General features: G+C 67.3%; 111 protein-coding genes, 2 tRNA genes and 1 riboswitch (2 of these 114 cut by a window edge). Of the genes, 55 read left to right on the forward strand and 58 right to left on the reverse strand.

Annotated elements, in window-relative coordinates; translation table 11 throughout:
- The 9 genes from LX70_RS03275 to LX70_RS03315 all read right to left on the reverse strand — a co-directional run.
- On the reverse strand, positions 1-1,185 hold the 5' portion of the coding sequence (locus tag LX70_RS03275; protein ID WP_105513080.1) for a GMC family oxidoreductase. It extends 399 nt beyond the left edge of the window; only the first 1,185 of its 1,584 coding nucleotides appear in the window; it begins with the start codon at positions 1,183-1,185; the stop codon falls past the left edge of the window.
- Positions 1,186-1,220: 35 nt separating this feature from the next.
- Positions 1,221-2,720, reverse strand: a complete 1,500-nt coding sequence (locus LX70_RS03280; RefSeq protein WP_105513081.1) for an FAD-dependent oxidoreductase — start codon at positions 2,718-2,720, stop codon at positions 1,221-1,223.
- Between the two features lie 6 nt (positions 2,721-2,726).
- Positions 2,727-4,262, reverse strand: a complete 1,536-nt coding sequence (locus tag LX70_RS03285) for an aldehyde dehydrogenase family protein (RefSeq protein WP_105513082.1) — start codon at positions 4,260-4,262, stop codon at positions 2,727-2,729.
- A gap of 3 nt (positions 4,263-4,265) precedes the next feature.
- Positions 4,266-5,033 carry an enoyl-CoA hydratase/isomerase family protein gene (locus LX70_RS03290; protein WP_105513083.1) on the reverse strand — a complete coding sequence of 256 codons (768 nt, stop codon included), beginning with the start codon at positions 5,031-5,033 and terminating at the stop codon, positions 4,266-4,268.
- Positions 5,030-6,601, reverse strand: a complete 1,572-nt coding sequence (locus LX70_RS03295; RefSeq protein ID WP_105513084.1) for an acyl CoA:acetate/3-ketoacid CoA transferase — start codon at positions 6,599-6,601, stop codon at positions 5,030-5,032. Before LX70_RS03295 ends, LX70_RS03290 begins: the two co-directional genes overlap by 4 nt.
- Complete coding sequence (locus LX70_RS03300; protein ID WP_105513576.1) at positions 6,598-7,602, reverse strand: Gfo/Idh/MocA family protein; 1,005 nt, start codon at positions 7,600-7,602, stop codon at positions 6,598-6,600. Before LX70_RS03300 ends, LX70_RS03295 begins: the two co-directional genes overlap by 4 nt.
- Before the next feature lie 150 nt (positions 7,603-7,752).
- Positions 7,753-8,349 (reverse strand): histidine phosphatase family protein, encoded by a 597-nt coding sequence (locus LX70_RS03305; protein WP_105513085.1) that lies wholly within the window; start codon positions 8,347-8,349, stop codon positions 7,753-7,755.
- Between the two features lie 43 nt (positions 8,350-8,392).
- Positions 8,393-8,620, reverse strand: coding sequence for a hypothetical protein (locus LX70_RS03310; RefSeq protein ID WP_105513086.1), 228 nt, complete (start codon positions 8,618-8,620; stop codon positions 8,393-8,395).
- A 118-nt stretch (positions 8,621-8,738) separates the two neighbouring features.
- Positions 8,739-8,813, reverse strand: a tRNA-Val gene (locus LX70_RS03315).
- Between the two features lie 263 nt (positions 8,814-9,076).
- On the opposite strand from LX70_RS03315, the gene LX70_RS03320 reads away from it, so the two are divergent.
- Positions 9,077-9,637, forward strand: a complete 561-nt coding sequence (locus LX70_RS03320) for a hypothetical protein (protein WP_146111535.1) — start codon at positions 9,077-9,079, stop codon at positions 9,635-9,637.
- A 56-nt stretch (positions 9,638-9,693) separates the two neighbouring features.
- Here the strand turns inward: LX70_RS03320 and lon are convergent, their stop codons facing one another.
- Both lon and LX70_RS03330 read right to left on the reverse strand, forming a co-directional pair.
- Positions 9,694-12,102 carry an endopeptidase La gene (lon, locus tag LX70_RS03325; RefSeq protein ID WP_105513088.1) on the reverse strand — a complete coding sequence of 803 codons (2,409 nt, stop codon included), beginning with the start codon at positions 12,100-12,102 and terminating at the stop codon, positions 9,694-9,696.
- 198 nt (positions 12,103-12,300) lie between these two features.
- Positions 12,301-12,909, reverse strand: a complete 609-nt coding sequence (locus LX70_RS03330) for a LuxR family transcriptional regulator (RefSeq protein WP_105513089.1) — start codon at positions 12,907-12,909, stop codon at positions 12,301-12,303.
- A gap of 129 nt (positions 12,910-13,038) precedes the next feature.
- On the opposite strand from LX70_RS03330, the gene LX70_RS03335 reads away from it, so the two are divergent.
- On the forward strand, positions 13,039-13,521 hold the full coding sequence (locus tag LX70_RS03335) for an autoinducer binding domain-containing protein (RefSeq protein ID WP_105513090.1): 483 nt from the start codon (positions 13,039-13,041) through the stop codon (positions 13,519-13,521).
- A gap of 6 nt (positions 13,522-13,527) precedes the next feature.
- Here LX70_RS03335 and tgt read toward each other — a convergent pair whose 3' ends face one another.
- A complete protein-coding gene (gene tgt, locus LX70_RS03340; RefSeq protein WP_105513091.1) occupies positions 13,528-14,658 on the reverse strand; it encodes a tRNA guanosine(34) transglycosylase Tgt in 1,131 nt (376 codons plus the stop codon).
- A gap of 235 nt (positions 14,659-14,893) precedes the next feature.
- On the opposite strand from tgt, the gene LX70_RS03345 reads away from it, so the two are divergent.
- The 8 genes from LX70_RS03345 (at position 14,894) to LX70_RS03380 (ending at position 20,359) form a co-directional block, all read left to right on the forward strand.
- Positions 14,894-15,259 (forward strand): SUF system Fe-S cluster assembly protein, encoded by a 366-nt coding sequence (locus LX70_RS03345; RefSeq protein ID WP_105513577.1) that lies wholly within the window; start codon positions 14,894-14,896, stop codon positions 15,257-15,259.
- 76 nt (positions 15,260-15,335) lie between these two features.
- On the forward strand, positions 15,336-15,932 hold the full coding sequence (locus LX70_RS03350; protein ID WP_105513092.1) for a MarR family transcriptional regulator: 597 nt from the start codon (positions 15,336-15,338) through the stop codon (positions 15,930-15,932).
- Positions 15,929-16,654, forward strand: a complete 726-nt coding sequence (locus LX70_RS03355; protein ID WP_105513093.1) for a DUF3307 domain-containing protein — start codon at positions 15,929-15,931, stop codon at positions 16,652-16,654. The genes LX70_RS03350 and LX70_RS03355 overlap by 4 nt, the downstream gene beginning before the upstream one ends.
- A 27-nt stretch (positions 16,655-16,681) precedes the next feature.
- Positions 16,682-17,053, forward strand: coding sequence for a HesB/IscA family protein (locus LX70_RS03360; protein WP_105513094.1), 372 nt, complete (start codon positions 16,682-16,684; stop codon positions 17,051-17,053).
- Positions 17,050-17,373: a TfoX/Sxy family protein gene (locus tag LX70_RS03365; protein WP_105513095.1), complete on the forward strand. Its 324-nt coding sequence runs from the start codon at positions 17,050-17,052 to the stop codon at positions 17,371-17,373. The genes LX70_RS03360 and LX70_RS03365 overlap by 4 nt, the downstream gene beginning before the upstream one ends.
- An 11-nt stretch (positions 17,374-17,384) precedes the next feature.
- Positions 17,385-18,128 (forward strand): triose-phosphate isomerase, encoded by a 744-nt coding sequence (tpiA, locus tag LX70_RS03370; protein ID WP_105513096.1) that lies wholly within the window; start codon positions 17,385-17,387, stop codon positions 18,126-18,128.
- Between the two features lie 93 nt (positions 18,129-18,221).
- On the forward strand, positions 18,222-19,136 hold the full coding sequence (locus tag LX70_RS03375) for a DMT family transporter (protein WP_146111536.1): 915 nt from the start codon (positions 18,222-18,224) through the stop codon (positions 19,134-19,136).
- A 32-nt stretch (positions 19,137-19,168) separates the two neighbouring features.
- Positions 19,169-20,359 carry a cytochrome P450 gene (locus LX70_RS03380; protein ID WP_425430568.1) on the forward strand — a complete coding sequence of 397 codons (1,191 nt, stop codon included), beginning with the start codon at positions 19,169-19,171 and terminating at the stop codon, positions 20,357-20,359.
- Positions 20,360-20,450: 91 nt separating this feature from the next.
- On the opposite strand, the gene LX70_RS03385 is transcribed toward LX70_RS03380, so the two are convergent.
- Positions 20,451-20,912 (reverse strand): Lrp/AsnC family transcriptional regulator, encoded by a 462-nt coding sequence (locus LX70_RS03385; protein WP_105513098.1) that lies wholly within the window; start codon positions 20,910-20,912, stop codon positions 20,451-20,453.
- Positions 20,913-21,057: 145 nt separating this feature from the next.
- Here LX70_RS03385 and LX70_RS03390 point away from each other — a divergent pair, with 145 nt between their 5' ends.
- From LX70_RS03390 to LX70_RS03420, 7 genes are all read left to right on the forward strand, one after another.
- Complete coding sequence (locus tag LX70_RS03390; RefSeq protein WP_105513099.1) at positions 21,058-21,363, forward strand: DUF2849 domain-containing protein; 306 nt, start codon at positions 21,058-21,060, stop codon at positions 21,361-21,363.
- Positions 21,356-23,026: a nitrite/sulfite reductase gene (locus LX70_RS03395; protein WP_105513100.1), complete on the forward strand. Its 1,671-nt coding sequence runs from the start codon at positions 21,356-21,358 to the stop codon at positions 23,024-23,026. Before LX70_RS03390 ends, LX70_RS03395 begins: the two co-directional genes overlap by 8 nt.
- Positions 23,016-23,783, forward strand: a complete 768-nt coding sequence (locus LX70_RS03400) for a phosphoadenylyl-sulfate reductase (protein ID WP_105513101.1) — start codon at positions 23,016-23,018, stop codon at positions 23,781-23,783. The genes LX70_RS03395 and LX70_RS03400 overlap by 11 nt, the downstream gene beginning before the upstream one ends.
- Entirely contained in the window at positions 23,780-24,154 is a 375-nt protein-coding gene (locus LX70_RS03405) for a DUF934 domain-containing protein (RefSeq protein WP_105513102.1), read from the forward strand. Before LX70_RS03400 ends, LX70_RS03405 begins: the two co-directional genes overlap by 4 nt.
- A gap of 69 nt (positions 24,155-24,223) precedes the next feature.
- Positions 24,224-25,051, forward strand: a complete 828-nt coding sequence (locus tag LX70_RS03410) for a ferredoxin--NADP reductase (protein ID WP_105513103.1) — start codon at positions 24,224-24,226, stop codon at positions 25,049-25,051.
- Between the two features lie 89 nt (positions 25,052-25,140).
- Complete coding sequence (locus LX70_RS03415) at positions 25,141-25,398, forward strand: hypothetical protein (RefSeq protein ID WP_105513104.1); 258 nt, start codon at positions 25,141-25,143, stop codon at positions 25,396-25,398.
- Positions 25,391-25,843, forward strand: coding sequence for an SRPBCC family protein (locus LX70_RS03420; protein ID WP_105513105.1), 453 nt, complete (start codon positions 25,391-25,393; stop codon positions 25,841-25,843). Before LX70_RS03415 ends, LX70_RS03420 begins: the two co-directional genes overlap by 8 nt.
- A 62-nt stretch (positions 25,844-25,905) precedes the next feature.
- On the opposite strand, the gene LX70_RS20635 is transcribed toward LX70_RS03420, so the two are convergent.
- Positions 25,906-26,559 carry a hypothetical protein gene (locus LX70_RS20635; protein WP_170076104.1) on the reverse strand — a complete coding sequence of 218 codons (654 nt, stop codon included), beginning with the start codon at positions 26,557-26,559 and terminating at the stop codon, positions 25,906-25,908.
- A 219-nt stretch (positions 26,560-26,778) separates the two neighbouring features.
- Here LX70_RS20635 and infC point away from each other — a divergent pair, with 219 nt between their 5' ends.
- On the forward strand, positions 26,779-27,267 hold the full coding sequence (gene infC / locus LX70_RS03435; protein ID WP_245884914.1) for a translation initiation factor IF-3: 489 nt from the start codon (positions 26,779-26,781) through the stop codon (positions 27,265-27,267).
- A gap of 66 nt (positions 27,268-27,333) precedes the next feature.
- A complete protein-coding gene (locus LX70_RS03440) occupies positions 27,334-28,137 on the forward strand; it encodes a 23S rRNA (adenine(2030)-N(6))-methyltransferase RlmJ (RefSeq protein ID WP_105513108.1) in 804 nt (267 codons plus the stop codon).
- 66 nt (positions 28,138-28,203) lie between these two features.
- Here LX70_RS03440 and LX70_RS03445 read toward each other — a convergent pair whose 3' ends face one another.
- The 6 genes from LX70_RS03445 to LX70_RS03470 all read right to left on the reverse strand — a co-directional run bounded on the left by LX70_RS03445 (position 28,204) and on the right by LX70_RS03470 (position 34,930).
- Positions 28,204-29,205, reverse strand: coding sequence for a molybdopterin-binding protein (locus LX70_RS03445; RefSeq protein ID WP_105513109.1), 1,002 nt, complete (start codon positions 29,203-29,205; stop codon positions 28,204-28,206).
- Positions 29,205-30,176, reverse strand: coding sequence for an XdhC family protein (locus LX70_RS03450; protein WP_105513110.1), 972 nt, complete (start codon positions 30,174-30,176; stop codon positions 29,205-29,207). Before LX70_RS03450 ends, LX70_RS03445 begins: the two co-directional genes overlap by 1 nt.
- Before the next feature lie 69 nt (positions 30,177-30,245).
- Positions 30,246-30,734: a DUF1203 domain-containing protein gene (locus LX70_RS03455; RefSeq protein WP_105513111.1), complete on the reverse strand. Its 489-nt coding sequence runs from the start codon at positions 30,732-30,734 to the stop codon at positions 30,246-30,248.
- A 75-nt stretch (positions 30,735-30,809) separates the two neighbouring features.
- Entirely contained in the window at positions 30,810-32,570 is a 1,761-nt protein-coding gene (locus LX70_RS21015) for an OmpA family protein (RefSeq protein ID WP_105513112.1), read from the reverse strand.
- A 113-nt stretch (positions 32,571-32,683) separates the two neighbouring features.
- Positions 32,684-33,946 (reverse strand): vWA domain-containing protein, encoded by a 1,263-nt coding sequence (locus LX70_RS03465; protein ID WP_105513113.1) that lies wholly within the window; start codon positions 33,944-33,946, stop codon positions 32,684-32,686.
- Positions 33,947-34,015: 69 nt separating this feature from the next.
- Entirely contained in the window at positions 34,016-34,930 is a 915-nt protein-coding gene (locus LX70_RS03470; RefSeq protein ID WP_105513114.1) for an AAA family ATPase, read from the reverse strand.
- Between the two features lie 75 nt (positions 34,931-35,005).
- Here LX70_RS03470 and LX70_RS03475 point away from each other — a divergent pair, with 75 nt between their 5' ends.
- The gene (locus tag LX70_RS03475) at positions 35,006-36,049 is read left to right on the forward strand and encodes an AbrB family transcriptional regulator (RefSeq protein ID WP_105513115.1); all 1,044 of its coding nucleotides are present in this window, start codon (positions 35,006-35,008) and stop codon (positions 36,047-36,049) included.
- A gap of 51 nt (positions 36,050-36,100) precedes the next feature.
- Positions 36,101-36,724: a LysE family translocator gene (locus LX70_RS03480; RefSeq protein WP_105513116.1), complete on the forward strand. Its 624-nt coding sequence runs from the start codon at positions 36,101-36,103 to the stop codon at positions 36,722-36,724.
- Here LX70_RS03480 and LX70_RS03485 read toward each other — a convergent pair whose 3' ends face one another.
- Positions 36,725-38,116 carry a hypothetical protein gene (locus LX70_RS03485; RefSeq protein WP_245884916.1) on the reverse strand — a complete coding sequence of 464 codons (1,392 nt, stop codon included), beginning with the start codon at positions 38,114-38,116 and terminating at the stop codon, positions 36,725-36,727.
- Complete coding sequence (locus tag LX70_RS03490; protein ID WP_105513117.1) at positions 38,113-38,979, reverse strand: hypothetical protein; 867 nt, start codon at positions 38,977-38,979, stop codon at positions 38,113-38,115. The genes LX70_RS03485 and LX70_RS03490 overlap by 4 nt, the downstream gene beginning before the upstream one ends.
- Positions 38,980-39,142: 163 nt before the next feature.
- Here LX70_RS03490 and LX70_RS03495 point away from each other — a divergent pair, with 163 nt between their 5' ends.
- The 3 genes from LX70_RS03495 to LX70_RS03505 all read left to right on the forward strand — a co-directional run bounded on the left by LX70_RS03495 (position 39,143) and on the right by LX70_RS03505 (position 43,581).
- Positions 39,143-41,422, forward strand: coding sequence for a glycosyltransferase family 2 protein (locus LX70_RS03495; protein WP_105513118.1), 2,280 nt, complete (start codon positions 39,143-39,145; stop codon positions 41,420-41,422).
- Positions 41,409-42,497 carry a glycosyltransferase family 2 protein gene (locus LX70_RS03500; RefSeq protein ID WP_105513580.1) on the forward strand — a complete coding sequence of 363 codons (1,089 nt, stop codon included), beginning with the start codon at positions 41,409-41,411 and terminating at the stop codon, positions 42,495-42,497. The genes LX70_RS03495 and LX70_RS03500 overlap by 14 nt, the downstream gene beginning before the upstream one ends.
- A gap of 124 nt (positions 42,498-42,621) precedes the next feature.
- Positions 42,622-43,581: a phosphoadenosine phosphosulfate reductase gene (locus LX70_RS03505; RefSeq protein ID WP_105513119.1), complete on the forward strand. Its 960-nt coding sequence runs from the start codon at positions 42,622-42,624 to the stop codon at positions 43,579-43,581.
- A 142-nt stretch (positions 43,582-43,723) separates the two neighbouring features.
- Here LX70_RS03505 and LX70_RS03510 read toward each other — a convergent pair whose 3' ends face one another.
- Positions 43,724-45,841 carry a divergent polysaccharide deacetylase family protein gene (locus tag LX70_RS03510; RefSeq protein ID WP_211301655.1) on the reverse strand — a complete coding sequence of 706 codons (2,118 nt, stop codon included), beginning with the start codon at positions 45,839-45,841 and terminating at the stop codon, positions 43,724-43,726.
- Between the two features lie 134 nt (positions 45,842-45,975).
- On the opposite strand from LX70_RS03510, the gene LX70_RS03515 reads away from it, so the two are divergent.
- The 7 genes from LX70_RS03515 (at position 45,976) to lexA (ending at position 51,576) form a co-directional block, all read left to right on the forward strand.
- On the forward strand, positions 45,976-46,569 hold the full coding sequence (locus LX70_RS03515; RefSeq protein ID WP_105513581.1) for an anthranilate synthase component II: 594 nt from the start codon (positions 45,976-45,978) through the stop codon (positions 46,567-46,569).
- Positions 46,570-46,574: 5 nt separating this feature from the next.
- Complete coding sequence (trpD, locus tag LX70_RS03520) at positions 46,575-47,591, forward strand: anthranilate phosphoribosyltransferase (protein ID WP_425430574.1); 1,017 nt, start codon at positions 46,575-46,577, stop codon at positions 47,589-47,591.
- A complete protein-coding gene (locus LX70_RS03525) occupies positions 47,588-48,229 on the forward strand; it encodes a uracil-DNA glycosylase (protein WP_105513122.1) in 642 nt (213 codons plus the stop codon). The genes trpD and LX70_RS03525 overlap by 4 nt, the downstream gene beginning before the upstream one ends.
- A gap of 99 nt (positions 48,230-48,328) precedes the next feature.
- The gene (trpC, locus tag LX70_RS03530; RefSeq protein ID WP_105513123.1) at positions 48,329-49,126 is read left to right on the forward strand and encodes an indole-3-glycerol phosphate synthase TrpC; all 798 of its coding nucleotides are present in this window, start codon (positions 48,329-48,331) and stop codon (positions 49,124-49,126) included.
- A 1-nt stretch (position 49,127) separates the two neighbouring features.
- Positions 49,128-49,601 carry a cyclic pyranopterin monophosphate synthase MoaC gene (moaC, locus tag LX70_RS03535; protein ID WP_105513124.1) on the forward strand — a complete coding sequence of 158 codons (474 nt, stop codon included), beginning with the start codon at positions 49,128-49,130 and terminating at the stop codon, positions 49,599-49,601.
- 12 nt (positions 49,602-49,613) lie between these two features.
- Positions 49,614-50,798 carry a molybdopterin molybdotransferase MoeA gene (locus LX70_RS03540; RefSeq protein ID WP_105513582.1) on the forward strand — a complete coding sequence of 395 codons (1,185 nt, stop codon included), beginning with the start codon at positions 49,614-49,616 and terminating at the stop codon, positions 50,796-50,798.
- Positions 50,799-50,889: 91 nt separating this feature from the next.
- Positions 50,890-51,576 carry a transcriptional repressor LexA gene (gene lexA, locus LX70_RS03545; protein WP_105513583.1) on the forward strand — a complete coding sequence of 229 codons (687 nt, stop codon included), beginning with the start codon at positions 50,890-50,892 and terminating at the stop codon, positions 51,574-51,576.
- Here lexA and LX70_RS03550 read toward each other — a convergent pair.
- Entirely contained in the window at positions 51,570-53,669 is a 2,100-nt protein-coding gene (locus LX70_RS03550; RefSeq protein ID WP_245884918.1) for a ComEC/Rec2 family competence protein, read from the reverse strand. The two genes, lexA and LX70_RS03550, sit on opposite strands and share 7 nt — an antisense overlap.
- 79 nt (positions 53,670-53,748) lie before the next feature.
- On the opposite strand from LX70_RS03550, the gene gltX reads away from it, so the two are divergent.
- Both gltX and LX70_RS03560 read left to right on the forward strand, forming a co-directional pair.
- Complete coding sequence (gltX, locus tag LX70_RS03555) at positions 53,749-55,149, forward strand: glutamate--tRNA ligase (protein WP_105513126.1); 1,401 nt, start codon at positions 53,749-53,751, stop codon at positions 55,147-55,149.
- A gap of 78 nt (positions 55,150-55,227) precedes the next feature.
- Positions 55,228-56,523, forward strand: a complete 1,296-nt coding sequence (locus tag LX70_RS03560) for a citrate synthase (RefSeq protein ID WP_105513584.1) — start codon at positions 55,228-55,230, stop codon at positions 56,521-56,523.
- A gap of 55 nt (positions 56,524-56,578) precedes the next feature.
- On the opposite strand, the gene LX70_RS03565 is transcribed toward LX70_RS03560, so the two are convergent.
- From LX70_RS03565 to LX70_RS03605, 9 genes are all read right to left on the reverse strand, one after another.
- On the reverse strand, positions 56,579-58,504 hold the full coding sequence (locus LX70_RS03565; protein WP_105513585.1) for an elongation factor G: 1,926 nt from the start codon (positions 58,502-58,504) through the stop codon (positions 56,579-56,581).
- Between the two features lie 245 nt (positions 58,505-58,749).
- Positions 58,750-59,523: an enoyl-CoA hydratase-related protein gene (locus LX70_RS03570; protein ID WP_105513127.1), complete on the reverse strand. Its 774-nt coding sequence runs from the start codon at positions 59,521-59,523 to the stop codon at positions 58,750-58,752.
- Positions 59,524-59,592: 69 nt separating this feature from the next.
- Positions 59,593-60,060, reverse strand: coding sequence for a cytochrome c-type biogenesis protein (locus LX70_RS03575; RefSeq protein WP_105513128.1), 468 nt, complete (start codon positions 60,058-60,060; stop codon positions 59,593-59,595).
- A gap of 3 nt (positions 60,061-60,063) precedes the next feature.
- Positions 60,064-62,022: a heme lyase CcmF/NrfE family subunit gene (locus LX70_RS03580; RefSeq protein WP_105513586.1), complete on the reverse strand. Its 1,959-nt coding sequence runs from the start codon at positions 62,020-62,022 to the stop codon at positions 60,064-60,066.
- A 72-nt stretch (positions 62,023-62,094) separates the two neighbouring features.
- A complete protein-coding gene (locus LX70_RS03585) occupies positions 62,095-62,589 on the reverse strand; it encodes a holin family protein (RefSeq protein ID WP_105513129.1) in 495 nt (164 codons plus the stop codon).
- On the reverse strand, positions 62,580-63,191 hold the full coding sequence (locus tag LX70_RS03590; RefSeq protein WP_105513130.1) for a holin-associated N-acetylmuramidase: 612 nt from the start codon (positions 63,189-63,191) through the stop codon (positions 62,580-62,582). Before LX70_RS03590 ends, LX70_RS03585 begins: the two co-directional genes overlap by 10 nt.
- A 43-nt stretch (positions 63,192-63,234) precedes the next feature.
- A complete protein-coding gene (gene ccmE / locus LX70_RS03595; protein WP_105513131.1) occupies positions 63,235-63,693 on the reverse strand; it encodes a cytochrome c maturation protein CcmE in 459 nt (152 codons plus the stop codon).
- A 7-nt stretch (positions 63,694-63,700) separates the two neighbouring features.
- Entirely contained in the window at positions 63,701-64,729 is a 1,029-nt protein-coding gene (gene argC, locus LX70_RS03600; protein ID WP_105513132.1) for an N-acetyl-gamma-glutamyl-phosphate reductase, read from the reverse strand.
- 111 nt (positions 64,730-64,840) lie between these two features.
- Positions 64,841-65,395 (reverse strand): PEP-CTERM sorting domain-containing protein, encoded by a 555-nt coding sequence (locus LX70_RS03605; RefSeq protein ID WP_245884920.1) that lies wholly within the window; start codon positions 65,393-65,395, stop codon positions 64,841-64,843.
- Between the two features lie 266 nt (positions 65,396-65,661).
- Between LX70_RS03605 and LX70_RS03610 the strand changes: the two genes are divergently transcribed.
- The 5 genes from LX70_RS03610 to LX70_RS03630 all read left to right on the forward strand — a co-directional run bounded on the left by LX70_RS03610 (position 65,662) and on the right by LX70_RS03630 (position 70,134).
- Complete coding sequence (locus LX70_RS03610; protein ID WP_105513134.1) at positions 65,662-66,105, forward strand: DUF2852 domain-containing protein; 444 nt, start codon at positions 65,662-65,664, stop codon at positions 66,103-66,105.
- A gap of 170 nt (positions 66,106-66,275) precedes the next feature.
- Complete coding sequence (locus LX70_RS03615; protein WP_105513135.1) at positions 66,276-67,112, forward strand: arginyltransferase; 837 nt, start codon at positions 66,276-66,278, stop codon at positions 67,110-67,112.
- The gene (locus LX70_RS03620) at positions 67,109-67,561 is read left to right on the forward strand and encodes a VOC family protein (protein ID WP_105513136.1); all 453 of its coding nucleotides are present in this window, start codon (positions 67,109-67,111) and stop codon (positions 67,559-67,561) included. Before LX70_RS03615 ends, LX70_RS03620 begins: the two co-directional genes overlap by 4 nt.
- A 69-nt stretch (positions 67,562-67,630) precedes the next feature.
- A complete protein-coding gene (locus LX70_RS03625; RefSeq protein WP_105513137.1) occupies positions 67,631-68,218 on the forward strand; it encodes a TRAP transporter small permease subunit in 588 nt (195 codons plus the stop codon).
- Positions 68,215-70,134, forward strand: coding sequence for a TRAP transporter large permease (locus LX70_RS03630; protein WP_105513138.1), 1,920 nt, complete (start codon positions 68,215-68,217; stop codon positions 70,132-70,134). Before LX70_RS03625 ends, LX70_RS03630 begins: the two co-directional genes overlap by 4 nt.
- Before the next feature lie 165 nt (positions 70,135-70,299).
- On the opposite strand, the gene folE2 is transcribed toward LX70_RS03630, so the two are convergent.
- Both folE2 and metZ read right to left on the reverse strand, forming a co-directional pair.
- Positions 70,300-71,397: a GTP cyclohydrolase FolE2 gene (folE2, locus tag LX70_RS03635; RefSeq protein WP_105513139.1), complete on the reverse strand. Its 1,098-nt coding sequence runs from the start codon at positions 71,395-71,397 to the stop codon at positions 70,300-70,302.
- A 119-nt stretch (positions 71,398-71,516) separates the two neighbouring features.
- On the reverse strand, positions 71,517-72,692 hold the full coding sequence (gene metZ, locus LX70_RS03640) for an O-succinylhomoserine sulfhydrylase (protein WP_105513587.1): 1,176 nt from the start codon (positions 72,690-72,692) through the stop codon (positions 71,517-71,519).
- 56 nt (positions 72,693-72,748) lie between these two features.
- A riboswitch (SAM riboswitch) is annotated at positions 72,749-72,827 on the reverse strand.
- Positions 72,828-72,968: 141 nt separating this feature from the next.
- On the opposite strand from metZ, the gene LX70_RS03645 reads away from it, so the two are divergent.
- Both LX70_RS03645 and LX70_RS03650 read left to right on the forward strand, forming a co-directional pair.
- Positions 72,969-73,859, forward strand: a complete 891-nt coding sequence (locus LX70_RS03645) for an alpha/beta hydrolase (protein ID WP_105513140.1) — start codon at positions 72,969-72,971, stop codon at positions 73,857-73,859.
- A gap of 102 nt (positions 73,860-73,961) precedes the next feature.
- Positions 73,962-74,663: a glutathione S-transferase N-terminal domain-containing protein gene (locus LX70_RS03650; RefSeq protein ID WP_105513141.1), complete on the forward strand. Its 702-nt coding sequence runs from the start codon at positions 73,962-73,964 to the stop codon at positions 74,661-74,663.
- 15 nt (positions 74,664-74,678) lie between these two features.
- On the opposite strand, the gene LX70_RS03655 is transcribed toward LX70_RS03650, so the two are convergent.
- Genes LX70_RS03655 through LX70_RS03665 form a run of 3 tightly spaced genes read right to left on the reverse strand, consistent with a single transcriptional unit; the run spans position 74,679 to position 76,840 of the window.
- Positions 74,679-75,290, reverse strand: coding sequence for a GNAT family N-acetyltransferase (locus LX70_RS03655; protein ID WP_105513142.1), 612 nt, complete (start codon positions 75,288-75,290; stop codon positions 74,679-74,681).
- Positions 75,291-75,320: 30 nt separating this feature from the next.
- Positions 75,321-75,938, reverse strand: a complete 618-nt coding sequence (locus LX70_RS03660) for an inner membrane-spanning protein YciB (RefSeq protein WP_105513143.1) — start codon at positions 75,936-75,938, stop codon at positions 75,321-75,323.
- Positions 75,939-75,940: 2 nt separating this feature from the next.
- Positions 75,941-76,840 (reverse strand): EamA family transporter, encoded by a 900-nt coding sequence (locus LX70_RS03665; protein WP_105513144.1) that lies wholly within the window; start codon positions 76,838-76,840, stop codon positions 75,941-75,943.
- A gap of 60 nt (positions 76,841-76,900) precedes the next feature.
- Here LX70_RS03665 and LX70_RS03670 point away from each other — a divergent pair, with 60 nt between their 5' ends.
- Positions 76,901-77,392: an MgtC/SapB family protein gene (locus LX70_RS03670; RefSeq protein WP_105513145.1), complete on the forward strand. Its 492-nt coding sequence runs from the start codon at positions 76,901-76,903 to the stop codon at positions 77,390-77,392.
- Here LX70_RS03670 and ftsY read toward each other — a convergent pair.
- Both ftsY and LX70_RS03680 read right to left on the reverse strand, forming a co-directional pair.
- Positions 77,389-78,753, reverse strand: a complete 1,365-nt coding sequence (gene ftsY / locus LX70_RS03675; RefSeq protein ID WP_105513146.1) for a signal recognition particle-docking protein FtsY — start codon at positions 78,751-78,753, stop codon at positions 77,389-77,391. The two genes, LX70_RS03670 and ftsY, sit on opposite strands and share 4 nt — an antisense overlap.
- A gap of 61 nt (positions 78,754-78,814) precedes the next feature.
- The gene (locus LX70_RS03680; RefSeq protein WP_170076105.1) at positions 78,815-79,468 is read right to left on the reverse strand and encodes a lysoplasmalogenase; all 654 of its coding nucleotides are present in this window, start codon (positions 79,466-79,468) and stop codon (positions 78,815-78,817) included.
- Positions 79,469-79,638: 170 nt separating this feature from the next.
- On the opposite strand from LX70_RS03680, the gene LX70_RS03685 reads away from it, so the two are divergent.
- Together LX70_RS03685 and LX70_RS03690 are read left to right on the forward strand one after the other, a co-directional pair.
- Positions 79,639-81,063 (forward strand): alkane 1-monooxygenase, encoded by a 1,425-nt coding sequence (locus LX70_RS03685; RefSeq protein ID WP_342747666.1) that lies wholly within the window; start codon positions 79,639-79,641, stop codon positions 81,061-81,063.
- 64 nt (positions 81,064-81,127) lie between these two features.
- Entirely contained in the window at positions 81,128-81,535 is a 408-nt protein-coding gene (locus LX70_RS03690) for a hypothetical protein (RefSeq protein WP_245884922.1), read from the forward strand.
- Between the two features lie 101 nt (positions 81,536-81,636).
- Here the strand turns inward: LX70_RS03690 and xseA are convergent, their stop codons facing one another.
- The 3 genes from xseA to LX70_RS03705 all read right to left on the reverse strand — a co-directional run bounded on the left by xseA (position 81,637) and on the right by LX70_RS03705 (position 84,914).
- Positions 81,637-83,136: an exodeoxyribonuclease VII large subunit gene (xseA, locus tag LX70_RS03695; RefSeq protein WP_105513148.1), complete on the reverse strand. Its 1,500-nt coding sequence runs from the start codon at positions 83,134-83,136 to the stop codon at positions 81,637-81,639.
- A 73-nt stretch (positions 83,137-83,209) separates the two neighbouring features.
- Entirely contained in the window at positions 83,210-84,013 is an 804-nt protein-coding gene (locus LX70_RS03700; RefSeq protein ID WP_105513149.1) for a suppressor of fused domain protein, read from the reverse strand.
- A gap of 130 nt (positions 84,014-84,143) precedes the next feature.
- The gene (locus tag LX70_RS03705) at positions 84,144-84,914 is read right to left on the reverse strand and encodes a Suppressor of fused protein (SUFU) (RefSeq protein ID WP_105513150.1); all 771 of its coding nucleotides are present in this window, start codon (positions 84,912-84,914) and stop codon (positions 84,144-84,146) included.
- 110 nt (positions 84,915-85,024) lie between these two features.
- Between LX70_RS03705 and purD the strand changes: the two genes are divergently transcribed.
- The gene (purD, locus tag LX70_RS03710) at positions 85,025-86,287 is read left to right on the forward strand and encodes a phosphoribosylamine--glycine ligase (RefSeq protein ID WP_105513151.1); all 1,263 of its coding nucleotides are present in this window, start codon (positions 85,025-85,027) and stop codon (positions 86,285-86,287) included.
- Between the two features lie 175 nt (positions 86,288-86,462).
- Here the strand turns inward: purD and LX70_RS03715 are convergent, their stop codons facing one another.
- Together LX70_RS03715 and LX70_RS03720 are read right to left on the reverse strand one after the other, a co-directional pair.
- Positions 86,463-87,209, reverse strand: coding sequence for an FG-GAP repeat domain-containing protein (locus tag LX70_RS03715; RefSeq protein WP_105513152.1), 747 nt, complete (start codon positions 87,207-87,209; stop codon positions 86,463-86,465).
- Positions 87,209-87,532 (reverse strand): 2Fe-2S iron-sulfur cluster-binding protein, encoded by a 324-nt coding sequence (locus LX70_RS03720; RefSeq protein WP_105513153.1) that lies wholly within the window; start codon positions 87,530-87,532, stop codon positions 87,209-87,211. Before LX70_RS03720 ends, LX70_RS03715 begins: the two co-directional genes overlap by 1 nt.
- A gap of 144 nt (positions 87,533-87,676) precedes the next feature.
- Here LX70_RS03720 and LX70_RS03725 point away from each other — a divergent pair, with 144 nt between their 5' ends.
- Entirely contained in the window at positions 87,677-88,540 is an 864-nt protein-coding gene (locus LX70_RS03725; protein ID WP_105513154.1) for a DMT family transporter, read from the forward strand.
- 435 nt (positions 88,541-88,975) lie between these two features.
- Here the strand turns inward: LX70_RS03725 and LX70_RS03730 are convergent, their stop codons facing one another.
- The 6 genes from LX70_RS03730 to rpiA form a co-directional block, all read right to left on the reverse strand.
- A complete protein-coding gene (locus tag LX70_RS03730) occupies positions 88,976-90,382 on the reverse strand; it encodes a Do family serine endopeptidase (RefSeq protein WP_245884958.1) in 1,407 nt (468 codons plus the stop codon).
- Between the two features lie 202 nt (positions 90,383-90,584).
- Complete coding sequence (locus tag LX70_RS03735) at positions 90,585-90,794, reverse strand: DUF2065 domain-containing protein (RefSeq protein ID WP_211301656.1); 210 nt, start codon at positions 90,792-90,794, stop codon at positions 90,585-90,587.
- Complete coding sequence (gene hflC, locus LX70_RS03740; protein ID WP_105513156.1) at positions 90,791-91,705, reverse strand: protease modulator HflC; 915 nt, start codon at positions 91,703-91,705, stop codon at positions 90,791-90,793. The genes LX70_RS03735 and hflC overlap by 4 nt, the downstream gene beginning before the upstream one ends.
- Complete coding sequence (hflK, locus tag LX70_RS03745) at positions 91,705-92,886, reverse strand: FtsH protease activity modulator HflK (RefSeq protein ID WP_105513157.1); 1,182 nt, start codon at positions 92,884-92,886, stop codon at positions 91,705-91,707. The genes hflC and hflK overlap by 1 nt, the downstream gene beginning before the upstream one ends.
- 70 nt (positions 92,887-92,956) lie before the next feature.
- Positions 92,957-94,315 (reverse strand): glutathione-disulfide reductase, encoded by a 1,359-nt coding sequence (gene gorA, locus LX70_RS03750; protein WP_105513591.1) that lies wholly within the window; start codon positions 94,313-94,315, stop codon positions 92,957-92,959.
- A gap of 75 nt (positions 94,316-94,390) precedes the next feature.
- Positions 94,391-95,176 (reverse strand): ribose-5-phosphate isomerase RpiA, encoded by a 786-nt coding sequence (rpiA, locus tag LX70_RS03755; protein ID WP_105513158.1) that lies wholly within the window; start codon positions 95,174-95,176, stop codon positions 94,391-94,393.
- A gap of 124 nt (positions 95,177-95,300) precedes the next feature.
- On the opposite strand from rpiA, the gene LX70_RS03760 reads away from it, so the two are divergent.
- The 4 genes from LX70_RS03760 (at position 95,301) to LX70_RS03775 (ending at position 98,995) form a co-directional block, all read left to right on the forward strand.
- Positions 95,301-95,759: a DUF2267 domain-containing protein gene (locus LX70_RS03760; RefSeq protein ID WP_105513159.1), complete on the forward strand. Its 459-nt coding sequence runs from the start codon at positions 95,301-95,303 to the stop codon at positions 95,757-95,759.
- Between the two features lie 94 nt (positions 95,760-95,853).
- Positions 95,854-96,546: a glutathione S-transferase family protein gene (locus LX70_RS03765; protein ID WP_105513160.1), complete on the forward strand. Its 693-nt coding sequence runs from the start codon at positions 95,854-95,856 to the stop codon at positions 96,544-96,546.
- A gap of 10 nt (positions 96,547-96,556) precedes the next feature.
- On the forward strand, positions 96,557-97,933 hold the full coding sequence (locus LX70_RS03770; RefSeq protein WP_105513161.1) for an L-serine ammonia-lyase: 1,377 nt from the start codon (positions 96,557-96,559) through the stop codon (positions 97,931-97,933).
- 117 nt (positions 97,934-98,050) lie between these two features.
- Positions 98,051-98,995, forward strand: a complete 945-nt coding sequence (locus LX70_RS03775) for a DMT family transporter (RefSeq protein WP_105513162.1) — start codon at positions 98,051-98,053, stop codon at positions 98,993-98,995.
- On the opposite strand, the gene LX70_RS03780 is transcribed toward LX70_RS03775, so the two are convergent.
- On the reverse strand, positions 98,970-99,623 hold the full coding sequence (locus LX70_RS03780; protein WP_105513163.1) for a thiamine diphosphokinase: 654 nt from the start codon (positions 99,621-99,623) through the stop codon (positions 98,970-98,972). The genes LX70_RS03775 and LX70_RS03780 overlap by 26 nt on opposite strands.
- 141 nt (positions 99,624-99,764) lie before the next feature.
- On the opposite strand from LX70_RS03780, the gene LX70_RS20640 reads away from it, so the two are divergent.
- A complete protein-coding gene (locus LX70_RS20640; protein WP_170076106.1) occupies positions 99,765-102,101 on the forward strand; it encodes a hypothetical protein in 2,337 nt (778 codons plus the stop codon).
- Between the two features lie 18 nt (positions 102,102-102,119).
- Here LX70_RS20640 and LX70_RS03790 read toward each other — a convergent pair whose 3' ends face one another.
- The 3 genes from LX70_RS03790 to LX70_RS03800 are packed head-to-tail and all read right to left on the reverse strand — an operon-like array spanning position 102,120 to position 104,277.
- A complete protein-coding gene (locus LX70_RS03790) occupies positions 102,120-102,374 on the reverse strand; it encodes a DUF2842 domain-containing protein (protein WP_105513164.1) in 255 nt (84 codons plus the stop codon).
- The gene (locus tag LX70_RS03795) at positions 102,371-102,979 is read right to left on the reverse strand and encodes an NAD(P)H-dependent oxidoreductase (RefSeq protein ID WP_105513165.1); all 609 of its coding nucleotides are present in this window, start codon (positions 102,977-102,979) and stop codon (positions 102,371-102,373) included. The genes LX70_RS03790 and LX70_RS03795 overlap by 4 nt, the downstream gene beginning before the upstream one ends.
- 5 nt (positions 102,980-102,984) lie before the next feature.
- Positions 102,985-104,277 carry an adenylosuccinate synthase gene (locus LX70_RS03800; RefSeq protein ID WP_105513166.1) on the reverse strand — a complete coding sequence of 431 codons (1,293 nt, stop codon included), beginning with the start codon at positions 104,275-104,277 and terminating at the stop codon, positions 102,985-102,987.
- A 136-nt stretch (positions 104,278-104,413) separates the two neighbouring features.
- Here LX70_RS03800 and LX70_RS03805 point away from each other — a divergent pair, with 136 nt between their 5' ends.
- The gene (locus LX70_RS03805; RefSeq protein ID WP_105513167.1) at positions 104,414-105,286 is read left to right on the forward strand and encodes a DMT family transporter; all 873 of its coding nucleotides are present in this window, start codon (positions 104,414-104,416) and stop codon (positions 105,284-105,286) included.
- 132 nt (positions 105,287-105,418) lie between these two features.
- Here the strand turns inward: LX70_RS03805 and LX70_RS03810 are convergent.
- From LX70_RS03810 to LX70_RS03820, 3 genes are all read right to left on the reverse strand, one after another.
- Positions 105,419-105,505: transfer RNA gene (locus LX70_RS03810), tRNA-Leu, on the reverse strand.
- 153 nt (positions 105,506-105,658) lie between these two features.
- The gene (locus LX70_RS03815; protein ID WP_105513168.1) at positions 105,659-107,017 is read right to left on the reverse strand and encodes a peptidoglycan-binding domain-containing protein; all 1,359 of its coding nucleotides are present in this window, start codon (positions 107,015-107,017) and stop codon (positions 105,659-105,661) included.
- A gap of 136 nt (positions 107,018-107,153) precedes the next feature.
- Positions 107,154-107,405 carry a hypothetical protein gene (locus tag LX70_RS03820; protein WP_105513169.1) on the reverse strand — a complete coding sequence of 84 codons (252 nt, stop codon included), beginning with the start codon at positions 107,403-107,405 and terminating at the stop codon, positions 107,154-107,156.
- A 227-nt stretch (positions 107,406-107,632) separates the two neighbouring features.
- Here LX70_RS03820 and lipB point away from each other — a divergent pair, with 227 nt between their 5' ends.
- The 4 genes from lipB to LX70_RS03840 all read left to right on the forward strand — a co-directional run.
- Positions 107,633-108,286, forward strand: coding sequence for a lipoyl(octanoyl) transferase LipB (gene lipB, locus LX70_RS03825; protein ID WP_245884923.1), 654 nt, complete (start codon positions 107,633-107,635; stop codon positions 108,284-108,286).
- Positions 108,287-108,386: 100 nt separating this feature from the next.
- Positions 108,387-108,794: a c-type cytochrome gene (locus tag LX70_RS03830; protein ID WP_105513171.1), complete on the forward strand. Its 408-nt coding sequence runs from the start codon at positions 108,387-108,389 to the stop codon at positions 108,792-108,794.
- Between the two features lie 147 nt (positions 108,795-108,941).
- Entirely contained in the window at positions 108,942-110,615 is a 1,674-nt protein-coding gene (gene ctaD / locus LX70_RS03835; RefSeq protein ID WP_105513172.1) for a cytochrome c oxidase subunit I, read from the forward strand.
- Between the two features lie 106 nt (positions 110,616-110,721).
- Positions 110,722-110,761: the 5' portion of a DUF2244 domain-containing protein gene (locus tag LX70_RS03840; protein WP_342747667.1), read on the forward strand. 467 nt of this gene lie beyond the right edge of the window; 40 of the gene's 507 nt are visible here — the first part of the coding sequence; it begins with the start codon at positions 110,722-110,724; its stop codon lies beyond the right edge, outside the window.

Raw genomic sequence — 110,761 nt, forward strand, 5'->3', positions numbered from 1 at the left:
CGGGTCCGCCGATTGCAGCCGGACAGAGCCGCGCGAGCGGGGCCGCAGGTGGCAGGAGTTCAGCGTGACGCCCCCCATCGGCATCGCCGCCACGCCATGTTCGATCCCGGTGCCAAGGCCAAGGTGGAACTGAAGGTCGGGGGAACGGGCATCGGGGTCGGCATACCAGAAGCCGCCGGTTTCAAAAAGCGAAGAGGCAACCGGCCCCTTGCGCGTCAGCAGGTATTGCAGCCCGGCAAGCGCGGCCCAGTGCGGTTTGGCGTAGCGGTCATAGCTGTAGGGGCCAGAGAGTTCGCAGATGCAATAAAGGTCAAGGTGGTCCTGTAGGTTCGCGCCCACGTTCGGCTGGTCAAGGACCGGGGCGATCCCCAGCGCGCGAAGCTCCTCTGCCGGGCCGATGCCGGACAGTTGCAAGAGGCGGGGGGAACCGATGGCGCCCGAGGACAGGATCACCTCTGTCCCCGCCGCGATGCGGCTGCCATCCATCATCTCGACCCCCGCCGCCCGGCCGCCTTCGACCAGCAGCCGCCGGATCGGCGCGCGGGTGCGCACGGTCAGGTTCGCCCGGCCCCGGTTCGGCGCCAGATAGGCCATCGCGGCGGACGACCGGCGCGCGTTGCGCTGCGTCAGTTGGTAATAGCAGACGCCGTCCTGCGCCTCTCCGTTGATATCCATGTTGCGCGGGATGCCAAGCGCTGCCGCCGCCTCGAAATACGCCTCGCAGATCGGCAGTGGCGCGATGGGCTGGCTGACGCCAAGGGGTCCGCCCTTGCCGTGAAAGCGGTTCTCGAACGTGTCGTTATCCTCGGCCTTGCGGAAATAGGGCAGCACGTCGTCATAGCCCCAGCCGGTGCAGCCCATCTGGCGCCAGTCGTCGTAATCCTGCGCATTGCCGCGCGTGTAGATCTGCGCGTTGATGGCCGAACCGCCGCCCAGCACCTTCGCCTGCGTATAGCGGAAGACCTTGCCCTTCATGTGCCGCTGCGGAGCGGTGTCCCAGCCCCAGGACCCGATGCCCTTGGTCATTTTCGCGAAACCGGCGGGCAGGTGGTAAAGCGGGTTGCCGTCGCCGCCCCCGGCCTCGAGCAGCAGGACCTTGACGGCCGGATCCTCGCTCAGCCTTGCGGCGACGACCGACCCGGCCGACCCGGCGCCGATGACGATGAAATCGTAACCCTTTTCCATGCCGTCCCCCTGACCTGCCTCTCCCGTCCCTCTGTTCATCCCGAAAGCTCCGTCCTGCGGATATGGTCCGCCGCGCGCAGCGACAGGGCCGCGATGGTCAGGGCCGGGTTGACCGCCGCCGAGGTCGGCAGGACCGAGGCGTCGGAGATGTAAAGGTTCGGGTGATCGTGGCTGCGGCAGAATGTGTCCACCACGCTTGCGCCCGCGTCCGCCCCCATCCGCGCCGTCCCGCATTGATGCGACGGCGTGCGCCGGTCGAAGGGCTGCGACATCACCACAGGATAGCCCGCCCTGCGCAGCGCCTGTTTCAGCTTTGCCACCAGCGCCTCATGCGCGGCCCAGTTCGACCGCTTCCAGTCGAGCCGTATCTGCCCGTCCTTCAGCGTGACGCGGCTTTCGGGGTTCGGCAGATCCTCGGACATTGCGTAAAGATCGACCGACCGCGCGGCGATCCAGCGCGCGGCCCAACCCGGCAGCGGGGATGAGGCCGCAAGGATCGGGCCGGAGATCTTGCCAAGAAGCTGAATATTGCCCAGCGGCGCGCCACCCGGCCCGCCGGCCTCATAGAAGTCGTTGATCTGGAATGTTTTCTGATAGACGGAACGGTTCCGCCGCAACGGATGCAGCGCAAGGACGGCAGAGCAGTTGTGGTTCATGAAATTGCGCCCGACCTGACCGGAGCGGTTGGCCAGCCCGCCCGGCCGCGCCGCGTCGGCCGAGGCGAGAAGCAGCGCCGCGCTTTGCACCGCGCCTGCGGCAAGGACGACAAGCGGCGCATGCAGGGTCTCGCGCCCTTCCACGCCCTCCACCTCGACCCCGGTGATACGGCCCGAGGCATCGGCGATCAGCCGCGTGGCCCTTGCCCCGGTGCGCAGCGTCACGTTCGGATGGGACAGCGCCACCGTCAGGCCGACCGTCTCGGCATCCATCTTGCCGCCGCGCGTGTTGGGGAAGGCGTCCCATGGGGTGCGCCCCTTGGCCAGCCAGCGGTCGATATCGACGCCAAGCGGCAGCGAGGACGGGTGCAGCCCGACCGCCGCCAGCCGCCGCCTGAGATCGGCAATGGCGGGTTCGTCCGGCACCGGCGGATGGGGGTAGCGGCCGGAATGGGGCGGTTCGGTCGGGTCCTCGCCGATCTGGCCGCGCACCTGATAAAACGTCTCGGCCTGCTGATAGAACGGCTCAAGCTCGGCGTAGCTGATGGGCCAGCCGGGCGTGGTGCCGCCCATGTGGCGGACCGGCGTGAAATCGGCCTGCCGGTAGCGGGTGAAAACCGCGCCGAAGAATTTCGAATTGCCGCCCGCGTAGTAGTAATTGCCCGGATTGAAGGGCCGGTCCTGCCCGTCCAGCCACTCCTCCTTCGGGCGGAAATGGCCACGCGCAAAGATCGCGAGGTCATCGCGCGCCTCGGGGCAATCGGCCAGCCGCCCGCCGCGTTCCAGGATCAGGATGCGCCGCCCGGTGGGCGCCAGCGCCGCCGCCAGCGTCGCGCCCCCCATCCCCGATCCGATGACGATGATGTCGACCCCGGCCATGGCCCGCTACCCACCCGTTCCGGTCCGCACCCAGGGGGCGCGTGTGCGCCCGATGCGCATGACGACCGATTTGACCTCAAGGAACTCGTCGAACCCGTATTGGCCGATCTCCCGCCCCTGCCCGGATTGCTTCATCCCGCCAAAGGCGATCTCGGGGAAGCCGTCCATCCAGGTGTTGGTCCAGACCGTCCCGGCGGCGGCGCGGCGCGCGAAATCAAGGCAGGTATGGACGTTCTCGCTCCACACCCCCGCCGACAGACCATAGCTTGCGTCATTGGTCAGCGCGATGGCCTCTTCGGCGTCGCGGAAGGTCAGCACGGTCAGGACCGGGCCAAAGACCTCTTCCCGCGCGATGGCCATGTCGGGCGTGACGCCACGGACGATGGTGGGCTGATAGAACTGATGCCCGAGGCCCGGCACGCTCAGCGCGCCGCCGCCAAGGCAGACCTCCGCCCCCGCCGCGACCGCGTCCCGCACATAGCCGTCGATCTTGGCCTGATGCGCGGCGGTCACGATGGCGCCGACCTGCGTGTCGGGGTTCAGCGGGTTGCCAAACGCCACCTGCCGCGACAGCGCCACGACGCGGGCGGTGAAGGCGTCGGCGATATCCTCATGCACGATGATCCGGCTTGAGGAATTGCAGCACTGGCCGGTGTTGAAATAGACGCCGAAGGTCACCGCGTCGGCGGCGCTGTCCAGATCGGCGTCGGGGAAGATCACCTGCGGGTTCTTGCCGCCAAGCTCAAGCGCCACCTTCTTCAGCGTCCCGGCCGCAAGCGCGGTGATTTTCTTGCCCACAGCGGTAGAGCCGGTGAAGGTCACCATGTCCACATCGTCATGCGTCACCATCCGGCTGCCGACCGGGTCGCCATAGCCCAGGACGATGTTGCAGACGCCGGGCGGCAGCCCCGCCTGATCCAGCAACTCCGCCAGAAGCGCGGTGGTCGAAGGCGTCATTTCCGACGGTTTCACGACGCAGGTGCAGCCCGCGCCAAGCGCGAAGGGCAGTTTCTGACCGAGAATCCAGAACGGAAAGTTCCACGGCGTGATGATGGAAACGACCCCGATCGGCTCCTTCAGCACCACGCCCAGCATGTCGGGGCCAAGCGTGTTGTGGCTGTCGCCATGGCTGGTGCGGGCGAGCGCGGCGGCATAGCGCCAAAGGTCGGCAGCGCCCCCCACCTCACCCCGCGCCTGGGTGATGGGCTTGCCGGTTTCCAGCGTCTCGATCAGGGCGAAGCGCTCGACATTCTCCTCGATCAGATCGGCGACGCGCAGAAGGACCGTTGCCCGATCCTTGCCGGAGATCCGGCTCCAGCGGCCATCGTCGAAGGCATGACGGGCCGCGGCGATGGCGGCGTCGGCCTCTGCCACGCCGCCCATCGCCGCGCGGCTGACGGTGACGCCATGGGACGGCGCGATGCGTTCGCAGACCGCGCCATCGGCACTGTCACGCCATGCGCCGTCGATATAGTGGCGCAGGGCCAGCGGTTCGGCGGGAAGGGCCAGATCGGCCTTGGTGATGATGGTCAGGTCGGTCATGGCTCAGGTCCCCGGAAAGTCCGCTTTGCGCTTTTCGCGAAAGGCGGCGACGCCCTCGGCACGGTCGTCGCTGGCGGCGATGGCGGCCGATCCCAGCGCCTCGACCATGGCGCCGCGATCCTCGGCCACGGCGGCGTGGATCATGGTCTTGGTGATCTCCACCGCGCGGGGGGAAAGCGTCGCGGCCTCTTCGGCGATGGCGGTCGCGGTGGCCGACACGTCCTCGGCCACCTCGACGGCAAAGCCCAGCCCCACCGCCCGCTCCGCCCCGATCCGGCGACCGAAAAGCGCCATTTCCTTCACCGCCGCTTCCGGCAGAAGCCGGCAAAGGCGCTGCGTCCCCGACCAGCCCGGCACGATCCCCACGCGCGCCTCGGGCAGGGCCAGCGTCGCGCGGGGCGCCATGACGCGGATATCGGCGCAGGCGGCAAGCTCAAGCCCGCCGCCGAAGGCATGGCCGTTCAGCGCCGCGATGACAGGTTTCGACAGCCGCGCCAGCCGGTCGAAGATCCGATGCCCATCGCGCACCCAGTGGCGGGCGAACTCGGCGGGCGACAGATCGCCCCAGGCGTTGATGTCGGCCCCGGTGCAAAAGGCGCGATCCCCCTCGCCCGTCAGGATGACCGCGCGGATGGCAGGGTCCTGTTCGATGGCGATCAGATGGGTTTCCAGATCGCGCAGCATCGGGATGGTAAAGGCGTTCATCTTGGCCGGGTTTTCCAGCCTCAGCCGGGCGATCCCGCCGGTGATCTCAAGCGAAACGCGGCTCACTGGTTCCACTCCATTGGCGCTTTGGACAGAAGCGACAGCGGCATGGTTTCGGCGTTCCCGGCCACCCGCACCCGCCCGTGCGAGGCGGCGACGATGTCGCGCTCCGGCTCGATGCCCGGCATGATCTCCGTCGCGATCAGCCCGCCCTCGTCCAGCCGCATCACGCAGCGTTCGGTGACATAAAGCACCTCCTGCCCCTGTTCGCGCGCCCGGCGGCCGGAGAAGGTGACATGCTCAACCGCCCCGACCATCTTGGTGAACTTGCCGGGCTTTTTCACGCGGATACCGGTTTCCGACAACTCAATCTCTGCCCCGGCCTCGAACCAGCCGGAAAAGACGATCTTCTTCCCGTGCGAAGTGATATCCACGAACCCGCCGCATCCGGCGGTCAGGAAGGGCTTCTTGCCAAGCTTGGAGACATTGACGTTACCCTCCACATCGACCTCAAGGAACGACAGGAAGGCGACGTCGAACCCCGCGCCTTGAAAGAAGATGAACTGCTGCGGCGAGGGCACGAAGGCATCCGCGTTCGACGCGCAGCCAAAGGCGAAATCGGTCAGCGGCATGCCCCCCACCGCGCCCTGTTCAATGGCCCATGTGACCGCCTCGGGATGCCCGGCCTCAAGCAAAATCCGCGGCACCTGGGCCGAGATGCCGAAGCCGAGATTGGCGGTCATGCCAGAGCGAAGCTCCATCGCCGCGCGCCGGGCGATCACCTTTTCCACCCCGTAATCGGGGGTGCGGAAGCTGGACCAGGGGCGCATGATCTGGCCCGAGATGGCCGGGTCATAGGGGGTTTCGCAGGTCTGTTTCTGGTCGGGGTCGATGACGACAAGGTCGACCAGATGCCCCGGCACCCGCACGTCATGCGGACGCAGCGAGCCGCGCGCGGTCACGCGGGAGACCTGCGCGATCACCAGCCCGCCATGGTTGCGCACGCAGATCGCCTGTTCCAGACCGCCAAGATAGGCGCCCTCATGCTCATAGGTCAGGTTGCCGAATTCATCCGCCGTCGTCGCCCGCAGGATGCAGACATTGGGGATGATATTGGGGAAATGCAGCCAGGTTTCGCCGTCGAACTCCACCCGCCGCACGATGGGCTCCGCCGCCGCGCGGGCATTCATCGCGCAGCCCTCGCGGATCGGATCGGCGAAAGTGTCGAACCCGGTCCGGGTCAGGACACCGGGACGGCGGGCGGCCGCCTCACGGTGCATGTCGAACATGATGCCGGAGGGGACGTTATAGGCCGGGATCCGGTCCTCGACGATCATCTTCCAGATCTCGGGCATCGGCAGGTTGGAGGAGCCCGACGGGTAGGACCCCGCCAGCACCTTGGCCAAGAGCCCGTCCTTCGCGATGTGGTCGATGCCCTTCACCCCGTACATGTCCCCCGCCGCAATCGGGTGCAGCGTGGTCAGGCCGCGGGGATGGCCCTCGGCCTCGAACCGCTCTCCGATGGCCTTCAGCACCAGATCCGGGCAACCGAGAGAGGAGGAGGAGGAGACGGTGACAACGGCCCCGTCCGCGATACATTCCGCCGCCGCTGCGGCGCTGACGACCTTGCTCATGCGCTTTCCCCGTAATTGACGATCTGCCGGGTCCCGCTTTGCGCCGCCGCGCGCACCGCGAAGGCAACTGCAAGCGACCTTACACCATCCCGGCCATCGGCGGCAGGCCGCCCCTGCCCGCGCACGGCAGCGCCGAAATCGGCAAGGCCCTGCGTGTAAAGGTCATGGGTCGGGAACGGGATCGCCTCGCGCCCGGCGGCACTGACCAGCTCCACCTCCCCCACCGGGTTCTGGGTCATGACACCCTGCGCGAAGATCGACCCTTCGGTGCCATGCACCTCAAACCCGGACCCCGCGAAGGGATGGGTGAAGCTCTCATGGCTCATCACCATCGCGCCCGACGGCATGGACCAGACCGACATCGCGCTGTCCTCGACCCCCTGCCCCATGCCCGAGGCCGCCATCTGCGCGACGACCGTTTCCGGCTCCTCGCCCAGGATGAAGCGCGCCACGTCGGCGTCATGGACGGTGATGTCGGGAATGACCCCGCCGCCCGCCGCCGCATCGTTGATGCGCCAGCCTTGCAGATGCGGCGGCAGGTGGACGGCGTGGAAGAGGCGCATTGACAGGACCCGCCCGATGCGGCCGCCCGCGATCAGGTCGCGCACGGCCCGGTGGCTGCCCGAACAGCGCAGGTGGTGGTTGGTGGCAAAGACCAGCCCCGCCGCCTCGGCCGCCGCGACCATCCGGGCTGCTTCGTCCACGGTCATCGCCAGCGGCTTTTCGCACAGCACATGCTTGCCCGCCGCGATCGCCGCCATCGCCTGCGGAAAGTGCTTTTCGTTGGTGGTGGAGATATAGACGGCATCCACCGCCGGATCGGACAGCGCCGCGTCAAGGTCGGTGCCATGGTTCACGATCCCATGCTCTGCGGCATAGGCGGCGGCGCGCCCGGCATCGCCAGAGATCAGCCAGACGACCTCATCGCCGCTCTGGGCGCGGATGGCGCGGATCACATATTGCGCGGCAATCGTACTCGCCCCGATCAGAGCCCATTTCATGCTGCCCTCCCCCATGTATCTGGAACGTTCCAATTCATCTATCGGAACGTTCCAACCCATGTCAATCGGGGAATGCGGGGTTAAAGCGTTTCGGGTTTTCGTTGAGAGAGCACGTATCAGAATCCGAACGAAACAAGTTCGAATTCTGATTCAACGTAAACCCGAAATGCTATAGTCCTCCGCGTGGCGGATCTGCTGGCCACCCCGCAGCTCATAAACCACGCCCTGCCCGCCATCAGGGGCGCCAAGGTCGCGCCAGTCGGCATCCAGAAGCGCTGCGCGCAGGAACCGCGAGGTGATGCCATGGGTCACAAGAACGGTCGGCCCGCTCACCTCACCCAGCAGCTCGGCCACACGGGCGCGCATCGACGCCATGCTTTCGCCGCCGGGGCATTGGAAATACCACTCGAACGGCTGGCCGGGGTCGATCAGGCCGGGAAATCGGTCCTCGATCTCGGGATGGGTCAGCCCCTCGCACTGGCCGACCGACAGTTCCCGCAGCCGGTCGTCGGTGGCGAAGCCTTCGGTCAGACCCGCCAGCGCGTGACGGGCGGTTTCCTGCGTCCGGCCCAGCGGGCTGACGCGGAACGCTGTCCCCTCGGGCAGCCCGATCCGGCCAAGGATCGCGCCCTGCCGCGCGGCCTGCGCGCGCCCCAGATCGGTCAGTGACGAATCGCGGCTGCCCTGCATCCGGCCTTCAAGGTTCCAGACGGTCTGGCCGTGGCGCAGGATATAGATCGGGGGCATGAAGGGTCCTTTCGCATCCGTCCGGCCCCGTCCGCCGGGCCGCTCAGGGCTTTATTGCCCCGCGCAGCCCGATCCCGACAAGCCCCGCATTGATGAGAAGATAGGGAGAGGCGCCGCCAAAGGTCAGCCCGACCGCCTTCGACCAGTCCGAGAGGTGATGCACCGGCTCGAACGCCATGAACGCCCCCGCCAGAAGCGGCAGCGCCGAGGCGAGCCATGTCAGCGACAGCGGCTTGACGTATTTGCGAAGCGATTTGCGGCCAGTGGGCATCGGGACACCTGCGTCGGGGATGGATGCGCCGATGAAACCGCGCGGGCCTTCACGGGCGGTTAAGCGCGCGGGCGCTGTGGCCCCCGAAGGGGCGAGTGGTTTGCGACGGGAAGGACGATGGTGGGTGATGAGGGATTTGAACCCCCGACATCTTCGATGTGAACGAAGCGCTCTACCACTGAGCTAATCACCCGCGCATCGTGGCGGCGGTATTAGCCGCTCTTACCGCCGCGTTCAAGCACCTCATCGTGCAAAAATCGCGAGGGCTGCGGCGGCTTCGGGGCGCGGACTGTTCGCCGCCCCCGCACAGACCGTTTCCACAACCGGCGCGAATACCGGATTCGCGCCATAGTTGCGCCCCATCTTCGCACCGGGACATCGCGCGTGATGATCATGCCGCCCTACCGGCCTTAACCGGGGGGTAACCCTTTGACGCGAGGCTTCCAGCATCCCGTGATGCCCAGACGCACGCTCATATCGCTGACCCTCGCCATGGCACTCTCTGCCATGGCCGGGCCGCTTTGTGCCGGGACGTTGCCCTGGGACACGGGCGGCGACGGGGACGCCGCGCCCGTCGAACGGCCGGGCGCGGTGCAGATGGTGTCGGGCCGGTTCCGCACCCTGCCCCCGGCGCCGGGCGATGCGGCCCATGCGGCGGTGCCGAAGGCCTTTGCAGCACTCCTGACCCGCGCGGTCGCCACCCTGCCCGATGTCACCGGCAAGGGGCCGGCCAAGGGGCGGCCCTGGTGGCAATACAATCCCCGCGCTGGCATCGCTTTCTATGGCCCCGGCCCCGGCGGCTACAGTTCGTTCTCCTGGAACAAGCCCGAAACGCCCGACGGCACGCCGCACCGCGTCGTGGCATTGGTCGCGCCGCACTGGCTGCCGCAGTCGAAGCAACTCCACCCCTACCGGGCGACGCCCTCGGCCGTGCCACTGCCACCGGCGGCGCCGATGCTGCTGGCCGCCCTTGCCGGGATGGCGGCGCTGCGGCGGTTCCGGCGGCGCAAAGGCTGACACAGAAAAAGGGCGCCCCGAAAGGCGCCCTTCGTCACTCGTAGCCGGCCAAAACCTTAATGCGCGGTCGCGCCCAGCCCGTCGCCCTTCTCGGCCATCGCGGCCTTGGCGGCGGCCTCTTCGGCCTCGGCGTCCCATTCGATCGGCTCCGGCATCCGCACCAGCGCCTGCTGCAAGACCTCGCGGACATGGGAGACGGGGATGATCTTCAGCCCCTCCTTCACGTTGTCCGGGATCTCCGGCAGGTCCTTGGCGTTCTCTTCCGGGATCAGCACCGTCTTGATGCCGCCCCGCAGCGCCGCCAGCAGCTTTTCCTTCAGCCCGCCGATGGCCGTCGCATTGCCGCGCAGGGTCACCTCGCCCGTCATGGCGATGTCCTTGCGAACCGGAATGCCGGTCAGGACCGAGACGATGGCCGTCACCATGGCCAGACCGGCCGACGGACCGTCCTTCGGCGTCGCGCCATCGGGGACGTGGACGTGGATGTCGATCTTCTCGAAGACCGGGGGCTTCACCCCGATCTCGGGGCTGATAGAGCGGACATAGCTCGACGCCGCCTCGATGGACTCCTTCATCACGTCGCCCAGCTTGCCGGTCGTCTTCATCCGCCCCTTGCCGGGCAGTTTCAGCGCCTCGATCGACAGCAGGTCACCCCCGACAGAGGTCCAGGCGAGGCCCGTGACGACACCGATCTGGTCCTCCTTCTCGGCCAGGCCATAGCGGAACTTCTTCACGCCCAGGAAATCCTCAAGGTTCTCCGGCGTGACCTCGACCCTTTCGGCATCCTTGCGGACGATCTTGGTCAGCGCCTTCCGCGCGATCTTGGAAATCTCGCGCTCAAGGTTCCGCACCCCGGCCTCGCGGGTATAGGTGCGCACCATTTCCTGAAGCGCCTCGTCGGTCAGCCTGAACTCGGTCTTCTTCAGACCGTGGTTCTTCACCTGCTTCGGGATCAGGTGCTGCCTCGCGATCTCGCGCTTTTCGTCCTCGGTGTAGCCGGCCAGCGAAATGATCTCCATCCGGTCCAGAAGCGGGCCGGGCATGTTGTAGGAGTTCGCGGTGGTCAGGAACATCACGTTCGACAGGTCGTATTCGACCTCAAGGTAATGGTCCACGAAGGTCGCGTTCTGCTCCGGGTCCAGCACCTCAAGCATGGCCGAAGCCGGATCGCCCCGGAAATCCTGCCCCATCTTGTCGATCTCATCGAGCAGGATGAGCGGATTGGTGGTCTTCGCCTTCTTCAGCGCCTGGATGATCTTGCCGGGCATGGAGCCGATATAGGTCCGCCGGTGGCCGCGAATTTCCGACTCGTCCCGGACACCGCCAAGCGAGATGCGGATGAACTCACGCCCCGTCGCCTTCGCGACCGATTTGCCAAGCGAGGTCTTGCCGACGCCCGGAGGGCCGACGAGGCAGAGGATCGGGCCTTTCATCTTCTGGCTGCGCTGTTGCACGGCCAGATATTCGACGATCCGCTCCTTGACCTTTTCCAGACCATAGTGATCGTTATCAAGGACTTCCTGGGCTTTCCTCAGGTCCTTCTTGACGCGGGACTTGACGCCCCACGGCAGGCTGAGGAGCCAGTCGAGGTAGTTGCGAACCACCGTCGCCTCGGCCGACATCGGCGACATGGTCTTGAGCTTTTTCAGCTCCGCCTCGGCCTTGTCGCGCGCCTCTTTCGAGAACTTGGTGTTCTTGATCTTCTCGGCCAGTTCGTTGATCTCGTTCTGGCCGTCCTCGCCGTCGCCCAACTCCTTCTGAATGGCCTTCATCTGCTCATTCAGATAGTATTCGCGCTGGGTCCGCTCCATCTGCGACTTCACGCGGGACTTGATCTTCTTCTCGACCTGAAGGACGGACATTTCGCCCTGCATCAGGCCAAAGACCTTCTCAAGCCGCTCGGCAATATCCAGCGTTTCCAGAAGCGCCTGCTTCTGGCCGACGTCGATACCAAGGTGACCCGACACAAGGTCGGCCAGCTTGCCCGGCTCGCGCGCCTCGGCGACGGCCGAAAGCGCCTCTTCCGGGACGTTCTTCTTGATCTTGGCGTAGCGCTCGAATTCCTCGGCGACCGACCGCAGAAGCGCCTCGACGGCGTCCTGATCGCCCGGAAGCTCGGTCAGCGGCTCCGCTTCGGCCTCGAAATAGGCCTCATTCTCGATAAAATCGGTGATGCGCACGCGCACCTTGCCCTCAACCAGCACCTTCACGGTGCCGTCGGGCAGTTTCAGCAGTTGCAGCACATTGGCCAGCACGCCCGCGCGATAGATGCCATCGGTCGTGGGGTCGTCCACCGTCGGGTCGATCTGGGAGGACAGCAGGATCTGACGATCCTCGCGCATCACTTCCTCAAGCGCCCGCACGGATTTCTCGCGCCCGACGAACAGCGGCACGATCATGTGGGGAAAGACCACGATGTCGCGCAGCGGCAGGACCGGGTAGCTGTGGGCGAGTTCTTTTGTCATTCGCGTTCCTTCGGTTCGGCCAGACCGCACCGGCCCCGGACATCGGCAGCCATCGGCGGTCTGCGTTCAGGTACCCTATCTAGGCGGTCGGGGGGCTGTCTTCAACCATACCGGCCCGTTTGCGGTCGGGCCACAATAGTTACGCGGCAAGGCGGCGCAAGGGCGGATTTCCCGCCCCCCGCGCGGCGCCGATCACCGTCAGATCAGCCCATAACCCGCCGCGCAGGACACCGCCTGCGAGGCGGTCTTGGCGTTCAGCTTTTCCTTGGCGTTGCGGATGCGCTGCTTGATGGCGCCCTCGGTCACGCCAAGCCGCCCCGCGATCTCTTTCAAAAGCAGCCCCTGGCGGATCATCGCCAGCGCCTCAAGCTCGGCCCTGGTCAGGTTCGACGGCGGGGTCGCGGCAAGGTGCATGGCGGTGAAGCGGTCGTGAAGCTGCCCCACCTCCGCATCGGTGAAATCCCGGTCGCTGCGCGCGAAGGTGGCGTAGCTGCGATGGCCGCCCTCATCGGGCGGCGCGCAACTGACGGCGGCACCAAAGCGCATCCCGTATTGCGCGGCTTCCCGCATCACCCCGCGCGGGTCGGGCAGGACGATCTCGCGCCAGCGGATCACGCCGTCATTGCCATAGACCCAGCGGATCACCGGATCGTGGATCAGATAGCCCATCCGCGTATAGCGGTCGATCCAGGCCTGCGGCATCGTATTGCACTCGGTCATCGGCACCACGAAGCCGACCCTCAGCGCGGCATAGAACCCGGCCGGGGCAAGGCGTCCGAATTCCTGCTTACAGTCGAGGGCGGCCATCGCCAAAATATCCCAGTCGCGAAAAATGTAACCTGCGTCGCGGCGCCCCGTGTTGCACCGCCCCGGCGGCTATGCCACGGAAATCGGAGAGGGGAAAGTCATCAAAATAGCATCAATGGTGGTCAGACCATGCCCGCGCGACGGATCGGTGAACTTGTCGAATTGCTTTACCTTGCGGGAACCGCCGGCTTCGCGGTGGGGCTGCACCTGACCTTCACCACCCCGCGCTACATGCTTCAGACCTACCCCGCCGCCTGGCGCAACCACTACGCGCGCGAGGGGTTGTTGCTGATCGACCCGACCGTTCACTGGGGCCTTGCCAATACCGGCTGGACAAGGTGGAGCGCCCTGCCCGTCCCGCCGCAGCGCGACATCCTGTCCGAGGCGACAGCGCATGGGATGCCCTACGGGATCACCGTCGCGACGCTTGCGCGCGGCTCGCGCAGCATCGCCAGCCTGTCGCGCGCCGACCGCGAATATTCCGACGCCGAGGCCGACGGGGTCCGCGGCCTGATGGACGAATTGCACGACCTGACCTTCAGCATCCACACCCTGCCGGCCCCGGTCGACAGCCTGCTCCGGCGGCTCTCGATCCTGTTCAGCCAGTCCTGAGGGCGGTCAGAGCGGCGCGATATCGCCCGCCGCCCGTTGCGCATGGAAATCCGCCACGAAGGCATCAAGCGTCCCGGCCCGGATCGCGCCCCGCAGCCCTTCCATAAGCTCGTGATAATAATGCAGGTTATGCCATGTCAGCAGCATAGAGGCGATGATTTCACCGGCCCGGAAGACATGGTGCAGATAGGCGCGGGAATAGCTGCGGCAGGCCGGGCAGGTGCAGGCCTCATCCAGCGGGCGCGGATCGTCCATATGGCGGGCGTTCTTGATGTTGACCTGCCCGCGCCGGGTCCAGGCCTGCCCCGTGCGGCCGGAGCGTGAGGGCAGGACGCAGTCCATCATGTCGATGCCACGCTGCACGGCGCCGACGATGTCGTCGGGCTTGCCCACGCCCATCAGGTAGCGCGGCTTGTCGGCGGGCAGCATTCCGGGCGCATAGTCGAGGACCGAAAACATCGTCTCCTGCCCCTCGCCCACCGCCAACCCGCCGACCGCGTAGCCGTCGAAACCGATCGCCTTCAGCGCCTCGGCGCTTTCGCCGCGCAAGTCTTCCGTCACGCCGCCCTGCTGAATGCCGAAGAGCGCATGCCCCGGCCGGTCGCCGAACGCATCGCGCGACCGTTGCGCCCAGCGCATCGACAGGCGCATGGACTGTGCCACCACCTCCTCCGTCGCGGGCAGCGCGGGGCATTCGTCGAAACACATGACGATGTCGGAGCCGAGAAGCTTCTGGATTTCCATGCTGCGCTCGGGCGACAGCATGTGCTTCGACCCGTCGATATGGGAGGAAAAGCGCACCCCCTCCTCGGTCAGCTTGCGCAAGGCGGCAAGGCTCATCACCTGGAAGCCGCCGGAATCGGTCAGGATCGGCCGGTCCCAGTTCATGAAACGGTGCAGCCCGCCCAGCCGCGCGATGCGTTCGGCCGTGGGGCGCAGCATCAGGTGATAGGTATTGCCCAGCAGGATGTCGGCCCCGGTCGCGCGCACGCTTTCGGGCAGCATCGCCTTGACCGTTGCGGCGGTGCCGACCGGCATGAAGGCAGGCGTTCGGATCTCGCCCCGCGGCGTGTGGATGGTGCCGGTGCGGGCCTTGCCGTCGGTGGCGTGAAGCGTGAAGGAGAAACGGTCTGTCATGGCGCGCGCTTTACCGCGTCGCCCCGCCAAGGGGAAGCGGCGTGATCCGGCGGCGCGGCCGGTTCCCGGCCGCAAGAGATCTGTCGCGGCCCCGAAAGGGCCGCTCCGCCCTGCCTCCGGCGGGAGTATTGGGCAACGAAGAAGTGCGATAGGTCCCGCGCCACTTCGACGCGCCCGCTTTACGGGCCGGATCGAATTCCCTATATAATCGCTCAACAACTTCATGGAACGCGCGATGACGGCCGAGACCAGAGACCCGATCGAGGGGACGCCCCTTATCAAGCCATCGACCACGGACCATGCGCTCTACGATGCTGTCGTGGATGCCTGCCGCACGGTCTATGACCCTGAAATCCCTGTGAACATCTTCGACCTGGGGCTGATCTACACGATTGATATATCGGCCGAGAACGCGGTGCATATCATCATGACGCTGACCGCCCCCGGCTGCCCGGTCGCAGGCGAGATGCCCGACTGGGTCCGCGACGCGGTGGAGATGGTGCCGGGCGTGCAGGCGGCCATGGTCGAGATGACCTTTGACCCGCAATGGGGCATGGACATGATGTCCGACGAGGCGCGGCTTGAGCTGGGGTTCATGTAATCAAGCTTTTTAGCTTGATATTTTAAAAATCAAGTTTTAAGGCTTGATTTGAAGCAATCAAGCATGAGGGCTTGCTATGAAGGCCTGCGCCGTGCTGACGGGCGATCTTGTCGGCTCCACCCGTTTTGCCCCCGAGGCTATCGAAAGGGCGATGGCGGTACTGTCCTCCGCCGCACCGGAGGGCCATTTTACCCGGTATCGCGGGGATGGCTGGCAGGCGGTCGTCGCCCCCCCCGCCCGCGCCCTGCGCGCCACACTGGGCCTGATCGCCCGGCTTGCGGCCGAGGACGGCCTGCCCGCCACCCGCATCGCCATCGGCCTCGGCCCGGTCGAAAGCCTTGGCACCGCCGACCTGTCCGATGCACGCGGCGCGGCGTTCGAGACCTCGGGCCGCGCGCTTGACGGAATCGGCCGGGCGGCGCGGCTGGCCATCGACGGCACCGCCATTACCCCGCTTCACCGCGCCATCGTCGCCCTTCTGGACGAACGCAGCACCCGCTGGACGCCCGAGCAGGCCCGCGCCATCGCACTGGCGCTGGCCCCCGCGGAACCGACGCAGGCCGAGATCGCCGCAACGCTTGGCATCTCCGCCCAAGCGGTGAATTATCGCCTTGCCGGTGCGGGATGGAATGCCTTGCGACAGGCCGTCTCCGCCTGGGAAGAAAACCAATGACCGAAACCCTCGCAGCCCTTCTCCTGGCCCATGTCTTCGCCGATTTCGTCCTTCAGACCGGCCATATTGCCGCCAACAAGCACCGTCCGGCGGTTCTGCTTCTGCACAGCGCCATCGTGCTTCTGACCGCGCAGGCAGCACTTGGGCGGGTGGATCTTTGGGAACTGCCCGCGCTGGCCCTGCTCCATGCGGTGACCGACTGGCTGAAGGCGCGTTTCGCAGCGCCTGGGCTTGCGGCCTTTCTGGCCGATCAGGGCGTCCATCTTGCGGCACTTGCCGCGCTTTCGGCCTGGCGGCCCGATCTTTGGGCGGGCGGGCTTTGGGCCGGGCTGGAACTGACATGGCTGCCGGGGCTGATGGCCTTTGTCGCGGGGGCGATCCTTGCCACCCGCGCGGGCGGCTTCGCGGTCGGCCTTCTTATGCGGCCCTGGGCCAGCCATGACCTGCCCAAGGGGCTGACCAATGGCGGCAAGCTGATCGGCCTCCTGGAGCGCGGCCTGATCTTCGTTCTGGTCATGGTGAACCAGCCCGCCGGGATCGGCTTTCTGGTCGCCGCCAAGTCGGTCCTGCGGTTCGAGACGACATCGAAGGATCAAAGCGCGGGCGAATATGTCATCATCGGCACGCTCGCCTCCTTCGGCTGGGCGCTGGTCATCGCCTATGCGACGCGGCTTTTGATGGCGACCCTGCCGCCGCTTGGAATCCTCGCCGCAAATCCTTAGATTAAGCGTCAGGTAACGGAGACAGACATGTTCGGCATTCCCGGCAAATCCCCGGTGACGCTTACCCCCCGCGCGGTGAAGCAGATCACCCGCCTGATGGCGCGCGACCAGGCCTATGGGCTGAAGCTTGGCGTCAAGAAGGGCGGCTGCGCGGGGATGGAATACACGATGGAATTCACCGACAAGGCCGAACCGATGGATGAGGTCGTCGAACAGGACGGCGCGCGGGTGATGATCGCCCCCATGGCGCAGATGTTCCTTTTCGGGACCGAGATCGACTATGAAACCTCGCTTCTCGAAAGCGGGTTCCGGTTCAACAATCCCAATGTCTCCGAGGCCTGCGGCTGCGGGGAATCGATCAAGTTCAAGGACATGCCAGAGGCCGGCGCGCGGGGATGAGCGTCTCGGACGCCGACATCGCCTTTGCGCTGGACCTGTTTCGCGGGCTTGGGCCGCTCAGCCATCGCAAGATGATGGGCGGGCTGTGCCTTTACGCGGATGGCACGATCTTCGCGATCCTTCAGGCGGACGGCTCGATCTGGCTGAAAGGCGCCGGGCGGTTCGCCGAAAAGCTGACGGAAGAGGGCTGGCAACGCTGGACCTATGCGCGCGGCACGGCGAAAAAGACCGCGATGCCCTACTGGCTCTTGCCGGACGCCGCCCTTGACGATCCCGCGCTTGCCTGTTCACTGGCACGCGAAGCGTTACAAGCATTGTAAGGGAGGCAGGCATGCGCAAACTCGCCGCCGGAAACTGGAAGATGAACGGCACGGCAGACAGCCTGACCGAAATCGCGGCCCTTGCCGCCGCGACCGGGGGCGCCACCTGCGACATCCTGATCTGTCCGCCCGCGACGCTGATCGCGGCAATGGCGGCGGCCGCGAAAGACACAGCCGTCATGGTCGGCGGGCAGGATTGCCATGCCAAGGCGTCGGGCGCCCATACCGGCGACATCTCTGCCGCGATGCTGAAGGATGCGGGCGCGGGCCATGTCATCCTCGGCCATTCCGAACGCCGCGCCGATCATGGCGAAACCGACGCCGATGTGCGCGCCAAGGCCGACGCGGCAGGCGCGGCGGGCCTGATCCGCGTCATCTGCGTGGGTGAGACGGAGGCCGAGCGCGACGCAGGCACGACACTGAAGATCATCGGCCGTCAGCTTGCCGGGTCGGTCCCCGATGGCGCAGGCGCCGCCGATACCGTGATTGCGTATGAGCCGGTCTGGGCCATCGGCACCGGCCGCACGCCGACACTCAACCAAATCGCCGAAGTGCATGATTTCATGCGGCAAACGCTGACCGACCGTTTCGGGGCAAAGGCCAAGGACATGCGGCTGCTTTACGGCGGCTCGGTCAAGCCCTCGAACGCGGGGGAGATCTTCGCGACCTCCAATGTCGATGGCGCGCTGGTGGGCGGCGCCTCTCTCAAGGCCGCGGATTTCAGCCAGATCGTGACGGCGCTGTCGGCCGCCTGAGGCCAGCCGCGACATCCCGGTGTCGCGGACGGGCCTGCACCCGCCCCCGGTCCGGGTGAAGCTTCAAGGGTCAAGAACCGGACCCGGACGCGCGTGACCCTTCGCATCGACCCAGCCCCGCCGCCTTCGGGCATGCTGGCGGCCAACCTGATCTGCATGGCCTCCATGCTGATCTGGGCGCTTGCCTTTCCGGCGGCGGATCTTTTGCTGAAGTCGATCGCGCCGCTGCCGCTTGCCGCGCTCAGGATGGTGCTGGCCACGGCGTTCCTGCTGCCGCTCTGGGCGCGGCAGGACGGCCTCGCCACGCTCTGCGGCGCGCCCTGGCGCAAGGGGCTTTTCGTCGGCGGCATCGGCTTTGGCATCGGCGCCTATCTGCTGTTGTTCGCTCAAAGCCGGACCGACGCGGTCACCGTCGCGATCATCGCCGCCACCATGCCGGTCGTCGGCATCCTGCTGGAGCGGGTCCACAGCCGCCGCCCGATGCGCGCCCGGCTGATCGTCGGGCTGGCGCTCAGCCTTGTCGGCGGGATGTATGCCTATTTCTCGCAGATCGGGGCCTTCACCGTGGGCCTTGGCGCGGTGGCGGCCTTTACCTCGGTCGCGATCTTCTCCTGGGGGTCGCAGCGCACCGTCGTCGATTTCCCGCAACTGTCCAACCTCGGGCGGACGACGATCACCTGCGCCGGGGCGGCGGGGGTGCTTTTGCTGACATGGGCGATCAGCGCGGCCAGCGGCGCCGCGCCGACCGACTGGTCGCGGATCGGCCTGGCCGAGATCGGCGCACTGGCGATCTACGGCTTCGGCTCGCTGGCCATTTCGCAGCTTCTCTGGCTCGTCGGGGTCGAACGGCTGGGCCTTGGCGTGGCCAGCATGCATATCAACGCGGCCCCCTTCTATGTGATGATCTTCGCGGTCATGGCGGGCGGGCCGTGGAACTGGGCGCAGGCGACGGGCGCCACGATCGTGATCCTGGGCGTGCTGATCGCGCAGGGGCGGTTCAGGGCTTGAAACTCCGCCCGCGCCGGGATCAACCTTGCGCCATGACCCTGCCCGTCCTGACCCAACCCCCGACCGATCCCGGTTTCGTCCAGAACCCCTACCCGTTCTACGAACGCGCCCGCGCCGCCGGGCCGTTCTTCGAATGGGCGGACTACGGGCTGATCTGCACCCCCTCGGCCGCCACCGTCAGCGCCGTCCTGAAGGACCGCCGTCTGGGGCGCGAGGTCCCGGCAGAGCTGCAATCGCCCGTCCCCGCCCACCTCGCCCCCTTCTACGCGGTCGAGGCGCATTCGATGCTGGAGCTTGAGCCGCCCCGCCACACCCGGCTGCGGTCTCTGGTGCTGCGCGCCTTCACCTCACGCCGGATCGCGGCGCTGGCGCCCGAAATCGCGGCGCTGAGCCATGCATTGATCGACACCTTCCCGGCGGGGGAGTTTGACCTTCTGACCCGTTTCGCGCAAAGGCTGCCGGTCATCATCATCGCCCGGATGCTCGGCGTGCCGGAGGACCGCGCCGATGACCTTCTCGCCTGGTCGAACGCCATGGTCGGCATGTATCAGGCCCGCCGCACCCGCGCGACCGAGGATGCCGCCGTCGCCGCGACGGAAGCCTTCGTGGCCTTCCTGCGCGACCATGTCGAGGACCGCCGCAAAACGCCCGGCGACGACCTCATCACCCACCTGATCGCCGCCGAAAGCGAGGGGGAGAAGCTGTCGACGGATGAGCTGATCACCACCTGCATCCTGCTACTGAACGCCGGGCATGAGGCGACGGTCCACACGCTCGGCAACGGCATCAAGGCGCTTCTGGAACAGGGCTACGGCGCCGAGGTCCTGCCCCCCGACCGCGTCGAGGCAACGGTGGAGGAAGTCTTTCGCCACGACCCGGCGCTGCATCTTTTCACCCGCTGGGTCTATGAGGATGTCGAATTTTCCGGCCGGACCTTCCGGCGCGGCGACCGGATCGGCTGCCTTCTGGCCGCCGCCAACCGTGACCCGCAGCTTTGGGACGATCCCGCCCGCTTCGACCCGCGCCGCCCGGTCCGGCCCAACCTGACCTTCGGCGGCGGCCTGCATTTCTGCGTCGGCGCGCCGCTCGCGCGGCTGGAACTGCAAACGGCGCTCCCGATCCTCTTCGACCGCCTGCCCGGCCTCACGCTCACCGAACCGCCGCGCTACGCCGACCTTTACCACTTCCACGGCCTCGAACGCCTGATGGTTAGGGCCGCATGACCTCTTTCATCTTGCCCCAGTACCTCGGGGTCGTCCATTGGTGCGCCATTGGTTCAAGGCCAATGGACGACGGGCAGCGCCCCGGCCGCCGTCACACCGGCAGGACGGTCGTCGACTTGATCTCTTCCATGCTCAAAAGCGCCGTCACGTTATAGATCCTGACCTCGGAGATCAGCGCCTGATAGAACGTGTCATAGGCCCGCGCGTTCTGCACCCGCACCTTCAGGATATAGTCGATATCCCCGGCCAGCCGGTGCGCTTCCAGCACCTCGGGCCGGTTTCTGAGCGTTTCCAGGAACTTGCGCTGCCAGTCCGCCTCGTGCTCGCTGGTGCGGATCAGGACAAAGAAACAGGCCTCAAGCCCAAGCGCGTCGGGGTCCAGAATCACCGTCTGGCGGCCGATCACGCCGGCCTCCTTCAGCTTGCGGATACGGTTCCAGACCGGGGTCTTCGACGACCCCACCTTGCGCGCGATATCGTCAAGCGACTGGCCCGCATCCTCCTGCAACTGGGCAAGGATTTTCCGATCCATCTCATCTAGCCGGACTGACATTCGCAGTTTCCTTTCGAATTGGAACAGGGGTTCCGCCGCCCGCCATATGAAGAACAATTTTCCTTATCTGCAAGGGTATATAGCGCATACGGGGGAAAATTTCCTATATTGAGGCCAGAAAATCGCCCTGCCGAAGGAAACCGCCATGGCCCGCGCCTTTACCCCCAAGGTCGTCACCGCGAATGCGCTGGTCGAGGGCGACGTCGTCTACCTGACCGCCGACGACCGCTGGACCCGCGATCATGCCGAGGCAGAGTTCCTTGAGGATGAGGCCCACGCGCAGCTGCGCCTTCTCAAGGCCGATCACCAGCGCGACCGCGTCGTCGGCGCCTATCTGGCCGAGGCGCGCATGGGCGTGACCGGCCCCGAACCGATCCACTTCCGCGAGGTGTTCCGCACCCGTGGCCCCTCGAATTACCCGCACGGCAAGCAGGAGGCCGGCAATGTATAACTACACCGACTTCGACACCGCCTATGTCGCCAGCCGCAACGCCCAGTTCCGCGCCCAGGTGGAACGCCGCATCTCCGGCGCGCTGACCGAGGACGAATTCCGTCCCCTGCGCCTGATGAACGGGCTTTACCTTCAGCTTCACGCCTACATGCTGCGCGTGGCGATCCCCTATGGCACGCTGCGCTCGGACCAGATGCGGCAACTGGCGATGATCGCCGACCGCTGGGACAAGGGCTATGGCCATTTCACCACGCGGCAGAACATCCAGTACAACTGGCCGAAGCTTTCCGACGTGCCCGACATCCTCGAAGCGCTGGCGGCGGTGCAGATGCACTCCATCCAGACCTCCGGCAACACGATCCGCAACGTGACCGCCGATCATTTCGCCGGTGCCGCCGCCGATGAGATCGAGGACCCGCGCCCCACGGCCGAGCTGATCCGCCAATGGTCCACCGACCACCCGGAGTTTCAGTTCCTGCCGCGCAAGTTCAAGATCGGCGTCTCCGGCGCACCGCATGACCGCGCGGTCACCAAATCGCATGACATCGGCATCCGCATCGTGCGCGGCGGCGGCGGCCAGACGGGGTATGAAATCCTTGTCGGCGGCGGGCTTGGCCGCACGCCGATGGTCGGCCAGGTCATCAGGCCGTTCCTGAAGAAGGCCGATCTGCTGCCCTATCTTGAGGCGATCGTGTCGACCTACAACCTGATGGGACGGCGCGACAACAAGTTCAAGGCGCGTATCAAGATCACCGTTTTCGAGAACGGGATGGAGAAATTCCGCGACGCGGTCGATGCACGTTTCGAACAAATCAAGCGGGAATGGACCGGGGTTGATGCCGATCTTATTGCACATATCGAACAATCCTTCACCCCGCCCGCCTTCCGCAACGCGCCCGAGGACGGCTATGAGACGGCCCGCAAGGCCGACCCGGTCTTCCGGTCCTGGACCGATACCAACCTGACCGGACACCGCCAGCCGGGCTATGCGATCGTCACCGTCTCGCTCAAGGCGCACGGGGCGACGCCGGGGGATGCGACCTCGGCCCAGATGCGGCTTCTGGCCGATCTGGCGGACCGCTACGGCCATGGCGAATTGCGCATCAGCCACGAACAGAACGTCGTGCTGCCGCATGTCCACAAATCCGACCTCTGGGCGCTGCATGCGGCGCTGAAGGCGCAAGGTCTCGCCACCGCCAATATCGGCCTGACCTCGGACATCATCGCCTGCCCCGGCATGGATTACTGCACACTGGCCACCGCGCGTTCGATCCCCGTCGCGCAGGAAATCGCGACGCATTTCCAGGCGCTGGGGCTTGAGGAAGAGATCGGCGCACTGAAGATCAAGATCTCCGGCTGCATCAACGCCTGCGGGCATCACCATGTCGGCCATATCGGTATCCTCGGCCTCGACCGCGCGGGGGTGGAGAACTACCAGATCACGCTTGGCGGCGATCACCGGGAAAACATGACGCTGGGCGAACGCACCGGGCCGGGCTTTGCCTATGACGAGATCGTCCCGGCCATCGAACGCCTTCTGCGCGCCTATCTCGCCCTGCGCGACAGCCGGGAGGAAACCTTCCTCGACGCCTACCGGCGGCTGGGCGATGCCCCGTTCAAGGCCGCGCTCTACCCCGCCGAGGCCGCCCGCGATGCTGCTTGAAACACCAAGGATCACGCTGGACGACCGGGTCCGCGCGCTGAACGAAAGCTATCGTCACCATTCGGCGACGGCGGTTCTGGAACGCGCGCTGCATGACCCGGATGTCGGCAATCTGGCGCTCGTCTCCTCCTTCGGGGCGGAATCGGTGGTGTTGCTGCACCTCGTCTCGGTCGTAGCGCCGGGAACGCCGGTGATCTTCATCGACACCCAGATGCTGTTCCCCGAAACGCTGGAATATCAGCGTGAGCTGGCCGAAAAGCTGAACCTGACCGACCTGCGCACCATCCGCGCCGACCGCCGGGATACCGACTTCGAGGACCCGGACGGCACGCTGCACCAGTTCAACACCGACGCCTGCTGCGCGCTGCGCAAGGTGGTGCCGCTGGAACGCGCGCTGAAGGGGTTCGACGGCTGGATCACCGGGCGCAAGCGCTATCAGGCCGGAACCCGCGCCGCGCTGGAGTTCTTCGAGAATGAGGAGAACAAGCGCCTGAAGGTGAACCCGCTGGCCCATTGGGGCCGCGAGGACATCGAGGAGTATATGGTCAACAACCGCCTGCCGCGTCACCCTCTGGTCGCCAGAGGTTACCCCTCGATCGGCTGCGCGCCCTGCACAAGCCCTGTGAAGGAAGGTGAAGATCCCCGCGCAGGCCGTTGGCGGGGAAGCAAAAAAAAGGAATGCGGCATCCACTTCGCGGGCGGCAAGGTGGTGCGCGGCCCGATCCAGGACGACAAGACGAAGGAGAACGCGGCATGAGCGTGATCGTGCGCGACGACGGCTTTCATGCCGAGGATTACCATGGCGCCGCGGTGCTGGAAATTGCCCAGGACACCATGCCCGATGCGCTGCCGCAAAGCTTCGACGGGGTGGACCTGATCTGCGTGGCCTTCCCGTCTTTCGCGGACGGGCGCGGCTTCACGCTGGCCAGACACCTGCGCGGCCTTGGCTATACCGGGCGGCTGCGCGCGAAGGGCAAGGTCATCTCCGACCAATACGCCATGGCGCGGCGGTCGGGCTTCGATGAGGTCGAAATCCCCGACGACATCGCCGCGCGCCAGCCCGCCGGAGAGTGGATCTTCCGCGCCGACTGGCGCGACCACGACTATCGGTCGCGGCTTCGCGCCTGATCGCGGGGGTTTTCCCCATTCCAAAACCTGAATAGAAGGGGGGCGGGCAAAGCGCGCCCGAGTAGAGATATGGACGACCTGACCGCCGTGAACGACGCACCCGCCAAACCCGTTCGGACCCTGCCCGATGCGCAGACCGTCACCTCGGTCCACCACTGGACCGACCGGCTGTTTTCCTTCCGCGTGTCGAGGCCGCAGACCCTGCGCTTCCGCTCGGGCGAGTTCGTGATGATCGGGCTGCTCGACGAACGCGGCAAGCCGCTCCTGCGGGCCTATTCCATCGCCTCACCCTCCTGGGATGAGGAGCTTGAATTCTATTCGATCAAGGTGCCGGACGGCCCGCTGACCTCGAAGCTTCAGCATATCGAACCGGGCGACCAGATCATCCTCAGGCCAAAGCCGGTGGGGACGCTGGTCCTTGACGCGCTTCTGCCCGGCAAGCGGATCTGGTTCCTGGCGACCGGCACCGGCATCGCGCCCTTCGCGTCCCTGATGCGCGACCCGGAAACCTATGAGAAATACGAGCAGGTCGTGATGATGCACACCTGCCGGACGGTGGCCGAACTCGAATACGGCCGCCAACTGGTCGAAGGCCTGCGCGACGACCCGCTGATCGGCGAATTCGTCGGCGACAAGCTGAAATACTACCCCACGACGACGCGGGAAGAGTTTCACCATATGGGCCGGATCACCGACAACCTCAGTTCGGGCAAGGTCTTCGAAGACCTCGGCATTCACCCGATGGATCAGGACCATGACCGCGCCATGGTCTGCGGTTCGCTGGCCTTCAACCACGATGTGAAGGCGGTTCTGGAAAGCTTCGGCCTGCGCGAGGGCGCGAATTCCGAGCCGCAGGAATATGTGGTGGAAAAGGCCTTTGTCGGCGACGGGATCTGAGGCGACACCCACTCGGACAGGAAAAAGGGCCGCCCAGCCGGGCGGCCCTTTTCATTTGCTTTACTGCATCAGAATGCTATCTAGTTACCATGGTAACAGAATCACACCCCCGAACCCAGACTGGCCTCCGCATCGCGGTTCCGGTTCTCAAGGTCCTGAAAGGACTTGCCGAATACAAGGACATGAGCCTTGGCGATCTGGTCGAAGGGATCGTGCTGCATGCGTTCGAGGGTAAGGACCCATTTGTGCCGGAAACCCGCGCCGTGATCGACCAGCTGCGCGGCATCTACGGCCTCGACTGGACGGCGGCCGAGAGCCACCTTCACGCCGAGCAGCCCGATGCGTGAATTCGCGCATGACTTCCCCCTGCCCCTCCCGCCGGATCAGGCCCTGCCCTATTTCACCCCGAGGGGAGAGGAGGCCTGGGTCCCGGGCTGGTCGCCGCGCTATGTCTGGCCCGAAAGTGGCGCGACCTGCGCCGGGATGGTCTTTGAAACCGGGACGGGCGAGGCGCGCACGATCTGGTCCTGTCTTACCTTCGACCGCGACCGCCACCATGCCCGCTACCTGCGTGTAACGCCCGCGCTGCACAGCGTTCTTGTCGATGTCAGGTGCCACCCGGCACCGGGTGGCACAGGGGTGCGGGTCGCCTATCGTTACCACCCCCTGACCCGGGCGGGCGCGGATATCGTCGCCGCGATGACGGATGACGGGTTCGCGACCGAAATCGAGGGGTGGCGCGCGTTGGTCATGGCGCATCACGCACGGACAGCGGCCCCGCCCGACTGCTGAAACACGAAAACGCCGCGCCCGAAAGCGCGGCGTTCTTTCGTCTCTGGACCTCGCGGCCCGGTTTACATGCCCAGCGCGGCCTTGACCTGCTGAAGTGCTGCGGCCAGCGCCTCGGGGCTGTCCTTGGCGGCCTCGACCGTCGCTTTCAGCGTCGCCTTGGTGTCTTCGGCAAGGGTCGAGTTGTCGATGGCGGTTTCGACCGTGGTCATGTCGAAGGTGGCCGGATCGAGGGCGGCGGCGACGGAATCGGCCGCGTCGCTGGCCATGGTCCCTGCGGCATCCGCCGCATCGCCCGCGGCCTCCATGGCGCTGTCGGCGGCCTCACCGGCGGCGGTGGCGGCGTCGCCGACCGCCTCGCTGGTCGCAGCGGCAGCGTCCGAGGCCGCATCCGTCGCGGCAGCGGTCGCGTCCGACGCAGCCTGACCGGCGGCATTGACAGCGTCGCCGACGGCATTGGCGGCGTCGCTGGCCGCATCCGTCGCCGCGGCGGCAGCGTCAGAGGCGGCCTTCGCGGCGGCTTCCTCGGCGGCCTTGGCCTCGGCTGCGGCCTTGGCGGCTGCTTCCTCCTCGGCGGCCTTGGCCGCAGCGGCCGCATCCTCGGCGGCCTTCTGCGCCATCGCGGCCTGCTCGGCCGCCTGTTGCTGGTTGGTGTAGTACCAGTACCCACCACCGGCCAGAACGACCACGATCAGTGCGATCACCAGATTTCTGTTCATTTCTTTCCCTCTACCGTAAGGAGAACCATTCCGGTCCGCCTGATGGCAGAACGCGCGGGAAATGAAAAGGTTCCGTCGAAAAGCACGCGGAAACCGGCTTGAATCAGCGCACCGGCGCGACTAGTTTTGCGCCGGCACTTTGCCGCCCACCATAGAAGGAACGACACCATAGCCCGCAGACCCCACAACGCACCCCCGACCCGCGATACCGGCCCCCGTGTGAACGACCGTATCCGCGCCCCCGAAATCCGGCTCATCGGCGCCGAGGGGGAGAATGTCGGCGTGGTAACCCCCGCGCGCGCGATGCAGATGGCCGAAGAGGCCGGGCTTGATCTGGTCGAGATCTCGCCCAACGCGGTGCCGCCGGTCTGCAAGATCATGGACTTCGGCAAGTTCAAGTACGAACAGCAGAAGAAAGAGGCCGAGGCGCGCAAGAAGCAGAAGATCATCGAGATCAAGGAAATCAAGTTCCGCCCCGGCACCGACACCCATGACTATGACGTCAAGATGCGCTCGGTGAAGAAGTTCCTTGAGGAAGGCGACAAGGTGAAGGTCACCCTGCGCTTCCGCGGCCGCGAGATGGCCCACCAGGAGCTTGGCCTCGACCTTCTGAAACGGGTCGCGGCGGATGTCGAGGAGATCGGCAAGATCGAGAACATGCCAAAGCTCGAAGGCCGCCAGATGGTGATGATGATCGGCCCGCGGTAAGCGGGCGATCCTGCCGGACAACGGCCCTCCCCGGCGGGAGGGCCTTTTCATTTCGGGGATGCGCCGATGCTGTCCTACCAGCATATCTATCACGCCGGGAACATGGCCGACCTGCACAAGCACGCGCTTCTGGCGGCGATGCTTGGCTACATGACCGCCAAGGACAAGCCGCTTTCCTATATTGAAACCCATGCCGGGCGCGGGCTTTACGACCTGACCGCGCCCGAGGCGGTGAAGACGGGTGAAGCGGCGGCAGGCGTGCTGCGGCTGGCCGACCGGCTGGAGGCGGACCACCCCTATCGCCGCGTGCTGGCGGGGGTGCGGGACCGCTACGGGCGCGATGCCTATCCCGGCTCTCCCCTGATCGCGGCAGGGATGCTGCGCCCCGGCGACCGGATCACGCTGGCCGAGTTGCACCCGCGTGAATTTGCCGCGCTCAGCGCCACCATGGCCCCTTATGGCGCCACCTGCCGACAAGAGGACGGGCTGCACCTCGCGCTGTCTGCCACGCCACCCGACCCGCGCCGGGGGCTGATGCTGATCGACCCGAGCTATGAGGTAAAGGCGGATTACGCCGCCCTGCCGCCGCTGATCGCCAAGGTCCATGCGAAGTGGAACGTGGGCGTCATCGCGCTTTGGTATCCGATCCTTGCCACGGGCGCGCATCGCCCCATGGTCGCGGCACTTCAGGCGGCGGGTTTCCCGAAGGCGGTGACAAGCGAGGTCCGCTTTCCCCCCGCGCGCGAAGGGCATGGCATGACCGGCAGCGGGATGTTCATCCTGAACGCACCTTACGGGACGGAATCAGAGGCCGCGCGGATCGCGGGGCTTTTCGCGGGGCTGTCCCAGAGCATTTCGGGTTTACGCTAAATCAGAACTCGAACTTATTTCTTTCGAATTCTGATACTTACGCTCTCAACCCAAACCCGAAACGCTTTAACGCTTCTCCCTCGGCTGCGGACGGGTCGGGATTTCCTTCAGAAGCCCGCCGATGCCCATCGCCGCGATCGCCTCTTCATCCGGCACGATCCCGCAGGCGATCCGTTCCAGCACGAAATCCGCCCCGTTCAGCGCGGGCGAACGGGCGCAGCCCGGCAGGCCGATCACCGGCCGGTTCCCCAGCGCGCCGTAGAACAACAGGTTTCCCGGATCGACCGGCAGCCCGAACCGGGTGACCGTACCGCCCGCCTGCCGCACCCCTTCGGGGGCGACGTCATGGCTGTCCGATGTTGCGGCCCCGGTCAGGATCAGCGCGATCTCCCCCCTCAGCCGGGCCAGCGCCGCCGCGATCTCGCCCGCGTCATGGGGGACGCTGACCGTCTCGGCCAGATCCATCCCCAACTGGGTCAGCCGGGTCCTGACGGCGGCCTCGGCCTTGGCGCCAAGGTCCTTTGTCACGCCGGGCGCCTCGGTCAGCACCAGCCCCGCCGACCGCCGGACCACCGGGCGCACCCGCACCGCGCCCGCAGCACCCGGCAAGGCGCGGTCCAGCGCCGCGCCCGCAATGGCATAGCTGATGACCTTGACGGTGCCGACCAGCGTCCCTTCCGCCACGCGGGCAAAGGGCGCGACCACCGCCAGCGTCAGCGACGGGTCGGCGCGGTTCAGCGCCATGACCCTGGACGGGTCAAGCTCCACCACCCCCGGCCCCAGCGCGTAGAGATTCACCCGCCCCTTCTCGGCCCGCGTCAGGCGCAGATGCGCCGCCGCCGGGTCGGGGACGATGGCGGCCGCCAGACGTGTCGCTGCCTCATCCTCCCCCACATCGCCGGGGTCGAGCCGCGCCACCGTCACCGTGGCGATCCCGGCGCCCGCGATCTCGGCCAGATCGGCCACCGTCAGCACCCGGCCCTTCGGCATCTTTCGCGGCCCAAGCTGCACCGAATGCGCCAGCACCGCGCCTTCGGCCTGATCCACGGGAAGCGCGCCGAACCACATCAGCCCTGCCTCAACACCTGCGTGATCTCGGCCATGATCGACAGCGCGATCTCCGCGGGGCTTTTCGCGCCGATGTTCAGACCCACGGGGGCGTGGATCTTTGCGATCTCGCTGGCCGTGAACCCGGCCTCTTCCAGCCGCGCGACGCGCTTGGCATGGGTCCGGGTCGATCCGAGGCAGCCGAGGTAGAAGCAGTCCGACCGCAGCGCCGTCTGGATCGCCGGATCGTCCAGCTTCGGGTCATGGGTCAGCGTCACCACCGCCGTGCGCGCGTCGATGCCGATGGCCGCCATCGCCTCATCCGGCCAGTCATGGCTGATGACCTCACCCGTGAACCGCGCCTCTGACCCGAAAGCCTCACGCGGGTCGATCAGCAGGGGGTCATAGCCGCAACTGCGCGCCATGCCGACCAGGGCCTGCGCGATGTGGACCGCGCCGACGATGACAAGACGCAAAGGCGGGTTGTGGATGGCCACGAACAGGCTGTCGTCCACGCCCGACTTGTCGGACCGGAAGCGGTCGCGATGCGGCCCGTCGGAGGCGGAAAGCGACCGTTGCCAGCTTTCCAGATCGACCGCATAGGCCAGCGCCACCCGCCCCTCGCGCGCCGTGACGATGGCGGCAAGCATGTCCTCCGGCATCGCCGCGCCCACGGGCTCGACCAGCACCCGGATCGTGCCGCCGCAGGCCAGCCCCACGGCGAAGGCATCCTGATCGGAGACGCCATAGGTCAGGAGACGCGGTTGGCCGTCCGCCAGCGCCGCCTGCGCCTCTTCCACCACCGCGCCCTCGACGCAGCCGCCGGAGACGGACCCCATCATCTCCCCCGCGCCGGAGACGACCAGCTGGCTGCCGACCGGCCGGGGGGCCGACCCCCAGGTCTCGATCACCGTGGCAAGGGCCGCGCCCTTGCCGGCACGGTGCCAGTCGAGGGCGACTTCCGGGATGCGGTCGTGATCGGGGCGGGTCATGTCTGGGTCCTCCGTGGGTCAACATGATCCCGCCCGCTGGGCGCCGCAAGAGGCCAAAGGTCTTAAATGTCAGCCGCGCAGGACCGGCCGCGCGGCGCGGATGCGAAGCTGGAAGCAGTTGTTGCGGGCGGAACGGACATCCACATAGGCGATGCGCGGATCGGCCAGAAGGGTGGCAGCATAGCGCTCAACCCCCTCCTTCGGAACGATCCTCCCGCTGCCATAGACGATCCGGTGGCCGTGGGAATATCCCTTCAGCAGATAGTCCGGGCTGGTGGTCAGGATCGGCGGCATCCCCTGACCGCCCCAGGCCTCGCACTCTCCGGCACACAGGAAGATCGGCCCGGTTTCGGCATAGGGCTGCGGGGCCGGAAAGGGGCGGTGGGCAAGGATCAGGTATTCCTGTCCGGCGGGCGTGTTTTGCAGGCAATGGCGGCAGGGTTCGCCCGACCCGCTGGCAATGGCGCCGCGTTCGGGTGGCTGGCCGTTGGCGTCCGGGCCTCCAGCGCGCAAGGCGGCGACAAGGGCGGTGGGGATCGGTTCGTAGAAAAGGCTCATGGGGCGGCTCCGTTACAAGGCCGCCCCATGATCGGGTCGCGCAGGACACCGCGCGACCCGGAACCTGCGCAAGGGTCAGTTGGCGGCCTGGCGCAGGAGATCGGTGATACGGCGCACGCTGGCGCGGCGGTTCATCTGCTCGGCCGCGTCGGTCTGCACCTTCAGGAATTCCTCGCCATAGCCCTGCACCACCATGTTTTCCGGCGGCACGGCGAAATATTCGGTCATCGCCAGCGCCACCGATTCCGCGCGCCGGTCCGACAGGGCAAGGTTATAGGCCGCCGAGCCCACGGCGTCGGTATGCCCCTCGATCAGGAAGACCTCACGCGGGTTGGCGTCGATATAGCTTTTCATCAGGTTGCCAAGACGGCTCAGCGCCGGGGCCTGATCGGGGCGGATCGCGGCCGAGCCGGTCTCGAACGTGATGGCGTTGAGGTCGATCACCGGCACCAGCGCGCGAACCTGCTGGATGTCGCGGATCTGGGCCAGCGAGAAGTGGCGGTCAAAGGCGCTTTCACGCGCCAGCGCCCGGCGCAGCGCCTCTTCGTCGGCGGATGCGCTGACCTCAACCTCGGGCGCGGGCGGCGGCAGGCGGGTGACATCGACCGGCGCCGCGGCGACCGTATCGTCGAAGAGCATCGTCTGCGTCCCGTCCGGCGCCACATGGATGCGGCGCAACACGCGGTATTCGGCATCGCGGATGGTGACGATGCGCGAGTCGTCGGCGCGCGTCACCGTGGTGCGGGTAGAGCCGTCGTCGAAACGCTCCGTCCGCACGGTCGATCCCGGCTGACGCAGAAGCGCGTTGTCGTCCTTGATGATCTGGTAGGACCCGTCCGGGCGTTCCAGCACCACCCGGTCGCCAGAGTTCAGCTCCACCTTGCGGTTGTTCGACAGCATCGCGCCGACGGCCACGGCGCCAAGGCCGAGAAGGATCGCCTTTTCGCCGTCCGACAGGCCCTTGTCCTTCTTCGCGGGCGCGGCGGCGGTCTGACCGGCGGTGGTCTCTTGCGCGATATCCGCGGCGGTTTCATTGACCTTGTTGGCGAAATCCTCGCTGGAGGAGCGCGCGGTGTCTTCGGTCACGACCTCTTCGGTGACCTCCGCACCGGCGGGCGCCTCCGCCGTGGCATCGGCCGAGGCGGCAGCGGCCACCGGCGCCTCACCCGAGGCCGCGTCGGGCTGGACCGGAAGCTCCGGCACGGGCTCTTGCGCAACCGTTTCGGCGGGGGCCGGGTCGGTGGCGGTGTCGGCCGGTTCGGCAGCCTGCGCCTCGGCCGGTTGGTCGGTCGCGGCGGGGTCTTCGACCGGGGCGGGTTCGGTGGTGGCCTCGGTCGCGGCCGGTTCTTCGGCCGGGGCCGTCTCCGTCACCGTCTCCGGTGCCGGTTCGGGTGTCGGCGAGGTTTCCGGCGCGGCCTCCGTCGCCGTCTCGGGCGCCGTCTCGGGCGCGGGTTCCTCGGTCACGGGGGCGGCCTCAGTCGCCTCGGCCGGGGCCGGGTCCTCAGCCGGGGCCGGGTCAACAGTGCTTTCCTCCGCCGGGGCCGGTTCCTCCACCGGCGCGGCCTCAGGGGCGGTTTCCGCCGGGGCCTCGGGGGCTGCATCAGGCGCCGCCTCAACCGGGGCCACCTCTTCGGCGGGGGCCATCTCCTCGGGCATCACCGCATCGGGCGCGGGGACCAGCGGCACGCCTTCGGGACAGGGCTGATCGCTGCCGTCGGCGCAGACCATCGGCACCTCCGGCGCGGGCTCGGTGGTGTCCTGCGCATAGATCGGGCCGGGCGCCAGCAGCGACAGGCTCGCGATCAGGGCGGTCGAGGTCTTCAGGCGGTTCAGCATCCTACTCTCCTTCAAAAGGACTCGCTCGTATGGCGTCGCCCCCCAACGGATGAGGGGGGCGTCAGGTTCCGAATCTAGGGAGAAAACCGCCTGTTATGCGATATCCGCGCCCCTCAGGCGGCGGAGATCAGCCGCATCAGGCGGTCCTTCTCGCCCGCGTCGCGGGCCTGACCGATGGCCTCGGCCAGCGCTTCGAGCGAGGCGATGGAATGACCGGCGCGGAAACTGTCGACATGGGGCAACATGGCGGCAATGCCGCGCGCCTTCGGCACGAAACCGTCCCAGCGCAGAAGCGGGTTGATCCAGATCAGGCGGCGGGCGGAAAGGTGCAGCCGCTCCATCTCGCGGCCAAGGTCATGGGCCGGGTCGCGGTCCAGCCCGTCGGTGATCAGGAGCACCACCGCCCCCTGCCCCATCACCCGGCGCGACCAGTCGCGGTTGAAGGCATGCAGGCAGGCACCGATCCTTGTGCCGCCCTCCCAGTCCTGCGCCTCGGCCCCGGCGGCGGCAAGGGCGGCGTCGACGTCGCGTTGGGCGAGGTGCCGGGTGATATTGGTCAGCCGCGTGCCGAAGGTGAAGGCATGGACCCTGGCCCAGCCCGCACCCTTCTGGTTGGCGACGGCATGGAGGAAATGCAGCACCATGCGGCTATACTGCGACATCGACCCGGAGATGTCGCAAAGCACGACAAGGTTCGGCCAGCGCCTGCGGCGGCTCCGCGCGGCAAGGTCGTGAACCTCGCCCCCGCGCCGCATCGCCGCCCGCATGGTGCCGCGCCAGTCGGCAATCCGGCCGCGCGGATCGGTCTTCGTCCGGCGCGACGCGAGCGGCCGCACGGGCAGCGCCAGCCGCGCGATCATGCGTTTCGCCGCCGCCACCTCCGCGACCGACATCTGTTCGAAATCGAGCGTCTTCAGCCGTTCCTCGGCGGAGATGGTGGCACTGGCGTCGGCCTCGATCTCCACCTCCTCACCACCCTCCTCGCCGGTTTCCGGCAGGTCGCGGTCCACCCCGTCCAGCAGCGCCTCGGCCGCGCGTTTTTCGGCCGAACCCGCCGGGCGATCCTCCTGCACGCCGCGCACCGCGGGCAGCATCATCGCCATCATGTGTTCCAGATAGCGCGGATCGCGCCAGTAGAGGCGGAAGACCTGATGAAAGACGGTGCGATCCTCGGGCCGGGACACGAAGCAGGCGTGCAGCACCCAGTAGAAGTCGGATTTTTCCGAAAACCCCGCCGCCTCGACCGCGCGGATCGCGTCGATCACCCGGCCGGGGCCGAGTTTCAGCCCCGCTTTCCTGAGCGCGCGGGCGAAATGGGTGATGTTGGCGGCAAGCTTGCCGTCCTCGGGGATGTCGAGGGGGATGTGTTCAGCCATCGCTGTCGCGGCGGGGGCGCCGCCCCCGCACCCCCGGAGTATTTCGGCCACAGTGAAAGGAGGCAGGCTTCATCGGGCGGGGGCAAGGTCGGCGCGGACCTCGTCCAGCAGCTTCTTTGCCGGGTCGCCCGCGATCTTCTGGATGTCGTCCTGATATTTCAGGATCGCGCCCAGCGTGTCGGCGATGACCTCGGGCGAGAGGGTGACGACGTCGAGCGCGAGGAGGCACTTGGCCCAGTCGATCGTTTCGGCCACGCCGGGGCGTTTGAACAGATCCTCGGTGCGAAGCTTCTGGACGAAGGCCACCACCTCGCGGCTGAGCGTTTCGGTGGCTTCGGGCGCGCGGGCGTGGACGATCTCCATCTCGCGCGCGAAGGAGGGGTAATCGACCCAGTGATAAAGGCAGCGCCGCTTGAGCGCGTCATGCACCTCGCGCGTGCGGTTGGAGGTGAGGATGACGATGGGCGGTTCGGGGGCGCGGATGGTGCCAAGTTCCGGGATCGTGACCTGAAAGTCGGAGAGCGCTTCGAGCAGGAAGGCCTCGAACGGTTCGTCGGTGCGGTCCAATTCATCTATCAGCAGGACCGGGGCGCCACCCGGCTGCGGGCGCATCGCCTGCAAAAGCGGCCGTTCGATCAGGTAGTCTTCGGTGAACAGTTCCGCCGTCAGCGCGTCACGGTCGGCCCCGCCCCCGGCCTCGGCGGTGCGGATCGCGATCATCTGGGCGGCGAAGTTCCAGTCGCAGACCGCCGAGGCGGCATCGAGCCCCTCATAGCATTGCAGCCGGATCAGGCGGCGGCCAAGGCCCGCGGCGATGGCCTTGGCGATCTCGGTCTTGCCCACCCCCGCCTCCCCTTCGAGGAACAAGGGGCGGCCGAGTTTGAGAGCCAGGAAGACCACCGTGGCCAGCGCCCGCCCGCAAACATAGTCCTGCCCGGCCAGCAGCCCCTCGACCTCATCAATCGTCTTCGGTATCGCGGTCACGTCAGGCTCCTGTCAGCTTGGTGCCATGCTGGTGGGCCATGAGGACCCGGTCAAGGGTGGAAGACCCGTTGCGACATGCGACTTAATGCCAATAGGCCGCGCCTTGCGGCCATCGCCGCGGCCCTTGCGGGCGCGGGGGTGTTCCTTGCGTTCGGCTGGCCCTTGCCGCTTCTCCTTGGCCCGATGCTGGGCTGTCTGGCGGTGGCGCTGGCCGGGGTGGGGATGCGCGACATGGGCGGCTTTGGCACCGCGATGCGGAGTTATCTGGGCGTGGCCATCGGGGCCACGGTGACGCCGGACTTCGTGGCGGGGCTGCCCTCGCACGGGGCCTCCATCGCGCTGGTGCCGCTTTATGTCGTGGTGATCGGCGGCATCGGCTATCCGTTCCTGCGCCGGGTGATGGGGTTCGATCCGCCAACCGCCTTCTATTCGGCGATGCCCGGCGGGCTTCAGGACATGCTTCTTTTTGGCGAGGAGGCGGGCGGCAATGTCCGCACGATGAGCCTGATCCACGCGACGCGGGTGCTGGTCATCGTGACTGTCGCGCCCTTCCTGATGACCACGCTTTACGGCGCCGACCTGAACCGCCCGCCGGGGCTGCGGCTGGCCGACATTCCGGTGATGGAGACGGCGATCATGCTGGTCGCGGGGCCGCTTGGCTGGAAGATCGCCGAACGGCTGCACATCTTCGGCGCGGCGATCCTAGGCCCGATGATCCTGACGGCCGGGCTGAGCCTTGCCGGGTTGATCCACCACCGCCCCCCGGCCGAGATCGTCTGGGCGGCGCAATTCTTCATCGGCATCGCCATCGGGTCGAAATATTCCGGCATCACCGGGCGGGAGCTGCGGGTTTCCGTCGGTGCCGGGCTGATCTTCGCGCTGCTCCTCGCCCTTCTGTCGCTGATCTTCATCGAGATCGTGACGCTGGTCTCCGACGCGCCCTTCATCGACATCCTGCTGTCCTTCCTGCCCGGCGGTCAGGCGGAAATGGCGGTGATCGCCATCGTTGCCGGCGCCGATGTGGGCTTTGTCGTCGCCCATCACCTGACGCGGGTCTTCTTCGTGATCCTCGTGGCGCCGCTTGTGGGCGCGCGCACCGCGCGGCGCGATCGCGATTGACAGCGCGGGCCGCGCGTGGCTGACTTTGGGCGACCTTGAAGGGAGACGCGCATGTCCATCGAGCTTTGGCTGGCCTTCGTCGCCGCCTCCACCGCGCTTTTGCTGATCCCCGGCCCCACGGTCCTTCTGGTGCTGAGCTACGCGATCAGCCAGGGACGGCGCGTGGCCGTCGCGACCGCCGCCGGGGTGGCGCTTGGCGATCTTGTTGCGATGAGCGCGTCTCTGGCGGGCCTCGGCGCGCTGGTGATGACCTCGGCGGAACTCTTCATGGCGCTGAAATGGGCGGGGGCGGCCTATCTGGTCTGGCTGGGGGTCAAGCTTTTGCGCAGCAGGCCCGAGGGCGGGCTGGGGATCGGTACGCCGCCCGATCTGCCCGCGGGGCGGATTTTCGGCCATGCCGCCACGGTGACCGCGCTGAACCCCAAATCCATCGCCTTCTTCATCGCCTTCGTTCCGCAATTCCTGCGCCCCGAGGCACCGCTGATGCCGCAATTCGCGATACTGATCGCGACCTTCGTGACGCTGGCGGCGATCAACGCGCTGGCCTATGCGCTACTGGCCTCGGCGATGCGGGCGCGGATGCGCAACCCCGCGACGCGGCTTTGGCTGTCGCGGGCGGGGGGCGGTGCGCTGATCGGGATGGGGGTTCTGACCGCGACGCTGCGCCGCGCCTGATCACATCTCGCGCATCGCGCGGCGGATGGCCGGATGGTCGCCGCGCCCCAGCACCCAGCGCCCGACCCTGCGGGCAAGGCCCGGTCGGCCACGGTCGAGGGCGCGCTGGAACAGCTCCCACTGATAGCGGGGAAAGCCGTGGCGGGCGCGCAGCCGCCGCGCGAAGGACAGCGGCGTCAACCGGCCGTCAAGCGCATCGAGGATGATCGGGTTCAAGACCCCCATCTGGTGCAGCGCAGAGCCCAGCCGATGCCCCATCAGCGGCACCCGCAGCCGGTCGACATTCGCGCCGGTGAAACGCGCGACATGGGCGGCGTCGAGGGGCGCGTAGGGGTCGTAAAGGATCATCACCCGCCCGGCGGCGGCGGACACCGTGGCCGCGTCACCGTAAGGGCCGGAATAGTCGAACCCCCAGGCGGTGCGATAGCGCGTTTCCCAGGGCACAAGCGCGCGGTCAAGCGTCGATTGCGGGCTGATCGCCACGACATCCGCACCCGGACAGGCGGGCGCAAAGGCGCAGGCCGCATAGCCGCCCATCGAGGCGCCGTAAAAGACGACACGCTTGAAGCGGGCAAAGAAGCCCTCGTCCCGCAGCCGGTCGAATTCGGACCAGACCCAGGGGTCGCGATACCAGGTCCAGCCATTCGCCAGCACGCCCAGCATCGACCAGCCCTGCTTCTCGATGAACTCATACCCCCAGGGGCGGCGTTCCTTGCGCTTCGTCATGGCAATGTCGAGATTGTCGAAGCTGACGACCAGCACATCGGGGCTGCGCGGGACGAACAGGAAGGAATGCGCCTGGCCTTCGCGGAAGAACCCCTCAGGCCCGGCCAACTGCCGCGCCAAGGCCGCCCAGTCGGCATCCGGCCCCGCAGGTTCCGGCGCCCTGGGGCGGAAGAGGACGCGGGCGATCTCCACCCCGCCGCGCTGCATCTTGCCGACCGTCTCGCACTGGCCCAACCCGTTCAGGAACGGATAGGCGCCGGAGCCCTTGCGGATCTCGGTCAGCATCACGCTGTCGGCATGCAGCGCGCGCGGCAGGAACGGGCCGAGGTGGCGGATCTTGTAAAGCCGCCCAAAGCCCGCGAGGTTTGCGATCACGTCCCACGCCTTCACGCCGCTGTCACCGACGACGACCTCGATCCGCCCCGGCGGGATACCGGCGGCAAGCAGGCTGTCGCGGTAGGGCGCGATCCAGTCCCGCTCCGCGCCGTCAAAGCTGCCATCCGGCAGGAGCGAGACCAGCGAGATCGTGCAATCGTGGCGCAGGCCCAGCGCGATGGCGATGTCGAGGCCACCACCCGACAGATCGGCGAAACGTTCCACCGGCATATCGCCCAGCGCCGCGATCAGCGCCCGGCTGTCGGCGGGCGCGGGGGCCGGGTCGCTCATCCGTCGTCCCCGTCATCCTCATCGGGGTCATCGGCGCCGGTGCGCCGGATCGGGGCCAGCGCCGGGTCGATCCCGTGCTTGCGCAAGAGCTTTCCGATGATGCTGCGCGGGCGCGGCGTGCCGTCATAGACCTCAAGCAGCCGGGCGCGGGTGCGGCGGTTGTAGAAGTGGATCGAAAATGTCTCCTCGGTCACGAACTCCGCCGCATCGACGCCGGGGCGCAGCAACAACCGGCGGTCCTTGTAGGCAACCGGGTAAAGGGCGACGCGCGGCAGGGCGTGGCGGATCTCCCCCGTCTCTTTCAGGAAATGGGTCAGCGCATGGGGCCCCCAGACGCCCCAGGGCATCTCGCCCGCATGAACCGGGGTGCCTGCCGCCTTCTTCGCCTCAAGCTCGGCCCGCGCGGCATCGCTGAACCAGGGCGGGATCGCGTATTCGTCGGCGGTGAACTCAAGCAGCCTGCCCAGCGCCTCGCTGTCCTGCGGCAGGCCAAGAACACCGCCATTGACGCCGTGGTCGCTTTCCCAGGCGAAGAAATGCCCCGTCTCCGTCTCGAACCGTTTGACGCAATAGGCATCGGTATCGGCCCAGATCGTGCGGTCGCATTTGGCCAGAAGGTGATAGCGGAAAAGGTCGGAATGCAGCGCCGGGCTGCCGGTGCGGCCGTGGCGCAGGAAATCGTTCTGCGGCAGGATGTCACGGGCATCGGCAAGGTCGACGCCTCCGGGCGCGTTGCCGATCGGCTCATAGGAATAAAGCGTCACCGCATGGCCCGCATCGACGAAGGATTTCAGGCACAACTGTTCCAGAAAACTGAGGTCACCCCCGATCCAAAGCGCCGCGATCCGGTAGTCACCACCCATACCTGCCCCCTTCCGCCGGTCCCCGGCGTCTTTTGCCGCGATTGTGGCCAAGAAAGCCATGCTTGCCAATAAGCACGGGCCGGGACCGGCGCGCGGCTTTTGCCGTCCCTGCCTGCTGTGCTATCGGTCGGACAGGCAAGAAGCAACGACAGGCTCTCTCAGAATGGGCATTCCGGCTCCGACGCGCGTTCTTCGCCGGTCCCTCGGGGCCGGGATGGCGGGGGATGTGCCGTTGCTTGATGCGGTCGCCTGGCAGGAGGCGGACGGCACAAGCGCCTTTCGCATCCTGACCCGGCGCGATGTCGATCCGGCGGCAGTGGCGGATGGCGCCCCGGTGACCGAGGTCCGACCCGTCGCGGGCGCGTGTCTGATCGCGGGGCGGGTGGCAGGCAGCGGCCCGATTCCCCTGCCCCTTGCCCATGGACCCGCAACGGTCGAACCCGCCCCGGCGGAATGGGACCTGCTTGAGGGGCGCAACTGCCTGCTTGCCCTGCGGGTCGAGGAAAGCGTGGACACGGTTGCCGACTGGCTGCGCTATCACGCGGGCCACCATGGCGCCGACGGCGCCGTCATCGTCAACCGCGCCCCCCCAGACAGCCCCGAAGGCAGCGCCGAGGATTTCGCCGAGGAACTGGAAGAGGCGCTGTTCGATTGCCCCGGCCTTGTTGTCGTGGTGCTGGAATGCGCCGTTCCGCTCGGCAAGTCCGGCCTTGGCCCGGAAAGCCATGCCTACCTTGCCCCCGACGCGCCCGGCAAGGACCGGATGGAGGTCCCCGCCCCCGATCCCTGGCGCGCCCCCCTGGGGGAGCCGTTGATCTTCGAGGCCTGCAAATGGCGCTTCCTCGCGCGGGCGCGGGCGGTGCTGACGCTCGACGTGACCGATATCCTGACACCCTCCGACGGGCCGAACGCCTTCGACCTGACCCATGCGGCAGAGAATGGCGTCACGCTGCTGGTCGGGCATCGCATCTATCCCTGGCGGGTGCGCAAGGGTCGCCGGGCGGCCTTTGGCGACCATATCTGCCGCCCCTTCGACCGCCGCCGCGGCATCGCCCGCTGGGGCGTCGCGCCCGAACGCGCGGGGCTGGAGAACACCTGGCGCGGCATCCGCGTGTCCTATGCCCGCCCCGATCCGGGCCGCACCGTCGCCTTCCTGCGCGCCATGGCGATCCGCGTGCCGGGCTACCGCGCGGCGGAACTTGCGCCCAAGACCTCGCTGATCGAGGATGCGGACCTGATCGCGCTGGCGGCGCTGTTTGATCATGTCCCGGTGCGCCCGCCGGTCTCCGCCCCGCGCAAGGCCCCGGCGCGGGCGACCCATGCCGGGCGGACCTGCATCATCACCACGATGAAGAACGAAGGCCCCTTCATCCTTGAATGGATCGCCTATCACCGCGCCATCGGGGTGAACGATTTCCTTGTCTATTCCAACGATTGCACCGACGGCACCGACGCGCTGCTGGACGCGCTTCAGGCCCGTGGCCTGATCCAGCACCGCGACAACCCGTTCCGCACCCAGCCCGACATCAAGCCCCAGCACGCCGCCCTTCAGGCGGCCGAGGGCGAAGGGGTCGTGCAGGACTGCGGCTGGGCGATCTGCATGGACGTGGATGAATTCATCAACGTCAAGATCGGCGACGGCACGCTTGGCGCGCTTTACGCCGCGATGGGTGAGGCGAACATGATCTCGCTCACCTGGCGGCTGTTCGGCAATGGCGACACCCACGACTATCAGGACCGCTTCGTCACCGAACAATTCACCCGCTGCGCGCCGGAACTTGTGCGCAAGCCGCATCAGGCCTGGGGCTTCAAGACGCTGTTTCGCAATATCGACATCTACAAGAAGCTGGGCGTTCACCGGCCCAAGGGGCTGAAACCCGACCTGTGGGGGCAGGTGCGCTGGCTGAACGGATCGGGCCGCCCGATGCCGCGCGAGATGTTTCGCAACGGCTGGCGGTCCTCGGTGGAAACCTATGGCTATGACTGGGTGCAACTGAACCACTATGCCTGCCGCTCGGCGGAAAGCTTCCTCGTGAAACGTGACCGGGGCCGGGTGAACCATGTCGACCGCGATCAGGGCCTCAACTACTGGTTCCGCATGAACCACAACGCGGTCACCGACACCTCCATCGCCCGCATGATCCCCGCCGCGCGGGCCGAATTCGACCGGCTGCTGGCGGACCCGGACCTGCGCGCGCTACATGATCGCGCCGTCGCCGCCCACCGCAGCCGGATCGCCGAACTCATGGCGCAGGACGACTACCGCGCCTTTTACGGCGAGTTGACGGGCGACAGGATGCAGGCGCTGTCGAAGATGCTGCATGTCTTCGGCGCCGCCGTCTTCAACGCAGGCCCCGGCGTCATCCCCGCCGACCTGCACCAAAAACCGCTGCCCGAGGGCTATTTCTTTACCGTGGAGCATGGGGGCGATGCCGAACACTGATCCGCGCTTCCTTGCCGTGCTGACGGTCAAGAACGAAGGCGCCTTTCTCATCGACTGGCTTGCCCATCACCGGGCGGTGGGGTTCACCGACACCCTCGTGCTGTCGAACGACTGCACCGATGGCACCGACGCGATGCTGGACCGGATGCAGGCGATGGGCTGGCTGACCCATATCCGCAATGACGGCCCCCATCCGAAGGGGCCGCAATGGTCGGCGCTGAAGCTGGCGGGCAAGCACCCGTTGCGCAAGGCCGCCGATTGGGTGCTGGTCCTCGACATCGACGAATACGTCAATATCCACGCGGGCGACGGCACGCTGACGGCCCTTCTGGCCGCGCTGCCGCAGGCGACGGCGATCCCGCTGACATGGCGGCTTTTCGGCAATGCCGGGCTGCGCGACTATGCCGACCGGCCGGTCACCGAACAGTTCACCCGCGCCGCCCCCGCCGTCATGGGCTGGCCCTGGCGGGCGGCGCTTTTCAAGACGCTCTTTCGCGACGATGGCAGCTATCGCCGCCTTGGCGTTCACCGCCCGCGCGACCCCGACCCCGCCCGCCTGCCAGCCCAGCGCTGGTTCGACGGCTCGGGCCGCGCCTTGCCGCCCCTGTTCCATGAAGGGCGCATCTTCTCCACCTACGGGCAGGACAATTACCGGCTGGTGCAGTTGAACCACTACGCGCTTGGCGCGATGGAAAGCTATGTGCTGAAAGCCGACCGTGGGCGCGCGAACCGCGATGCCTCGGCCTTTGACCTCTCCTACTGGGTCGAACGCAATTTCAGCGCCGAAAGCGACCAGACGATCCTGCGCCACGCCGCCCGCAGCGACCCGCTCAGGGCCGAACTTCACGCCGACCCGCAGCTTGCCGCGCTGCATGACGCCGCCGTCCGGTGGCGGCGGGAACGGTTTCGGGCCTTGATGCTGGATGAGGCCTATCGCGGGCTGATGGGGCGGCTGATGCTGACCCCGGCCAGCGTTCCACTTCCGGTTGAGGCGCATCGATTCCTCACCTCATTCGCGCTTTCCGCGCAACACCAGCCCCGCCCGGAAACAGATACCGCGCCCTCATCCGATTGAAAATCAACACCGAAACAGTCGCGGCGCAAAACGCGACGAAACACGCCCTTACCCCCGCCATCCCTTGCCAGCGCCCCTGCCAGCCGCGAAAGATAGTTCCCGGGAACGGTACGGAATTGGGGGCATGCAAAAGGAAAAGACCGGCACAGCCGGCCCACGGGGCGTGGCCGATGCGGACTGGTACGCCAGGATGGAAGAGATCGGGGATGAGGCGGGGTTCTTCCAGACCCTCGGCCAACGCCACGCCGCCTTCTTCCTGGACCAGTCCCCGACCCTGCTTGTCACCTTCGAGACGGTCCGCGCCATTCGTGAACATCAGCCGGGCCAGCTGCCGCTTGGCTACCAGATCGCCAAGACCCGCGACTGGTCGCATCTGTGCCTGATCGCCGACGGCGACACCTGGTATCGCGACCCGGCCGTCTTTGCGTTCTTCGACCGCCTCGTGGACGAAGGCTTTTTCGAGGATTTCGACCGCGTCGTCTTTTACGGCGCCGGGATGGCGGGCTATGCGGCGGCGGCCTTTTCGGTCGCCGCGCCGGGCGCCACGGTGATCGCGGTGCAGCCGCAGGCAACGCTCGACCCCGCCGTCGCCGGATGGGACCCGCGCTGGCCCGAGATGCGGCGCACCTCCTTCACCGACCGCTACGGCTATGCCCCCGACATGATCGAGGGCGCGAAAGAGGTCTATGTGATCTTCGACCCCGATCAGGTGCTGGACGCGATGCATGCCTCGCTTTTCACCAAGCCCTATGTGACGCCCCTGCCCTGCCGCCATCTCGGCCGTGACCTCGCCACCGCGCTCGATGAGATGCATGTCCTGCAATCCATGCTGACCGCCGCCGGGACCGGCGCCTTCGACGCCCGCATGTTCGCGATCTTCTACCGCGCGCGGCGCAACTACCGGCCCTATCTGCGCGGGCTGCTGACCTATCTCGACCGCGACGGTCGCGCCTGGCTCGCCGCGCTTCTCTGCCGCAACGTGGTAGAGCGGATAGAGGCGCCGATGATGAAGGCGCGGCTTGAACAGTTGCAGAACGATCTGGCGATCATGGGCGAACGCCTGCCCGACCCGCGCCCGCGCTGACGACGCAGATCCTATAGCATTTCGGGTTTGCGCTGCATCAGAATTCGAACCTGTTTCGTTCGAATTCCGATACTTGCTTTCTCAACGAAAACCCGAAACGCTTTAGACGCACGAAAACCGGCACCCGCCGACGCAACAGGCGTCAGGGCGCCAGAACCGCCGAAACCGGGCCGATCACGGCCTCTTTCTTCCCCGCCTCGATCCAGCCCTTCAGGGCCGAAACCACCTCGGGCGTCGCGTGACCGATCAGGACGATACTGCCCGACCGCGCGGCGTCAAACGCGGCGCGGTCGAGGAAGCGCTGGATCGCCTGATCGTCACCGCCCGCCTCGTCCAGCGACCGCGCGATCCCGGCATAGGGCGCATTCGCCCGCCCCGCCGCCTGACGGCCGGGGTTCAATCCACGCGCCTCGGTCACCAGCCCGCGCCCCTCGGTGGCCAGCAGCGCCGACATATGTTCCGCCACCCGGCGGTCGCCTTGCAGCGCCGAACCGGGCGCGGCCACCAGCGCCACGGTCTCCGGCAGGCTTTGCACAAAGCTTTGATAGCTGACCTCCCGGTCGCTCGCCGTCGCGCCGGGGGGCATCGCGGGTTCGTAGATCGCGATCTCATCGCCTGACAGGCGGAAGGTCTGCGCCAGCGTCGCCGCATCCGCGCGCTCGGGGTTCAGCGCGACGGTCACCGGCGCGCCGATCGCGGCGATCGCGTCGGGTTCGGCGCTGGCGGCGCTGCCATCCTCGATCAGGATCACGGCGATCACGGGCTTGCCCCCGGCGTTGTCGAAGGCGGCGCGGTAGCGGCTGACGGCGCTGTCGACGGCCTGGTCCGCGCCGCTTTCGGCCGGGGCGGCCTCGGGCGCGGGGTTCGCCGCCGCGCTGTCGTCGCCGATCCGCGGCAGGCGGTTGATCTGGACCCCGCCGCGCTGGCCGAAGCCGACCTGCGGTCGGCCGGTGGCACCGATGGGCTGTTGCGGGGCGACGTCGATGATGACCGGCCCACCGTCCGACGGCGCGCTGTTGCCCGGCGTCAGGATACGCGACCGGTTCGCCGCCGCGCCGCCCGGCGGGGTCAGGATGGCGCTGTCCTCGGGCGCGGCACTGTCGGCGCCCGCATCTGGCGCGATGATCTGCGGCAGCTTGGCGCGTTCCGGCTGCGGCGCGGGGTCGATGACGGGTTCGGTGATGGTTTCGGGGGCCACGGCGGCCTCCTCGACCGGCGCGGGGGCCGGTTGGGGTTCCGGTTCGGGGACGGCTTCCGCGACCGGCTCCGATGCGGGCGCGACCACCTCGGGTTCCGGCAGGATAACCGCTTCCTCGGTCGGCGCGGGCGCGGGGTCCGGTGCGGGCAGGACCGCTTCAGGTTCGGGCGCGACCTCGGGCGTGACGGCGGCCTCCTCCACCGGCGCGCGGGGGGGTGCGACCGCCTCGGGCGCGGTGGACGGCGTCGGCACAGCCGCTTCCCCCTCCGGCAGAACCGGCATGAGGGGCGGCGGCAGGTTTTCTCCCGGCGGCGGCACCGGGATGGCGCTGTCGGGCGCCGGGGCCTCGGCCATCGCCATGGGCGCGGCGGGCGCCGGTTCCGGCAGGATCGCGGGCGCCTCGCCTTGCGCCTCGGGCGGCGCGGCGGGGGCAAGCTCGGTCAGGGCCGGGCCTTCCTCGGCCAAAGGCGCACTGACCTCGGGCGCGCTGGAGGCCACCGGGGCGGGTTCCTGCGCCGGGACCAGCGGATCGGTTTCCGGCTTCGGGCGGTTGAACTCCGACCCCGCCGGAACATCGACGACCGGCGTTTCGGGGACCGCCCCGGCCATCGCGGTCTCGGTCGAGGTCTCGGGCGCCGCTTCGGGTTCGGGCGCCGGGTCCGGGGCGGCCTCTGCCACGGGCGCGGGGACGCTGTCCGGTTCCGGCGCGGCCATCGCCGTTTCCGCAGGCTCAGGCGCCACGGGGGCCTCTTCGGCGGCGGGCGGCGCGGCCGGGTCCACGACCGTCGCAGCGTCCTCGGGCAGGGCCACAGGCCCAGGCGCCTCGGCCACCACCTCGGCCTCCGGCGCCTCCGCCATCACCTCGGCCTCCGGCGCCTCGGGCATCACCGGCGCCTCGGCCACCTCGGGCGCGCTCACCGCTTCTGGCGCCCCGGCCACCGGCTCAGGGCTTGCGGGCATCTGCAACGGCGCCAGCGGCGGCAGCATCAGCGACACGGCGGCCGCGCTCACCGTCGAAAAGAGCGCCCCGATGAGCAACCCCGAAACATAACCTCTGCCCACGTCTGCCTCCGACGCAATCGCCTTATCTCTCCGCATCCTGCCTTGACCCGGCGGCGCGGCTCTGACCATGTATAGCCCGACACGCGGGCGCAATCACCCCCAGATTGCACCTGCCACGCATGAAGGCCACCAAGATGCTGCTCCTGATCGACAACTACGACAGTTTTACCTACAACCTCGTCCACTATTTCGGTGAGCTGGGCGCGGATGTCGTGGTCCATCGCAACGATGCGCTGAACGTTCAGGAGGCGATGGCGCTGAAGCCCTCGGCCATCGTCCTGTCCCCCGGCCCCGGCACGCCCGAACAATCCGGCATCTGCCTGGCGCTGACCGAAGCCGCGGCCGAAACGAAGACGCCGCTTCTGGGCGTCTGCCTTGGCCACCAGACCATCGGTCAGGTCTTTGGCGGCAAGGTCGTGCGCTGCCATGAGATCGTGCATGGCAAGATGGGCGCGATGCACCACAGCGGAAAGGGCGTCTTCGCGGGGCTGCCCTCGCCCTTCGAGGCGACGCGCTATCACTCGCTGATCGTCGACCGGGCAAGCCTGCCCGACAGTCTTGAGGTCACCGCCTGGCTTGAGGATGGCACGATCATGGGCCTGAAACACCGGGAGCTTCCGATCGAAGGCGTGCAGTTCCACCCCGAATCCATCGCCTCGGAACACGGCCACCAGATGCTGAAGACCTTTCTGGACGGCGCGAACGTGCCGCTGACGGTGCCGGCATGAGCGTGATGGACATCCGCCCCCTGATCGGCACCGCCGCCGACCGCCCCCTGACAAGGGCCGAGGCCGAAGCCGCCTTTGCCGCCCTCTTCGAGGGCGCCGCGACGCCCAGCCAGATGGGCGGGCTTCTGATGGCGCTGCGCACCCGCGGCGAGACGGTGGAGGAGATTGCCGCCGCCGCCCGCGTCATGCTGTCGAAATGCAACGCGGTGAAGGCGCCCGAAGGCGCGATGGACATCGTCGGCACCGGCGGCGACGGCAAGGGAACGCTGAACATCTCAACCGCGACGGCCTTCGTGGTCGCGGGCGCGGGCGTGCCGGTCGCCAAGCACGGCAACCGCAACCTGTCGTCCAAATCGGGCGCGGCGGACGCGCTGACGCAGTTGGGCATCAACGTGATGGTCGGCCCGGAAGCCGTTGAAAAAGCGCTGGAAAGCTGCGGCATCGCCTTCATGATGGCGCCCATGCACCACCCCGCGATCCGCCATGTCATGCCGACCCGGACGGAGCTTGGCACCCGCACCGTCTTCAACCTGCTTGGCCCGCTGACCAACCCCGCAGGCGTGAAGCGGCAGTTGACCGGCGCCTTCGCCCGCGCCTGGATCCGCCCCATGGCGGAAACCTTGCAGGCGCTTGGGTCCGAACGCGCCTGGCTGGTCCATGGCAGCGACGGCACCGATGAGATCTCGGTCGCGGGCATCACCCATGTCGCCGCCCTTGAGGACGGCGCGGTGCGGGAGTTCGATCTGCACCCCGAAGAGGCCGGCCTGCCCGTCCACCCGTTCGAGGACCTTCTGGGCGGCACACCCGAAGAGAACACCGTGGCGCTGCGCGCGCTTCTGTCCGGCGCCGCAGGCGCCTATCGCGACGCGGTGCTTCTGAATGCCGCAGCCGCCCTGCTGATCGCCGGGAAGGCCGGTGACCTGAAGGACGGCGTGGCGCTGGCGCGCGAGAGCATCGACAGCGGGGCCGCGGCGACGAAGGTCGCGGCGCTGGCCCGCGCCGTGCCTGCCCCCGCCGAATGATCCCCGCCGCCTGGGCCGACCTGCCGTTCTTCCGGGACGACTGGCCGCGCGTCCGGGCGCGGCTGACGGCCGAGCCCGGCCCGGTCTATCCGCCCGAGGACCGGCTTTTCGCCGCGCTCGACCTCTGCGCGCCCGACGATGTGCGGGTCGTGATCCTGGGTCAGGACCCCTATCACACGCCGGGCAAGGCCGACGGTCTGGCCTTTTCCATCCCTCGGGGATTTCCCGGCCGCCTCGACAGTCTTGGCAACATCTTCAAGGAGTTGCAGGACGATCTTGGTGTGATGAGGACGCGCACGGAGCTGGACGACTGGGCGCGGCAGGGGGTGCTTTTGCTCAACACCGCGCTCTCCGTGCCGGAGGGGCGGCCGAAGGCGCATGCGAAGATCGGTTGGGACAGGCTGGTGGCCGACGTGCTGGCGCGGCTGGATGCCAGCCCGCGCGCGGCCCTTCTTTGGGGCGGCCCGGCGCAGGCGGTGGCGGCGCGGGGGTTGCAGAACCCCGACCACCTGAGGATCGAAAGCGCCCATCCCTCACCCCTTTCGGCCTGGCGCGGCTTTTTCGGATCGCGCCCCTTCAGCCGGGTGAATGACTGGCTGGTGGCGCGCGGGCAGGCACCGATCCGCTGGGCCGGATAGGGCGGCGGTGGGGGTTTTCCACCCCCACACCCCCGGAGAGTATTTCGGCAACGAAGAAACAGGCTTTTCGCTGACCGGGCGCGGCGCTAAGACGGGGCCATGGATATTCTGGACAAGATCAAGGCCTACAAGCTGGACGAGATCGCGGCGGCCAAGCGGGCGCGGCCGCTGGCCGGGGTCGAAGTGGCGGCGAAGGCGGCAGGCCCGGTGCGCGGCTTCAACGCGGCGCTGGCGCGGGCCGAGGCCGCGGGCTACGGGCTGATCGCGGAGATCAAGAAAGCCTCCCCCTCCAAGGGGTTGATCCGGGCCGATTTCGACCCCCCGGCGCTGGCACGGGCCTATGAGGCGGGCGGCGCCACCTGCCTGTCGGTCCTGACCGATGCGCCATCCTTCCAGGGCGCGCCGGAATTCCTGACGGCGGCGCGGGGGGCGGTGGCGCTGCCCGCGCTCAGGAAGGATTTCCTTTACGATACCTATCAGGTCGCCGAAGCGCGGGCCTGGGGCGCGGACTGCATCCTTGTCATCATGGCCAGCGTCGATGACGCGCTGGCGACCGATCTGGTGGCGGCGGCAACCCATTGGGGGATGGACGCGCTGATCGAGGTGCATGACGCCGCCGAGATGGAGCGGGCGCTGGCCCTGCCCTCACCCCTGATTGGCGTGAATAACCGCAATCTCAAGACTTTCGATGTCACTCTTGATGTAACGCGCGACCTTGCGCCGATGGTGCCGAAGGATCGCCGTCTGGTCTGCGAAAGCGGGCTTTTCACCCCCGCCGATCTGGCGGCGATGGCGGGCTGCGGCGCGCGGTCCTTCCTGATCGGGGAAAGCCTGATGCGGCAGGCCGATGTGGCGGCGGCGACGCGGGCGTTGCTGGCCGGTCCGGTGGGGGTCTGACATGGCGCTGACGCATTTCGACGGCGAGGGCAACGCGCATATGGTCGATGTCTCGGCCAAGGCGGTGACCGACCGGGTCGCGGTGGCCGAGGCGCGGGTGGTGATGGCGGCAGAGACGCTGGCGCTGGTCACCGAAGGCCGGGCGAAGAAGGGCGACGTGCTGGGCGTTGCGCGGCTCGCGGGGATCATGGCGGCGAAGCGGACCGCCGATCTGATCCCGCTCTGCCATCCCTTGCCGATCACGAAGGTCGCGGTGGAGCTGACGCCGGACGCCGCCCTGCCGGGGGTTCGGATCGAGGCGACGGTGAAGACCACGGGCCAGACCGGGGTGGAGATGGAGGCGCTGACAGCAGCCTCGGTCGCGGCGCTGACGGTCTATGACATGCTGAAGGCCGCCGAAAAGTCGATGCACATCGAGGGGCTTCGCGTGATCCTGAAAGACGGCGGTAAATCAGGCCGTTACGAGGTGGAGTGAATGTCGGGTGGGTTGATTTCGATCGAAGAGGCGCTGGCGCGGCTTTTCGCGCTTTGCCCGGTGCTTGCCGCCGAAACGGTCGATTTGCGGGCGGCGGCGGACCGGGTGCTGGCGGCGCCGGTTGTTGCGCGCCTGACCCAGCCGCCCTTCGCCGCCTCGGCCATGGACGGCTATGCGATCCGCGAGCGCGATCATCGGGCCGGGGCGGTCCTGACGGTGGTGGGCGAATCCGCCGCCGGGCGCGGTTTTGGCGGCGCGGTGACGGATGGCAATGCCGTGCGGATCTTCACCGGCGCGCCGGTGCCGGAGGGCGCGGAGCGGGTCGTCCTGCAAGAGGACGTGACCCGAGAAGGCGCGCGAATTACGCTTGGTAACCGTCTGGAAAGCGGCGCGAATATCCGGCCCGCCGGGCAGGACTTCCGCGCGGGCGACCGGATCGAGGCGCCGCGCCGCCTGCGTGCCGCCGACCTTGGCCTGATCGCGGCGATGAACCAGCCGCAGGTACAGGTTACCCGTCGCCCCGTCGTGGCGCTGATCGCCACGGGGGATGAACTTGTGATGCCGGGCGAGGTTCCCGGCCCCGACCAGATCGTCGCCTCCAACAGTTTCGCCCTTGCCGCCATGGCCGAGGCCGAGGGGGCGGAGGTGCGCCTTCTGCCGATCGCGCGCGACAGCGAGGAAAGCCTGCGGAGCCTGTTGACGCTTGCCGCCGATGCCGACCTGATCGTGACCATCGGCGGGGCGTCCGTGGGCGACCATGACCTTGTCGGCAAGGTCGCGGGCGACATGGGGCTTGAGCGGGCGTTCTGGAAGATCGCCATGCGTCCGGGCAAGCCGCTGATGGCGGGGCGGATCGCCGGGTCTGTGCTTCTGGGTCTGCCGGGAAACCCCGTATCCTCAATCGTTTGCGGCCACCTCTTCATGTTGCCGATGCTGCGCGCGATGCAAGGCCTGCCGCAAGGCCCCGCGCCGCGCGCGACCGCCCGGCTGGCCGAGGACCTGCCCGCCAATGGCCCGCGCGAGCATTACATGCGCGCCACGCTTGATCGGACGGCTGCCATGCCGGTGATCCGCCCGTTCGACCGCCAGGACAGCGCGCTGCTGTCGATCCTGACCCGCGCCGATGCGCTTCTGGTGCGCCCGGCGGGGGACGGGCCGGTCGCGGCGGGGACCGAGGTCGGCTATGTCCCGATCTGAGAGACGGCGCACAAGCGTTTGACACAAACCGGGAACGCGGGTAGAACATGATGTGAACAACATCTTCGACCCGCGTAAGGAAAACAGGCCCATGTTGACCCGGAAGCAGTTGGAACTTCTCGATTTCATCCAGAAGCGCATGGCGCATGACGGTGTGCCGCCATCCTTTGACGAGATGAAGGAGGCGCTGGACCTGAGGTCGAAATCGGGCATCCACCGGCTGATCACGGCGCTGGAGGAGCGGGGCTTCATCCGCCGTCTGCCGCACCGAGCGCGCGCGCTTGAGATCGTGAAACTGCCCGAGGCGATGGAAAAGCCCGGCTTCACCCCCCGCGTGATCGAGGGCGACCGCACCGATCCGCCGCGCGGCGCGATGCCGGTGAGCGAGGGGCATGCGATGGAACTGCCGGTGATGGGCCGCATCGCCGCCGGTGTGCCGATCGAGGCGATCTCCGAGGTGTCGCATCACGTCACGGTGCCGGGCTCCATGCTCGCCGGGCGGGGGCAGCATTACGCGCTTGAGGTCAAGGGCGATTCGATGATCGAGGCCGGGATCAATGACGGCGATGTCGTGGTGATCCGGGAACAGACGACGGCCGACAATGGCGATATCGTCGTGGCGCTGGTCGAGGGGCATGAGGCGACGCTGAAACGCTTCCGCCGCCGGGGCAACATGATCGCGCTTGAGGCCGCCAACCCGGCCTATGAAACGCGGGTGCTGCCCGAAGATCAGGTCAAGGTGCAGGGCCGCCTCGTCGGGCTGATCCGCAGCTACTGACGCGCGGCGACCCTTGCGCCGGGGCGTCCCCGCCCCTTGCGGTTCCATATCCGGTCGCCCGCCACGTCGCGGGCGGCGGTCATCTCAAGCCCCCCATCGGTCTGCGTGACGGCCAGCGCGCCCGTGCGCTTCAGGCGCCTCAGGTCGAAGACGTCGCAGCCGTTGCGGGCGGCACCCTCCGGCCAGTCGCCGTTCAGCACCACCAGCGTTCCCTCCACCGCCTCGGCGCAGAAGGCCGCGGCGCGGTCGGGCGCGGTCTTGCCGGTCATGTGGATCAGGGGATGCTGCCCGAACTGGCCGCGCCATTCGCCCCGCACGGCCTCCGCGCCGCCACGGGCAAAGGCGGCGTCCTGCCCCGCAAGATCGCCGTCATCCTCAAGCCAGCTTTGCGCGACGAAACCAGCGCCCTTCGGCTTTGACAGCACGCGGCCCTGATCGCCCATGACACCGACCAGCGCACCATCGCCCGCGATCAGAAGCGCGGGCCGGTCCGCCCCGGCCCAGAGGATCAGCGCCGTGAGGACCAGCACCGCCCCGGCCCCGCGCAGCCAGAGCCGCCGCCCGACCAGCGCCGCGATCCCGCCAAGCGCCAGCACAGGCAACACCGCACCGGGCGGCGTCGGCACCGCCTGCACCGCGCCCTCAAGCCCGCTGACAATGCCCGCGACCCACAGGATGAAGGCCGTCCCCTGCCCCATGACCCAGAGCGCGGGCTGGGCAAGGCCAAGAGGCGCCAGCACCGCCGCGATGACACCGGCGGGCATCACCACCATCCCCATCAGCGGCACCGCGAGGAGGTTGGCGATCAGCCCGTATTCCGCGATGCGGTTGAAATGCGCCGCCGCGATGGGCGCGGTCGCCAACCCGGCGGCAAGCGAGGAGAGAAGCAGCATCGCGACCGGGCGCAGGGGCTTGGGGATGCGGGGTTGAAGCTTCGCCCAAGGCTCGAACGCGACGATCAGGGCGACGGTGGCGCCGAAGGACATCTGGAAGCCCGGCTCGACCAGGCTTTCGGGTTCGATCGCCAGAACGATCAGCGCGGCAACGGCGACGGAGCGCAGCGAAATCGCCCGCCGGTTGGCAAGGATCGCGACCAGCATCACCGCCACCATGACGAAAGCGCGGCGCGTGGCGACATTCGGCCCGGCAAGCATCAGGTAGAAGGCAGCGGCCATCAGCGCCACCACGGCCGCGATCTTGCGCGTGTCAAGCCGCAACGCCAGCGGCGGGATCAGGGCAAGGCCATAGCGGACGGCGGCGAAGACGAAGCCGGTCAGCAGCCCCATGTGCAGCCCGGAGATGGAGATCAGGTGCGACAGGTTCGCCCCCCTGAGCGCATCATTGGTGGCCGAGACGACGGGGGAGCGGTCGCCGGTCATCAGCGCCGCCGCGAAGGCGCCGGGCTGGCCGGGGATCGCGGCCTGAATGGCGCGTGACAGACGCATCCTTGTGCGGAAGGCAAACAGCGCCGCCCCACCCGCCGCCGGTTCCAGCGTCAGGACCGGCGTGCGCGTATAGCCGACCCCGCCGAGCTGCGAAAACCAGGCGAGGCGCTGGAAATCGAAGCCGCCCGGCGCCACCGGCCCCTCGGGGGGCGAGAGATGCGCGGTCAGGATGACGCGCAGGCCGGGTTCCAGCGGCGCGTCCTGCACCGCATCGCCATGCAGCGCCACCCGCACCCGCGCGGGCGTCCGGTCGGGCGGCGTCCGGGCCAGCACGATCTGATCCAGCGTGATCCGCGGCTGGTCTGAGAAGGAGCGGTCGATGGCGACGATCCGCCCCTCTACCGGGCCGTAGTAGCGAAACGACATCACCGGCGCGGACAGGGACTGCGCCCGCCAGATCGCCATGAGCAACCCGGCCGCCACCAGCAGCGCCGCCGTGGCAGGCACCCGCAAAAGCGGCGGGCCGAGGCTGGCCAGCAGAAGGCAGGTCATCGAGATCAGCCCCGCGACGGACCAGACCACCGGCCCCGGTTCCGCCGGCGCGGCGAAATAGGCACCGATCCCGAAAGACACGAAAACCGGCGCCCAGGGCAACAGCGTCCCCCGTGCGGCCTCAAGTGCCTCGAATGGTGCGAGCAACCGGCGCACCCTTGTTTCCCCGTCTGCCATTGCCTAATGAACCGTGGCCACCCTCCCTCCTCATGGTTTCCGAAAGGTTAACGCGCGCATGTCCGAGATCGTCACCCGTTTCGCGCCCTCTCCCACCGGCTATCTGCATATCGGCGGCGCGCGCACCGCGCTCTTCAACTGGCTCTATGCCCGTGGCCATGGCGGGCGCTTCCTGTTGCGGATCGAGGATACGGACCGCGAGCGGTCGACACCCGAGGCGACGGCGGCGATCCTGAAGGGGCTGACCTGGCTTGGCCTCGACTGGGACGGCGATGTGATCAGCCAGTTCGCCCGCAAGGACCGCCACGGCGAGGTCGCGCATGAGATGCTGGCGCGCGGCACCGCCTACAAGTGTTTCTCCACGCAGGAAGAGATCGCGGCCTTCCGCGAGGCGGAGAAGGCGAAGGGCGTCAGCTACCCCGTGTTCCTGTCGCCCTGGCGCGACGCCGATCCCGCGACCTGGCCGGATGCGCCTTACGTCATCCGCATGAAGGCCCCCCGCGCGGGCGAAACGGTGATCGACGACAAGGTGCAGGGCGCGGTCACGATCCGCAATGAGACGCTGGACGACATGATCGTGCTGCGCTCCGACGGGACGCCGACCTATATGCTGGCCGTCGTGGTGGACGATCACGACATGGGGGTCACCCATGTGATCCGCGGCGACGACCACCTGAACAACGCCGCGCGGCAACAGATGGTCTATGACGCGATGGGTTGGGACGTGCCGGTCTGGGCGCATATACCACTTATTCACGGTCCCGATGGCAAGAAGCTGTCGAAACGCCACGGAGCGGTCGGATTGGAGGAATATCAGGCAATGGGGTATCCCGCCTCGGCGATGCGCAACTACCTTGCGCGGCTCGGCTGGGCGCATGGGGATGACGAATTCTTTACCGACGCGCAGGCGCAGGCGTGGTTCGACCTGCCGGGAATCGGCCGGTCACCCGCGCGGCTCGACTTCAAGAAGCTTGAGAATCTGTCGGGCCAGCATATCGCCGCCATGGCCGACGCCGATCTGATGCCGGAAATTCTGGCATATCGGGCCGCCGCCGACCTGCCAGATCTTTCGCAGGCGCAGAAAGACGGGCTGCTACGCGCCCTTCCGACGGTGAAAGAACGCGCGAAGACATTCCCGGAACTACTTGAAAAGGCTCACTTTATCCTGACGGAACGCCCCATCGCCCTGGACCCGAAGGCGGAACAGGCGCTGGACCCGGTATCCCGTCGTATACTGTCAGAATTGACGCCGCAGCTGCAAAATGCTAGCTGGGAGCGCGACAAGCTGGAAGCCGTTATCGCGGACACAGCCGGGACGCATGGCATCGGGCTCGGCAAGATCGCCGGACCTTTGCGCGCGGCTCTGGCTGGACGCACGGTCACCCCCAGCGTCTTCGATATGATGCTAGTGCTGGGGCGGGAGGAAACCCTCGCCCGGCTGACGGATGCGGCGGACTGAACCGCTCGGCTGGCGGCTGTCCGTATCGTTACCCCTCCGATCCCGCAGATGGTTTCGGACGACCGAAAGGAGCGCTTGATGGCCGACACGACCAAGACCGCAACCCTGACCATTGATGGCAAGTCCTTCGACCTGCCGGTACTGAAACCGTCCGTCGGCCCCGACGTGGTGGACATCCGCAAGCTTTACAGCGACGCCGACGTCTTTACCTACGACCCCGGCTTCACCTCGACCGCCGCGACCGACAGTGCCATCACCTATATCGACGGCGACAAGGGGGAGCTTCTTTATCGCGGCTACCCGATCGAACAGCTGGCCGACAAGTCGCATTACCTCGAAGTCTGCTACCTGCTGCTTTACGGCGAATTGCCCAACGCGCAGGAGATGGAGCAGTTTGAGACCACGGTCACGCGCCACACCATGGTGCATGAGCAGATGCACTATTTCTTCCGGGGTTTCCGCCGTGACGCGCATCCGATGGCGACCATGGTCGGCGTCGTCGGCGCCATGTCGGCCTTCTACCACGACTCGACCGACATCTCCGACCCCTGGCAGCGTGAGGTCGCCGCGATCCGCATGGTCGCCAAGATGCCGACCGTCGCCGCGATGGCCTACAAGTATTCGATCGGCCAGCCCTTCGTCTACCCGAAGAACTCGCTCGATTATGCGGGCAACTTCCTGCACATGTGCTTTGCTGTCCCGTGCGAGGATTATGTGGTCGACCCGATCCTGTCCAAGGCGATGGACCGGATCATGATGCTTCATGCCGATCACGAACAGAACGCCTCCACCTCGACGGTGCGTCTGGCGGGGTCCTCGGGCGCCAACCCCTTTGCCTGCATCGCGGCCGGCATCGCCTGCCTTTGGGGGCCTGCCCATGGCGGCGCCAACCAGGCCTGCCTTGAGATGCTGCGCGAGATCGGGACGGTGGACCGCATCCCCGAATTCATCGCGCGGGCCAAGGACAAGAACGATCCCTTCCGCCTGATGGGCTTTGGCCACCGGGTCTACAAGAACTTCGACCCGCGCGCGAAGGTGATGAAGGAAAGCGCCGACGAGGTGCTGGACCTTCTCGGCATCCACAACAACGAGACGCTGAAGGTCGCCAAGGAACTGGAAAAGATCGCGCTTGAGGATGAGTACTTCGTGTCGAAGAAGCTCTACCCCAACGTCGATTTCTACTCCGGCATCATCCTTGAGGCGATGGGCTTCCCGACCTCGATGTTCACCCCGATCTTCGCGCTGTCGCGCACCGTGGGCTGGATTTCGCAGTGGAAGGAAATGCTGGGCGATCCGACGCAGAAGATCGGCCGCCCGCGCCAGCGCTATATCGGCGCCCCGGCCCGCGACTATGTCGAGGTTCCCAACCGCTAAGCACTTATAGTGAGACAGAAAAAGGGCCGTCCCTCGCGGGGCGGCCCTTGATCGTTCAGGCGTCGGCGAACTCCTTCGAAATCCGCTCCGCCTCACGGCCATAGATCTCCTCATAGTGGTCGAAGGCCTGCTCATGCCAGGCGGTGCCTTGCGTCGCGCCGCCCAGGGCGGTGACCAGCCCCTCCTCTGCCGAGGCGGGCAGAAGCGCGCGAAAAAGGTCCCAGCCACGATAGTCCGGGTCGCGGTCGAAGCCCAGAACCTGCCCCTTCAGCGAGGAGATCATCGACACCATCGCCCCGGAATAGATCGACGGCACATGGATGTCGATCCGGTCGATGGGCTGCAACAGGATCGGCCCGGCCTTGGGCAGCCCCTCACGCAGCGCCATCCGCCCGGCGGTACGGAAGGCGAAATCGTTGCTGTCGACCGCGTGATGCTTGCCATCGGTCAACGTCACCGCGATATCGGTCACCGGAAAGCCCAGCGGCCCCTTGTCCAGCGCCTCGCGCGCGCCCTCCTCGACCGAAGGGATGAAGTTGCGCGGCACCGCGCCGCCCTTCACGACCTCGGCAAAGACGAACCCCTCGCCCCGCCCGGCGGGCTTCAGTATCACCGCGACATCGGCGAACTGGCCCGCGCCACCCGATTGCTTGCGATGGCGGTAATGCTCCTCCACGGGTTTTGAGATCGTCTCAAGATAGCGCGGGCTTGGCGCCTGGGTCGCGATCTCGATCCCGAAATCCTCCCCCAGGCTGGTCATCACCTGGCGTTCGTGCATCGGTCCCTGAAAGCGCAGCATCGCATGGCCCGTGGCCGCGTCCTGTTCCAGCCGCAGCATCGGGTCGGCCTCTGCCAGCCGCGCCAGCGCCGCCGACAGGCGCACCTCGTCGCGCTCATGCACCGGGGTCACCACGCGGGCGACGGCGGGCGGGCAGCCCTGCCCCCAGTCTGGCACCGACCGCGCGGCACCGGCGGAAAAGACCCGCCCCGCGTCCAGCTGGTCGGACTTGACCGAAATCCCGATCTCCCCCGGTTCAAGGTGATCCTTGCCGGGCTTGCCCCCCGGCTCGGCAATCCCGCCAAGGCCGCCGCCCGCCAGTTGGCCACCCGCGCGCACGCCATCGGCCAGCGCCCGCAGGATCACGCATTTGCCCAGATGCTTGCGGATCTGGGCGTGAAAGCCGACCGCGATGGCATCCCCGCCACCCAGCCGGTCGCGCAACACATCGACCTGCGGCACCTCATGGCGCAAGGCCTTCATCATCCGCAGGATGCCATGGCGGTGGCTGGCAGAGCCAAGGAACGCGGGCAGAAGCGCGCGGTCCTGCGTCTCGCGCCGGGCGATTTCATAAAGCGCACCCTGCGCCGGTTCGTGATCCTCGATCAATTCCTCAAGCAAAGCGTCATCGAAATCCGACATATGCTCCAGAAGCTCCGCCCGCGCCTCATGCTCCCGCTCGGCCTCGGCCTTGGGCATCGCCACAAGCTGCGAATGCTGCCCCTCGCGGTAGCGCCAGGCGCGTTCGGAAATCAGGTCGATGGCGCCCACGACCTCGCCATTCTCGCGGATCGGGACCTGGCGCAAGACGATCGGATGGCGCGAATAGGCCTGCAAGGCCGACACGATGTCACGCACCCGGCCCTTGGGCGCGTCCATCCGGTTGATGAAGAGGAAACAGGGCAGTTCCGCCGCCTCGATGGCGCGCAGCCAGGGCGCGGCCAGCACCGCCTCCTCCGGGTCGGGCGCGACGCAGAGGATCGCGGCATCGGCCGCCAGAAGCGCCGCGCCCCCCATGCGGGCGAATTCCGGCCCGCCCGCGACGTCGAGAACGCCCCAGTCCTCCCCCATGAAACGAAAACGGCTAAGGCTCAGATGACCGGCCGTCTCCGATGCGGGATGGGCGTCTTCCAGCGCGCCAAGCGCCTTCACCAGCTCCGATTTTCCCGATTGAGACGGCCCGAGTACCGCGACGCAGCGCATGGCATGTTCCCCCTTCGGCACATTGTGACCGGCGCATCGAAATGCCTGGGCCCCCGTGCCGTCCGAGGGCCTGCGCCCTGATGGCCAAAGTCTCTGCCCGCCCCGCCCCGCGGTCAAGCGGCGAAGTGCCGCGTCTTCACGGTGGCAAAAATACTCCCGCCGGAGGCGAAGCCCGAGCGGCCCTGCCCAGGCAGGGCTGCGAGAGATAAAGATGGCGCGGGAACCGCGCCGCCGCTTCGGTAACCTTACCGGCCCCGGAACCGCGCCGGGCGCTTTTCCAGAAACGCCGTCACCCCTTCGCGGAAATCTTCCGAGGCGCCGCATTCGGCCTGAAGCCGCGCCTCAAGCGCCAGTTGCGTATCAAGGTCATTGGCAAAACTCTCGCGCAGCGCGCGTTTCAGGTGGCGGAAGGCCACCGTCGGCCCCTCGGCCAGGTGCTGCGCGTTCGACCGCCATGTCGCCTCAAAGGCCTCATCCGCGACATAGTCCCAGATCATGCCCCAGTCATGCGCCTCGCGCGCGCCGATCTTGCCCGCGAACAGCGCCGCCCCCATGGCGCGGGCAAAACCCACCTGGCGTGGCAGCCAATAGGTGCCGCCCGCGTCGGGGATCAGCCCGATCCGGGTGAAGGCCTGCACGAAGGTGGCGCTTTCGGCGGCGATGACGACATCGGCGGCCAGCGCGAGGTTGGCCCCGGCCCCGGCGGCGACCCCGTTGACAGCGGCGATGACCGGCACCGGCGCGTCATAGATCGCCTTCAAAAGCGGCTCATATTCATCCCGCAGCGTCGCCTCAAGGTCGATATCGGCCGCGTTGCCGCCATCGGCAAGGTCCTGGCCGGATGAGAAGGCCCGCCCCGCCCCGGTCAGGACGATGACCCGCGCGGTCTGCGCAGCCTCAAGCAGCGCCGCCGTCAGCGTGCGCCGCATCTCCCCGTTCAGCGCGTTCATCACCTCGGGCCGGTTCAGCGTCAGAACCGTCATGCCCCCGGTGGTCTCGATCAGGACCGTATCGGCCATCGCCTCTCCCCTCGCCATATCGGCGTCAGAATGCGGGCGAAGCCCCCTGGACGAAAGCCTGACGGAACGTCACGAGTTCAGAATTTCCGACAGCCGCTTTTCTTCCTCATCCGAAAGCGGCGCCACGGCGGGTTCGCTGGCCGACCGGCGGCGGCGCAGATAGACCCCGGCCCCGATCAGCCCGATCAAAAGCGCCCCCGGCCCCGCCACCCACAACAGCAGGTTCGACCCGCGCGCGGTGGGATTCAGCAGGACATATTCGCCGTAACGGGAGACGAGGTAATCGGCCACCTGCGTATCGCTGTCCCCGGCCACCAGCCGTTCGCGCACCAGAAGGCGCAGGTCGCGGGCCAGATCGGCGTTCGAATCGTCGATATTCTCATTGCGGCAGACAAGGCAGCGCAGCCCCGCGCTGATCGAGCGCGCCCGCGCCTCAAGCGCGGGATCGGCCAGCACTTCGTCCGGCTGGACGGCGGCGGCGGGGAGCGCCGACAGAAGCGCCGCGGCAAGGGTCAGGGCGGGCAGGAAACGGGCCATGGCTTACTCCGCCGGTTGGGCGATGGGCGTGCGGCGGCGCGCGCCGGCGGCGACCCGGTAGCGCCGGTCGGTCAGCGACAGAAGCCCGCCAAGGGCCATGATGATCGTGCCCCCCCAGATCCAGTTGGCGAAGGGCTTGATATAGGTCCGGACCGCCCAGCCGCCATTGTCCTGCGGATCGCCGATCACGACGTAAAGATCGCGGAAGACGCCATTGGAAATCGCCGCCTCGGTCGTGGGCATGGCGGCGACGGGATAGACGCGCTTTTCGGGGAACAGCTCGGCCACCTGCCGGCCGTCCTTCGCGATCCCGATCCGCGCCTGCGTGGCGTTGAAGTTCGGCCCCTGCACCTTTTCCACATCGGCCAGCGTGACCGCATAGCCGCCGACCTCGAAGGTTTCGCCGATCTGGGCGGTGCGGATATCCTCGACATTCCAGGCCATCATCAGGGCGATGCCGATGAAAGTGATGCCCAGCCCGCCATGGGCAGAGCCCCGGCCCCAGTCGGCACGCGGCAGGCGGGCCAGCCGCCCGGCCTTGCGGCCAGCGCGGGTCCAGAGGTCGATCGCGGCCCCCGCCATCAGCCAGACCCCCAGCGCCACGCCCACCGGCGCAAGGATCGGGCGGCCGGTGCCGACCGCCCATGTCAGCGCGGCCAGCGCGAAGGCCAGAAGGGCCGCGGGCGCAAGGCTGCGCAACACCCGCCCCGCCCGCGCGCGTTTCCACGGCATGAGGGAGCCTATGGGCAGCAGCACCGCCAGAAGCACCATGAAGGGGGTGAAGGCGGCCTCGAAAAACGGCGCGCCGACGGAAAGTTTGCGCGCAAAGGCCAGTTCCGCGACCAAGGGCCAGATCGTGCCGACGAAGACGACGAAGGCCGCGACCGCCAGCAGGACATTGTTCATCACCAGCGCCGATTCGCGGCTGACAAGGCCGAAGACGCCCTTCGCCTCCATCACGCCCGCGCGGAACGCATAAAGCGTCAGCGCGCCGCCGACGAAGACGGCGAGGATGGCAAGGATGAACACCCCACGCTCGGGGTCGTTGGCGAAAGCATGGACCGAGGTGATGACGCCCGAGCGCACGATGAAGGTGCCGATCAGCGAGAAGCCGAAGGCGATGATCGCCAGAAGGATGGTCCAGGCTTTCAGCGCCTCGCGCTTTTCCACGACGATGGCGGAATGCAAAAGCGCGGTCGCCACCAGCCAGGGCATGAAGCTGGCGTTTTCGACCGGGTCCCAGAACCAGAACCCGCCCCAGCCAAGTTCGTAATAGGCCCACCACGACCCCAGCGCGATGCCGATGGTCAGGAACATCCACGCGGCCAGCGTCCAGGGCCGCACCCAGCGCGCCCAGGCGGCGTCCACGCGCCCCTCGATCAGGGCGGCGACGGCGAAGGAAAACGCCATCGAAAGGCCGACATAACCGAGGTAGAGGAAGGGCGGATGGAAGGCGAGGCCGGGGTCCTGCAACAGCGGGTTCAGGTCCTGCCCGTTGAAGGGCGGCTCTGCCAGCCGCAGGAAGGGGTTCGAGGTAAAGATGATGAAGGCGAGGAAGGCCACCCCGATCAGCCCCTGAACCGCCAGCACCCGCGCCCTGAGCCGGTCGGGCAATGCGCCCCCGAACCAGGCCGCCGCACCGCCGAAAAGCGCCAGGATCAGCACCCAGAGCAGCATGGAGCCTTCATGGTTCCCCCAGACGCCCGAGACCTTGTAAAGCATCGGTTTTGCGGTGTGGGAGTTTTCGTAAACCAGCTTCAGCGAGAAGTCCGAGGTCACGAAGGCATGGGTCAGCGCCGCGAAGGAAATCGCGATGCAGATGAATTGCAGGGTCGCCGCCGCAGGGGCGAGCGCCATCCAGGAGGTCCATCCCTTCTGCGCGCCGACAAGCGGCAGCGTGCCTTGCACGAGGGCAATGGCAAGGGCGAGGATAAGGGTGAAGTGGCCAAGTTCCGCGATCATGGCGCGCACCATACCGGCAAGTTGGGTCAGCGCCAATGGGCTGCGCCGCCATGTCGCGGGGCTGTGAAAGGTTCAGCGGTCTTGCCGCTGCCGCCAGGCGTCGAGCGCGGCGTTCTCGCCCCCCGGCGCGCCGGGCGCTGCGGGTTCGGACGGCGCCACCATCACCGGCCGGCCGGTGCGGAAATAATGCGCCTCGCGCGCGCCGAAATAGAAGCCGACAATCGCCGCCAGCAACCACCAGAGCGGGTCAGGAACATGGTTCAGCCCGATCATCCGGCGCGAAAAACTGTCCGGGTCGATCATCGCATAGACGAAAAGACCCAGCGTCCCCAAGGCCAGCGCCGGGCGCGGCAAGCGGTTGAGACCATTGACGAAACGGTCGAACCAGCCATCGCGGACATATTGAAACTCCGCCCCGTACTCCCCCAGCGCGGCGATATAGGCGTCATGCGCCGCCTGCATCTTTTTCGTGGCGTTGGGGGTAAAGACCTCGGCCACGCCCGTCGCCGCCTGCCCGATGGCCGTGGTCGCCGCAGGCGCCCCGAGGATGCGCCCGATCAGCCCCATTTTGCCACCCGCGCGCGATGCTCTGCCTCACTCAGGTGATAGGCGGGGGAGATGAATTCCTCTGCCCGGCTGATCCAGCCGCCCTTGCCGCCATCGCGGCGGCGCGCGTATTTGCGGCTGGCGGGGCGCGCGTCGGCCAGCGCGTAGTAGTAGTTCCGCCGCGCGATCCCGTAGGCATCGGCGAACAGCCCCGGATCGACGCGGGCCGCCTCTTTGGCCGCCGCACAGGTCCTTGGCCCAAGCGCGCCATCGACGGCAAGGCCATGGCCCATCTGGTTCAAGAGCCGTTGCAGGATGCGCACCGCGTTGGCGCCTGCGTTGACATACATGTCGAAGACCGAGGGCTGCACCGCCTCCGGCAGGCCACCGATGCCGGTTTCGTCAAAGAAATGGCGGACATAGATTTCCGCCGCCTTCTCCGGCGTCAGCCTGCGCAGGTCGGCCCCGCTCACCCGCCCGTCGCCGGTCAGATCGACGCCCAGACGTTGCAGCGTGTTCAGCGTGACGCCATGCTTCGTCGCCCCGCCCGGATCGTCGGGGTCGTTCACATAGCCGCCCTCGCGGGCGACGATTTCCTTGGCGATGTCGATGACGCTTTGCATGGCCCCGGTCCCTGATTGCGGGGCCAAGGCTCATCCGAATTGGTTAATTCGTTGCGGGGGCATCGTTCGGATCGACATACATGCCCTGATCCTTCAGCGCGTCGATCACTTCCTTGGGCATGTAGGTTTCGTCATGCTTGGCGAGAATCTCGGTCGCGACGAAGGTGCCGTCGATATATTTTCCGGTCGCCACGACGCCCTCATTCTCGCCGAACAGATCCGGCAAGACGCCGGTATAGCTGACCGGGATCGTGGCGTTGGTGTCGGTGACCTTGAAGGTGATCTCCGCCCCCTGCCCGCGCACCAGGCTGCCCTCCTCGACCAGACCGCCGATGCGGAAGGTTTCGTTCGGGGCCGGGGCCTTTTCGGCCACTTCGGTGGGCGAGCGGAAATATTGCAGCGCGTTCGGCGCGGCAAGGTAGAAGGCCGCGAAACTTGCCCCCATCGCCACGAAGGCAAGGATGATGATCTGGATACGGCGCTGTTTTTTCAGACCTTTCATGTGATCCTCACGGGAAGACGGGGGCCAGCATCAGCCCCGCCGTTTCATCAAGGCCCAGCATCAGGTTGGCGTTCTGCACCGCCTGACCGGAGGAGCCCTTGTTGAGGTTGTCAAGCGCGGCGACGACCAGCGCCCGGCCGGGCTTGCGGTCGCCGATGACGCCGATCTGGCAGAAGTTCGACCCGGCCACCGCCCCCGTCCCCGGCGCCTGACCGAAGGGCAGGACGTTCAGGAACGGCTCATCCGCATAGCGCGCCGCAAGGGCCGCGTGGATCGCGGTCGCATCGCCCCGGACGTAGCAAGAGGCAAGGATGCCGCGCGACATTGGCACAAGATGGGGGGTGAACATGATCTCGACCTTGCGGCCCGCGATAAGGCTGAACTCCTGATCGAATTCTCCCAGATGGCGGTGCTTGCCGCCTTGACTATAGCCAAGGACGTCGGTCTGCCGCTCGGTAAACAGCATGTTTTCCTTGAGCGACCGCCCGGCACCGGAAATCCCGTTCTTCAGGTCGCAGATGATGTCGTCGAGGTCGATCAGCCCGGCCTCGATCAGCGGGCGCAGCGCGAATTGCACGGTCGCGGCGTTGCAGCCGGTTCCGGCGACCAGCCGCGCGGTGCGAATGTCGTCGCGGTAGAACTCGGTCAGGCCGTAAACCGCCTCTTTCTGCAAATCGACCGCGACATGGGGCGCGCCGTACCATTTTTCATAAGCCGCCGGGTCGCGGAGGCGGAAATCGGCGCCCAGATCGACAACCTTCACCGTTTTCGGCAGGTCGCGCACAAGCGCCTGGCTCAGCCCATGGGGCAGCGCCGCGAAGACAAGGTCGATGGCGGAAAAGTCGATCGCCTCGATCGTGGTCAGGGTCGGAAGGGTCAGGTGGCGCAGATGCGGAAAGACCGCGGCCATCTCCATCCCGGCCTTGCGGTCGGCGGAAAGGGCCGCGATCTCCATCCCCGGATGGGTCGCGATCAGGCGGACGAGTTCGGCGCCGGTATAGCCCGAAGCGCCCAGAATCGCGATTTTCTTGCCCATGACCTGTCTCCCGCGCGGTGTCACCGGGGGTCATGTCGCGCGGGCGCGCGAGAATCAACCCAAATCTGCGTTAGCAGGCCGGGCTGCGGCGCGAGGTCTCAGGCCCGCGCCTCAGGCGGCGCGGCGCGCCCTGCGCCGCCAGGAGACCGCGCCAACCCCGCCAAGACCGGCCAGCAACAGCGCCGCCGAGGCCGGCAGCGGCACCGGCGCAGGGGCATTGCCCGGAATGCTGATCGAATAGCTCACCGGCGATCCCAGCGCCAGGGCGAGGCTGACGAAGAGCGAGCCGTTGAACGAGGAATCGAGGTTGAAGCTGAGCGTCTGGGTGGTCGAGGAGAAGAACCCGAAATCGTAGATCGAGAACGCCCCCGCGAGGGTACCGTCGGTCGAGGTGGTGAAGGGCTGCGTCGAATAGCGCAGCGTCCCGGAACTGATGAAGAAGCTGCCGACACTCGGCGAGGTGAAGGTCACCGACACAGTCTGCGCCCCGGCGGCAAGCCCGTTGAATTCTACGAAATCGAGATCGCCGACGCTGGTCGCGCCGTCCACCGTCTCATATCCGTTACCAATGACGGTGGGGGCAGCATAATCGTTGCTGAAATCACCCAGGCTGCCCTCATTGATGGTCGCCGCGCCCGACGGTGCGGACATGAGGACGACAGTCACGGAAGAAGCCGCCATGGCTTTGATAAAGTTATAAAAAACCATTACTCAACCTTTCAGTATCTCGGTTTCCACGGTTAAACTAGAAGGCAATCGTGGACAGAAAATGAAGAGATTGTGGCAACCGGACCGAAATCTGCCCCCCACCCCGCACAACCAGCCGCGCGAAAAAATGTAAATTTCTTTTACATGAACCCTTGACCCGGCCCCGGTGAATACCGATCTCCTGTCATGTGAAACGCATTCACATATACAAACGGAGGTTTTCAATGTCCACCATCGCTGCCTGGCCGTCACGGGCGGAAATGTGGCTCGACCAGCGCGGCAAGGGCGCGTGGATCGCGGCCATGGTTCTCGGCTTCATCTTCTTCTGGCCCGTCGGCCTCGCCCTTCTTGCCTATATGATCTGGAGCAAACGCATGTTTTCGAAATGTCAGGGCCGTCTGGCCCATCACGACCGCCACGCTGAGATGAACCAGATGCGGATGCGCCGCTACGGGTTCCGCCCCTCGGGCAACTCGGCCTTCGACGCCTACAAGGCCGACACGCTTGACCGGCTTGAGAGCGAGCAGGACGAATTCGAAGCCTTCCTGAAGCGCCTGCGGGACAGCAAGGACAAGGCGGAATTCGACGAATACATGGACGAACGCGCCCGTGCCGCGAAATCCGAAGGCCATGAGGAAGGCCCCGAACCCGGCCGCGGCGCCTACTGATCGCCCGCACCCACCCGATGCAAGGACCGGCCGACCGCCGGTCCTTTGCCATGTGACCGCCATCTTCCTGCCCCGCCGCGCGGGGTAACTCCGCTCTTGGCTGATTCAGTTCGGCTTGCTAACGTCCGCCTGTCACGATCCTGTAACCGAAGACCGATCAACGCGCCGCAATGCGTCACACGCTTCCCATAGCGCCCCAGTTCTATGTGACGGCCCCACAACCCTGCCCCTATCTTGACGGGCGGTCGGAGCGGAAGCTGTTCACGGCCCTTCAGGGCGACAATGCCGAGCGGCTGAACGACGCGCTGTCCAAGCAGGGCTTCCGGCGGTCGCAGAACGTGCTTTACCGGCCCTCCTGCGCGGAATGCAACGCCTGCCTGTCGGCCCGTATCCGGGTGGCGGACTTTCAGCCGAACAAAAGCCAGCGCCGGACGCTGAAAAAGAACGCCTACCTGCGCCGCGACGCGACCAGCCCCTGGGCGACCGAGGATCAGTACGGCCTGTTCCGCCGCTACCTCGACAGCCGTCACGCCGATGGCGGCATGGCCGACATGGACATCTTCGAATTCGCCGCGATGATCGAGGAGACGCCGGTCAAAAGCCGCGTCGTCGAATATTCCGCGGCGCCCGAACCCGGCCAGATGCGCCGCACCCTGACCGCCGTCTGCCTGACCGATGTCCTCGATGACGGGCTGAGCATGGTCTACAGCTTTTACGACCCCGACAGGATCGGCGACAGCCTGGGGACCTATATCATCCTCGATCATGTAGAGATCGCGCGGAAGGCGGGGCTGCCTTACGTCTATCTTGGCTATTGGGTGCCGGGCAGCCGCAAGATGGGTTACAAGGCGGGCTTCGACGCGCTTGAGATCTACAAGAACGGCCGCTGGCAGGACATCGGCAACCCCGCCGACCACAGCGCCGAGACCCATCCCCTGTCCGTCGACCCCATCGCCGAACAGGTCGCCCGCATCGCGCTGCCCGACACCCGTCCCTCGCGCGGATGACAGGCCCGCAACAGTCGCTTTTCGCGCTGACCCTTGTCGTGCCGGAGTATGAGGCCGCGCTGGCCTTCTATGTCAGGACGCTTGGCTTTCGCGTGCTTGAGGATGTGGATCAGGGGACCAAGCGCTGGATCCGCATCGCGCCGCCCGGCCCCGGGAATGGCGCCTCGCTTGTCCTTGGCCGGGCGACAGGCGCACAGCAGCGTGCAGCGGTGGGGGCGCAAAGCGGCGGGCGGGTGTTCCTGTTCCTTGAAACCGACGATTTCGCCCGCGACCATGCCGCGATGCTGGCCGCCGGTGTCAGTTTCGAAGAGGCGCCCCGGCACGAAAGCTACGGCATCGTCGCGGTCTGGCGCGACCCTTTCGGCAACCGCTGGGACCTCTTGCAGCGGCATGACGCTGCGGCAGGCTGCCCCGGTGGCCCGCAAACGTCAACTGAACGGTTGAACTGACGCCGCGATCCGGGCCACCATGGCCGGAAAACAGGTCCGGTCGAATCCGGCGCGACAAGGGGATTCCTCATGCAAATGTTCCTGGCGCTGTCCCGCGCCATCGACTGGATCAATGAGTCGATCGGCAAGGCCGTCGGCTGGCTGATCCTGATCTCGATCTTCGTCAGTGCCGGCAATGCCGTGATCCGCAAGATCGCGCCCGCCTATTCGTCGAACGCCTGGCTTGAGCTGCAATGGTATCTCTACGGCGCCGCCTTCATGATGGCCGCCGCCTATACGCTGAAGCAGAACGAACATATCCGCATCGACATCCTTTACGGCATGTGGTCGCGCAAGACGCAGCACCGGATCGACCTGTTCGGGCATGTCTTCTTCCTCTTGCCCTTCGTCACGCTGATGGTCTGGCTGCTGATCCCCTATGTGACCAAGTCCTTCCATTCGGGAGAGCATTCGTCGAACTCCGGCGGGTTGATCCTCTGGCCCGCCAAGGCGCTTCTGCTGATCGGTTTCGGTCAGCTTCTGGCACAGGCATTCTCCGAGATCGTCAAGAAGATCGCCGTCATGCGCGGGCTGATCGAGGACCCGACACCCTTCGTCTCATCGCATCATGCGGCCGAGATCGAGGCCGAAGATCTGGCGGGCGAGGTGAAGAAATGATGGAATTCATCGCGCTGAACATGGCGCCGATCATGTTCGCCTCGCTGGTGGTCTTCCTCCTGCTGGGCTATCCGGTTGCCTTCTCGCTGGCTGCCAACGGGCTTTTGTTCTTCATCATCGGCGTCGAACTCGCGCCCCTGTCGAACGGCACGATCACGCTTGACTGGCCCTTGCTTGGCACCTTGCCAAACCGGGAATGGGGGGTCTTGTCGAACGAGACATTGCTGGCCATCCCCTTCTTCACCTTCATGGGGATCGTGCTGGAACGATCCGGCATGGCCGAGGATCTTCTCGACACCATCGGGCAGTTGTTCGGCCCGGTGCGCGGCGGGCTTGCCTATGCGGTCATCATCGTCGGCGCGCTGCTGGCGGCGACCACGGGCGTCGTCGCGGCGAGCGTTATCGCGATGGGCCTGATCTCCCTGCCGATCATGCTGCGCTACGGCTATGACCGGCGGGTGGCAACCGGGGCCATCGCGGCGTCAGGCACGCTGGCGCAGATCATTCCGCCCTCGCTTGTCCTCATCATCCTGGCCGACCAGCTTGGCCGGTCGGTGGGCGATATGTACAAGGCCGCGCTGATCCCCGGCCTCGTGCTGACCGGCATCTACATGGGCTATATCTTCGTCGTCTCGATCCTGCGCCCGTCATGGGTGCCGGCCCTGCCGAAAGAGGCGCGCACGCTGGGCTCGGGCGTGATGTCGCTTTTCGTCGCGCTGGCGATCACGCTGGCGGCAGGCTACGGGTTCTACCGCTGGCTTGAGCCGACCCAGGGCGCGGATGCCGACATTCTGGCCGCCGCGCTGGCGGTGATCCTGATCTACGCCCTTGCCGTGGCCGACAAGGCGCTGAACACCAACGTCATGTCGCGGCTGGCCCAACAGGTCGTCATCGTCCTGATCCCGCCACTCGCGCTGATCTTCCTTGTCCTCGGCACCATCTTCCTTGGCATCGCGACGCCGACCGAGGGCGGCGCCATGGGCGCGGTGGGCGCGCTCTTGCTCGCCGCCGTCAAGCGGCGGCTGAACCTTGACGTGATCCGTCAGGCGCTGGCCTCCACCACGCGGCTTTCGGCCTTCGTCATGTTCATCCTGCTTGGCGCGCGGGTCTTTTCGCTGACCTTCTACGGCGTCAACGGGCATCTCTGGGTCGAACACCTGCTGACCTCGCTGCCCGGCGGCGAATACGGCTTCCTCATCGTCGTGTCGCTTCTGGTCTTCGTGCTGGCCTTCTTCCTCGACTTCTTCGAACTGGCCTTCATCATCGTTCCCCTGCTGGCCCCGGCGGCCGAGACGCTGGGCATCGACCTGATCTGGTTCGGCATCATCCTGGGCGTGAACATGCAAACCAGCTTCATGCACCCGCCCTTCGGCTTCGCGCTGTTCTACCTGCGCTCGGTCGCGCCGCGCGCGCCCTATACCGACAAGGTCACGGGGGCCGAGATGGCGCCGGTCACGACGGGTCAGATCTACTGGGGCGCGGTGCCCTTCGTCGGCATCCAGATCGTGATGATCGCTCTGGTGATCCTCTTCCCGCAGATGGTCATGCACTACAAGGGGCCGCCGGTGGACACCTCGAACGTGACCTTCACCATCCCCTCGGCAGGCGGTCTTGGCGGCGGCCTGGGCGGCCTCGGCGGCCTGACCCCGCCGGGCGGCGGCGATCAGGGCGGTGGCCTTGGCGGCGGTCTGGGTGGTGGTCTGGGCGGCGGCCTTGGTGGCGATCTGGGCGGGGCGCCCAACTTCGGCACCACCCCGGCCCCGGCGGACGGCACCCCCGCCCCCGGCGCCACGGACCTGAGCCAGCCACCCAGCTTCGGCGCCCCCTCCGGCACGGAAGCCCCCCAACCGGCGGTCCCCGACCTGAGCCAGCCGCCCAGCTTCGGCGCACCGGCAACAGGCGGCGCGGACAACTGATCGGGCAAGACAGGAACGGCGGCCCTTGGGGCCGCCGTTTCATATCAGCAGATCGCCCGCGCGGGACGCGCAGCCCATAGCATTTCGGGTTTACACTGACTCAGAATTCGAACGTATTTCGTTCGAATTCTGATCCTTGCTCTCTCAACGCAAACCCGAAACGCTTTAACCCGGCTTGTGCAGCGAGGAGAAGAGCCGCGGGTCAAGGCTTTCGGAGGCGAAGGTCGCGCCTTCGGTCAGCACGCTGACGGCATCGTGGCTGTGCAGGCTTTCCTGATGGCTGGCCACGATGCGGAAATCGCCGACGCGCGGGTCGGCCAGCAGGCGTTCGGCGAAACTGCGCGCGGCATCCTCGACGAAGATCGGGTTGGCGGCGTTCAGCTCGGCAAAGGCCTGTTCATCCTCACGCTTGACCATCACCTGCGTTTCCGTCGGCACGGCGGCGCGGGCCATGTCGATCAGGTCCTCATACCACAGGCACTTCGCCCCCTCTTCCACCGCCGACAGCCGCGCGACGGAGCGTTGCGAATGCGGCGTCGCCAGTTGTCCGCGCCTCTGGCGGGCATGTTCGGACAGCTCAAGCGAACAGGGGCAGGTAGAGGAATAGACATAGTCCAGATGGATCACCCGCTTGCGAACCCCGTGCATCTCCACCAGTTCCAGCGCGATGTCGTAATACTGCCAGCCCGCAAGGCCGGAGCGCAGCGAAGCCACCTTCATCGGGAAGGAAAACCGCATCTGGATCCGGGCGTCGAAACTGCCAAGATGGGCCTTGTAGTCATCCAGCGCCGATTCCATCACGTCGAAGCTGAAGGTGCTTTCGGCATGGGCGTAGAAGGACCGCATGATGCGGCTCATGTTGATGCCCTTCTTCTCCGCCCCAAGGCTGACCGTGCCGGTGACCGAGGTCTCCAGCGTCAGGTCGCCCCCGTCGCGGGTGTGAAAGCGGATCGGCAGGCGGAAATTCGAAATCCCCACATGCTGGATCTGCGCCTTGGCCCCGACGATCAGGCTGGACGGCCCGTTCTGAAGATCGGGCATAGAGGCGCGATAGGTCGCGTCCGGCGTGAAGTCTTCGGGGTAAACCCGCGAAAGGTCGGGATAATTCGACACCTTGCCATCCGGCAAGAGGCGCGCGATCGCGGGGTCTAGGCGGGCCACCTCGACCGGGTCCGCGGTTTCGGCCCAGGCGCGCAGGACGGCCAGCGCCTCTTGGGCGTCCTTCGCATCGGGATTTTCACCGATCTTCTTGATGAAGTTCATCGCGCGTCCTCCACGGAGCCTGGTCCGCCTGCCGATTATGTGGTGTGCCGCAGGGCTTTGTCCAACACTACGCGATCATTTACGTCCGAAACGCGACGCCGGTTCCGCCCGCGCGCCCCTCAAACGGCGTCAAGCGCCTGCATCACGTCGCCGATCAGGTCGCCCTGATCCTCGATCCCAAGCGACAGGCGGACAAGGCCCGGGGTGATCCCAAGCTCTGCCTTCTGTTCGGCGGGAAGGCGTTGATGCGTGGTCGTGGCGGGATGGGTGATGATCGACTTCGCGTCACCCAGGTTGTTGGAAATCCTGACGATTTCCAGCGCATTGAGGAAGCGGAACGCGCCCTCCTGCCCGCCCGCGATTTCGAGCGTCACAACGGTGCCGCCCGCGCCCATCTGCTCCATCGCGATGCTGTGCTGGGGGTGGGCCGGAAGGCCGGGATAGACCACGCGATCAAGCTTTGCGTGACCTTCCAGCGCCTCGGCCAAAGCCAGCGCCGTCGCCGCCTGCGCCCGCACCCTGAGGTCGAGCGTTTCCAGCCCCTTCAGCATCACCCAGGCGTTGAACGGGCTCATCGCCGCGCCGGTATGCTTCAGATAGGGCTCCACCACCTTGCGGATATATTGCTTCGTGCCGCAGATCACACCGCCGAGGCAGCGGCCCGATCCGTCGATATGCTTGGTCGCGGAATAGACGACGACATCGGCGCCAAGCGACACCGCCTTGGAAAAGGTCGGCGTGGCAAAGACGTTGTCGACGATGACGATCGCGCCCTTCTCATGGGCAATCGCGGCCACGCCTTTCACGTCGATCACCTCAAGCGTCGGGTTCGAAACGGATTCGAGGAAGACCGCCGTGGTCCCGTCCCGCATCGCCGCCCGCCACTGATCCAGATCGGTGCCATCGACCAGCGTCACCTCGACCCCGAAGCGCGACAGCAGTTCCAGAACGTAAAGGCAGGACCCGAACAGCGCACGGGCCGCGACGACATGGTCGCCCGCCTTCAAAAGAGAGGTCAGCGCGCCATTGACCGCCGCCATGCCCGACGCGGTGGCAAAGGCGTCCTCGGTCCCCTCGATGGCGGCGATACGTTCCTCGAACATGCGCACGGTGGGGTTCCCGTAGCGGGCATAGATGAATTCGTCGGGACCGCTTTCGATGAACCGCGCCTCGGCCTGTTCGGCGCTGTCGTAGACGAAACCCTGGGTCAGGAAGATCGCCTCGGACATCTCGCCATACTGGCTGCGGCGCGTGCCTGCGTGAACCAGTTTCGTGCGTGTGTTCCAGTCGGCCATGGTCGTTCCCTCCGGCACAAAAAAGCCCCCACCGGGAAGGCGGGGGCGAAGGAAACTTCCTGCATCCACCAACCTCTTTAGCGGCATGTTTAACGTGGCCCGCAATCCGGTGTACAAATCGCCACGGCGCCGGTGTTAGACCGATCGGCGCACGCCGTCAACCGGGGTTGGCGCTGGGGCGCGTCGTGAAACCGTTGCCGGGCCGTCATGTGCCGGTCGCACGGGGGGCGTATGGGACAGACACCACATCTTGTGTCTGGCGAACGGAGCATACCGATGCCCCATCTCCCCATCACCGCCGAGGGCTGCCAGTGGCGCCATGCCGGCACGGCCGCATCCCTTGACGACACGCTGGCCGCCCTGCCCGAAGATCAGCCGGTCGTGATCCTGATCCACGGCTATCGCTACCGGCCCGGCCATGCGACCTGCGATCCCCACCGGCTGATCCTGTCGCGCGATGCGGGCCTTGGGGCCAGCGACCTGTCCTGGCCGCATCACCTTGGCATCCGCGACGATCAGGGCGCGCTGTCCATCGGCTTTGGCTGGAACGGCTTTGGCACCCTGCGGCAAGCGCGGGATGAGGCCGGGCGCGCCGGGCTGGCGCTGGCCGCCCTGATCCGCCGCATACGCATCCTGTCGCCCGGACGGCGCATCAGCGTCATGGCCCACAGCCTTGGCGCCAAGGTCATGCTTTCGGCCCTGCCCGCCCTGGAACCGGGCGACATCGCCCGCGCGGTCCTGCTGTTCCCCGCGCTTCTGGCGCGTGAGACGGTGGCGGCCACGACGCTCCGCGCGGCGGCGGGGATGGAGATCATCCGCGTCACCAGCCGCGAAAACCTGCTCTTCGACCTGATCGGCGCGGCACTGGCGGCGGGCGGATGGGATGGCCCCGTCTCCCCCCGCGTCACCGGCGCGCTGCCGGGGTGGAGCGACCTGCCCATAGACTGTGCGGCGACGCTGGCCCATCTGGCGGCAGGGGGCTTTCCCATCGCCACCCGGCAGCGGCGGGTCTGCCACTGGTCCTCCTACCTGCGCCCCGGCATCTTCGCGCTTTACCGCGCGCTGCTGACCGCGCCCGATCCGCTGCCCCTTGCCGCCCTTGCCCCGCCCGTGCCGGCCGGCGCCGAAGGCTGGACCGAGCCCCCCGCTGAGTTTGCCACCACCTGAGATGCGCACCCCGCGCGCCCGCCCTGTGCGCTGGTGCAGGGCTGCGCCCCTTGTCTCCGCCCCTCGTGTCGGTCAGCCTGCGGCAAACGGAAAGGACCCGCCATGACCGCACCCATCGACCTTTACTACTGGCCCACGCCGAACGGCTGGAAAGTCTCCATCGCGCTTGAGGAGATGGGGCTGCCTTACGCGCTCCACCTCATCAACATCGGCGCCGGGGATCAGTTCAACCCCGATTTCCTGAAGATCGCACCGAACAACCGGATGCCCGCGATCACCGATCCCGAGGGGCCGGACGACAAGCCGATCTCCATCTTCGAAAGCGGCGCGATCCTGCAATACCTCGCCCGCAAGACCGGCCAGTTCTATGGCGAGACGGAGCGGGATCGCGTCGCCGTCGATCAATGGCTGATGTGGCAGATGGGCGGCGTTGGCCCGATGGCCGGTCAGGCGCATCACTTCCTGAAATACGCCCCGGCCCTGACCCCGCCGCAGGACCTGCCCTATGCCAAGGACCGCTACCGGGCCGAGGTGGCACGGCTTTACGGCGTGCTGGACCGGCAACTGGCGGCGAACCGCTATGTGGCGGGCGATGCCTACTCCATCGCCGATATGGCGATCTGGGGCTGGGCCTCGCTTTGGGAGGGGCAGGAACAGACGTTGGAGGACAAGCCCGCAATGAAACGCTGGCTGGATGAGGTCGGCGCCCGCCCCGCCGTGCAACGCGGCCGCGCAGTGGCGGCGGATCAGCGGTCGAACCTCCAGTCCGACAAGAAGGCGCAGGAGGTGTTGTTCCGCAGGTAGGCGGCCAAACTCCGGTCACCGGACCGTCTTGCGATCCTCCAGCCGCAACCGCAAAAGCGGCCGCTCCGGTCTGCGCCGGGCGATCTCGGCAAAGCCCCTGGCGCGGAACGGTGCTGCGATCCCGTGGTAAAGCGAGGGCGCGGGGCGCTTGTCCTGCGCCTCGACCGGGCAGGCATCGAGTACCCGCGCCCCGTTCGCCCTGGCCCAGTCGACGGCGGCGTCGAGGAGAGCGGCGAAATACCCCTTGCGGCGATGCCCCGCCCGCACGACGAAGCAGCTGATCCCCCAGATCTGCGGGTCCGCCGCATCGCCCGCTTCAAGCGGCGCGGTCAGGCGACCGGGGTCGTTCCAGACCGGCACATCGGCGCGCGGGCCGACCTGAACCCAGCCGACCGGCACGCCGTCGCCGTCATAGCCGACCAGACCCGGCGGCGGGCCATCCTGCACACGGGCCGCGAACAGCGCCTTGTTGCCGCGCCCGGCATTCCCGCCCACCGCCTTGCGCGGCAGACGCCACCACATGCACCAGCAGCGCCCGCAATCGCCGCGCCCCTCGCCCCCGCCGAAAACCTCGACGAGATCGTCCCAGCGCTCGGGGGTCAGGGGATGTGCGACGAAATGGCCCATGCCCGACTATCGGTCGGACAAGGCGGGCGGTCAATCCGGCGACTGCCCCTCATCCTGCTCCTCGATGCCGTATGTCTTGAAAAGACCGCCCTGGACCATGAAGAACAGAAAGATCGCCACAGGCAGGCCGAAGGTCTTGAAATTGACCCAGGCCTGATCCGACATGGTGCGCCAGATCGCCTCATTCGCGACCGCAAGGCCAAGGAAGAAAAGCGCCAGCCGCTTGGTCAGGAGCATCCAGCCCTCATGCGCGAGCGGCATCACCTCATCAATCGCCAGCGCAAGATAGGATTTGCCGCGCATCAGGCCCCAGCCGAGGACACCGGCGAAGAAAAGGTAGATCATCGTCGGCTTCATCTTGAAGAACCGTTCGTCGTTCAGCCAGACCGACAGCCCGCCGAAGACGACGACCAGAACCAGCGTCACGATCTGCATTGGCGACAGCCGCCCGGTCAGCCGCCAGAGGATCAGCGTGGACACCACCATCAGCGGAACGAAGATCGCCGTGGCAAGGATGAAGCCGTGATACTCGGTCCCGCCATAGGTGAAGGTCGCGTCCTTCAGCCGCACGAAGGCAATGAAGAAGACGACCACCGGACCAAGGTCCAGCGCCATCTTGAGCCAAGGGTTGATCTTTCTGCCCGCCATGTTCACCCCGCGAATTCGACGATCACGGCCCCCGCCGCGATCAAAGACATAAGCGCCAGCCTGCGCGGCCCGACCTTTTCCCCCAGCACCGCCCAGGCGATCAGCGCCGCGAAGACCGTCGAGGTTTCCCGCAGCACCGCCGCCTCGCCCACCTTGTCAAGGCGCGTCGCCAGCATGATGGCGCCAAAGCTGAAATAGGCGACGAAGGCCCCGATGACACCCCGTTTCAGAAGCGGCAGCAGTTCGGACGATGGCACCTGACGCCAGCGGCGGAAGGTATAGACCGGCATGAAGACCCCGTCGATGAAGAAAAACCATGCAAGGAAGGTGAAGGGGTCGGCGGTCGAACGGATGCCATAGGCGTCATAGGTCGTGTAAAGCGCGACGAAGGCCCCGGTCAGGACGGCAAGCATCAGCGCGGGCACCATCGTGTCGCGGTTCACCGTCACGGTCCTGAGGTTATAGACGGCAAGGCCAAGGATTCCCGCGACCAGAACGAAGACGCCCGCCCACTGGCCGGGGGTGAAATGTTCACCAAAGACCAGCCCGGCGCCGATGACGGCGAACAAGGGGCCGGTCCCGCGCACCACCGGATAGACGACGGCATAGGCGCCCCGGCTGTAGGTCGCCGCCTGCGCCAGCTTGTAGCCCGCATGGATCGCGAAGGCGCCCGCGAAGATCGGCCACATATGCGGCTCGGGCCATGGCACGACGAACAGCGCGAAGGGGGCGGCGATCACCCCGTAGCTCGCGTCGATGGCGGCACGGCTGAGCCAGGGGTCGTGGCGGCCCTTCTGGAGCGCGCCGAAAAGCGCGTGCAGGAAGGCGGCCAGAAGCGCCAGCGCCAGCGCCGCGTCCTTGCCCGCCGCCGTTCCTTCCAGCGATAGGAGCCACTCGCTCATCCCCGCCCCCGGAACTTCGGCGCGGGTCGGGCGTTCACCCTGCCCAAGGGGGAGAGGATCATGGATTTCACCACGGCGCTGGCGCAGGAATTCGCGCCTGAATTCACCGCGACGCCCTTCGCCATCGTCGTCGTGCGAATGCTGCTCGCGGTCGCCCTCGGCGGCGTCATCGGGCTTGAGCGCGAGGCGAACGGCCCGACGGCGGGCCTCAGGACACATATCCTGATCTCGCTCGCCTCCTGCCTTTTCGCGCTCATCTCGCTGGAACTGATGACGCTGACCGGCCAGGGGGCAGAAACGAAATCCGACCCGCTGCGCCTGATCGAGGCGGTGACGGCGGGTGTCGCCTTCCTTGTCGCCGGTTCGATCATTTCATCGGGCGGCAAGGTGCAGGGGCTGACCACGGGCGCGGGCATGTGGCTTGCGGGCGCGGTGGGCCTGTCCTGCGGCGCGGGGCAATTGTCGCTGGCCGTGCTGGCGGCGGGCATCTCCGTGGTGGTCCTCTGGCTCATCCGGCCGCTTTCGCGCCGGATCGGTGGCGACCAGACCTAATCATCGACGCCGACGAGCGCGCGGGCAAAATCCTCGGGGTCGAAGGGCGACAGGTCGTCGATCGTCTCCCCCACCCCGATGGCATGGATCGGCAGGCCGAACCTGTCGGCCAGCGCCACGAGGACACCGCCCTTCGCGGTCCCGTCAAGCTTGGTCATCACAAGGCCCGAGACATCGGCGATCTTGCGGAAGATATCGACCTGGGTCAGCGCGTTCTGACCCGTCGTGGCGTCCAGCACCAGAAGCGTGTTGTGCGGTGCCTCGGGGTCCTTCTTGCGGATGACGCGGACGATCTTGGCCAGTTCCTCCATCAGGTCCTGACGGTTCTGCAAGCGCCCGGCCGTGTCGATCATCAGCAGATCGGCACCATCGGCCTGCGCCTTCGTCATGGCGTCGAAGGCAAGGCTGGCGGGGTCGGAGCCTTCGGGCGCGGTCATCACCGGCACCCCGGCGCGGTCGCCCCAGACCTGCAACTGCTCGACGGCGGCGGCGCGGAACGTGTCGCCCGCCGCGATCACCACCTTCTTCCCGGCGGCGCGGAACTGGCTGGCAAGCTTGCCGATGGTGGTGGTCTTGCCGGAACCGTTGACGCCGACGACCAGCACCACCTGCGGGCGCTTGGCATAAAGCGGCATCGGTTTGGCGACCGGCTCCATGATGCGGGCGATCTCGGCAGCGAGAATCTCCTTGATCTCACGCACCGAAAGCTTCTTGCCCATCCGCCCCTCGGCGAGGTTGGCCGCGACGCGGAGCGCGGTATCGACGCCCATATCGGCCTGAATCAGCAGTTCTTCGAGGCTTTCGAGCATCGTGTCGTCAAGGATACGGCGCACCTCGGCGGGTTTCGTGCCGCGCCCGAAGAGGCGGCCAATCAGGCCGGGGCGGGCGTCAGCGGTGTCGGCCGGAATCTCGGCCGGTGTCACATCGGGGATTTCCACCGGCGCCGGGGCGGGCGGCAGTTCCACCGGCGGCGCGGGCGGTTCGGGCGGCGTCGGCAGCGGAACCTCGACCGGGGCCGGGGTTGGCTGCGGGTCGGGGATGGGCGCGGGTTCCGGGGCGGGCTGAGGCTCGGGCAGCGGCTCCGGTTCAGGTTCCGGCAGGGGGTTCGGCTTCGGCTCAGGCTCAGGCAGCGGCTCCGGCAGAGGGTCCGGCACCGGCTCCGGCTCCGGCTCAGGCAGCGGCTCCGGCTCCGGCAGGGGGTCCGGCTCCGGCTCGGGTTCCGGCGCAGGCTCCGGCATCGGCGCGGCACCGGCCTGCGCCTCTTCGACTTCACCGCCTTCGGCGACGATGGCCTCAAGCCCTTCCTCAAGCTTCGAGGAGGATTTGAAAAGCCGGTCCTTGAGTTTCCTGAATAGCGACATGGGCCGTTCCGCCTTCCTTGATCCCCCTCCACCTAGTCAATTTGACCGCGCGATGGAAGGGTCAGACGACCCGCGCCGCCCAGCCCGCAAGACCGGCAAGGATCAGCGCCTGCCCGCACCAATAGGCAGCCCAGAGAAGGCGCGCCCGCCCCCGATGCGGCCGGTCGGTCCCGAAGCGGAAAAGATCAAGCGCGAGGATCAGGTCCGACAGCACGAAAAGCGCCGCCCCCGCCTGCGCAAGACCAAGGTCCGGCGCCGCAGGCAGGCCCAGCGCGGCCGCCGCCATCAAAAGGATCACGGCAACATAGCCCCTGACCGGCCAGCGCAGGGCGCCGGTATGGGGGGAAAGCCAGACCTCGGTCGAGGCGCCAAGCGCCAGAAGCGGGAGGAGAAGCCAAAAGGGCGCCATCCCCGCCCCGGCGGCAAGGAACGCCCAGAGATAGGCAAGATGCCCCGCCGCGAAGGCCGCCATTCCGGCCAGAAAGGCGCGATCCCCCTTGCGCGACAGGAAGAAATCCCCCGCCGCGCCAAGGAACAGGCCCGCCGTCACCACCAAGGGCGCGCCGAAGGCCAGCGCCGCGAGGACAAGCGCCAGGACCGAGGCCGTCTTGACCAGCGTCTTGGCCATGGACGGCCCCGCCATGCAGTAGCGCGCGCCATAAAGGGCGGCCAGTGCCGCCCCCAGACCGACCGCCGCCCATCCGACCCCCTCCACGATGCCCCCTTTCGTTGTTTCGCAGCAAGACATGGGGCCACGCGCCGCGTCAATGCGGCGCGGAAGCCATATTGCCGGGGGAATGAAGGCCAATCGGCAGGTTTTGCCACGATTTTGCCGGAAACACCCCATAATCTGCGGGAAATGGAGTGGGGTAAGAGGTGACGCCCGTGACTGCTGGCGAAAGCGACAAAGACGACGACATGCTGGCCGCGATCCGCTTCGCCCTTGATGAGGACGAGGCCGCACCCGCGCCTTCCAAAGCCGCGCCCCGCCCTGCGCCCCCCGCCGCCGCACGGCCGGGCAAGCCGGGCCTGCGGGTGATCGGCGGCACGGATGAGGTCGAGGACGCGGCAGAGGTCGAGCTTCCCGAACCCGCACCCGCCGCCGACCCCGCCGCCGATGTGAAGCGTCTGGTGGCCGAGTCCGAGCCCGTCGCGGGGTGCGTCCCCGTGGCCGAGGGGAAGCGGAAGCCAAAACCGAAGCGCCCGCCGAAACCGCGCCAACCCTCGCGCCTCAAGCTGCGGTTTCAGGCCGAAAAGGCGCATTGGCGCCCGCTCCTGCCCTATGCGGCGGCCGCGCTCGCCCCGGTGCCTCTATTGATCCTCGCCGCCTTCTTCGGCGGGCTGTTTTCCGCCCTTGCCCTTCTCTGGATGACCGGGCTGACCTTCGCCATCGACGAATTCGCCAAACGGCGCGGGATCGAGGCCCCCGGCCCGCGCCCCGAGGCCGAAGCCAACCGCCTGTCGGCGCTGCTTGGCCTGCTGCATTTCCCGCTGCTGGCGCTTGGCGTCTGGACGCTTTCCGGCGCGGGCGGGCATGGGTTTTTCAGTTGGATCGCCACCTTCCTCGCCTTCGGGCTGTGGTTCGGGCAGGTGTCGAATTCGAACGCGCATGAGCTGATCCACCGCACCGACCGGCGGCTGTTCCGCCTTGGCATGTGGGTCTATATCTCGCTGCTGTTCGGCCATCACACATCGGCCCACCGGCTGGTGCATCACCGCTTTGTCGCAACGCCCGACGACCCGAACACCGCCGCCGAGGGCGAAAGCTTCTATGCCTTCCTGCTGCGCGCCTGGCCCGGCGCCTTCGTCGCGGGGTATGAGATGGAGGCGAACCGGCTGGGCCAGACCGGCTTCGACTGGAGCCGGCCCAACCCTTACGTCCTTTACATCGCCGGCGCGGTCGGCTTCGTCTTTGCCGTCACGGCGGGGTTCGGCGCCGACGGTCTGATCGCTTACCTCCTCCTTTGCGCCCATGCGCAACTGCAACTGCTGCTGTCCGATTATGTCCAGCATTACGGGCTTTTGCGCGACAAGCTGCCCTCCGGCACGGTGATGCCCGCGGGGCCGCAGCATAGCTGGGATGCGCCCCATCCCCTGTCCGGGCTGATGATGCTGAACGCGCCGCGCCATGCCGATCACCACGCCCATCCGGGGCGGCCCTATACGGAACTGACCCTGTCGCCCGGCGGGCGGGCGCCGCTTCTGCCCTATTCGCTGCCCGCGATGGCGACGCTGGCGCTGATCCCGCAGCTTTGGCACCGGGTCATGGACCGGCGGCTTGCCGCCCTGCGACGGCGCGGCGCGGCCTGAGACATCTGGCCAAGGCGGGGCGGGTCTGGCATTCTGGCGCCCGGATGTCAGCGGAGAATGCCCCATGCGTCGCCCCCTTATCGCGCTTGTCCTCGGGCTTTGCGCAGGGTCCCTACAGGCCGCGGAACCCGGCCAGCCGCTGACGGCGGAGGAGTTCGAGGCGGCGACGGTCGGGCGGACGCTTTACTACAATTCCGGCGGCGAGCCCTATGGGGCGGAACAATACCTGCCCGGACGCAAGGTCATCTGGGCCTTTCTCGGCGACGATTGCCGCAAGGGCGAATGGTACCCGCAAGACCAGAACATCTGCTTTGTCTATGAGGATCGGGGCGATCCGCAATGCTGGACCTTCTACCACTCCGCCTCGGGCCTTCTGGCGCAGTTCCAGGGCGATAGCGGCGGCCTGCCCCTGATCGCGGTGGAGGAAAGCAAGACGCCGATGGCCTGCATGGGGCCGGACGTGGGCGTCTGAGCGGGCGCAGGCGGGGGCCAGCCCGTCGTCCATTGGGCTTGAACCAATGGCGCACCAATGGACAACCCCCCGGAGTATTTTTGCCACAATGAAATGCAGGATCAGAAAAGGCTGCCCTGATCGGGACCGCCGTCTTTTGGCTTGCGGGGGCGGGGGGCGGCGCCGGGGGTGACGGGCAGTCGGCCGTCGGCGAATTCGATCTCCAGCGCGGTGGAGTTTTCGGCGGCCCCTTTCGTCGTGACGACCGCGCCTTCGGCGCGCACCACGGCATAGCCGCGTTTGAGCGTTTCCCTGTAGCCCAGCGTCTGCCGTGTGCGGTCAAGGCTGGCGAGGCTTTGGGCAAGCGTGTCGAGCCGCCCGCGCCCTGCCTTGGCGAGGCGGTCGCCAAGGGCCGAAAGGTCGGCGCGGCGGCGGGCATTGTCGCGCGCCGCATCGCGGGTCAGGCGCGCGATGGCGGGGGCAAGGCGGTCGGCCCAGTTGTGCAGGTTGCGCTGTTCACGGGTGATGAAGCCCGAAAGCAGCCCCGGCTGCATCCGCCCGGCCACGGTGTTGAAGCCCGCGCGCTTGCGCGTCGTGGCGGCCGAAAGCGCCGGGCCAAGCCGGTCGGACCAGAGATCGAAGCGCTGCCGCGCGGGGTCCAGAAGCGCCTCGGGCCGGCCAAGCGCGCGGGAAAGATCGGTCAGCCGCTGGCGCCGCGTCTCGGCCCGCTGCGACATGGCGCGGGAAAGCCGCGCGCCCTGCTCCCCCGTCCAGGCGAGAAGGTCCATGCGGACCGGCACCGCCATTTCGGCGGCGGCGGTCGGGGTTGGCGCGCGGCGGTCGGCGGCATGGTCGATCAGCGTCGTGTCGGTTTCATGCCCGACGGCGGAAATCAGCGGGATCCGGCTTTCGGCGGCGGCACGGACGACGATTTCCTCGTTGAAGCCCCAGAGGTCTTCCAGCGAGCCACCGCCACGGGCGACGATCAACAGATCGGGGCGCGGGATCGGGCCACCCTCGGACAGCGCGTTGAAGCCCCGGATCGCGGCGGCGACCTCGGGCGCGCATTTCTCGCCCTGCACGGCCACGGGCCAGATCAGCACCCGGCGCGGGAAACGGTCGCGCAGGCGGTGCAGGATGTCGCGGATCACCGCGCCCGAGGGCGAGGTGACAACCCCGATCACCTCGGGAAGAAACGGCAGCGGTTTCTTGCGCTCGGCCGCGAACAGCCCCTCCGCCGCCAGCGCGGCGCGGCGCTTTTCCAGCATCAACATCAGCGCGCCCTGCCCGGCGGGCGTGATATCCTCGACGATCAGCTGGTATTTCGACTGGCCGGGAAAGGTCGTCAGGCGGCCGGTCGCGATGACCTCCATCCCCTCTTCCGGGCGCACCGACAGCCGCGCCGCCTGCCCCTTCCAGGAAATCGCGGCAAGCACGGATCGGTCGTCCTTGAGGTCGAAATAGAGATGCCCCGAGGCCGGGCGCGACACGCGCCCGATTTCGCCCCGGACGCGGACATGGCCAAACTCGCCCTCGATCGTGCGCTTCACGGCGCCCGAAAGCTCGGAGACGGTGAATTCGGGGGCGTTGCCGCCTTCGGCGGGGTCTTCGAAAAGGGTCATTCGGGGCCTGACGATCGGGGTTCGCGGCGAAGGTGCCAGTTTCGGCCGGGCGATGCAAACGGCCCTTGCGCCGTCAAAGGACCGAAGGCCGCTCCGGGTCGCTGAAATGGTCGTAGCCGCGCAGTTTCAGCGCCTCGGCAAGGTCGGCGCGTTCATCGTGGCCGCGCTGTGCGAAGGCGGCCTCATCCGGGCGCAGAAGCGTGACGGCGGTGAAGCGGACCGGGCCGAGGGGCAGCGCGATTTCGGTCGCGACGCGACGCGCGGGCAGGCCGATCAGGACGCCGGTATAGCCGATCTCATCCACCCAGTCGGGCGCGGGCGGGTTCAGGACCGGGACCGACATCAGCACCACCTCTTCCCGCGCCAGACGGTCGGCGATGCCGCCGAACCCGGCGATGTTCTGCGACACGATTTCCAAAAGCGCGAAGGCCCAGCTTTCGCGCACCTCATCGAAGGGCATCGCGCCGGTTTCGGGGATTTCGAGGAACACTTCGACACCATAGCCACTTTCGCCGTCGGACGTGGTGCCGACGAAGGGATCGCTCAGCCCGTCGGTGGTCAGGATCAGCGAATCGTAGCGGTGGATGACATGGTAGCACTTGCGCCCCGCGGGCCAGTCCGGCGCACCGTGCAGGTCGGAATTGTCGGCATAGGTCAGCGGCTCATGCTCTGCCCGGCCGAAGCGGCGCCAGTGTGACAGGCGCTGCGCGCGCCCGGCGCCGATGCGGCGATCATCGGCGCGGATCGCGGGTTTGGGCGGCGGAGGGGGTGGTGGCGGAGGGGGCGGTTCGGGGGCGGCCTTGGCCCGCGCCTTCGCCCTGGCCCCGGACCGGGGCGCGGCGCCCCCCTGCCCCAGGATTTTCTTCCACCACGACATGTGTGTTTCGCCCGAACGCCATCACAAGTTACAACCGCGCCCATAGTGCAAAGCCGGGCCGCACGCGCAAGTGTACCTGCGGTCGCGGGGCGCGGTTTCCGGCCCCACCCCCGCTGCCGCACCCGTCCTGTCAGCGCAGGCTTTGCCGGGCCCGATCGAAACGGTGGCCCGCCGGGGTCGCCGCCAGATCGGCGGCAAGGGCCGCGCGCGCCTCGCCCGAGGCGGCGGCGGCGGCAAGCTCGGCCGGGCGCAGGGGCGTGGCGGCGACAAGGCGGACCGGCCCGAAGGGCAGCGCGACCCGCCCCTCGCGGCCCGGAACCGGCAGTCCCAGCAGCACGCCCATATCGCCGTTCTCATCCGCCCAGCCCTCGGGCGCCTGCCCGCCAAGCGGCAGCGCCATCGACAGCACCCCCATCCGGTCAAGCAGCCCGGCCACCCCGCCATGGGCGGCCATGTTCTGTGCCACCATCTCGATCAGCGCGAAATCGCCGCTGGCGCGAATGTCGTCGAAGGGGCGCCCCTGCGCGCCGGTGGTTTCAAGAAAGACCTCAAGACCAAGGCCGCTCGCATCATCCATCGAGGTTCCGACAAACGGGTCGGCAAGCCCGTCGGAGGCCAGGATCAGGCTGTCTTCGGTTCGGATGACGCGATAGGCCTGCCGGGTGTTGGGCCAGGCGGGCGCGCCCTGAAACATCGGGTTGATGAGATAGCCGATGACATCGTCATCGACCGCGCCGATAGCGCGCCAACAGGCGTCGAGGCGCGCGTGGCCCGCGGCGATGCGGGGATCGTCCTCACCGATCACCGGCGCACCGGCTTCTGCCGCGGTCTCCGCCAGCGGGGCAGCCGTTTCGCGCCCTGCCGCCCCCTTGCCGCCAAGCAGCCGTTTCCACCATGACATCGCGCACCCCCTACACAGCCAGCCAGACGCATTGAACTTTGGACGGGGCGATCATAGAACCGCCTCGGCCCGTGGCAAGCGCGGGTCGGGCATTTTCGGGCGGGGGACGCATGAACATTCTGATCCTTGGCGGCGGCGGGCGCGAACATGCGCTGGCCTGGGCGGTGAAGCAGAACCCCAAATGCGACCGGCTGATCGTGGCGCCGGGCAATGCCGGGATCGCGATGCTGGCCGAATGCGCCGATCTCGACATTCTCGACGGCGCGGCGGTGGTGACCTTCGCCGAGGAAAACGCCGTCGATTTCGTCATCGTCGGGCCGGAGGCGCCCCTGGCGGCGGGCGTGGCCGATGCGCTGCGCGCGGCGGGCGTGCCGGTCTTCGGGCCGTCGGGCGAAGCAGCAAGGCTTGAGGCGTCGAAGGCCTTCACCAAGGAAATCTGCGACGCCTGTGGCGCGCCGACGGCGGGCTATGCGCGCTTTACCGACCATGCCGCCGCCGAGGCCTATCTGCGCCGAACGGGCGCGCCGATCGTCATCAAGGCCGACGGTCTGGCGGCCGGCAAGGGCGTGATCGTGGCCATGACGCTGGAGGAGGCGCTGGAGGGGCTGGCCGGGATCTTCGGCGGCGCTTTCGGTGAGGCAGGCGCCGAGGTGGTGATCGAGGAATTCATGGAGGGGGAGGAGGCGTCGCTTTTCGTCCTTTGTGATGGCACCGACGTGCTGGCCATCGGCACCGCGCAGGACCACAAGCGCGTGGGCGACGGCGACACCGGGCCGAATACCGGCGGCATGGGGGCCTATTCCCCCGCCCCGGTCCTGTCGGACGCGGTGCTGACCCAGGCGATGGATGAGATCGTGAAACCCACCGTGGCCGAGATGGCCCGGCGCGGCACGCCGTTTCAGGGCGTGCTTTACGCGGGCCTGATGATCAAGGACGACCGAGCGCGGCTTGTGGAATACAACGTCCGCTTCGGCGACCCGGAATGCCAGGTGCTGATGATGCGGCTGGGCGCGCAGGCCTTCGACCTGATCCATGCCTGCGCCGAGGGGCGGCTGGCCGATTGCCGCGTGAACTGGGCCGAGGATCACGCATTGACGGTGGTGATGGCGGCCAATGGCTATCCCGGCAGCTATGCCAAGGGCTCGCAGATCCGGGGGCTTGAGGAACTGCCCGAGGATGCAAGCCACATGGTCTTTCATGCCGGAACGGCGGCGCGGGACGGGTCCATCGTCGCCTCGGGCGGGCGGGTCCTGAACGTGACCGCGCGGGGCAAAAGCCTGCGCGAGGCGCATGAGAGGGCCTATGCGATGGTCGGTGCGATCGACTGGCCGGGCGGGTTCTGCCGCCGCGACATCGGCTGGCGGGCGCTTTGAAGCGTTTCGGGTTTTCGTTGAGAACGTAAGTATCAGAATTCGAACGAAATAAGTTCGAATTCTGATACAGTGCAAACCCGAAATGCTTTAAGACGGGCAGGCGCTTTAGGCTGGCGGCGGCCGGGGGTTACACCCCCGGACCCCCGTGAGTATTTTGGCCACGATGAAAGAGCGGTCAGGGGCAGCCCGGAACCGTGGTGAGGCTTGCCGGGCCGTCATAGCGGCCGCGCGGGCGGGGGCTGAGCTTGCCGCCCTCCAGCGTGGTTGCCATGACGCGGGTCCAGCCGGCATCGGCGGTCAGGATCGTCGGGCGGCCGTCGCAGAGCGCCACGCGGCCCTGGATGCGGGCATCGCCGATGCGGTGATTGGTCAGGCCGGGGGCCGTCGCGACGGTCCTCAGCCGGTTGGCATCAAGCCGGACGAGGTGGAGGCTGCGGCCCAGATGGGGCGTCTCGACGTAAGCCACCTCATCCCTTCCGTCGCCGTCGAAATCGGCGGCCCCCACCGGGGCAAGCCAGCGGCGCGGGGTGCCGATATAGGGGGTGGCGGCGCTGCGGCCATCAAGGAACAGCGCCAGAAGCCGCGCGCCCTGCCGGTGGTCGGTCTCGACCGCGATCACCTCGGGCCGCCCGTCGCCGTCAAGATCGGCAAGGCGGGGGGCGGTATCCTCGTAAAGATGGCCGGGGCCGAGCGGAAAGCCAAGCGCGGCGCCCTGCCCCGCCGCCCGGCCCTTGGGGCCGAGCGTGACGATCAGGCGCGACCATTCCGGCGTGTTCCCCAGCACGTCGTGGCGATAGAGGTCATCCGATTTCGGCCGGTCGTAGCAGGCCCGCGTGATCCAGTCGCCATCCCCGGCGATGCAGCGCGCGGCGGCGGGTGCGGCGGCGACCAGCGCCGTCAGGACCGCCGCCGCAAGGCGCATCAGATCTGCTTTTCGGGCATGAAGACCTTCAGCCCGTCCAGCGCATCGGTGACCTTCAGCTGACAGGTCAGGCGCGAGCGGACCGGGTCCGGCTCATAGGCGAAGTCGAGCATATCCTCTTCCATCGGGTCCTTCTTGGGCAACTTCGCCACCCAGTCGGGATCGACATAGACGTGGCAGGTCGAACAGGCGCAGGCGCCGCCGCAATCCGCCTCGATCCCCGGCACGCCATTGTCGCGCGCGCCTTCCATGACGGTCAGCCCGTTGGCGACCTCCACGACATGTTCCTTGCCGCCAAATTCAACGTAAGTGATCTTCGCCATTCCCGTCTTCCCGAATGAAGCTTCCCCGGCCGACATAGGCGAAACCGGCCCCGGATGCCAGAGGCGGTCCTGTCGCGGGTCTTGTCGGGGCGCGGGCGGGGGCCTAAGCAGGGCGGACCCGCGCTAGGCCAAGGCAGGACAGAGATGACGCGCCATCCCCTTTTCGGTGTTCTCCTCGCCATGGCGGGCGCGCTGGTGCTGACGCCCGACACGCTGCTGATGCGCTGGTCGGGGATGGGCGGTTTCGCGATGCTCGCGTGGCGCGGGCTTTTGATGGGGTCGGTGCTGCTTCTTCTTTGGCCGCTGACCGGGCGGTCGGGCTGGTCGCAACTGCCGATGCTGGCGCGGCCCGCCGGGATCGGGGTGATCCTTTGCCACGCGACCAATGCGACGCTTTTTGCGCTGGGGATCGCGGTCGCGCCGGTGCCGATCGTGCTTTTGACGGTGGCGACGGTGCCGGTCTTTGCAGCGGTTTTCGGGCGCCTCCTGCTGGGTGAGAGAACTTCGGCCGCGACATGGATCACGATGGTTGCCGTGCTGGCCGGGATCGCCATCGCCGTCACCGGGCGCGGGGCCGAGGGGGGCGCGGGCCACCCGCTTCTGGGGGCGGCGGCCGGGTTCGGGGTGGCGGCGGCGATGGCGCTGAACTTCGTCCTGCTGCGCCGCAATCGTCAGGTGCCGATCCAGCCCGCGATGGGGCTGGGCGCGCTTCTGGCGGGGCTGGTCGGGCTGTCGCTGGCGGGGCTTCCGGCGATGGGCGATGGCGCGGTCTGGGCCATTGCCGTGACAGGCGCCGTGATCCTGCCGATGTCCTTCCTGTCGCTGAGCATCGCCGCCCGGCACACGAGCGCCACCAATGTCAGCCTGCTTCTGCTGCTGGAGACCGTGCTTGGCCCGGTCTGGGTCTGGCTCGGCGCGGATGAGCCGCTGACCGGCGCGATGATCCTTGGCGGCGCGATCGTGGTCGGCGCGCTGGCGCTTTACCTGCTGCGCGAGGGGCGGCGATAAGGCGCGGGGATCGAGGGGCGCGACAAGGGCCGACGTCAAGGGCGCCGGCGGCGGCGGAGGCCGGAAAGGCCAGCACCTTACCGTCCCGGACGTGATCCGGGACCTCTTTTCCCGGGGGCGGAGGTCCCGGATCAGGTCCGGGACGCCACCGCCTTCACCTTCTGCGTGGCGCACCTCAACGGCCCGGAACAAGGGGCATCAGCCCCGCCGGGCGAGCGGCCGACCGCCCGCACGGGGCTACCCCACGCGAATGAGAGGCGCCGCCCGCAGGTTCGGCGATCGCTGACGGCGGCGGCGGAGCAGGCCGGGAGGCCCGTGCCTTACGTCCCGGACGTGATCCGGGACGGTGTCGCCTTCACCCCGGCACTGCGCGTCACCCTCAAACGACAAGGGGCGCCCCTTTCGGAACGCCCCCTTGATCCCATGGACCCCGCCCTATTCAACCGACAGCGCGACAAAGCGCGGGTCGGCGCCGCGGCGGATGAGGAGGAGGAGGGATTTGCGCCCGGCATCCTTCGCCTCGGAAATCCGCGCCTCAAGGTCGGCGATGCTGGCGACCTTCTGCTGGCCCGCCTCGGTGATGACATCGCCCGCGCGCACGCCCTTGTCATAGGCCTCGCCGGTTTCATCAAGGCCGGTCACCACCAGCCCCTCGGTCCCCTGCGGCAGGTTGAGGTCGGAAAGCTGGTCGGCACCCAGAACGCCAAGTGTCATGCCAAGGACATCCTTCGACTCCGGCGTGACGGGGTCTTCCCCGGCGGCGGCGGTTTCGGTCGCTTCCGCCTCTTCCCGGCGGCCCAGCGTCACCAGAAGGGTCTGGGTCTTGCCCTCGCGCAGCACCTCAAGCCGGACGGCCTTGCCGACATCGGCATCGGCGACGCGGCGGACAAGGTCGCGGGTGTCAGAAATGGCCGTGCCTTCGAAGCCGACGATCACGTCACCCGACAGCACGCCGCCATCCTTCGCGGGACCATCCGGCACGTCGGTCACAAGCGCGCCCTTCGGGTCCTTCAGCCCCATCGCCTCGGCCACGTCCGGGGTCACGTCCTGAATGCGCACGCCCAGCCAGCCGCGCCGCGTCTCGCCGAAATCCTTCAACTGCTGCACGACCTTGGAGACGACGTTGGAGGCCATCGAAAAGCCGATCCCGATGGAGCCGCCATTGGGCGAGAGGATCGCGGTGTTAACACCGATCACCTGCCCGTCCATGTTGAACAAGGGACCGCCCGAATTGCCCCGGTTGATCGCCGCGTCGGTCTGGATGAAATCGTCGTAAGTCCCCGACAATTCGCGGTTTCGGGCCGACACGATCCCGGCGGAGACGGAAAAGCCCTGCCCCAGCGGGTTGCCCATCGCCATGACCCAGTCACCCACGCGCATGACGTTGCTGTCGCCGAAATTGACGAAGGGCAGCGGTTCGTCGCTTTCGACCTTCAGAAGCGCGATGTCGGTCTTGGGGTCGGTGCCGATCAGCTTGGCATCCAGCGTCTTGCCCGAAAAGAACTCGATCGAGATTTCGTCCGCGCCCTCGATGACGTGGTTGTTGGTGACGATATAGCCGTCCTCGGAAATCACGAAGCCGGAGCCGAGCGCATTCGACCGCTGCGGCCCGCGCGGGGCGTTCGGGTTGCCGAAACGCTTGAAGAAATCCTCGAACGGGGACCCTTCGGGGACGATGGGGCCACCGTCCGTCGGCGCGGCGATGGTGGTGGAGGTGGTGATGTTCACGACCGCGGGGCTGACCATGTCGGCGAGATCGGCGAAACTGTCGGGCGCGGCGCGCGCGACCGAGGGCGTGGCGGGCGCAAGGGCCAGGGCAAGGCCCGTGGCCAGCGCCAGCATCAGCGCCCGGACGGGGCGGTGACGGCTTCCGGCCGGGGCCAGGGGGGTGATCTCGGATGTCACAGGCGAACTCCCTTCTTCAACTGCTCTTACTCCGCGTCGGGTCTTTGGCATTCCCAAGCATTGAATGCCCGCCCGGCGCGCTCAACTCAACGCCTCTCGCAGGCGATCAACAGGCCGTGAACGCCGCGCCATCATTCTTTCAGCCGCCAAGCCCGTGGGCAAGCCATATGAGGGCCGCGCCCAGCGCCATCCCGGCCAGGCCGAGGTTGCGGCGCATCTCAACCGGCATGTTGCGGATCATCTCAAGCAATTCGGCGATACGCGAAGGGGCCAGTGCAAGCACCAGCCCCTCGACGGCCAGAACAAGGCCGATGGCAAGAAAGGGAAGCCCGATCAGCCCGATCGTCATTGCGTCGCGGCAGGCGCCGCCGGGGCAGCCGCGGGTGCGGCGGCTTTCGGCTCGGCGTTCTTCAGGTAGTTGAAAAACTCGCTGTCGGGCGCCATCACCATCGCCGAATTCCCGGAATTGAGCGAGGCGCGATAGGCCGAGAGAGAGCGGTAGAAGTCGAAGAACTCCGGGTCCGCGCCATAGGCTTCGGCAAAGACCGCGTTGCGCTTGGCGTCCGCCTCACCACGGGTGATGTCGGCCTGACGCTGCGCGTCCGAGACCAGTTCCACCCGTGTACGGTCGGCCTGGGCGCGCACCCGCTGCGCCGCTTCCTTGCCGCGCGCGACCTCATCCGCCGCCTCGCGTTCGCGTTCCGCACGCATCCGCGCGAAGGTGGCGTCAAGGTTCTGGTCGGGCAGGTCGGTACGCTTCAGGCGCACGTCGATGATCTCCACCCCCAGAGACTCGGCCTGGGTCCGGCCCGCGTCGCGGATGCGGGCAGCCAGACCGGCGCGGTCCTGCGACAGGATCTCGGACGAGGTGACAGAGCCCAGAACCTCACGCGTCTGGGCCTGCAACAGCGTGTCGATCCGGCTTTCCGCAAGCGTCAGCCCCTGCGCGCCGACCGCCTGACGGAAGCGGCGCACATCGGAAATCCGGTAGCGCGCGAAGGCATCCACGACAAGGCGACGGTCGTCGAGCGGCGTCACCTCAAGCGGCTGGATGTCGAGGCCAAGGATACGGTCGTCATAGCGCACGACCTCCTGGATCAGCGGCACCTTGAAATAAAGGCCGGGGTCCTCGCGCACGGCCTTGATCTGGCCGAACTGGAGGACAAGCGCCTTTTCGCGTTCATCGACGATGAAGATCGACGAGAGGCCGACGGCCGCCGCGATCACGACGATGGGCAGGATGAGGGCAGTACGTTTCATCAGTTGCTTCCTCCCGTCGTCGTGCCGGTCGCGGGTTTCGCCGCGCCGGAGGCGCCACCACGGCCCAACTCGTTCAGCGGCAGATAAGGCACCACGCCCTGCCCGCCCGTATTGTCGTCGATGATGACCTTGTCGACGCGGCCCAGAACCTCTTCCATGGTCTCAAGGTAAAGCCGCTTGCGGGTCACTTCCGGCGCCTTCTGGTATTCGCCCAGAACGGCGGTGAAGCGGCTCGCCTCACCCTCGGCCTGGTTCACGACCTGGGCGCGATAGCCCTCGGCCTCTTCCAGAAGCTGCGCCGCCTGACCGCGCGCGCCCGCGACGATAGTGTTGGCATAGGCGTCGGCCTCTTTCTGAAGCCGGTCGCGTTCCTGTTCGGCGCTTTGCACGTTCTTGAACGCGTCGATCACCTCACGCGGCGGGTCGGCACGGTTGAAGTTCACCCGCACGACGTTCAGCCCCGACTGGTAGCTGTCCAGCGTCTGCTGGATCATGGTCTTGAGCCGTTCCGCGATGACGCCACGATCACGGTTCAGGACCGGGGCCAGTTGCGACTGGGCAATGATCTCGCGCATCGAGGATTCGGCCACCGCCTCGACCGTCAGTTGCGGGTCGCGCAGGTTGAAAAGGTATTCCTGCGGGTTGGAGATGTTCCAGACCACCTGAAAGTCGATATCGACGATATTCTCGTCCCCGGTCAGCATCAGGCCGCTATCGCCCTGCCCGGCCCGGCCGACGCCGATATCCTCGGTCCGTTCCGGCGTGACCGCGATCACGTTGGCCGAGACAAAGGGCCAGGGCGCGAAGTTCAGGCCCGGCTCACCGATGGCATGGAACTTGCCCAGCAGCAGTTCCACCGACTGTTCTTCCGGCTTGACGGTGTAGAATGAGGCAAAGGCCCAAAGCCCGACCACCGCCAGCGCGCCAAGCGCCAGCGTACCGCGATTGATGCCCGGCCCCATGCCGCCGCCCGAACCGCCGCCAGTACCGCCCGAGCGGCCGCCGCGACCGCCCATCAGCACCTTGAGCTGTTCCGAGCCCTTGCGCATGATCTCTTCGATCTCGGGGATCTGCGGCCCCTCGCCCGGACGCCGTCCGCCACGGCCACCGGGCCGGTCGTCATCGTCCCCGCGGCCGCCGTTTCCACCGCCGCCGCCCCAAGGCCCTCCGCTTCCTGCCATCAGGCTTAAACTCCCCTTGCTGTCTTCATTGCAAATGTCCCCCGTCCAACTGGGCTTTTCTCAGCGAAAGTCAAGCCTTGCGCACCGGCTTCCGCATCGTCACCAGTTCTTCGGCCATCGTGGGATGCACCGCGACGGTGCGGTCAAAGTCCTCTTTCGTCGCGCCCATCTTGATCGCGATGGCGGCAAGCTGAATCATTTCGCCCGCTTCGGGCGCGACGATATGGCAGCCAAGGACCTTGCGCGTCTCGGCGCAGACGATCAGTTTCATCATCACCCGGTCGGGCCGCCCGGCAAAGGCGGATTTCATCGGCCGGAAGGCGGTGGCATAGACCTCGATCGGGCGCTCGTCGCGCGCCGCCTCCTCGGTCAGGCCGACGGTGCCAAGTTCCGGCTGGGTGTAGACGGCGCTGGCGACAAGGTCGTGATCGGCCTTCGTGGGCTTGGCGCCAAAGACGGTATCGGCAAAGGCATGACCCTCGCGGATGGCGACCGGGGTCAGGTTGATGCGGTCGGTCACGTCGCCCACGGCATAGATCGAGGGGACGGCGGTCTGCGACCATTCGTCAACGATGATTTCCCCCTGACGCCCCAGCGTGACGCCCAGCGCCGCAAGCCCCAGCCCGGCGGTGTTGGGCTTGCGCCCGGTCGCGTAGACGACCTTTTCGAACACCGTCTCGCGCCCGTCGGTCGAGGTGACGCGCACGCCGCCCGCTACATCCCGCGCCTCGATCACATCGGTGCCGACATGCAGGTTCACGCCGCCCTCGCGCATCAGTTCGGCGATATGGCCGCGCGCCTCATCGTCAAAGCCGCGCAGGATCTGCGCGCCCCGGTAGAACTGCGTCACCTCGACGCCCAGGCCGTTGAGGATGCAGGCGAATTCGCAGGCGATAAAGCCGCCGCCGACGATCAGAACGGATTTCGGCAGCGCATCCAGCTTGAAGATGTCGTTCGAGGTCAGAAGCGTCGCGCCACCCTCGATTTCCGGCACGAAGGGCGCGCCGCCGGTGGCGATCAGGATATGCTTGGCGCGGAAAGCCTCACCCGTGGCCAGCCGAACGGTATGGGCATCCTCAAGCACCGCGCGGGTGTCGTGGATCGTCACGCCCGCATTGGTCAGGCCCGACCGATAGGCCCCCTCAAGCCGGTCGAGTTCCGCGTCCAGCTTCGCGCGAAACGCGGTCCAGTCAAAGCCCTGCGTGGCCACGTCCCAGCCATAGGCGCGCGCATCCGCCATCGCCTCGGGGAAGGCGGAGGCGAAAACCATCAGCTTTTTCGGCACGCAGCCCCGGATGACGCAGGTCCCGCCCATGCGGTATTCCTCGGCCAGCCCGACCTTCGCGCCATAGTCCCCCGCCGCGATCCGCGCCGCGCGCACGCCGCCAGAGCCGCCGCCAATGACGAAAAGATCGTAGTCGAAACTCATGCGCCCGTCCTTCCCGAAAATGAAGCCCAAGGCTTAACGGCCCGGCCTGGCCTGGGCAAGCCGGGGGCGCGCGGCTTACCCCAGATCGTCGAACACGTTTTCCGGCGCGGCGAAGTCGATGCGGTCTTCTTCGCTGCTGCCGGTGGCGATGTCGCGCAGTTCCACCCGGCCGTCGCCATGGCCGATCACGACGCGGTCGCAGATGTCGATGAACAGCCCGTTCTCCACCACGCCCGGCACCTGGTTCAGCACCAGCGCCAGTTGCCGCGCATTGCCGATGCGGCCCAGATGCAGGTCAAGGATGCGGTTGCCCTCATCGCTGGTGAACGGCACATCGCCCTTCATGCGCAGCGTCACCTCGCGCCCGAGGACGTCGAGCGAGACCAGTATCTCCTCGATCAGCGCCTTCGAGGTCTGCCAGCCGAAGGGGACCACCTCGACCGGCAGGGGGAAGGCGCCGAGATGGGCGACCTCCTTGGCGGCGTCGGCGATCACGATCATCTGGTCCGAGGCGGTCGCGACGATCTTTTCGCGCAGATGCGCCCCGCCGCCCCCCTTGATGAGGTTCAGGTCGGGGTCGAATTCATCGGTCCCGTCGATGGTCAGGTCAAGCCAGCGCGCCTCTTCCAGCGCGACGACGGTGATCCCTTCGGCGCGCGCCAGCGCCGCCGTGCGGTCCGAGGTCGGGACGCCGGTGATCTTCAGCCCCTCCTCCCGCACCCGCTGGCCCAGACAGCGCACCATCCAGGCCGCGGTAGAGCCGGACCCAAGCCCCACGCGCATCCCCCCTTCGACGAAATCGACCGCGCGCCGGGCGGCCGCGAATTTCGCCGTCTCGATCGGGGACAGGTTGGGGGCCATGGGTCACTCCATTGCGGTTCGGGTCATGTTATACGCAAGATATGGGGCGGGCGCGAGGGTGATTTCGGTCCGGCCCCTCGCAACCGCACCGTCCTGCCCTAGATCCGGGGAAAGGAGAACGACCATGCCGATGCCTTGGGCCATCCGCCACGCCACGAAAGACTGGCAAGCCTTCCTCACCGACGCGAAGGACCGATTGGACCTGACGTCGGACAATTCCGCCTACACGGCAGTCGATGCAGTCATTCAGGTCTTTCGCCGCCGCCTGAGCGTGGAGGAAGCCATCGCCTTCGCACAGATCCTGCCCGCCTGCCTCCGCGCGCTCTTCGTGCAGGACTGGAACGTGACGGCCACGCCCGTACCCTTCGCGACCCGTGACGAGATGAGGCGAGAGGCACAAGCGGTTCGCAAGGATCACAACCTGACGCCGGACCATGCGATCGAGGCAGTGGCCTGGGCGCTGCGTCGGCATGTCCGCCAGCGCGATCTCGATGATTTTCTGGCGCAGTTGCCAAGGGGCGCGACCGATTTCTGGCATGTCGAGACCGACGACCCGCGCGAACTTCACCGCCGCATCACGTAAGCACCCGCGCGGTTTCAGCGGCAAAGCGTCGTTTTCCGCCGTCGCCACCGGGCGTAAGGCGCGTTAATCTGGCCATCGGAAACGGACCCGCGCGATGTATGTACTGCACTATGCCCCCGACAACGCCTCTCTCATCGTGCGCCTCGCGCTCGAAGACATGCGGCTGCCCTATCGCACGGTGCTGGTCGATCGCGCGCGGCGCGAGCAGGACGGCGCGGCCTATCGGCGGCTGAACCCCGCCGGGCTGATCCCGGCGCTGGAAACCCCCGCCGGCCCCTTGTCGGAAACCGGGGCGATCCTGCTGTGGCTGGCGGAGGAACATGGGGCGTTGGCCCCTGCGCCCGGCAGCCCGGAGCGCGGGCAGTTCCTGCGCTGGCTGTTCTTCACCGCCAACACGCTTCATGCCGACATCCGGCTTTTCTTCTACCCCGACCGCCATGCCGGGACCGGCGCCGATGTGGGGGCCTTCGCCGATACGACGCAGGCCCGCATCCTGCGCCATCTCGGCCTGATGGAGGACCTCGCCGCCGGGCGCCCCGACTGGCTGTCGCCCGATGCGCCCTCGGTCCTGTCTTGGTATGTCGTCACCCTGATCCGCTGGCTGGCGCTTTATCCGACGGGCCGGGCCGGATGGCTGGACCTGACGGCCTTCCCCGCCCTGCACACGCTCGCCGCCGCGCATGAGGGCCGACCCGCCGCGCGGAAAGCCGCCCTTGCCGAAGGGCTGGGCGACACCATCTTTACCAACCCCAGCTACGCCCGCCCGCCCGAGGGCAGCGCGACCTGAAAGGACGCCCATGTTCCTCTCCGTCTTCGACATCTTCAAGGTGGGCGTCGGCCCGTCCTCATCCCATACGATGGGGCCGATGGTGGCCGGGGGGCGGTTCCTTGACCTCTTGCGCGCCTCGCCCTTCCATCCGAAAGGGCTGCGCGCCTCGCTTCACGGCTCGCTCGCCTTTACCGGCAAGGGGCATGCGACCGACCGCGCCACGATCCTCGGCCTCGCCGGGTTCCTGCCCGACAGCTATGACCACGACAAGGCCGAGGCCGCGCTGGCCGCGATTGCCGGGACCGGCACCGTCACCCCGCCCGAGATGCCGACACTGACCTTCCGGCCCGAGACCGACCTGGTCTTCGACTACGGCCACCCGCTGGAGGGTCACGCCAATGGCATGATCCTGATGGCGACCGACGCGCAGGGCGACGTGATCCTGCAAGAGACCTACTATTCCATCGGCGGCGGCTTCGTCCTGACCGAGGCGGAGTTGCAGAACGCGGGCAGCGTCGCCGCCAAGCCCTCGGGCTGCCCCTACCCGTTCCAGAACGCCGCCCAGATGCTTGAGATGGCCGCCGCCTCGGGTAAGTCGGTCGCCGCGATGAAGCGCGCGAATGAGCTGCACTTTCGCACGCAGAAGGACCTTGACGACGGCATGGCGCGGCTCTGGCAGGTGATGAACGACTGTATCGAACGGGGCCTTGCCACCGACGGCATCCTGCCCGGCGGGCTGAAGGTGCGCCGCCGCGCCAAGGGCATCCATGTGGCGCTTGAGGCCGAGCGCGGGCTGAACCTGACCGCGCCGCATACCATCAACGACTGGATGAGCGTTTACGCCATGGCGGTGAATGAGGAAAACGCCGCGGGCGGTCAGGTCGTCACCGCGCCCACCAACGGCGCGGCGGGCGTGGTGCCGGCGGTGATCCGCTACTGGCTGGATCACGTTCCGGGCGCGGCCCCGTCGCGGGTGGGGGAGTTCCTGCTGACCGCCGCCGCCATCGGCGGGATCGTAAAGACCAACGCCTCGATCTCGGGCGCCGAATGCGGCTGCCAGGCCGAGGTCGGGTCGGCCTCGGCCATGGCGGCGGCCGGGCTGTGCGCGGTGATGGGCGGGACGGCGGAACAGGTCGAAAACGCGGCCGAGATCGCGCTGGAACATCACCTCGGCATGACCTGCGACCCGGTGAAGGGGCTGGTGCAGGTGCCGTGCATCGAACGGAACGGTCTGGGCGCGATCAAGGCGGTTTCGGCGGCGAGCCTTGCGCTGCGCGGCGACGGCAAGCATTTCGTGCCGCTCGATTCCGCCATCGAGACGATGCGCCAGACCGGCCATGACATGCATGAGAAGTACAAGGAAACCTCGCTCGGCGGGCTGGCGGTAAACGTCCCGAACTGCTGAGGACAAGGCCGGGAGGGCGCTGCCCTCCCGGACCCACCCGGAGTATTTGGAAACAGAAGAAGCGCCGGTGTCGGTTTTGGAATGGACGTCGCCAGGGCTACGGGATACCCGGGCCGGATGAGCCAGACCGACCGCATCTTGCCCGGCGTCGCGATGATGATCGCCTTCTGTACGCTGGCGCCGCTGATCGACGTGTTTTCCAAACTCGCCGCGCAGGAGGTGCCGGTGGGGGTGATCGTGCTGGGCCGGGGACTGGTGCAGGCGGTGCTGATGGCGCCGGTGATGGTTGTGATGGGGTTCTCGCTCAGGCCCGACCGGCGGACCCTTGGCCTGACCGCGCTGCGGGCGCTGATGCTGGCCTCATCGACCTATTGCTTCGTCGCCGCCGTGCGGGTGATGCCGATTGCCGATGCGCTGGCCATCGCCTTTGTCGAGCCGTTCCTGATCCTTGTCATCGGCCGCTTCGCGTTCGGCGAGCAGGTCGGGCAGCGTCGGATCATCGCCTGCGTGGTGGGATTTCTGGGGGCGCTTCTGGTGATCCAGCCCTCCTTCGCGGCCTTCGGCTCCGCCGCTTTCTTTCCGCTTGGCACCGCGCTCTCCTTCGCGCTTTACATGCTGGTGACGCGGCACCTGTCGCGGCGGATGCATCCGGTGGCGATGCAGTTTCACACCGCGCTTCTGGCGGCGCTGATCTGCCTGCCGGTTCTGGGGTTCGGAACCTGGGCCGGGATCGGGCCGATCACCTTCGAGATGCCGCAAGGGGTGTTCCTGATCTGGTGCGCGGGCGTCGGCCTGGCCGCCACGGTCAGCCATATGGCGATCACCTATGCGCTTTCCTTCGCGCCCTCCTCCACCCTCGCGCCGCTGCATTATCTTGAGATCGTGACGGCGACGCTTTTCGGTTACCTGATCTTCGACGATTTCCCCGACGCGCTGACCTGGGCCGGGATCGGGATCATCGTCAGTTCCGGCCTGTACATCATCCACCGCGAGCGGCGGCTGGCCAGGGCGGCGCGGCTGGCCGATCTGGCCACCGTCAGCGCGTCCGAAGCACCTCTCTGAGGCAGGCGCGCGGCAGGATCACCAGAAGCGCGCCGGAGGTGACGGTCAGCTCCACCGGCCCGGTGGCCTCATTCGACGTCCCCGATCGCCCGTCCGGCGCGAAGGCGACCGCATCGACCGGCCAGCGCAGGCCCCGGCTTGTCGCCCGCGCGGGCGACATCGGGAAGAGTGAAAACCGGGTGCCGGGCGCGAGGTCAAGCGACAGCCGTTCGGGGGCGAGGAAGACGATATCCTCAGCCCCGACGACGATGGTATTCCCCGCCCGGCGCCGCGCCAGCACGTTCCAGACCGCAAGCTCATGGTCGATGCGCGCGCCGGTGAAGCCAAGCGCGAGGATCAGGGGCGCGTCGATGGCGCGCAGGCATTTCTCGAAATCGGTGCTGTCCTGTTCGGCGATGTGATGCAGCCGGTCGGCGGGGATCGCCGCGCGGGTCGCGGCGGCAAGCGAATCGAAGTCGCCGATCACGGCATCGGGAACCAATCCGCCCGCGATTGCCACATTGGCGCCACCATCGGCTGCGACAAGGGTCGGCGCGAGGGCAAGCGCCTCCGAAAGGTCGGAATGGGCGGATTGTCCCCCACCTAGCAGGGTAACCGGGAAGCGTGATTGGACAATGACCGATGACATGGCAGTATTGATGCCAATTAAGGCATAGAAACACAATCTTGGCCCAAATGAATCCTTCTTTTTACCCGGTTTTGTCCACGGTAGCGCACAAGTTGCCCCTGAGGTTGGAAACAGAGGCATAATCAGAAAGCGAGCATCCCCATGGTCGGTGCGAGTAAAATCCTGACGGTATCCTACGGAACCTTCTCCTGCACGCTGGAGGGTTTCGATGAGCCGTTCTCGACGATGAAGGCGATCGCGGAGTATTTCCGCGACCTTGCGGCGGATGACCGCTATTTCGGCGCCGTGCCGCCGACCCCCGATGCCGAGATGCTGCACCGGATCGCGGAACGCGAGATCAACCGCCGGGTCGAGGCGCGCGTCAGCGAGGACGGTATCGTGCTGCGCCCCGAGGGGATGCAGGCCGCCCCCCTGCCGGTGGCCGAGCCTGCCCCCGTGGCGCCCGCGCCCGCGCCCGCACCGGTGGCCGAGGCCCCCGCCCGTCCGTCCGTGGCGGAAAGCGTGGCCGCCAAGCTTGCCCGTATCCGCGCCGTGGTGAACGATGCGCCGGTGGCCACCGCGGCTGCGGTTGCGGTTCCCTATGAGGAAGACGAGGCGACCGATGAGGTGCCGTCCGCCGATGACGCGGCCGAGACCGATTTCGGCTTCACGCTCGATTATGGCGACATGCCGGGGCTGAAGGCCGAGGACGCCGCGCCGGAAGAGGTCGCGGAGGCGGACACCGCCGAAGACGACGCCGCGCTGTCGAACGTGATGGCCGCGGTGGAAACCGAAGAGACCCCGGTCGAGGAAGCCGTCGCCGAGGCGGAAGATGAGCTTGCCGAACCGCAGGACGACGAAGCCGGCATCGCCGCCTTTGCCGTGACCGAAGAGACGGTGACCGAGGACGCGGTGGCCGAGGACGCGGTGGCCGAGGACGCGGTGGCCGAGGACGCGGTGGCCGATGAGTCCGCCGATGTCGAGGCGCTGATCGGGGCGCTTGCGGCCGAGGAAGAGGTCGCCGAAGTCGAGGCACCGGTCGAGGAGATCGAGACCGAGGAAGAGGTCGAGGAGATCGAAGCCGAGGAAGAGGTCGCCGAGGTCGAGGCGCCGGTCGCCGAGGTCGAAGAGATCGAGGACGAGGAAGACACCGCCGAATTCGACGCGGATGAGGACGAAGACGCCCTTGAGGCCTTCGCCGAGGACGAGGACATCGCAGCCCTCGAAGCGCTCGACGGTATCGAGGACGAGGACGAGGCAGACGCCGAGGCCGAAGCCATGGTCGCCTTCGACGACCCGACCGAGGGGCTGGACGACGAGGCCTATGAGGACGAGGCCGACGAAGAGATGGCCGAAGACGAGACCCCGCGCGCAAGTGCGACGGTCCTGCGCCTGAGCCGCGCCGATGAGGCCGACGACCACGCCTATGACGACGACGCCTATGACGACGATCTCGACGGCACCGAGGATGAGGCAGAAGCCGCCTTCGCGCTCTCGGAAGATACCCCGGTCGAGGACCGCACCGCCGCCCTCATGGCCGCGCTCTCGGGCGACGATTACGACGATGAGTTCGAGGACAACGCCGCCGCGACCGAAGAGGATGACAACGCTATCCTCGCCCAGATCGGCGCCGCCATCGGCGAAACCGGCCTGCCGGAGGACGAGGAGCAGGAGCTTCTGCGCGACCTCGCCGACGCCACGCGCGAATTGCGCCGCGACAACCAGGAAGGCCGCGCCATCCTTGAAGGCGGCTCGGACGACGAGGACGCCTCGGTCGAGCGGCTGATGGAAGAGGCCAAGTCGAAGCTGGAGGGGGTGGAAAACCGCCGCCGCTTCTCGGCCATCGCGCATCTGAAGGCCGCCGTCGCCGCCACCGTGGCCGACCGCAAGATGAAGTCGAACGACGCCGGTGTCGGCGCCGCCTCGGAGGCCGCCGACCATACCGAACGCTACCGCGACGACCTGTCCAAGGCCGTCCGCCCGCGCCGCCCCGCCGCCGACAGCCTGCCGACGACGCAGCGCCCGACGATGGCCACGCGCATGGCGCCGCTGGTCCTCGTCTCGGAACAGCGCGTCGACACGGCCGAGGAAGGCCGCGGCGAAGCGGCGGTGGTCCGCCCCCGCCGGGTCCGCGCGACCGTGATGGAAAGCACGGTGGAAGCGGATCAGGACGACGCGGAAGACATGATCGTCAACCCCGAGGACGCCCGCAGCTTTGCCGAATTCGCCGAACGCCTCGGCGCGTCGAACCTGCCGGAGCTGCTGGAGGCCGCCGCCGCCTATACCGCGACGGTCGAGGGGGTTGAGCATTTCTCGCGCCCGCACATCATCCGCAAGGTCATCGGCATGGCCGACGAAGAGGATTACAGCCGCGAGGACAGCCTGCGGTCCTTCGGGATGCTGCTGCGCCAGGGCAAGATCCAGAAGGTCAGCCGCGGCCAGTTCACGCTGACCGACGCCTCGCGCTACATGACCGAGGCGCGCCGCGTGGCGAACTGAGGCACGGCAATCAGAGTATCAGGGGCGGTCTTCGGGCCGCCCCTTTTGCATGTCGGGGTCTTCCTTGCCGACACCGCGAAAGACAAAGCGGAAAGGCAGCGCCCAAAGAACCCCCAGCACGACATAGACCGCGATTTCGGCCAGAAACGGCGGGCGGCCGAAGATCATGCTGATCCAGCCGATCACGCTGACCGCCAGCATGATATAAAGCGGCAGGCCGATCAGCAGGATCACCAGCGACCAACGACGGCGGGCGGTATAGGACAGGCTCATGCGATCATCTCCCTTGCGCGGCGGCGAAGCCCGGCCGCACTGCGGGCGGCGCGTTCGATCCGTGCGCGCCATTTCGGCAGGTTCCGTTCCGCGCCACCACGCCGGACCATGCCGAAGTAATGCAGGCGGATCGGGCGGAACCCGACGAAGCCCAGCACCTGACGGCGATAGCGCCAGCCGAGCGGATCGAAATAGGCAAGGCGCAGGTAAAGCGGCGGCGTGTCCATGGTCACGATCACATCCGCCGACCGCCCGGCCAGAAGCCGGTCCCACCACGGATCGCCCTTGTGGTAACGGAAGGCGCGGCGCGGCAGCAGCACACGGTCCCAGAACCCCTTCAGCCGCGCCGGTTCCGCCCCCCACCAAAGCGGGAAGGCCAGAACGAGGTGATCGCAGCCCTCGATCCGCGCCAGCGCCTGTTCCAGATCCGGCTCCAGCGGCGGCACATCCTCATACCCGCGCGACAGATCGGGTTCGAAGGCCAGATCGCGCACCGCGATCCGGTCGACCGTGACCCCCTTGGGCAGCGCCGCCTGATAGGTGTCCAGCAGATGCGCGCTCAGCCGGTTCCGGTCGGGATGGCCGTCGATCAGAAGCGCCTTCATCGGCACTAGTCCGCAAACGGATCGGTGACGAGGATCGTGTCATCCCGTTCCGGGCTGGTCGACAGCATCGCGACCGGGCACTGGATCAATTCCTCGATCCGGCGGACATACTTCACCGCGGCGCCCGGCAGGTCGTTCCACGACCGCGCGCCCTGGGTGCTTTCGGCCCAGCCCTCAAGCTCTTCATAGATCGGTTTCGCCCTGGCCTGAAGCGCGGCCTGGGTCGGCAGGTAGTCATAGCGCTGGCCGTCCACGTCATAGGCGACGCAGATCTTCAGCGTTTCGAACCCGTCCAGCACGTCAAGCTTGGTCAGCGCGATGCCCTTCATGCCGGAAATCGCGCAGGTCTGGCGCACCAGCACCGCGTCGAACCAGCCGCAGCGGCGCTTGCGCCCCGTGACGGTACCGAACTCATGCCCGCGCGTGCCAAGCCGTTCGCCATCGGCGTCGTCAAGCTCGGTCGGGAACGGGCCTTCACCGACACGGGTCGTGTAGGCCTTGACGATGCCAAGCGAGTAATCGACCGCGTTCGGCCCCATGCCGACGCCCGTCGCCGCCTGCCCCGCGATCACGTTGGAGGAGGTCACGAAGGGATAGGTGCCGAAGTCGATATCGAGAAGGCTGCCCTGCGCGCCTTCGAAAAGGATACGCTTGCCCGCGCGGCGCAGCTCCCCCAGCACCTTCCAGACGGGGGCCGCGTATTTCAGGATCTCGGGCGCGATGGCGCGAAGCTCGGCCAGGATCGCGTCGCGGTCGATCGGCTCGATCCCCAGACCGGAGCGCAGCGCGTTGTGATGGACCAGCGCCCGGTCGACACGCAGTTCCAGCGTGTCGGCATCGGCAAGGTCCGCGACGCGGATCACCCGGCGGCCGACCTTGTCCTCATAGCACGGCCCGATGCCGCGCCCGGTGGTGCCGATCTTGGCCACACTCGCCTGCGCTTCACGCGCGCGGTCAAGCTCGCCGTGGAAGGGCATGATAAGGGGGGTGTTTTCGGCGATCATCAGCGTCTTTGGCGTGATCTCCACGCCTTGCGCGCGGATCGCGGCGATCTCCTTGACCAGATGCCAGGGGTCGAGGACGACGCCATTGCCGATGACGGAAAGCTTGCCGCCCCGCACCACGCCCGAAGGCAGCGCGTTCAGCTTGTAGACCTTGTTGCCGATGACCAGCGTATGGCCCGCATTATGCCCGCCCTGAAACCGCGCGATGACATCGGCGCGTTCCGAGAGCCAGTCGACGATCTTGCCCTTGCCCTCGTCCCCCCACTGGGCGCCCACAACCACGACATTGGCCATCCGTCCTGCTCCTTATGCGGCAAACGGGGCCGGTATAGCGGCACGCCGGACGGGAGGAAACCGGATTTTCGCGGGTGGGGGGATGGCACGTCGCGGAAGCCTTGCCATCAGTCAATGTTAGCGCTAACTGACCCTCATGCAGCCCACCTCTCCCCTGCCCGGCATCGGCCTGCGGCTTTTGGCGACCCTTCTGATGACGGCCATGTCGGCGGCGGTTCATGCGGTGGCGGACCGGGTGCCGGTGGGGCAGATCATCTTCTGGCGGTCGGCCGTCGCATTGCTGCCGATCTGCCTTTACGCGGCGCAGCGCGGGCCGTTTCCGGCGGCCCTTCGCACAGGCAACGCGCGCGCGCATGTCCTGCGCAGCCTGTTCGGCGCGCTGTCGATGGCGCTTTCCTTCCTGTCGCTTGCCTATCTGCCGGTCGCGACGGCACAGGGGCTGGCCTATCTCGCCCCCGTCCTCACCCTGCCCTTCGCGGCGCTGATGCTGGGAGAGCGGCTGCACAAGGGTATCGTGCTGCCGGTCCTGCTGGGCCTCGCCGGGGTCGGCCTGATCTTCGGCGCCGCCATGGCGGTGCCGGGCGAAGGTGCCGCCATCGGCGTTGCGGCCGCGCTTGGCTATGCGGTCACCATGGCCTTCGTAAGGGTCCATATCAAATCCATGACCGGCACCGAAAGCGCCGCCGCCATCGCCTTTTACTTCGCGCTGACCTCGACCCTTGTCGGGCTGGCGACATGGCCCTTCGGCTGGGTCGCGCCCGACGGTGTCACGCTTCTGTGGCTGATCCTTGCCGGGCTTCTGGGCGGGTTGGGCCATATCGCCGCGACCGAGGCGACGGCACGGGCGCCGATCTCGGTCCTGGCGGCCTTCGACTATACCGGGCTGATCTGGGCGCTTGGCTTCGACATCCTGCTGTTCGGCCTCTGGCCCGGCGGCGCGGACCTGGCGGGCGCCGCCCTGATCCTTGCCGCCGCACTCTGGGTCACGCGCCCGGCCCGCGCGGCGTGAGGGGCGGGACGGCCCTGTCCCTATAGCGTTTCAGCGCCGTCCGACCGCGCCCCGACCGGCGCATGGCGCGCGCCTCGGGCAAATCCCCCATCAGGGGCTTTCGACGGTCCGGTGATCGGGAAAGGTAAGAAGTGGTGCGGTTGAGAAGACTCGAACTTCCACGGGGGTTAGCCCACAGCGACCTCAACGCTGCGCGTCTACCAATTCCGCCACAACCGCACCGGGCCCGAAGGATACCCTCGGGCGAGGTGGGCGCTTCTTAGCCAAAGCCTTCGGCGATGTGAAGGGGGATTTTCGGCCCGGCCGCAAAAAGACGCGCCGCGCGGAACGGGGGCCGCCCCTGGGGGGCGGCCTGCCCTTGTCAGGCGGCCATCACTCGGCGGTGCCGGTCGCCGCGTCGCCCGCGGGCGCAGGCACCTGGAAGGTCGGCAGCGCGGCCTTGACCGGGGGGGCGGCGGCTTCGTCGTCGCGCCCGGTGATGGCATAGGCGGCCTTGCGGACAAGCGCCATGCGCTCCGGCTGGCCCGGCGCGAAGACCGGGGTTGCGCCCTTTTCGGCGGCGCCGATGGCCATGCCGTACCAGTCGAAGGCCAGATCGGTGCGCTGGGTGGCGCCATAGCCCTGCGACAGGTGATGGCCCAGAAGCTCACCGTACCCCGCCTCGCCCAGCGCGGTCAGGATCAGGGCCGAGCCGACGGCCACGTCCATGTTGTCCTGCGCATAGCCGACCGAAAGGCAGATCTTCGCCGTCGCGGCCAGTTGCGCGGGCGACATGCCGGTGGAAAGCGCGAAGTTGCGGGTTTCGGCCAGCACATCGGTGGCCGGTTGCAGCGACAGTGCCGCCACCTCGGCCTTCATCGCCGGGGCAAAGCCTGCGCATTGCTCGGCGATCTGGGCCGGTGTGGTGCCGGGGACCTGGGCGGCCATCTCCTCACCCGTGGCGATGGCGTAGCTGCGGGCCAGGCAGAACTGCTCACCCAGCGCCGCCGACGGGTCGGTCATGTTGGCCACCGTCGTGTAGCCGCCATTCGTCGTCGTCATCATCGCGACCTTGTTGCAGGTCGAGGCGAGCGAGACCTGCGTCGCGCCTGCGCTGCCTAGGAAGGTCGGCAAGCCGCCATTGGCCGGGTCCGCCGCCGGGGCGGTCGCGGCGATAACCGGGGCCGCCTCGGGCGCGAGCGCCGCGGGCGGCTCTGCGACCAGCGCCATCTGGCCCTGCTGCGGGACCGCCGGAACGGTGATGCCCGCCGCTTCGTCCCGCCAGGTCACCAGAAGGCCGCGCAGGCCCATCGGGTTCGCCGCCGCCTGCTGCATCGTCACCGCCCCGCCCGCGATGGCGCGGTGGTAGGACCCGATGAGGTGGGTGCGTTCATATTCCGTCAGCTGCCCCGTCGGCGTATAGCCCAGCGTCAGCTGATAGTCAGAAATCCCGGCCCGCGACTGGCGCCCCAGCACCCCGTCCGGCGTGCCGACCGGATAGCCGAAATAGTTCAGCGCCACCTGCACCTCGCGGTTGGCCTCGCGCTGCGCGCTGGACAGGCCGGTGCGCTTGGTGGTGCGCCGGACCGTCGTCGTGCGCTTGTTCTTGTTGGCCTCGTTCACGATGATGCCGCCGATGATCCCGCCGACGACCCCGCCGACCAGCCCGTCGGCATCCGCCATCGCCGGGGCCGCCTGGCCAAGCATCAGCGCGGCGACCACGCAGCCCTTCGCAAGTGAATGTTTCCTCATGGACCTAGTCCTTCCCTCGTTATCAATTCCGTCGCCCGGCCGAACGGCATCGGCCGGTCAATCGCGGCGTCCCAATGACGCCAGTCTGGCCGAGGTCCGGGATTCGGGCAATCACGCATTCGCGAAACAATCGTTTTCAACGGGTTACGGCCGCGAGACGATCCTTGCGGTAGAGCGCGCGGTTCATCTGCGCGCTGGGGGCGATCTTGCGATAGGCGGCGCGGTTCATCTGCGCGATGGCCACGGGCGGGCGCGGGCTGTCATAGCTGGCGCGGTTCATCTGGGCATGGGGCGCGGGCGTCGTACTTTCCGCCGCCATCAGGAACGAGGCGAGCAGCAGGCCCGAGCACAAGGCGATCGACAGCGAGGCGATCTTGTAAGCGGACATGGTGAAATCTCCGAAATGGGAATGACGCGGCCGGGGACCGGCGGCGCGGGATGAAAAACGTGGCGTCTGAATGGCGGCGATGATGCGCCCGGCGGGGCTGCCGCGCCAGTCGGGAATTCCAGCCCGTCCCTTTGTGGACAGGCCCCGGCCCTTCCCGGCCACGCCCCTTCCCAGCCGCGCCCCGGATCGCTATGTCGGGCGCGGGAGCAAGAGAAGGGACCCCGCCCGTGGTTGAATGGACCCACCTGCCCGGCCTGTCGGAGTATGAGGCCACGCTTGCCGCGATGGAGGCGCGCGTGGCGGCGATTTCGGCGGGAACGGCGGATGAGGCGGTCTGGCTTCTTGAACACCCGCCGCTTTACACCGCCGGGACCTCGGCCCGGCCCGGGGACCTGACCGATCCGGGCCGTTTTCCGGTCTTCACCGCCGGGCGCGGCGGGCAATACACCTATCACGGGCCGGGGCAGCGCGTGGCCTATGTGATGCTTGACCTCAACCGGCGCGGCTGCGACGTGCGACGCTTTGTCGCGCAGCTTGAGGCCTGGATCATCGCCGCGCTGGCAGGGTTCAACGTGACCGGCGAGATTCGCGACGGACGGGTCGGCGTCTGGGTGCGCCGCCCCGACAAGCCCCCCCTGCCCGACGGCACGCTACGCGAGGACAAGATCGCCGCCATCGGCGTAAAGTTGCGCCGCTGGGTCAGCTTTCATGGGGTTTCGGTCAACCTCGACCCCGATCTGGACCATTTCGGGGGAATCGTTCCCTGCGGCATCCGCGACCACGGCGTCACCAGCCTTGTCGATCTCGGCCTGCCGGTGACGATGGACGATCTGGACCTTGCCCTGAAGCGCAGCTTCGACAGGGTTTTCCCCACCGCCTGAGCGCAGGGCCGCGCGCCCAATCGTGTATGGAAATCCCTTTCTGCAAAGGCTAGAAAGGTCCGTGCAGCGCGAACACCAAATACCCTACAAGGAGTAGCGAATGAAACTTGCCATCATCAGCGCCGTGGCGTGCGTCGCTCTGGCCACCCCGCTTTTCGCCGAAGGCGATGCCGCGAACGGGGAGAAGGAATTCAAGAAGTGCAAGGCCTGCCACATGATCGTGGCCGACGACGGCACCGAGATCGTGAAGGGCGGCAAGACCGGCCCGAACCTTTATGGCGTGATCGGCCGCGCGGTCGCCTCGGTCGAGGATTTCAAGTACGGCGACGGCATCCTGGCCGTGGGCGCCTCGGGCGCCGTCTGGGATGAGGCGAGCCTTGCGGAATACCTCCTCGACCCGACCGCCTATATCGACACCCATGGCGGCGAAGGCAAATCCAAGATGACCTTCAAGCTGAAGAAGGGTGGCGAGGACGTCGCGGCCTATCTGGCCTCGGTCGCGCAGTAAGCGCCCGTCAAAAACACTGCCGCCGGGGCCGGATTTCCGCGCCCCGGCGCGTTTTCCGCGATTGCCCATCGGGGGAGAGCGGACTATTAGACAAAAAGACGCAGCGCGGAGCGATCAGCCGCAGCGCGCAGGAAACGGGAGAATCACATGGCCGACGCAGCCGTACATGGCCACGGAGAGCATGACGAGCGGGGCTTTTTCACCCGCTGGTTCATGTCCACGAACCACAAGGACATCGGTATCCTCTACCTCTTCACGGCCGCGACCGTAGGCTTCGTCTCGGTCGCCTTCACCGTGTACATGCGGCTGGAGCTGATGCACCCCGACGTGCAGTACATGTGCGCCGAAGGGATGCGCCTGTTCGCCGATGCCTCGCAGCCCTGTACGCCGAACGGCCACCTGTGGAACACCATCGTGACCGCGCACGGCATCCTGATGATGTTCTTCGTCGTGATTCCCGCGCTTTTCGGCGGTTTCGGCAACTATTTCATGCCGCTGATGATCGGCGCGCCGGACATGGCCTTCCCGCGCATGAACAACCTTTCCTACTGGCTCTACGTCGCCGGGACCTCGCTTGCCGTCGCCTCGCTTTTCGCGCCGGGCGGCGACAGCCAGACCGGCTCGGGCGTGGGCTGGGTTCTCTACCCGCCGCTTTCGTCGCGTGAGGCAGGCTGGTCCATGGACCTCGCGCTCTTCGCGGTTCACCTGTCGGGGGCGTCCTCGATCCTTGGCGCGATCAACATGATCACCACCTTCCTGAACATGCGCGCGCCGGGCATGACGCTGCACAAGGTGCCGCTGTTCGCCTGGTCGATCTTCGTCACCTCGTGGCTGATCCTGCTGTCGCTGCCGGTTCTGGCGGGCGCGATCACCATGCTCATCACCGACCGCAACTTCGGCACGACCTTCTTCGACCCGGCCGGTGGCGGTGACCCGATCCTGTACCAGCACATCCTGTGGTTCTTCGGCCACCCGGAAGTCTACATCATCATCATCCCCGGCTTCGGCATCATCAGCCATGTCATCGCGACCTTCGCGAAGAAGCCGATCTTCGGTTACCTGCCGATGGTCTATGCGATGGTGGCGATCGGGGTTCTGGGCTTCGTCGTCTGGGCGCACCACATGTACACCGTCGGCATGTCGCTGACCCAGCAGTCCTACTTCATGCTGGCGACGATGGTGATCGCGGTGCCCACGGGCATCAAGGTCTTCAGTTGGATCGCGACGATGTGGGGCGGCTCGATCGAGTTCAAGACGCCGATGCTCTGGGCCTTTGGCTTCCTCTTCCTCTTCACCGTCGGCGGCGTGACCGGCGTGGTGCTGAGCCAGGCCCCGGTCGACCGCTTCTATCACGACACCTATTTCGTCGTGGCCCACTTCCACTATGTGATGTCGCTTGGCGCGGTCTTCGCGATCTTCGCCGGCATCTACTACTGGATCGGCAAGATGAGCGGCCGGCAGTACCCGGAAATGTTGGGCAAGCTGCACTTCTGGATGATGTTCATCGGGTCCAACCTGATCTTCTTCCCGCAGCACTTCCTTGGCCGTCAGGGCATGCCGCGCCGCTACATCGACTACCCGGAGGCGTTCGCCTACTGGAACTGGGTCTCCTCGATCGGCGCCTTCATCTCCTTCGCGTCCTTCGTGTTGTTCATCGGCATCGTCATCTACACGCTGCGCGCGGGCAAGCGCGTGACCGAGAACAACTATTGGAACGAATACGCCGACACGCTGGAATGGACCCTGCCCTGCCCGCCGCCGGAGCATACGTTCGAAACGCTGCCCAAGCAGTCGGACTGGGACAAGGGCCACGCCCACTGAGGCACGGCACCTGACCGATAGAAGGCCCCGGAGCGATCCGGGGCCTTTTCGTTGCGCGGGACGGCAGGGGTGCGACGCCCCATCGCCCCTTGCCCTGCGCCCCCACTTGGCCCTACCTGTCGCCATGCCCTATGCGTGGACAGAGA

The organism is Albidovulum denitrificans, assembly GCF_002973535.1.
GTDB lineage: Bacteria > Pseudomonadota > Alphaproteobacteria > Rhodobacterales > Rhodobacteraceae > Albidovulum > Albidovulum denitrificans.

What these genes read in the sequence shown, in the direction of transcription:
- LX70_RS03725 (WP_105513154.1), top strand. Translation starts at nt 87,677, where the DNA reads ATGACGCGCCATCCCCTTTTCGGTGTTCTCCTCGCCATGGCGGGCGCG.
- LX70_RS03565 (WP_105513585.1), bottom strand. Translation starts at nt 58,504, where the DNA reads ATGCGCTGCGTCGCGGTACTCGGGCCGTCTCAATCGGGAAAATCGGAG.
- LX70_RS03490 (WP_105513117.1), bottom strand. Translation starts at nt 38,979, where the DNA reads ATGGGTGGTGACTACCGGATCGCGGCGCTTTGGATCGGGGGTGACCTC.
- gltX (WP_105513126.1), top strand. Translation starts at nt 53,749, where the DNA reads ATGTCCGAGATCGTCACCCGTTTCGCGCCCTCTCCCACCGGCTATCTG.
- LX70_RS03400 (WP_105513101.1), top strand. Translation starts at nt 23,016, where the DNA reads ATGCTGCTTGAAACACCAAGGATCACGCTGGACGACCGGGTCCGCGCG.
- LX70_RS03570 (WP_105513127.1), bottom strand. Translation starts at nt 59,523, where the DNA reads ATGGCCGATACGGTCCTGATCGAGACCACCGGGGGCATGACGGTTCTG.
- LX70_RS03575 (WP_105513128.1), bottom strand. Translation starts at nt 60,060, where the DNA reads ATGGCCCGTTTCCTGCCCGCCCTGACCCTTGCCGCGGCGCTTCTGTCG.
- LX70_RS03610 (WP_105513134.1), top strand. Translation starts at nt 65,662, where the DNA reads ATGTCCACCATCGCTGCCTGGCCGTCACGGGCGGAAATGTGGCTCGAC.
- LX70_RS03700 (WP_105513149.1), bottom strand. Translation starts at nt 84,013, where the DNA reads ATGTCGTGGTGGAAGAAAATCCTGGGGCAGGGGGGCGCCGCGCCCCGG.
- LX70_RS03285 (WP_105513082.1), bottom strand. Translation starts at nt 4,262, where the DNA reads ATGACCGACCTGACCATCATCACCAAGGCCGATCTGGCCCTTCCCGCC.
- LX70_RS03365 (WP_105513095.1), top strand. Translation starts at nt 17,050, where the DNA reads ATGAGCGTCTCGGACGCCGACATCGCCTTTGCGCTGGACCTGTTTCGC.
- folE2 (WP_105513139.1), bottom strand. Translation starts at nt 71,397, where the DNA reads ATGAACTTCATCAAGAAGATCGGTGAAAATCCCGATGCGAAGGACGCC.
- LX70_RS03455 (WP_105513111.1), bottom strand. Translation starts at nt 30,734, where the DNA reads ATGAGCCTTTTCTACGAACCGATCCCCACCGCCCTTGTCGCCGCCTTG.
- LX70_RS03650 (WP_105513141.1), top strand. Translation starts at nt 73,962, where the DNA reads ATGACCGCACCCATCGACCTTTACTACTGGCCCACGCCGAACGGCTGG.
- LX70_RS03335 (WP_105513090.1), top strand. Translation starts at nt 13,039, where the DNA reads ATGCCCGCGCGACGGATCGGTGAACTTGTCGAATTGCTTTACCTTGCG.
- LX70_RS03705 (WP_105513150.1), bottom strand. Translation starts at nt 84,914, where the DNA reads ATGTCATGGTGGAAACGGCTGCTTGGCGGCAAGGGGGCGGCAGGGCGC.
- LX70_RS03620 (WP_105513136.1), top strand. Translation starts at nt 67,109, where the DNA reads ATGACAGGCCCGCAACAGTCGCTTTTCGCGCTGACCCTTGTCGTGCCG.
- LX70_RS03345 (WP_105513577.1), top strand. Translation starts at nt 14,894, where the DNA reads ATGACGGCCGAGACCAGAGACCCGATCGAGGGGACGCCCCTTATCAAG.
- LX70_RS03475 (WP_105513115.1), top strand. Translation starts at nt 35,006, where the DNA reads ATGCGACTTAATGCCAATAGGCCGCGCCTTGCGGCCATCGCCGCGGCC.
- LX70_RS03735 (WP_211301656.1), bottom strand. Translation starts at nt 90,794, where the DNA reads ATGACGATCGGGCTGATCGGGCTTCCCTTTCTTGCCATCGGCCTTGTT.
- LX70_RS03765 (WP_105513160.1), top strand. Translation starts at nt 95,854, where the DNA reads ATGTATGTACTGCACTATGCCCCCGACAACGCCTCTCTCATCGTGCGC.
- LX70_RS03415 (WP_105513104.1), top strand. Translation starts at nt 25,141, where the DNA reads ATGGTAACAGAATCACACCCCCGAACCCAGACTGGCCTCCGCATCGCG.
- LX70_RS03330 (WP_105513089.1), bottom strand. Translation starts at nt 12,909, where the DNA reads ATGGCCGCCCTCGACTGTAAGCAGGAATTCGGACGCCTTGCCCCGGCC.
- LX70_RS03525 (WP_105513122.1), top strand. Translation starts at nt 47,588, where the DNA reads ATGATCCCCGCCGCCTGGGCCGACCTGCCGTTCTTCCGGGACGACTGG.
- LX70_RS03280 (WP_105513081.1), bottom strand. Translation starts at nt 2,720, where the DNA reads ATGGCCGGGGTCGACATCATCGTCATCGGATCGGGGATGGGGGGCGCG.
- LX70_RS21015 (WP_105513112.1), bottom strand. Translation starts at nt 32,570, where the DNA reads ATGCTGAACCGCCTGAAGACCTCGACCGCCCTGATCGCGAGCCTGTCG.
- LX70_RS03360 (WP_105513094.1), top strand. Translation starts at nt 16,682, where the DNA reads ATGTTCGGCATTCCCGGCAAATCCCCGGTGACGCTTACCCCCCGCGCG.
- LX70_RS03660 (WP_105513143.1), bottom strand. Translation starts at nt 75,938, where the DNA reads ATGGCGGGCAGAAAGATCAACCCTTGGCTCAAGATGGCGCTGGACCTT.
- LX70_RS03355 (WP_105513093.1), top strand. Translation starts at nt 15,929, where the DNA reads ATGACCGAAACCCTCGCAGCCCTTCTCCTGGCCCATGTCTTCGCCGAT.
- LX70_RS03480 (WP_105513116.1), top strand. Translation starts at nt 36,101, where the DNA reads ATGTCCATCGAGCTTTGGCTGGCCTTCGTCGCCGCCTCCACCGCGCTT.
- LX70_RS03310 (WP_105513086.1), bottom strand. Translation starts at nt 8,620, where the DNA reads ATGCCCACTGGCCGCAAATCGCTTCGCAAATACGTCAAGCCGCTGTCG.
- LX70_RS03380 (WP_425430568.1), top strand. Translation starts at nt 19,169, where the DNA reads ATGACCCTGCCCGTCCTGACCCAACCCCCGACCGATCCCGGTTTCGTC.
- LX70_RS03815 (WP_105513168.1), bottom strand. Translation starts at nt 107,017, where the DNA reads ATGAGGAAACATTCACTTGCGAAGGGCTGCGTGGTCGCCGCGCTGATG.
- LX70_RS03350 (WP_105513092.1), top strand. Translation starts at nt 15,336, where the DNA reads ATGAAGGCCTGCGCCGTGCTGACGGGCGATCTTGTCGGCTCCACCCGT.
- gorA (WP_105513591.1), bottom strand. Translation starts at nt 94,315, where the DNA reads ATGAGTTTCGACTACGATCTTTTCGTCATTGGCGGCGGCTCTGGCGGC.
- LX70_RS03625 (WP_105513137.1), top strand. Translation starts at nt 67,631, where the DNA reads ATGCAAATGTTCCTGGCGCTGTCCCGCGCCATCGACTGGATCAATGAG.
- LX70_RS03775 (WP_105513162.1), top strand. Translation starts at nt 98,051, where the DNA reads ATGAGCCAGACCGACCGCATCTTGCCCGGCGTCGCGATGATGATCGCC.
- tpiA (WP_105513096.1), top strand. Translation starts at nt 17,385, where the DNA reads ATGCGCAAACTCGCCGCCGGAAACTGGAAGATGAACGGCACGGCAGAC.
- LX70_RS03440 (WP_105513108.1), top strand. Translation starts at nt 27,334, where the DNA reads ATGCTGTCCTACCAGCATATCTATCACGCCGGGAACATGGCCGACCTG.
- LX70_RS03450 (WP_105513110.1), bottom strand. Translation starts at nt 30,176, where the DNA reads ATGACCCGCCCCGATCACGACCGCATCCCGGAAGTCGCCCTCGACTGG.
- LX70_RS03300 (WP_105513576.1), bottom strand. Translation starts at nt 7,602, where the DNA reads ATGAAATGGGCTCTGATCGGGGCGAGTACGATTGCCGCGCAATATGTG.
- LX70_RS03615 (WP_105513135.1), top strand. Translation starts at nt 66,276, where the DNA reads ATGCGTCACACGCTTCCCATAGCGCCCCAGTTCTATGTGACGGCCCCA.
- LX70_RS03465 (WP_105513113.1), bottom strand. Translation starts at nt 33,946, where the DNA reads ATGGCTGAACACATCCCCCTCGACATCCCCGAGGACGGCAAGCTTGCC.
- hflK (WP_105513157.1), bottom strand. Translation starts at nt 92,886, where the DNA reads ATGGCAGGAAGCGGAGGGCCTTGGGGCGGCGGCGGTGGAAACGGCGGC.
- lon (WP_105513088.1), bottom strand. Translation starts at nt 12,102, where the DNA reads ATGACAAAAGAACTCGCCCACAGCTACCCGGTCCTGCCGCTGCGCGAC.
- LX70_RS20635 (WP_170076104.1), bottom strand. Translation starts at nt 26,559, where the DNA reads ATGAACAGAAATCTGGTGATCGCACTGATCGTGGTCGTTCTGGCCGGT.
- LX70_RS03760 (WP_105513159.1), top strand. Translation starts at nt 95,301, where the DNA reads ATGCCGATGCCTTGGGCCATCCGCCACGCCACGAAAGACTGGCAAGCC.
- LX70_RS03665 (WP_105513144.1), bottom strand. Translation starts at nt 76,840, where the DNA reads ATGAGCGAGTGGCTCCTATCGCTGGAAGGAACGGCGGCGGGCAAGGAC.
- LX70_RS03395 (WP_105513100.1), top strand. Translation starts at nt 21,356, where the DNA reads ATGTATAACTACACCGACTTCGACACCGCCTATGTCGCCAGCCGCAAC.
- LX70_RS03385 (WP_105513098.1), bottom strand. Translation starts at nt 20,912, where the DNA reads ATGTCAGTCCGGCTAGATGAGATGGATCGGAAAATCCTTGCCCAGTTG.
- LX70_RS03800 (WP_105513166.1), bottom strand. Translation starts at nt 104,277, where the DNA reads ATGGCCAATGTCGTGGTTGTGGGCGCCCAGTGGGGGGACGAGGGCAAG.
- LX70_RS03645 (WP_105513140.1), top strand. Translation starts at nt 72,969, where the DNA reads ATGCCCCATCTCCCCATCACCGCCGAGGGCTGCCAGTGGCGCCATGCC.
- LX70_RS03805 (WP_105513167.1), top strand. Translation starts at nt 104,414, where the DNA reads ATGCAGCCCACCTCTCCCCTGCCCGGCATCGGCCTGCGGCTTTTGGCG.
- LX70_RS03590 (WP_105513130.1), bottom strand. Translation starts at nt 63,191, where the DNA reads ATGCAAAGCGTCATCGACATCGCCAAGGAAATCGTCGCCCGCGAGGGC.
- LX70_RS03690 (WP_245884922.1), top strand. Translation starts at nt 81,128, where the DNA reads ATGCGTCGCCCCCTTATCGCGCTTGTCCTCGGGCTTTGCGCAGGGTCC.
- LX70_RS03630 (WP_105513138.1), top strand. Translation starts at nt 68,215, where the DNA reads ATGATGGAATTCATCGCGCTGAACATGGCGCCGATCATGTTCGCCTCG.
- LX70_RS03485 (WP_245884916.1), bottom strand. Translation starts at nt 38,116, where the DNA reads ATGAGCGACCCGGCCCCCGCGCCCGCCGACAGCCGGGCGCTGATCGCG.
- LX70_RS03495 (WP_105513118.1), top strand. Translation starts at nt 39,143, where the DNA reads ATGGGCATTCCGGCTCCGACGCGCGTTCTTCGCCGGTCCCTCGGGGCC.
- ccmE (WP_105513131.1), bottom strand. Translation starts at nt 63,693, where the DNA reads ATGAAAGGTCTGAAAAAACAGCGCCGTATCCAGATCATCATCCTTGCC.
- LX70_RS03715 (WP_105513152.1), bottom strand. Translation starts at nt 87,209, where the DNA reads ATGCGCCTTGCGGCGGCGGTCCTGACGGCGCTGGTCGCCGCCGCACCC.
- LX70_RS03500 (WP_105513580.1), top strand. Translation starts at nt 41,409, where the DNA reads ATGCCGAACACTGATCCGCGCTTCCTTGCCGTGCTGACGGTCAAGAAC.
- xseA (WP_105513148.1), bottom strand. Translation starts at nt 83,136, where the DNA reads ATGACCCTTTTCGAAGACCCCGCCGAAGGCGGCAACGCCCCCGAATTC.
- LX70_RS03445 (WP_105513109.1), bottom strand. Translation starts at nt 29,205, where the DNA reads ATGTGGTTCGGCGCGCTTCCCGTGGATCAGGCCGAAGGCGCGGTGCTG.
- moaC (WP_105513124.1), top strand. Translation starts at nt 49,128, where the DNA reads ATGGCGCTGACGCATTTCGACGGCGAGGGCAACGCGCATATGGTCGAT.
- LX70_RS03390 (WP_105513099.1), top strand. Translation starts at nt 21,058, where the DNA reads ATGGCCCGCGCCTTTACCCCCAAGGTCGTCACCGCGAATGCGCTGGTC.
- LX70_RS03505 (WP_105513119.1), top strand. Translation starts at nt 42,622, where the DNA reads ATGCAAAAGGAAAAGACCGGCACAGCCGGCCCACGGGGCGTGGCCGAT.
- LX70_RS03655 (WP_105513142.1), bottom strand. Translation starts at nt 75,290, where the DNA reads ATGGGCCATTTCGTCGCACATCCCCTGACCCCCGAGCGCTGGGACGAT.
- LX70_RS03405 (WP_105513102.1), top strand. Translation starts at nt 23,780, where the DNA reads ATGAGCGTGATCGTGCGCGACGACGGCTTTCATGCCGAGGATTACCAT.
- LX70_RS03790 (WP_105513164.1), bottom strand. Translation starts at nt 102,374, where the DNA reads ATGAGCCTGTCCTATACCGCCCGCCGTCGTTGGTCGCTGGTGATCCTG.
- LX70_RS03830 (WP_105513171.1), top strand. Translation starts at nt 108,387, where the DNA reads ATGAAACTTGCCATCATCAGCGCCGTGGCGTGCGTCGCTCTGGCCACC.
- trpC (WP_105513123.1), top strand. Translation starts at nt 48,329, where the DNA reads ATGGATATTCTGGACAAGATCAAGGCCTACAAGCTGGACGAGATCGCG.
- LX70_RS03730 (WP_245884958.1), bottom strand. Translation starts at nt 90,382, where the DNA reads ATGCTGGCGCTGGCCACGGGCCTTGCCCTGGCCCTTGCGCCCGCCACG.
- LX70_RS03560 (WP_105513584.1), top strand. Translation starts at nt 55,228, where the DNA reads ATGGCCGACACGACCAAGACCGCAACCCTGACCATTGATGGCAAGTCC.
- LX70_RS03320 (WP_146111535.1), top strand. Translation starts at nt 9,077, where the DNA reads ATGCCCAGACGCACGCTCATATCGCTGACCCTCGCCATGGCACTCTCT.
- LX70_RS20640 (WP_170076106.1), top strand. Translation starts at nt 99,765, where the DNA reads ATGGTCGGTGCGAGTAAAATCCTGACGGTATCCTACGGAACCTTCTCC.
- hflC (WP_105513156.1), bottom strand. Translation starts at nt 91,705, where the DNA reads ATGAAACGTACTGCCCTCATCCTGCCCATCGTCGTGATCGCGGCGGCC.
- LX70_RS03585 (WP_105513129.1), bottom strand. Translation starts at nt 62,589, where the DNA reads ATGGGGCTGATCGGGCGCATCCTCGGGGCGCCTGCGGCGACCACGGCC.
- lexA (WP_105513583.1), top strand. Translation starts at nt 50,890, where the DNA reads ATGTTGACCCGGAAGCAGTTGGAACTTCTCGATTTCATCCAGAAGCGC.
- purD (WP_105513151.1), top strand. Translation starts at nt 85,025, where the DNA reads ATGAACATTCTGATCCTTGGCGGCGGCGGGCGCGAACATGCGCTGGCC.
- LX70_RS03820 (WP_105513169.1), bottom strand. Translation starts at nt 107,405, where the DNA reads ATGTCCGCTTACAAGATCGCCTCGCTGTCGATCGCCTTGTGCTCGGGC.
- tgt (WP_105513091.1), bottom strand. Translation starts at nt 14,658, where the DNA reads ATGACAGACCGTTTCTCCTTCACGCTTCACGCCACCGACGGCAAGGCC.
- LX70_RS03670 (WP_105513145.1), top strand. Translation starts at nt 76,901, where the DNA reads ATGGATTTCACCACGGCGCTGGCGCAGGAATTCGCGCCTGAATTCACC.
- LX70_RS03770 (WP_105513161.1), top strand. Translation starts at nt 96,557, where the DNA reads ATGTTCCTCTCCGTCTTCGACATCTTCAAGGTGGGCGTCGGCCCGTCC.
- LX70_RS03410 (WP_105513103.1), top strand. Translation starts at nt 24,224, where the DNA reads ATGGACGACCTGACCGCCGTGAACGACGCACCCGCCAAACCCGTTCGG.
- ctaD (WP_105513172.1), top strand. Translation starts at nt 108,942, where the DNA reads ATGGCCGACGCAGCCGTACATGGCCACGGAGAGCATGACGAGCGGGGC.
- LX70_RS03580 (WP_105513586.1), bottom strand. Translation starts at nt 62,022, where the DNA reads ATGATCGCGGAACTTGGCCACTTCACCCTTATCCTCGCCCTTGCCATT.
- metZ (WP_105513587.1), bottom strand. Translation starts at nt 72,692, where the DNA reads ATGGCCGACTGGAACACACGCACGAAACTGGTTCACGCAGGCACGCGC.
- rpiA (WP_105513158.1), bottom strand. Translation starts at nt 95,176, where the DNA reads ATGGCCCCCAACCTGTCCCCGATCGAGACGGCGAAATTCGCGGCCGCC.
- argC (WP_105513132.1), bottom strand. Translation starts at nt 64,729, where the DNA reads ATGGGCAAGAAAATCGCGATTCTGGGCGCTTCGGGCTATACCGGCGCC.
- LX70_RS03795 (WP_105513165.1), bottom strand. Translation starts at nt 102,979, where the DNA reads ATGAAGGCGCTTCTGATCGACGGCCATCCCGACCGGAACCGGCTGAGC.
- LX70_RS03305 (WP_105513085.1), bottom strand. Translation starts at nt 8,349, where the DNA reads ATGCCCCCGATCTATATCCTGCGCCACGGCCAGACCGTCTGGAACCTT.
- LX70_RS03780 (WP_105513163.1), bottom strand. Translation starts at nt 99,623, where the DNA reads ATGTCATCGGTCATTGTCCAATCACGCTTCCCGGTTACCCTGCTAGGT.
- LX70_RS03295 (WP_105513084.1), bottom strand. Translation starts at nt 6,601, where the DNA reads ATGAGCAAGGTCGTCAGCGCCGCAGCGGCGGCGGAATGTATCGCGGAC.
- ftsY (WP_105513146.1), bottom strand. Translation starts at nt 78,753, where the DNA reads ATGTCGCTATTCAGGAAACTCAAGGACCGGCTTTTCAAATCCTCCTCG.
- LX70_RS03420 (WP_105513105.1), top strand. Translation starts at nt 25,391, where the DNA reads ATGCGTGAATTCGCGCATGACTTCCCCCTGCCCCTCCCGCCGGATCAG.
- trpD (WP_425430574.1), top strand. Translation starts at nt 46,575, where the DNA reads ATGGACATCCGCCCCCTGATCGGCACCGCCGCCGACCGCCCCCTGACA.
- LX70_RS03720 (WP_105513153.1), bottom strand. Translation starts at nt 87,532, where the DNA reads ATGGCGAAGATCACTTACGTTGAATTTGGCGGCAAGGAACATGTCGTG.
- LX70_RS03515 (WP_105513581.1), top strand. Translation starts at nt 45,976, where the DNA reads ATGCTGCTCCTGATCGACAACTACGACAGTTTTACCTACAACCTCGTC.